At 33.8% G+C, this 102,552-nt stretch carries 85 protein-coding genes; 59 read left to right on the top strand and 26 right to left on the bottom strand.

What is annotated here, in order from left to right; all coding sequences use genetic code 11:
- Positions 1–88 precede the first annotated feature (88 nt).
- Positions 89–766: a DUF4294 domain-containing protein gene (locus tag DMB71_RS06975; protein ID WP_111364826.1), complete on the bottom strand. Its 678-nt coding sequence runs from the start codon at positions 764–766 to the stop codon at positions 89–91.
- Between the two features lie 81 nt (positions 767–847).
- Here DMB71_RS06975 and DMB71_RS06970 point away from each other — a divergent pair, with 81 nt between their 5' ends.
- From DMB71_RS06970 to DMB71_RS06940, 7 genes are all read left to right on the top strand, one after another.
- Positions 848–1,936: a M42 family metallopeptidase gene (locus DMB71_RS06970; RefSeq protein ID WP_111364825.1), complete on the top strand. Its 1,089-nt coding sequence runs from the start codon at positions 848–850 to the stop codon at positions 1,934–1,936.
- Between the two features lie 62 nt (positions 1,937–1,998).
- A complete protein-coding gene (locus DMB71_RS06965) occupies positions 1,999–2,679 on the top strand; it encodes a response regulator transcription factor (protein ID WP_111364823.1) in 681 nt (226 codons plus the stop codon).
- Positions 2,676–4,037 carry a HAMP domain-containing sensor histidine kinase gene (locus DMB71_RS06960; RefSeq protein ID WP_111364822.1) on the top strand — a complete coding sequence of 454 codons (1,362 nt, stop codon included), beginning with the start codon at positions 2,676–2,678 and terminating at the stop codon, positions 4,035–4,037. Before DMB71_RS06965 ends, DMB71_RS06960 begins: the two co-directional genes overlap by 4 nt.
- An 84-nt stretch (positions 4,038–4,121) precedes the next feature.
- Complete coding sequence (locus DMB71_RS06955) at positions 4,122–5,369, top strand: TolC family protein (RefSeq protein ID WP_111364820.1); 1,248 nt, start codon at positions 4,122–4,124, stop codon at positions 5,367–5,369.
- A gap of 12 nt (positions 5,370–5,381) precedes the next feature.
- Positions 5,382–6,467 carry an efflux RND transporter periplasmic adaptor subunit gene (locus tag DMB71_RS06950; protein ID WP_111364819.1) on the top strand — a complete coding sequence of 362 codons (1,086 nt, stop codon included), beginning with the start codon at positions 5,382–5,384 and terminating at the stop codon, positions 6,465–6,467.
- Between the two features lie 5 nt (positions 6,468–6,472).
- Positions 6,473–7,738, top strand: a complete 1,266-nt coding sequence (locus DMB71_RS06945) for a carbohydrate porin (protein ID WP_111364817.1) — start codon at positions 6,473–6,475, stop codon at positions 7,736–7,738.
- 77 nt (positions 7,739–7,815) lie between these two features.
- Positions 7,816–10,914 carry an efflux RND transporter permease subunit gene (locus tag DMB71_RS06940; RefSeq protein WP_111364815.1) on the top strand — a complete coding sequence of 1,033 codons (3,099 nt, stop codon included), beginning with the start codon at positions 7,816–7,818 and terminating at the stop codon, positions 10,912–10,914.
- 170 nt (positions 10,915–11,084) lie between these two features.
- Here the strand turns inward: DMB71_RS06940 and DMB71_RS06935 are convergent, their stop codons facing one another.
- Positions 11,085–11,465, bottom strand: coding sequence for an ankyrin repeat domain-containing protein (locus tag DMB71_RS06935; RefSeq protein ID WP_111364813.1), 381 nt, complete (start codon positions 11,463–11,465; stop codon positions 11,085–11,087).
- A 381-nt stretch (positions 11,466–11,846) separates the two neighbouring features.
- Here DMB71_RS06935 and DMB71_RS06930 point away from each other — a divergent pair, with 381 nt between their 5' ends.
- A complete protein-coding gene (locus DMB71_RS06930; protein ID WP_111364812.1) occupies positions 11,847–12,389 on the top strand; it encodes an SRPBCC family protein in 543 nt (180 codons plus the stop codon).
- 288 nt (positions 12,390–12,677) lie between these two features.
- Here DMB71_RS06930 and DMB71_RS06925 read toward each other — a convergent pair whose 3' ends face one another.
- From DMB71_RS06925 to DMB71_RS06895, 7 genes are all read right to left on the bottom strand, one after another.
- Complete coding sequence (locus DMB71_RS06925) at positions 12,678–13,055, bottom strand: ankyrin repeat domain-containing protein (RefSeq protein WP_111364810.1); 378 nt, start codon at positions 13,053–13,055, stop codon at positions 12,678–12,680.
- A gap of 153 nt (positions 13,056–13,208) precedes the next feature.
- Positions 13,209–13,589: an ankyrin repeat domain-containing protein gene (locus DMB71_RS06920; protein WP_111364809.1), complete on the bottom strand. Its 381-nt coding sequence runs from the start codon at positions 13,587–13,589 to the stop codon at positions 13,209–13,211.
- A gap of 249 nt (positions 13,590–13,838) precedes the next feature.
- On the bottom strand, positions 13,839–14,792 hold the full coding sequence (locus DMB71_RS06915) for a phosphoribosylaminoimidazolesuccinocarboxamide synthase (protein ID WP_111364807.1): 954 nt from the start codon (positions 14,790–14,792) through the stop codon (positions 13,839–13,841).
- A gap of 86 nt (positions 14,793–14,878) precedes the next feature.
- The gene (locus DMB71_RS06910) at positions 14,879–15,472 is read right to left on the bottom strand and encodes a hypothetical protein (protein ID WP_111364805.1); all 594 of its coding nucleotides are present in this window, start codon (positions 15,470–15,472) and stop codon (positions 14,879–14,881) included.
- Positions 15,473–15,583: 111 nt separating this feature from the next.
- A complete protein-coding gene (locus DMB71_RS06905; RefSeq protein ID WP_111364804.1) occupies positions 15,584–16,414 on the bottom strand; it encodes a Cof-type HAD-IIB family hydrolase in 831 nt (276 codons plus the stop codon).
- A 134-nt stretch (positions 16,415–16,548) separates the two neighbouring features.
- Positions 16,549–16,911 (bottom strand): DUF1801 domain-containing protein, encoded by a 363-nt coding sequence (locus tag DMB71_RS06900; RefSeq protein WP_111364802.1) that lies wholly within the window; start codon positions 16,909–16,911, stop codon positions 16,549–16,551.
- Between the two features lie 129 nt (positions 16,912–17,040).
- Positions 17,041–17,991 carry a PhoH family protein gene (locus DMB71_RS06895; RefSeq protein WP_111364801.1) on the bottom strand — a complete coding sequence of 317 codons (951 nt, stop codon included), beginning with the start codon at positions 17,989–17,991 and terminating at the stop codon, positions 17,041–17,043.
- Positions 17,992–18,252: 261 nt separating this feature from the next.
- Here DMB71_RS06895 and DMB71_RS06890 point away from each other — a divergent pair, with 261 nt between their 5' ends.
- The 6 genes from DMB71_RS06890 to DMB71_RS06865 all read left to right on the top strand — a co-directional run bounded on the left by DMB71_RS06890 (position 18,253) and on the right by DMB71_RS06865 (position 24,601).
- Positions 18,253–19,080, top strand: coding sequence for an SAM hydrolase/SAM-dependent halogenase family protein (locus tag DMB71_RS06890; protein ID WP_111364799.1), 828 nt, complete (start codon positions 18,253–18,255; stop codon positions 19,078–19,080).
- A 312-nt stretch (positions 19,081–19,392) separates the two neighbouring features.
- Positions 19,393–19,689 carry a putative quinol monooxygenase gene (locus DMB71_RS06885; RefSeq protein ID WP_111364798.1) on the top strand — a complete coding sequence of 99 codons (297 nt, stop codon included), beginning with the start codon at positions 19,393–19,395 and terminating at the stop codon, positions 19,687–19,689.
- Between the two features lie 241 nt (positions 19,690–19,930).
- The gene (gldF, locus tag DMB71_RS06880; protein ID WP_111364796.1) at positions 19,931–20,656 is read left to right on the top strand and encodes a gliding motility-associated ABC transporter permease subunit GldF; all 726 of its coding nucleotides are present in this window, start codon (positions 19,931–19,933) and stop codon (positions 20,654–20,656) included.
- A complete protein-coding gene (gene gldG / locus DMB71_RS06875; protein ID WP_111364794.1) occupies positions 20,656–22,341 on the top strand; it encodes a gliding motility-associated ABC transporter substrate-binding protein GldG in 1,686 nt (561 codons plus the stop codon). The genes gldF and gldG overlap by 1 nt, the downstream gene beginning before the upstream one ends.
- Before the next feature lie 75 nt (positions 22,342–22,416).
- Positions 22,417–23,535 carry a DNA polymerase III subunit beta gene (gene dnaN / locus DMB71_RS06870; protein WP_111364793.1) on the top strand — a complete coding sequence of 373 codons (1,119 nt, stop codon included), beginning with the start codon at positions 22,417–22,419 and terminating at the stop codon, positions 23,533–23,535.
- A gap of 436 nt (positions 23,536–23,971) precedes the next feature.
- Positions 23,972–24,601 carry a DsbA family oxidoreductase gene (locus DMB71_RS06865; protein WP_111364791.1) on the top strand — a complete coding sequence of 210 codons (630 nt, stop codon included), beginning with the start codon at positions 23,972–23,974 and terminating at the stop codon, positions 24,599–24,601.
- Positions 24,602–24,685: 84 nt separating this feature from the next.
- On the opposite strand, the gene DMB71_RS22235 is transcribed toward DMB71_RS06865, so the two are convergent.
- Complete coding sequence (locus DMB71_RS22235) at positions 24,686–24,814, bottom strand: hypothetical protein (RefSeq protein ID WP_262510408.1); 129 nt, start codon at positions 24,812–24,814, stop codon at positions 24,686–24,688.
- A 222-nt stretch (positions 24,815–25,036) separates the two neighbouring features.
- Between DMB71_RS22235 and DMB71_RS06860 the strand changes: the two genes are divergently transcribed.
- From DMB71_RS06860 to pdeM, 6 genes are read left to right on the top strand one after another with little or no spacing between them, the layout of a single operon-like run.
- Positions 25,037–25,354 carry a hypothetical protein gene (locus DMB71_RS06860; RefSeq protein ID WP_111364790.1) on the top strand — a complete coding sequence of 106 codons (318 nt, stop codon included), beginning with the start codon at positions 25,037–25,039 and terminating at the stop codon, positions 25,352–25,354.
- 15 nt (positions 25,355–25,369) lie between these two features.
- The gene (locus DMB71_RS06855; RefSeq protein ID WP_111364789.1) at positions 25,370–25,756 is read left to right on the top strand and encodes a YidH family protein; all 387 of its coding nucleotides are present in this window, start codon (positions 25,370–25,372) and stop codon (positions 25,754–25,756) included.
- A gap of 42 nt (positions 25,757–25,798) precedes the next feature.
- Positions 25,799–26,809 (top strand): ligase-associated DNA damage response exonuclease, encoded by a 1,011-nt coding sequence (locus DMB71_RS06850; RefSeq protein ID WP_111364787.1) that lies wholly within the window; start codon positions 25,799–25,801, stop codon positions 26,807–26,809.
- A gap of 55 nt (positions 26,810–26,864) precedes the next feature.
- Entirely contained in the window at positions 26,865–28,466 is a 1,602-nt protein-coding gene (locus DMB71_RS06845) for an ATP-dependent DNA ligase (protein WP_111364786.1), read from the top strand.
- A complete protein-coding gene (locus DMB71_RS06840; RefSeq protein ID WP_111364784.1) occupies positions 28,466–30,925 on the top strand; it encodes a ligase-associated DNA damage response DEXH box helicase in 2,460 nt (819 codons plus the stop codon). Before DMB71_RS06845 ends, DMB71_RS06840 begins: the two co-directional genes overlap by 1 nt.
- A 5-nt stretch (positions 30,926–30,930) precedes the next feature.
- On the top strand, positions 30,931–31,569 hold the full coding sequence (pdeM, locus tag DMB71_RS06835) for a ligase-associated DNA damage response endonuclease PdeM (protein ID WP_111364782.1): 639 nt from the start codon (positions 30,931–30,933) through the stop codon (positions 31,567–31,569).
- A 330-nt stretch (positions 31,570–31,899) separates the two neighbouring features.
- On the opposite strand, the gene DMB71_RS06830 is transcribed toward pdeM, so the two are convergent.
- The 4 genes from DMB71_RS06830 to DMB71_RS06815 all read right to left on the bottom strand — a co-directional run bounded on the left by DMB71_RS06830 (position 31,900) and on the right by DMB71_RS06815 (position 38,237).
- Entirely contained in the window at positions 31,900–33,030 is a 1,131-nt protein-coding gene (locus DMB71_RS06830) for an efflux RND transporter periplasmic adaptor subunit (protein WP_111364781.1), read from the bottom strand.
- Between the two features lies 1 nt (position 33,031).
- The gene (locus tag DMB71_RS06825; protein WP_111364779.1) at positions 33,032–37,408 is read right to left on the bottom strand and encodes a CusA/CzcA family heavy metal efflux RND transporter; all 4,377 of its coding nucleotides are present in this window, start codon (positions 37,406–37,408) and stop codon (positions 33,032–33,034) included.
- Positions 37,409–37,488: 80 nt separating this feature from the next.
- Positions 37,489–37,749, bottom strand: a complete 261-nt coding sequence (locus tag DMB71_RS06820; RefSeq protein WP_239452943.1) for a hypothetical protein — start codon at positions 37,747–37,749, stop codon at positions 37,489–37,491.
- A gap of 191 nt (positions 37,750–37,940) precedes the next feature.
- Entirely contained in the window at positions 37,941–38,237 is a 297-nt protein-coding gene (locus tag DMB71_RS06815) for a winged helix-turn-helix transcriptional regulator (protein ID WP_111364775.1), read from the bottom strand.
- Positions 38,238–38,327: 90 nt separating this feature from the next.
- On the opposite strand from DMB71_RS06815, the gene DMB71_RS06810 reads away from it, so the two are divergent.
- From DMB71_RS06810 to DMB71_RS06735, 16 genes are all read left to right on the top strand, one after another.
- Positions 38,328–38,576 (top strand): hypothetical protein, encoded by a 249-nt coding sequence (locus DMB71_RS06810; protein WP_111364774.1) that lies wholly within the window; start codon positions 38,328–38,330, stop codon positions 38,574–38,576.
- A 102-nt stretch (positions 38,577–38,678) separates the two neighbouring features.
- Positions 38,679–41,033, top strand: coding sequence for a mechanosensitive ion channel family protein (locus DMB71_RS06805; RefSeq protein WP_111364772.1), 2,355 nt, complete (start codon positions 38,679–38,681; stop codon positions 41,031–41,033).
- A 234-nt stretch (positions 41,034–41,267) separates the two neighbouring features.
- On the top strand, positions 41,268–41,807 hold the full coding sequence (locus tag DMB71_RS06800; RefSeq protein ID WP_111364771.1) for a phage tail protein: 540 nt from the start codon (positions 41,268–41,270) through the stop codon (positions 41,805–41,807).
- A gap of 43 nt (positions 41,808–41,850) precedes the next feature.
- A complete protein-coding gene (locus tag DMB71_RS06795) occupies positions 41,851–42,390 on the top strand; it encodes a phage tail protein (RefSeq protein WP_204251769.1) in 540 nt (179 codons plus the stop codon).
- Between the two features lie 15 nt (positions 42,391–42,405).
- Complete coding sequence (locus DMB71_RS06790; protein WP_111364768.1) at positions 42,406–42,948, top strand: phage tail protein; 543 nt, start codon at positions 42,406–42,408, stop codon at positions 42,946–42,948.
- 59 nt (positions 42,949–43,007) lie between these two features.
- A complete protein-coding gene (locus tag DMB71_RS06785; RefSeq protein WP_162614793.1) occupies positions 43,008–44,138 on the top strand; it encodes a type 1 periplasmic-binding domain-containing protein in 1,131 nt (376 codons plus the stop codon).
- Positions 44,135–45,076: a formyltransferase family protein gene (locus DMB71_RS06780; RefSeq protein ID WP_111364765.1), complete on the top strand. Its 942-nt coding sequence runs from the start codon at positions 44,135–44,137 to the stop codon at positions 45,074–45,076. The genes DMB71_RS06785 and DMB71_RS06780 overlap by 4 nt, the downstream gene beginning before the upstream one ends.
- A gap of 10 nt (positions 45,077–45,086) precedes the next feature.
- A complete protein-coding gene (locus tag DMB71_RS06775) occupies positions 45,087–51,686 on the top strand; it encodes an MBG domain-containing protein (protein WP_111364763.1) in 6,600 nt (2,199 codons plus the stop codon).
- 29 nt (positions 51,687–51,715) lie between these two features.
- Positions 51,716–53,035: an OmpA family protein gene (locus DMB71_RS06770; protein WP_162614792.1), complete on the top strand. Its 1,320-nt coding sequence runs from the start codon at positions 51,716–51,718 to the stop codon at positions 53,033–53,035.
- A 333-nt stretch (positions 53,036–53,368) separates the two neighbouring features.
- Positions 53,369–54,301 (top strand): quinolinate synthase NadA, encoded by a 933-nt coding sequence (gene nadA, locus DMB71_RS06765; RefSeq protein WP_111364760.1) that lies wholly within the window; start codon positions 53,369–53,371, stop codon positions 54,299–54,301.
- 28 nt (positions 54,302–54,329) lie between these two features.
- A complete protein-coding gene (gene nadB / locus DMB71_RS06760; protein WP_111364842.1) occupies positions 54,330–55,844 on the top strand; it encodes an L-aspartate oxidase in 1,515 nt (504 codons plus the stop codon).
- A gap of 29 nt (positions 55,845–55,873) precedes the next feature.
- Entirely contained in the window at positions 55,874–56,605 is a 732-nt protein-coding gene (gene ric, locus DMB71_RS06755; protein ID WP_111364758.1) for an iron-sulfur cluster repair di-iron protein, read from the top strand.
- A gap of 14 nt (positions 56,606–56,619) precedes the next feature.
- Positions 56,620–58,743, top strand: a complete 2,124-nt coding sequence (locus tag DMB71_RS06750; protein WP_111364757.1) for a ribonucleoside triphosphate reductase — start codon at positions 56,620–56,622, stop codon at positions 58,741–58,743.
- Positions 58,724–58,888: an anaerobic ribonucleoside-triphosphate reductase gene (nrdD, locus tag DMB71_RS22230; RefSeq protein ID WP_111364755.1), complete on the top strand. Its 165-nt coding sequence runs from the start codon at positions 58,724–58,726 to the stop codon at positions 58,886–58,888. Before DMB71_RS06750 ends, nrdD begins: the two co-directional genes overlap by 20 nt.
- Positions 58,845–59,561, top strand: a complete 717-nt coding sequence (locus DMB71_RS06740) for an anaerobic ribonucleoside-triphosphate reductase activating protein (protein ID WP_239452942.1) — start codon at positions 58,845–58,847, stop codon at positions 59,559–59,561. The genes nrdD and DMB71_RS06740 overlap by 44 nt, the downstream gene beginning before the upstream one ends.
- A gap of 20 nt (positions 59,562–59,581) precedes the next feature.
- A complete protein-coding gene (locus DMB71_RS06735) occupies positions 59,582–60,028 on the top strand; it encodes a copper resistance protein CopD (protein WP_111364754.1) in 447 nt (148 codons plus the stop codon).
- A gap of 95 nt (positions 60,029–60,123) precedes the next feature.
- On the opposite strand, the gene DMB71_RS06730 is transcribed toward DMB71_RS06735, so the two are convergent.
- The 6 genes from DMB71_RS06730 to DMB71_RS06705 form a co-directional block, all read right to left on the bottom strand.
- Positions 60,124–61,056 carry a T9SS type A sorting domain-containing protein gene (locus tag DMB71_RS06730; protein WP_111364752.1) on the bottom strand — a complete coding sequence of 311 codons (933 nt, stop codon included), beginning with the start codon at positions 61,054–61,056 and terminating at the stop codon, positions 60,124–60,126.
- Positions 61,057–61,361: 305 nt separating this feature from the next.
- Complete coding sequence (gene aspT / locus DMB71_RS06725; RefSeq protein WP_111364751.1) at positions 61,362–63,038, bottom strand: aspartate-alanine antiporter; 1,677 nt, start codon at positions 63,036–63,038, stop codon at positions 61,362–61,364.
- A 157-nt stretch (positions 63,039–63,195) separates the two neighbouring features.
- On the bottom strand, positions 63,196–63,603 hold the full coding sequence (locus tag DMB71_RS06720; RefSeq protein WP_162614791.1) for a hypothetical protein: 408 nt from the start codon (positions 63,601–63,603) through the stop codon (positions 63,196–63,198).
- 18 nt (positions 63,604–63,621) lie between these two features.
- Entirely contained in the window at positions 63,622–64,665 is a 1,044-nt protein-coding gene (locus tag DMB71_RS06715) for a tetratricopeptide repeat protein (RefSeq protein ID WP_111364747.1), read from the bottom strand.
- A gap of 68 nt (positions 64,666–64,733) precedes the next feature.
- Positions 64,734–65,447, bottom strand: a complete 714-nt coding sequence (locus DMB71_RS06710; RefSeq protein ID WP_111364746.1) for a LytR/AlgR family response regulator transcription factor — start codon at positions 65,445–65,447, stop codon at positions 64,734–64,736.
- On the bottom strand, positions 65,444–66,466 hold the full coding sequence (locus DMB71_RS06705) for a sensor histidine kinase (RefSeq protein ID WP_111364839.1): 1,023 nt from the start codon (positions 66,464–66,466) through the stop codon (positions 65,444–65,446). Before DMB71_RS06705 ends, DMB71_RS06710 begins: the two co-directional genes overlap by 4 nt.
- A gap of 141 nt (positions 66,467–66,607) precedes the next feature.
- Here DMB71_RS06705 and DMB71_RS06700 point away from each other — a divergent pair, with 141 nt between their 5' ends.
- The 8 genes from DMB71_RS06700 (at position 66,608) to DMB71_RS06665 (ending at position 77,373) form a co-directional block, all read left to right on the top strand.
- Positions 66,608–68,995, top strand: coding sequence for an outer membrane beta-barrel family protein (locus DMB71_RS06700; RefSeq protein WP_111364744.1), 2,388 nt, complete (start codon positions 66,608–66,610; stop codon positions 68,993–68,995).
- A 169-nt stretch (positions 68,996–69,164) separates the two neighbouring features.
- Positions 69,165–69,752, top strand: a complete 588-nt coding sequence (locus DMB71_RS06695) for a TetR/AcrR family transcriptional regulator (RefSeq protein WP_111364742.1) — start codon at positions 69,165–69,167, stop codon at positions 69,750–69,752.
- A 67-nt stretch (positions 69,753–69,819) separates the two neighbouring features.
- Complete coding sequence (locus DMB71_RS06690) at positions 69,820–70,629, top strand: SDR family NAD(P)-dependent oxidoreductase (RefSeq protein ID WP_111364741.1); 810 nt, start codon at positions 69,820–69,822, stop codon at positions 70,627–70,629.
- A 199-nt stretch (positions 70,630–70,828) separates the two neighbouring features.
- Positions 70,829–71,728: a carbohydrate kinase family protein gene (locus tag DMB71_RS06685; RefSeq protein WP_111364739.1), complete on the top strand. Its 900-nt coding sequence runs from the start codon at positions 70,829–70,831 to the stop codon at positions 71,726–71,728.
- Positions 71,729–71,971: 243 nt separating this feature from the next.
- Entirely contained in the window at positions 71,972–74,152 is a 2,181-nt protein-coding gene (locus tag DMB71_RS06680) for an HAD-IIB family hydrolase (RefSeq protein ID WP_111364737.1), read from the top strand.
- Positions 74,153–74,350: 198 nt separating this feature from the next.
- Complete coding sequence (locus DMB71_RS06675) at positions 74,351–75,862, top strand: glycoside hydrolase family protein (protein ID WP_111364735.1); 1,512 nt, start codon at positions 74,351–74,353, stop codon at positions 75,860–75,862.
- A 155-nt stretch (positions 75,863–76,017) separates the two neighbouring features.
- Positions 76,018–76,608: a Crp/Fnr family transcriptional regulator gene (locus DMB71_RS06670; RefSeq protein ID WP_111364734.1), complete on the top strand. Its 591-nt coding sequence runs from the start codon at positions 76,018–76,020 to the stop codon at positions 76,606–76,608.
- 75 nt (positions 76,609–76,683) lie between these two features.
- The gene (locus DMB71_RS06665) at positions 76,684–77,373 is read left to right on the top strand and encodes a CPBP family intramembrane glutamic endopeptidase (protein ID WP_111364732.1); all 690 of its coding nucleotides are present in this window, start codon (positions 76,684–76,686) and stop codon (positions 77,371–77,373) included.
- 156 nt (positions 77,374–77,529) lie between these two features.
- On the opposite strand, the gene DMB71_RS06660 is transcribed toward DMB71_RS06665, so the two are convergent.
- Positions 77,530–77,886, bottom strand: coding sequence for a hypothetical protein (locus DMB71_RS06660; RefSeq protein ID WP_111364731.1), 357 nt, complete (start codon positions 77,884–77,886; stop codon positions 77,530–77,532).
- Positions 77,887–78,058: 172 nt separating this feature from the next.
- On the opposite strand from DMB71_RS06660, the gene DMB71_RS06655 reads away from it, so the two are divergent.
- Genes DMB71_RS06655 through DMB71_RS06625 form a run of 7 tightly spaced genes read left to right on the top strand, consistent with a single transcriptional unit; the run spans position 78,059 to position 83,413 of the window.
- On the top strand, positions 78,059–79,186 hold the full coding sequence (locus DMB71_RS06655) for an NAD(P)/FAD-dependent oxidoreductase (protein WP_111364729.1): 1,128 nt from the start codon (positions 78,059–78,061) through the stop codon (positions 79,184–79,186).
- Entirely contained in the window at positions 79,187–79,900 is a 714-nt protein-coding gene (locus DMB71_RS06650; protein ID WP_111364727.1) for a methyltransferase domain-containing protein, read from the top strand.
- Positions 79,897–80,949 (top strand): type III polyketide synthase, encoded by a 1,053-nt coding sequence (locus tag DMB71_RS06645; RefSeq protein WP_111364725.1) that lies wholly within the window; start codon positions 79,897–79,899, stop codon positions 80,947–80,949. The genes DMB71_RS06650 and DMB71_RS06645 overlap by 4 nt, the downstream gene beginning before the upstream one ends.
- Before the next feature lie 11 nt (positions 80,950–80,960).
- The gene (locus DMB71_RS06640; RefSeq protein WP_111364723.1) at positions 80,961–81,398 is read left to right on the top strand and encodes a 3-hydroxyacyl-ACP dehydratase FabZ family protein; all 438 of its coding nucleotides are present in this window, start codon (positions 80,961–80,963) and stop codon (positions 81,396–81,398) included.
- Positions 81,395–82,663, top strand: coding sequence for a beta-ketoacyl-[acyl-carrier-protein] synthase family protein (locus DMB71_RS06635; protein WP_111364721.1), 1,269 nt, complete (start codon positions 81,395–81,397; stop codon positions 82,661–82,663). Before DMB71_RS06640 ends, DMB71_RS06635 begins: the two co-directional genes overlap by 4 nt.
- 1 nt (position 82,664) lies before the next feature.
- The gene (locus DMB71_RS06630; RefSeq protein ID WP_111364837.1) at positions 82,665–82,919 is read left to right on the top strand and encodes an acyl carrier protein; all 255 of its coding nucleotides are present in this window, start codon (positions 82,665–82,667) and stop codon (positions 82,917–82,919) included.
- On the top strand, positions 82,916–83,413 hold the full coding sequence (locus DMB71_RS06625) for a 4'-phosphopantetheinyl transferase superfamily protein (RefSeq protein ID WP_111364719.1): 498 nt from the start codon (positions 82,916–82,918) through the stop codon (positions 83,411–83,413). Before DMB71_RS06630 ends, DMB71_RS06625 begins: the two co-directional genes overlap by 4 nt.
- A 1-nt stretch (position 83,414) precedes the next feature.
- On the opposite strand, the gene DMB71_RS06620 is transcribed toward DMB71_RS06625, so the two are convergent.
- Genes DMB71_RS06620 through mprF form a run of 3 tightly spaced genes read right to left on the bottom strand, consistent with a single transcriptional unit; the run spans position 83,415 to position 88,155 of the window.
- Positions 83,415–84,848: an AcvB/VirJ family lysyl-phosphatidylglycerol hydrolase gene (locus tag DMB71_RS06620; protein WP_239452941.1), complete on the bottom strand. Its 1,434-nt coding sequence runs from the start codon at positions 84,846–84,848 to the stop codon at positions 83,415–83,417.
- 20 nt (positions 84,849–84,868) lie between these two features.
- Positions 84,869–85,516, bottom strand: coding sequence for a DUF998 domain-containing protein (locus DMB71_RS06615; protein WP_111364715.1), 648 nt, complete (start codon positions 85,514–85,516; stop codon positions 84,869–84,871).
- 11 nt (positions 85,517–85,527) lie between these two features.
- Entirely contained in the window at positions 85,528–88,155 is a 2,628-nt protein-coding gene (gene mprF, locus DMB71_RS06610) for a bifunctional lysylphosphatidylglycerol flippase/synthetase MprF (RefSeq protein WP_111364713.1), read from the bottom strand.
- Positions 88,156–88,343: 188 nt separating this feature from the next.
- On the opposite strand from mprF, the gene DMB71_RS06605 reads away from it, so the two are divergent.
- The 8 genes from DMB71_RS06605 (at position 88,344) to DMB71_RS06570 (ending at position 99,822) form a co-directional block, all read left to right on the top strand.
- Positions 88,344–89,129 (top strand): polysaccharide deacetylase family protein, encoded by a 786-nt coding sequence (locus DMB71_RS06605; protein WP_111364711.1) that lies wholly within the window; start codon positions 88,344–88,346, stop codon positions 89,127–89,129.
- 44 nt (positions 89,130–89,173) lie between these two features.
- Positions 89,174–90,298 (top strand): serine hydrolase domain-containing protein, encoded by a 1,125-nt coding sequence (locus tag DMB71_RS06600; RefSeq protein WP_111364709.1) that lies wholly within the window; start codon positions 89,174–89,176, stop codon positions 90,296–90,298.
- A 39-nt stretch (positions 90,299–90,337) separates the two neighbouring features.
- Complete coding sequence (locus tag DMB71_RS06595; protein WP_162614790.1) at positions 90,338–91,462, top strand: hypothetical protein; 1,125 nt, start codon at positions 90,338–90,340, stop codon at positions 91,460–91,462.
- 107 nt (positions 91,463–91,569) lie between these two features.
- Positions 91,570–92,268: a response regulator transcription factor gene (locus DMB71_RS06590; protein ID WP_111364705.1), complete on the top strand. Its 699-nt coding sequence runs from the start codon at positions 91,570–91,572 to the stop codon at positions 92,266–92,268.
- Positions 92,252–93,619 carry a sensor histidine kinase gene (locus DMB71_RS06585; protein ID WP_111364703.1) on the top strand — a complete coding sequence of 456 codons (1,368 nt, stop codon included), beginning with the start codon at positions 92,252–92,254 and terminating at the stop codon, positions 93,617–93,619. The genes DMB71_RS06590 and DMB71_RS06585 overlap by 17 nt, the downstream gene beginning before the upstream one ends.
- 300 nt (positions 93,620–93,919) lie before the next feature.
- Positions 93,920–97,135 carry a TonB-dependent receptor gene (locus tag DMB71_RS06580; RefSeq protein WP_111364701.1) on the top strand — a complete coding sequence of 1,072 codons (3,216 nt, stop codon included), beginning with the start codon at positions 93,920–93,922 and terminating at the stop codon, positions 97,133–97,135.
- Between the two features lie 175 nt (positions 97,136–97,310).
- The gene (locus DMB71_RS22225; RefSeq protein WP_111364700.1) at positions 97,311–98,384 is read left to right on the top strand and encodes a response regulator transcription factor; all 1,074 of its coding nucleotides are present in this window, start codon (positions 97,311–97,313) and stop codon (positions 98,382–98,384) included.
- An 82-nt stretch (positions 98,385–98,466) separates the two neighbouring features.
- A complete protein-coding gene (locus DMB71_RS06570; protein ID WP_111364698.1) occupies positions 98,467–99,822 on the top strand; it encodes a hypothetical protein in 1,356 nt (451 codons plus the stop codon).
- 265 nt (positions 99,823–100,087) lie between these two features.
- On the opposite strand, the gene DMB71_RS06565 is transcribed toward DMB71_RS06570, so the two are convergent.
- Complete coding sequence (locus DMB71_RS06565; RefSeq protein WP_111364697.1) at positions 100,088–101,872, bottom strand: mechanosensitive ion channel family protein; 1,785 nt, start codon at positions 101,870–101,872, stop codon at positions 100,088–100,090.
- 109 nt (positions 101,873–101,981) lie between these two features.
- A complete protein-coding gene (locus tag DMB71_RS06560; protein ID WP_111364695.1) occupies positions 101,982–102,488 on the bottom strand; it encodes an ACT domain-containing protein in 507 nt (168 codons plus the stop codon).
- Positions 102,489–102,552 lie beyond the last annotated feature (64 nt).

The following is a 102,552-nucleotide window of genomic DNA, read 5'->3' as shown; positions in this document are numbered from 1 at the left end:
GGAGTTTTCTCCTTATATATGCATATAAAAACAAACCCGACAGGTTTTGAAAAACTGTCGGGTTGCTATACTATATATATGTATACCATTATTTTTTTTGCTCTTTCGCTCTCTGCTGCCACTTCTCCGATAGATCTTCATAATCTACGGGACTAGCTGGTTTCTGATTTACCAATCGCCCAGATTCAAAAGCCCTCACTAAAATTGTTTCTATCAAATAGTCTTCGTTTACATCGTACGGTTTATACTCTTCTTTTAAACTTATATCAAATAAATTGGCGGTTGTATTAGAAACAAAGGCTTTGAATCCACTTTTTAGGGTTTTAATCAATTCGTAGGTTGTAATTCCAGTTTGACGATGAATCAATTTCACTAAAATCTGTCCTTGTTTTCGAGATAGTTTTTTTAATCTTTCTTCAAATTCGTTATTTAAGTAGTCTTCTACTATTTTAAAGTACTTCTTTTTTTCACGACTTGTTTTTAGACGAGCCATTCCATTATTTAAAGCAGTTAATCTTTCTGAAGCTAATTTTGCATAAGGATATACTTTATATACTCTGTTTTGAAGAATTTGAAATTGTTTCATTTCTTCTGGACTCATCTTCTGTCCTTTTGAAATGATGATTTCTGGAAGCTGAATGGTATCGCTTAAAATAGAATCCTTCTCGGTTAATATATATCCCATTTGTTCGTTCTCTTTTGGAGTGACTTGGGCTTTAGAAGAAAAACAAATTAGTAATAAAAATAAAAAGGTGGTTAGTCTCATTGAATCATAATTTAAATGTAAAATTATATATTTATACACAACTCTAATACCAAATTTATATTTTAGCGAAAAAATATTTTTATGAGTACGAAATCTATCTTAAATGATACTTCTATCGCTTTTCTTGAAAGCTACCTAAATAACGCCTCTCCAACAGGTTATGAAAGTGAAGGGCAAAAACTTTGGATGAATTATTTAAAACCTTATGTAGATTCTTTTATTACAGATACTTATGGGACGGCAGTTGGGGTAATTAATCCTGATGCACCATATAAGGTTGTAATTGAAGGACATGCAGATGAAATTTCCTGGTATGTAAACTATATTACGGAAGATGGTTTAATTTACGTAATACGAAATGGAGGTTCTGACCATCAGATTGCTCCTTCAAAAAGAGTTAACATTCATACCAAGAACGGAATTATAAAAGGGGTGTTCGGATGGCCTGCCATTCATACTCGTTTGCGTGACAAAGAAGAGATTCCTAAATTGAGTAACATATTTATTGATTTAGGCTGTGAAAACAAAGAGCAAGTCGAAGCTTTGGGCGTTCATGTAGGATGTGTAATTACATATCCTGATGAATTTATGATTTTGAACGAGAATAAATTTGTCTGTCGTGCTATTGATAATAGAATGGGCGGTTTTATGATTGCAGAAGTTGCCCGTTTATTGCACGAAAATAAAAAGAAACTTCCTTTTGGTTTGTATATCGTAAATTCTGTTCAGGAAGAAATTGGTCTTCGTGGTGCTGAAATGATTGCACATCGCATTAAACCAAATGTAGCTATTGTGACTGACGTTTGTCACGATACGACTACTCCAATGATCGATAAAAAGGTTGAAGGTGATCTTAAAATGGGTAAAGGTCCTGTTATTGGGTACTCTCCTGCTATTCAAAATAAATTGCGTGATTTAATTGTTGATACTGCTGAGGAAAACAAAATTCCGTTTCAAAGACATGCGACTTCTCGCGCAACGGGTACAGATACTGACGCTTTCGCATATAGCAATGGCGGCGTACCATCTGCATTGATCTCGCTTCCGTTAAGATACATGCATACTACTGTAGAAATGGTTCATAAAGATGATGTAGAAAATGTGATTCAGCTTATTTATGAAACTTTGTTGAAAATCGAGAACAACGAGACTTTTTCTTATTTTAAATAATATACTTTTAATGTAAATCCGATTTGAGTTATTAGATCGGATTTACAATTATAAAACCACACATGAAAATATTACTACTCGAAGATGATTTTACTTTATCAAAAGAAATTTCCGCATTCTTTACTTCAAAAGAATTCGAGTGTGTTCCTTATTATGATGGTTCTTTGCTTTTAAAAAAATACTTTCCGTACGAGTATGATTTAATTATTCTAGACATAAATGTGCCGGGAATAAATGGAATTGACGTTTGCAAAGGCATTCGGGAAACTGATAAAAAAACACCAATTATAATGCTTACGGCTTTTAGCGAAATTGAAGATAAATTATCCTCTTTTGATAATGGTGCTGATGATTATCTAGTAAAACCCTTTCATTTTGAAGAATTGTATGCGCGAGTGCAATCACTTTTAAGAAGAAAAGAAGTTCCGCAACAAACAGAAAGTAAAATTGCTATCAAAGATTTAGAAATTTTTGAGAGCGATATGAAAGTTTTTAGGGGTGGTGAAGAGATTAAACTAACTCCGAAAGAATTCAAATTAATTCTAATATTGGCTCATGCTAAAGGAAAAGTGCTTTCTAAGCAGTTTATAGCCGAGAAACTTTGGGATTATCATATCGAAACCAATCAGAATACTATTGAGGTTTATATTAATTTTTTAAGAAAAAAGATTGATAAAGACCATGAAATTAAACTTCTCAGAACCAAAGTAGGTTACGGATATTATCTTAGCGATCAGGAATGACATTAAAAAATCGGATATCACTTTTAGTAAGTTTACTGTTTACCATCCTTTTCGGGCTGGCATCTACAGTGATATTCATTTTGTATTCCAATTACCGAAAAGAAGAATTTAGAGATCGATTAGAAATCAAAGCTTTATCTAATATTAAATTATTGGTAAACGTAAAGCAGGTTGATAATCAGCTACTAAAAATAATAGATCAAAACTCTATCAATAAATTGTATGATGAAAAAACTTTGGTTTTTGATTCTAATTATAAACTGATTTACAGCAGCATTGACGACGCAAAAATCAATTGGTCTGTTGATGATTTAAAATACCTTAAAAAGAATAAAACTTTTTTTAAACAGCAGGGCGATTATGAAGTTTATGGCGTTTTCTACGACACGAACGACAAAGATTTTTATGCTTTAATTTCTGCCACCGATGATTATGGCAAGAAAAAGCTGCTTTTCTTGAGATATACGTTAATTATATCATACATCTTTTTTACTTGTGTTTGCTGGATTTTAACTTCTTTTATGGTTAGAAAAGCCATGAATCCGCTTCATGCTTTTCATCAGAAAATAAAAAATATAAACGAAAATAATCTCGATACTAGAATTGAATCAAAAAGCACAAAAAATGAAGTAGATTTAATTGCTAATGAATTTAATTTCATGATGGATCGTATTGAGCTTTCGTATCAAAAACAAAAGGAATTTACCGCTCATGCATCGCATGAATTAAGGACACCACTTTCTAGAATGACTTCTCAGATTGAAAATGCTGTAGCCGATCCTGAGATGCAATCTAAAAACAAATCGTTTTTAAATTCCATATTAGCCGATGTCAATCATTTAAGCGAACTGATAAACTCTCTATTAATACTTTCAAAAATTGACAGTCGAAATGCTAATAATCACGAAGTCCAAAGAATAGACGAAATTTTATTTTCTTCAATCGAAAAAATAAACAAAGCCTATCCTGATTTTGTCATTCTTTTTGAAATGGAAGAAAGTGACAATCTAGACACCGCTTTAGAAGTTAATGGAAATAAAAATCTTTTAGAAATAGCTTTAAGCAATATCTTAAAAAATGCCTGCGTTTACTCCGACAACAAACAGGCAAAAGTAAAAATAAGCACCGATCATTATCATCTTATCGTTTCTGTATCCAATACAGGAGAAACTTTAAATGAAGAAGAACAAAAGAATCTTTTTCAGCCTTTTATGCGTGGCCATAATTCAAAAGGAACTTCTGGTTTTGGGCTTGGCTTACGAATTGTACAACGCATCCTTTTATTGCACAAAGCAAACATAACTTATTCTACACCAAATATTAACACGAATTTTTTTCAATTATTCTTTAATTTGTAAACAATTTTAAGCTATTTTTAAGGTAGATTTTAAGCTCTCTTAAAGCCTGTTGATAGCATATTTGTACAACTTAAAGATGATACAATGAAAAAGTTATTTGCATTGCTGTTATTTGCACTTTTAAATCAAGTTGCAATAGCACAAAAAACAGTTACTCTCCAAGACTGTGAAAGCCAATTTTTAAAAAAGAATCTATTTTTACTGGCGTCTCAATATAATCTCGATGCCTCGAAAGCACTCACAATTCAGGCTCGCATTTGGGACAATCCCACTCTATCAGCAGAGTTAAATGCCTACAATCCTGAAAGAGACAAATTTTTTGATATTGGCAAAGAGGGTCAGAAAGTTTTTGCAATAGAACAACTAATCTATCTTGGCGGTAAAAAACGCAATGAGGTTAAATTAGCGCAAACTAATGAAAAACTGGCAGAACTTCAGTTTAACGATTTGCTTAGGACTTTAAAACTGCAATTGCGTAAAAGTTTTTTTACTGTATATTACAACACAAAAAATCTTGACAATACAGACAAGCAATTAGCTCATATCGAAAATTTAATTAATTCTTATTCGGTTCAAGCTCAAAAAGGAAATATTCCTTTAAAAGATGTTGTTCGTCTACAATCACTCTATCTTAATTTCAAAAACGAAAGATTAGAGGTTATTAATAACAACATAGAAGAACAGGCTAATTTAAAATTGCTATTAAATGAAACTGAAAATGTAGTTCCAGTTGTTAGCAAAGATGATTCTGATAAATATCTAAAAGTTATAGCTTTTGATCTTAAAAATTTTGAAGAACAAGCCATCGCAAATAGACCTGATTATTTGGCAAAACAAAAAGAAATCGATGCTAATGAGCTGAATGTGAAATTACAAAAATCGCTTTCAGTTCCAGATATTACTCTTGGAGCAAATTATGATCAGCGAAGCGGCGCTTTCAATAATGAAGCCAATTTGACGGTTGGTATTCCTTTACCACTTTGGAATCAAAATAAAGGAAACATTAAGTATGCAAAAACAATTTTGGAACAATCTAAAATTGAAAAACAAAACTTCGAACTACAGCTCAAAACAGAAATCACTTCAGCATGGACAAAATGGGACGAATCTAGACAAAACTATAGTGTAATCAAACCAACGGTAAATTCAGATTTTGAAGCGGTTTATAACGGAATGCTTACCAATTTTCAAAAACGAAATGTAAGTCTTCTAGAATTTACCGATTTTATGGAAAGCTACAATCAGGCGATAATTCAGTTAAATGAATTGAAGAAAAAAGTAGTAATCGCAGGCGAAGAACTAAATAGTACCATCAACAAAGATTTATTTTAAAAAATTACAGAAATGAAACATATATTATTCATCGGAATCGCACTAGCGGGTTTATCTCTTACAAGCTGCAAAAAAGAAGTTGAAAACCCTCAAACCAATAGCTCTTTTGTTTTGAGTGACAATATGCTTAAAACCACTACAACTGCAGAAGCTAAAACTGAACCTTTAAAAAACGAACTTAGTTTTTACGGGAAAATCACTGCTGACAATAACAAAATGATTGATGTTTACCCATTAGTCGGCGGAAATGTAATGAAAGTAAATGTTGAACTTGGGGATTATGTTAAGAAAGGACAAGTTCTTGCCACGATAAAAAGTACCGATGTTGCCGATTTTGAAAAACAATCCATCGATGCTAAAAGCGATTTGCTTGTAGCTAAAAATAACTTAAAAGTAGCTCAAGAATTATTTGATGGAAAACTGAATTCTGAAAGTGATGTTCTTCAGGCAAAATCTGAAGTAAATAAAGCACAGTCTCAATTAAGCAAAATTCAGGAAACGTATAAAATTTATAACATCAAAGCGGGTTCGATCTACGAAGTAACGGCTCCGATAAGCGGTTTTATTATCCAGAAAAGCATCAATCAGGATATGCTTTTGCGAAATGATCGTTCTGAAAATATATTTGATATAGCAGAAATTAGCGAAGTCTGGGCAATGGCCAATATTAATGAAATTGATATTAATAAAGTAAAACTGGGTACCAAAGCGACGGTAACGACTTTAAGTTATCCTGACAAAGCATTTAACGGAAAAGTTGATAAAATCTACAACGTAATTGATCCTGAAACTAAAGCCATGCAGGCAAGAATTAAGCTGAACAATCCAGATTATATGCTTAAACCTGATATGAATGCTAATATCAAATTGTCTTTTGATGAAAATCAATCTATGATAGCCATACCTAGTAAAGCTATTGTATTTGACAAAAGCAAAAACTTTGTTATGATATTTAAAGATCGCAATAACATCGAAACTAGACAGGTAGAGGTATACAGAGTTGTAGGCGACACTACGTATATCTCGACTGGACTAAAAGAAAACGAAAAAGTAATTACCAATAATCAGTTATTTATTTATCGCGCATTAAATGAGTAAATGAAATGGGAAAATCTGTAAACATATTGAGTTTTGTAACGTTATTTATCTCGACGTTTTCATTTTCGCAAGAAACCGATTCGATACGAAAATATAGTCTGAGATTTCAAATGACGTCCATATATCAATATCATCCAGATTTTCATGCCGATTACTCAGGAACAAATAGTATGGATCCGAAAGAAGAAGGAGCTTTATCGTTAACGTCTACCTTATTTTTCGATCTTCCACTTTGGAAAGGAGCTACCGCAACTTTTAATCCTGAAATGTCTGGCGGACAAGGTTTGTCACAAGCTAAAGGATTAGGAGGCTTTCCTAATGGAGAAACATTTAGAATTGGAGATGCAAAACCAGTCGTTTATGTAGCAAGAATGCTTTTAGAACAAAAGTTTCAGTTTAAAAATAACAAATCGCTACAATTGGTTTTTGGAAAATTTGGGTTATCAGATTATTTCGACAACAACACCTATTCTCATGATCCTCGAACTCAATTTTTAAACTGGTCACTTATGACTTATGGCGCTTGGGATTATGCAGCAAATACACGAGGATACACAGACGGATTATATGCAAATTATCAATTTAACAGTTGGCAAATTAGAGCTTGTTTGAGTGCCATACCAACTTATGCAAATGGGCCAAATGTCGAGTTTAATTTTAAAGATTCTAATGCTATAAATGTAGAAATCGAAAAACAAATTGTTTTTAAAAATAATGATACAAGCAACATTAAATTATTGGGATTTCGAAATATAGCAGGAATGGGGAATTACGATATGGCAAATTCTAGTTCTACAACAATTCCAGATATTAAAAGTACGAGGCAAACCGGCCGTACAAAATACGGAATTGGTTTAAACATAGATTATACCCATGGCGACAATTGGGGACTTTTTGCAAGAATGAGCTATAATGACGGTAAAAATGAAACATGGGCATTTACAGAAATTGATAAATCGGCACAATTAGGTATTAATCTAAAAGGTAAAATGTGGAATAGAAAAGACGATTTTGGAGGTATTGCAATAGTTGCCAATGGATTATCAGATCCTCATAAAGAATATCAAAAACTGGGTGGTAATGGATTTATGATTGGTGACGGGACTTTAAATTATGGAACAGAACAAATCGTAGAAGTTTTTTATTCTTTTTTGGTTCCCAATTCCAAAATTACGCTTTCTCCAGATTATCAGTTTGCAATAAATCCTGCATATAACAAAGATCGAGGGCCAGTTCAATTCTTAGCGATACGCTTCCATACAGAATTCTAATACAATAAAATATTTATGCTTAAAATGAAGCATTATAATTAAATAATAAAAATTCATCATTAAAAATACTTTTTAAAATGAACAAATTCATAAGAAACATTATTGCTTTTTCCCTTAAGAACAAAGCGTTTACCTTTTTCTGGGTGGGAATATTGGCTGTTGCAGGATTCATTTCTTTCAAAAATATGCCTATTGATGCCTTTCCGGATGTTACAAACACGCAAATCATTATTATTACACAATGGAATGGAAAAAGTGCCGAAGAAGTAGAGCGTTTTGTGACTTCTCCAATCGAGATTTCGATGAACTCCGTTCAGAAAAAAACAAGCGTAAGAAGTATTACCATGTTTGGATTATCTGTTATCAAAATTATTTTTGATGACGGAGTTGATGACACATTTGCTCGTTTTCAAGTAAACAACTTACTAAAAAATGTTTCTCTTCCAGATGATGTCGAACCAGACGTTCAGCCACCATATGGTCCAACTGGTGAGATTTTCAGATATATTGTAAAAAGTAGCAGCAGAGATAGTAGAGAATTATTGACCTACCAAAACTGGGTTATCGATAAACAATTGCGTTCTCTTCCTGGTGTTGCCGATTTAAATGTTTTTGGTGGCCAAACTAAAACTTATGAAGTTGGAGTTGATCCAATCAAATTAGCAAAATACAACATTACGCCTTTACAAGTTTATAACGCGGTAAATGCCGGTAACTTAAATGTTGGCGGTGACGTTATTGAAAAGAACGGACAAGCTTTTGTTGTTCGTGGTGTAGGTTTACTAAAATCGAAAGATGATATTGGAAATATTATTGTTGATGATGCTGGAGGAAATCCAATTTTGGTTAAAAATCTAGCAGATGTTTACGAAAGTTCTATGCCAAGAGTTGGACAAACTGGTATTGGAAACAATGATGATGCCGTTGAAGGAATTGTTGTAATGCGTAAAGGAGAAAATCCTCAGGAGACTCTTGCCTTGATAAAAGCAAAAATCAAAGATCTTAATGATAATGTTTTACCAAAAGACATAAAAATTGAAACATTCTATGACCGTGATAATTTAATGAATTTCACGACCGAAACCGTAATGCATAACTTATTTGAAGGTATTATTCTGGTTACTGTTGTTGTATTTCTTTTTATGGCCGACTGGAGAACGACTTTTACAGTTTCTATTGTTATTCCGCTTTCTTTATTATTTGCATTCTTATGTCTTAAAATGATGGGAATGAGCGCCAACTTATTAAGCTTAGGTGCTGTCGATTTCGGAATTATTATAGATGGAGCCGTCGTAATGGTTGAAGGTTTGTTTGTAGTATTAGACCATCGAGCGCATCAGCTAGGAATGGAAAAGTTTAATAAAATTGCAAAAGGAAGTCTGATTAAGAAAACAGGAACAGAAATGGGTAAAGCTATTTTCTTCTCCAAACTGATTATTATTACGGCTTTACTTCCAATTTTCTCTTTCCAAAAAGTAGAAGGAAAAATGTTCTCTCCCCTAGCCTTTACATTAGGCTTTGCATTATTAGGAGCACTTATTTTTACTTTGACTTTGGTTCCAGTTCTTTCGCATATCCTATTAAATAAAAATGTAAAAGAAAAACACAATCCGTTTGTGAATTTTTGGGATAGAATTGTGGGCAAAGGTTTTAAATGGACATTTAGACATAAAATACAAACCTTAATTGCATCTATAGGGTTACTAGCTGCTGTTTTCTTTTCAGCAGGCTTCTTAGGAACAGAATTTTTACCGCAATTAAATGAAGGCGCATTATGGGTAACGGCAGAATTGCCAATGAGTACTTCTCTTCCTGAAAGTGTAAAGACTGCAGCCATAATTAGAAAAGACTTAGAAAGCTTTCCTGAGGTAAAAAAAGTTTTATCTCAAACTGGACGAAGCAATGACGGAACCGACCCGAATGGTTTTGGATTTATCCAGCTTCAAGTAGACTTGCTTCCAAAAAAAGAATGGAAACGTAAAATTTCTATGGATGATCTGATTAATGAAATGGATGACAAACTAAAAGTGCATCAGGGAATTACATATAATTATTCTCAGCCAGTAATTGATAACGTTGCAGAATCGGTAGCTGGATTTAAAGCTTCAAATGCCGTAAAAATTTATGGCGATGATTTGAATAAACTAGATCAGCTTGCCAATGAAGTTTTAGCTCAAATTAAAAATATTCCAGGGATAAAAGATGTTGGTATTTTACGAAATGTTGGACAGCCTGAAATCAGTGTAATCTTGGATCGCGAAAAAATGGCCGCTTATGGAGTAACTTTAAGCGATGCGCAAGCAGTTTTGGAATTAGCTTTTGGAGGAAAAACCGCTACTGAGAAATATGAAGACGAAAAGAAATTTGATGTTCGCGTCCGTTTTTCGAAAGAATATCGAAAAGATGAAAAAGATTTGGAAGAAATTAAAGTTCCAACCATCAGCGGAATCAAAATTCCTTTAAAAGAAATCTGCGATATTAAAACCATAACAGGTCCTGCATTTATTTATAGAGATAATACCAAACGTTTTATTGGAGTAAAATTCTCTGTTCGTGATCGAGATTTAGGAAGTACAATTGCCGAAGCACAGCAAAAAGTAAATCAGCTTAAACTTCCTGCTGGTTATACAACTGGATGGACTGGTGAATTTGAAAATCAGGTTCGTGCTAGTGCACGTCTGGCGCAAGTTGTACCAATCAGTCTAATCGGAATTTTTGTGCTTTTGTTTATTTTATTTGGAAACTTTAAAGATTCTCTTCTTGTTTTAGCTAACGTGCCTTTTGCTATTATTGGTGGAATTATCGCACTTCATATTACAGGAATGAATTTCGGAATTTCTGCTGGAGTTGGATTTATAGCACTTCTTGGAATTTGTATTCAAAATGGAGTTATTCTGATATCTGAATTTCACCATAATCTGAAAGCGAAGTATACTCTCGAAGAATCTATTTTTAGAGGAGTAAAAGCCAGAACCAGAGCAGTAGTAATGACAGCTTTGATGGCTTCAATCGGATTAATGCCTGCTGCAATTTCTACAGGAATTGGCTCAGAATCCCAGAAACCGCTTGCCATTGTTATTATCGGTGGACTTATGACGGCAACTGTTTTGACACTATTGGTATTTCCAATTTTATTCTGGATATTCAACAGAAAAAAACATGTGCCAATAGAATAAGCAATTAAAATATTTAGTTTTAAATCAATTTGTTGGGATTTAAAAATGAAGAAGCATCATTCTCGTAATGATGCTTTTTTGCTTTAAAAAGATTTTGCAAATGTGCAAAAAAAAAAAATGACCTTTTGCTCAGAAAGGTCATTTTATACTAACTCAAAACTTTTATACTGTTATTTCAAATCTTTCAAAAGCGCAATTGCTTCCGAAGCATTTGATCCTTGTGCATATTTTAATGCAGTATAACCTTTTTCATTTTTAACATTCGGATTTGCTCCATTAGCCAATAAAACTTTTATTATTTCGTGTTTATTGTAAAGTGCAGCCGTCATCAAAGGGGTAAAATCTTCTGATAATTGGTTTACATCCGCGCCATATTCAATAAATTTTTTAACGGTTTCAAGATCTCCTTTGCTAATAGCAACATTTAAAGGAGTTCCTACATAACTTTTAAGCTCAACTGAGTTTTTAACAGTTGAAACTCCATTTGAAGCCATTGCTACATTTCCAAATGCTACTAAGGCTAATCCTAAATAAATAACTGATTTTTTCATAATGATTGATGTTTATTAAATGATTGATGATGATTCTAATTTGATGATGTAAAGGTAAATCATTTTATCGTATTATGTATTACAAAGTACCATGTTTTAACCAATTCTTAACAGTTACTTAATAGAACGATAATCAAAAGACCTTAACGTTATCAAATTATTGATTTTACTATAATAGACTACTGAAAAAGAAAAATGTTACAATAAATCTTATTTTTTTATTCATTTTAAAATCAATGTTCTTCCAACGCATAAATTATTTTTTTTAAATTTACTATATCATTAGAAATCACAACAATAACATTTCACGGCTAAAGTCTTATAATTACAGGCCCCCACAAATAAAATCAATAAAAAATAATAACCTAAAAACCACGAATCATGATTTTTATTAAAAGAATTTTAGTTGTTTTAATTTTACTTATTTCGATTGTTTTAATTGCTGCTTATTTTATGCCAAAGGAATATTCCGTAGAAAGGGAAATTACAATAAGTAAACCGGCGGATAGCATCTTTAAATATGTTCGTTCGCTAAAGAACCAAAATGAGTTTAGCGTTTGGGCCAACATGGACCCAAAAATGAAAGTCCACTATAGAGGAGTTGATGGTATGGTTGGTTCAGTTTCTTCTTGGGAAAGTAATGTAAAAGAGGTTGGTGTTGGCGAACAGGAAATTACAAAAATAATAGAAAACAGACGTTTAGATTTTGCTCTCCGTTTTAAAAAGCCAATGGATGACACTGCTGTCGGGTTTATGTCTACCGAACCGATTTCTGGAAACAAGACAAAAGTAAAATGGGGAATCAGTGGAGTAATTCCATATCCAACAAACATTATGCTTCCAATGTTAAAAATGGATCAGATGGTTGGAAATGATTTACAAAAAGGTCTGGAGAATTTAAAAGATATAATGGAAGAAAACTAAATTGTCTCTAAAAAATAAAAAAGCTGTCTCAAAAGGACAGCTTTTTGTTGAGAGAAATGTTTATAAAATTTATTTTACCAGTAAAGCCCCAGCGGGGTAAATATTCATAGAATTACAATTAGGCAAATGAAAGGAACTCCAGAGGAGCTACATATATTAAGAATAGAAAAAAATATGTCGCTCCTCTGGATCTTTATCTCATAGCCTTTTATCATTTGCTATAAATATTTCTCTTCTCTGAAGCTTACAAAAAAGATCTATCCTTTTTTTCCTTATATAAAAAAAATTTCATCTCAACTTTTCCAGAATAGCAATTGATTCAGCTGCTTTAGCATAATTAGCATAATCTAATGCTTTAAACCCTTGTTCATTTATAATTGACGATCTAGCGCCATTTGCCAATAGAATTTTAATTATTTCAACATGATTATAGCGCGCTGCCAACATTAGAGGCGTCATCTTTCTCGCCATTTTATTGACATCTGCTCCATATTCAATACATTTTTTCACTTTTTCAATGTCTCCTTTGCATATGGCTCTATGTAAAGGTGATTCTAAATAAGTTGGAATTTCAGTTCGATTTTTAATACTTAATGTGTAAGTTGAGGCCTTTGATTCATTTGCAAAAATGAAAATTGCTCCTAAAATAATTGCTGCTTTTTTCATAATGATTGTTTGTTAAATGATTGATGATGATGCATTTACAATATAGACGACTAACAAATGATTTGGTTTCAGATTATTGAAAAAAAAAGAATAAAAAAAACACCATCCTTTTAAAAGATGGTGCTTTTCATTTTTTTTTCTTGCTTTAAAATTTTACCTAAGCCCTTTCAAAATGGCTGCAGACTCCGTAGATTTTGCGTATCTAGCATAATCCAATGCTCTTAGTCCGTGATCATTTTCTATAGAAGGTTTAGCTCCATTTGCCAACAAAATTTTTACAATTTCAACATGGTTATAACGAGCTGCCAACATTAAAGGTGTCATGTTTCGAACAATTTTATTTACATCTGCTCCATATTCAATGCTTTTCTTAACACTGTCAATAACTCCATTACATACAGCCGCATGTAAAGGTGACGCTAAATCAAAAGGAATTTCAATTTGATTTTTACTTTCCAACTTCAAATTAGAAGCTGTTGCAAAATTTGCAAATACGGCCAAAGCCGTTCCGAAAACGATTACTGTTTTTTTCATGATTGATTGCTTGTTTTATGATTAATGATTGTGATGATTACTTGTTAGACGCACATTATGTATAAAACGTTGCATTAAAAATGAAAAAAAATGATAAAATTTCTTGGAGTAAGGTTAAAAACCTCAATTAAGCATACTGAATTGTGTTTTTAATTTAATTTGTGCCCAAAAAAAATACCCTGCTGTAAAAACAGCAGGGCATTTTTTTATAAATTTTAAAGCTTAAATATTCATTTAAGTTCGAAAATATTATTTTGAAGAAAGATATTCTAAGACATTTTTTTCAATACGCTGATCAATATTGGCAATATCAGCTTTTACAAATTTCTCTCCTAAAATATTTTCATATAATTCAATATATCTTTCAGAAACAGACTCGATATATTCATCTGTCATATTTGGAATTTGCTGTCCGTCTTTTCCTTGGAAACCATTTTCAATTAACCAACGACGAACAAATTCTTTAGATAATTGTTTTTGCTCTTCTCCTTTTTCTTGTCTTTCAGCATATCCGTCAGCGTAGAAATAACGAGAAGAATCTGGTGTATGGATTTCATCAATTAAAACAATAACACCATCTTTAGTTTTTCCAAACTCATATTTTGTATCTACTAAAATCAATCCGCGTTTTGCAGCGATTTCAGTTCCTCTTTGAAATAAAGCTCTTGTATATTTTTCTAGAACTACATAATCTTCTTCAGAAACAATTCCTTTTGCCAAAATATCTTCGCGAGAAATATCTTCGTCATGAGAACCGTTATCAGCTTTTGTTGTAGGTGTAATAATTGGCTCTGGAAATTTATCATTTTCTTTTAAACCTTCAGCCATAGTAACGCCACAGATTTGTTTTCTTCCAACTGCATATTCACGCGCTGCATGTCCCGAAAGGTAACCGCGAATAACCATTTCTACTTTAAAAGGGTCACATAAATGTCCAACAGCAACGTTTGGATCTGGAGTAGCAATCAGCCAGTTTGGAACAATGTCTTGCGTCAATTCCATAAATTTTGTTGCAATCTGGTTCAAGATTTGTCCTTTGTACGGAATTCCTTTTGGCAAAACTACATCAAAAGCCGAAAGTCTATCGGTTGCTACCATTACTAAAAGTTCGTCGTTAATATTGTAAACCTCTCTAACTTTTCCGCGGTAAACTGATTTCTGATTCGGGAAATTAAAATTTGTAGTTGTGATTGTATTACTCATTATCTAGTTGTGTTGTTTTTTATGAAGGCAAATTTAAAACTATTTGGCAGAGCAAACAAAGAAAATATTACTTCAATTTTAGTGAATTATTTAAAGCTTAAAATTCCTTTGCCAAAAGATTTAATCGATTCATCTAAAGCTCCTATTGTAGTATCAGTTAACTTTCTAAAATCATCTGATTGCACAATCAGAATCTGCCCTTGATTATGTGTTGGTGCCGTAGGAACAAAAATCACAGCAGAACCGTTTTCATTCTCTTCAATTAAATGTGCGGGTTGCCAAAAATTTCCATTTTTAAACAAAATAGGTAAATCTGTAACGGGTTTAGGCTCATGATTTCTTTTCAAAAGCTTTTCTTCTGCCTCTTTTTTATTTTTTTCATAACCAGGCAAAAAGATCATCAGCTTCTCGTCTACCCAATTGGTAAATCTTTTTAAAATAGATAAACGCATCAGAAAGCCACTTAAATAAATTAAAACTACCAAAATCATTCCACCGACAATATCAGTTGCGTATTTTCCCAATATCAAATCCAGACGCAGAAAGTGTGCAAATTTTTCTCCATAATTCTGAAAAAACTTCCAGACTTTTCCCAATAGAATAAAAAAAACTAAAAGCGGTAATAAAACCAATGCCCCCGAAATCAAGTTCCGTTCGGCTTGAAGTAGAAATTTTTTCATGGTTAAATAATTAAGGTTAAAAAAATAAGAGCTAACTCTCTGTGAATTAGCTCTTATAAAAATAACTATTATTTAGTATTCAGCAACAAACTGAACATAAAATACTCTATATTAACTTGTTGCAAATTCCTTGTCTAAAATTTTAGACGCGATATATTTTGCAACACCATCTTCGGCATTGGTTTTAATAACTTCTAAATCTGGTAAAGTTTCTTTTAGAATAGCTGGGGCATTTCCCATAATCAATCCTTTTCCAGATGAAGATAGCATTTGCACATCATTAAATCCGTCTCCAAAAGAAACCGCTTCTGAAAGTGTATATCCTTCTCTTTCTAATACCTGCTCAATTGCAACTGCTTTATCTATAGATTTATCCATAAACTCCAAGCAAGTCGGCAAACTGAAGGCATGATGTAAATGTTCTGAAGAATTAGCTAAAATTGCATCTTTTAGTTTTACTAATTTATCATGATCGCTGCATGAAAAGAAAATTTTAATGGCTCCAAAATCTTCTAAATTGTTATAATCTACAAGTTCGGGACGATATTTTAATTCTGTTTGAAAAGAGTTAAGTTTTTCGTTCCATTTATTGGTTTGCCAAACATTTTCTTTAAATAAAACTACAGTGATTTCTGGATCAATTTCGACATTTAAAGCGGTCTTAACTACATCGCTGTCAAGGTTGAAAGCAAAAAGCTGTTCTTTGTTTGGCGAATGAATTCTGGCTCCGTTTGAGCTTACTAGATAAACTGGAACTTCCAATTTATCGATAATCGCCAATGCATCTAAATGATGACGGCCTGTAGCTACAACAATTAGATATCCTTGATTGTGAAGTTCTTGAAAAATTGATTTAGTGTAATCTGAAATAGTGTGTTGTGGGTTAAGTAATGTTCCGTCAAGGTCACTTACTATAACTTTTATATTTTTAAGTTTCGTCATAATGGTCAAATGTCTATAAATGCAAATTTAAAGCTTTATGACCGTTTAGCCAAAGATTACACGCTTTGAAAACTAGATTTGAGGTAAGTTTATTATTTATTTAACTATTTCGTTAAATATTGCTTTTTAAACAATTAAATCTTAACAATTCCATTTTTATACAATTTTATCGCTTTCTGAATTACTGATTCAATTTGTTTCAAGGGCAAATCTTTATTTATATCAAACATCATAATTTTCATTCTTGAACGATTTTCTTGAATGAGAAAAGATTCATCAAAATGTTTTCCTTCAACAATTCCTATATAAGGTTGTTTAAGTTTTTTATGAATCCATAAATAGCAGAACATTTTTCCTTTATAAGAGAAGAATGGCATTCCGTATTTTAATGTATTTGTAATGTCTTGATCTTGTTTTAGGATAATTTCTTTTAACGCAAGAAATATTCCTTTTATAGGTTCTTCTTGATTTAAATAAAAGTCATCTAGCTGTTTCATTTTTCCAAATTAAAATTCAAAAAAAATATTCGTTTTGCACTTTTCAAAAGAAAAGATACAAAACGAATATTAATAAATGTTAAAACACAATTCACGATTTACGTCTAACATTTCACTAAAAATTTATAATTAATCGTGATTCTCAATTTGTTTGTAAGCATCGATTACCTTTTTAACCAATCGGTGACGAACAATATCTTTATCATCTAGATAAATAATTCCGATGCCTTCAATGTCTTTTAGAACCAAAAGCGCTTCTTTAAGACCAGAAATTGTTCTTCGTGGCAAATCGACCTGACCTGGATCTCCAGTAATCATGAATTTGGCATTTTTTCCCATACGGGTCAAGAACATTTTCATTTGTGAGTGAGTTGTATTCTGAGCCTCGTCAAGAATTACAAAAGCATTATCAAGGGTACGTCCGCGCATGAAGGCTAATGGTGCAATCTGAATGATTCCTTTTAGAATATAATCTTCCAGTTTTTCGTTCGGAATCATATCTCGCAATGCATCATAAAGTGGTTGCATATAAGGATCGAGTTTTTCTTTCATATCACCTGGCAAGAACCCTAAGTTCTCTCCTGCTTCAACTGCAGGACGCGTCAAGATGATTCTTTTTACTTCTTTATCCTTCAGCATTTTTACAGCCATTGCGACTCCCGTGTACGTTTTTCCTGTTCCGGCAGGACCTACTGCAAAAACCATATCGTTCTTTTTGACAGTATCAACCAGCAATTGCTGATTTGGAGTCATTGCTTTCACAATCTTACCGCCAACACCATGAACTAAGATTTTATCATGATCGTAAGCTCTTTTTTCTTCCTGACCATCACTCATAATTACACGCTCAATTACATTATCGTCAATATTATTGTAACGTGTAAAGTGAAGCATTAATCTTTGAAATCTTTTTTCGAATTCGTCTAAAACTTCTTTTTCGCCAAATGCTTTTAAAGTTGTCCCTCGCGCTACGATTTTAAGCTTTGGGTAGTACTTTTTAATTATTTCTAAATGGCTGTCTTGCGCGCCCCAAAACTCTTTTGGAGCAATGTCTACTAGCTCGATTATTCTTTCGTTCAAATGAAGTAGTTTTAAATTAAAAATTCCTTTTAATATTTAGTGGTTGTCGGGTCTTTTTTATTAGTCGCAGTAATCAGTCGCAGTCTCAGTTTATGCAAATAATCTTAAAACTTTGTTTCTGAATATTGTAACTTGCAAAAACTTTAAAAATCACAATTTGTCTTTTCTTTCTTTCAATTTGTGTTTACTATTATTAGCTTTGCATTTCTCAAATTTAATGAAAATTAGATTTAAATACTATCAATAGTTATAAACAAAAATATGTCAATAATTACCCTTACTACAGACTACGGCTTGAAAGATCACTTTGTGGGGTCGCTGAAGGGTAAAATACTTTCTGAAAATCCAGAGGTTCAAATCATTGACATATCTCATGACATTGATCCCTTTAATACTGCCGAAGCAAGTTACATTATTGGCGCAGCTTATATGAGCTTCCCAAAAGGCACTGTTCACCTTATTGGTGTCGATGTTGAACGCAATAAAGAGAACCAACATATTGCTATGCAGTGGAACGATCACTATTTTATTTGCGCCGATAACGGAATCTTAAGCATGCTGACGCAGAAAATCGTTCCTCAAAAGATTGTGGCCATTAATATTCACGATCGTTTCCCAATTGAAGCTACAGATTTGGATATTTTTATTCAAGTCGCTTCTCACTTATCAAAAGGTGGTTTATTGAATGTAATTGGAAAAGAAATTCAATCTATTAAGGAAGCGACAGAACTTCAAGCTCTGGTTGCTGATGACGGAAATTCTATAAAAGGAAACATCATTTACATCGATCATTTTGGAAACGTTGTAACTAATATTTCTAAAAAACAATTCTTAGAAATCTCACGCGGACGTCCGTATGAAATTGTTATGAAACCTAAAAACATCAAAACGATTCTTCCTAATTATTCGGCAATTGCCACTTCAGACAAATATCCGATTAAAACCTATGAAGGAGAAAAACTGGCCATTTTTAATGAAGCGGGTTTTCTTGAAATTGCTATTTTCAGAAGCAATCCTTCTAAAGTGGGTTCTGCAAATAGTTTATTGGGATTGAATTATCGTGATGTGATTACGATTAAGTTTTCTTAAATATTTTTTAGATTTTAGTTTTTTTTTAGCTCGCAGATTTTGCTGATTGAGCAGATTTGCGTTAGTTTTCATGATAAATATAGCCCGTGGTTTCAACCACGGGAACACAACGCATATCTCTTAACGTTTCCCGTGGTTGAAACCACGGGCTATGTTTGAAAATACTGTGAAAATAAAATTTAAAAATCGACATTTATAATATTTCATTTTTTATTTAAAACAATAATCTATTTTGGTATTTTTGCGCACCTGTAAGACTTTAGGTGATTCTAAAAAATCTAAAATCAACAGTCTAAAATCTAAAATAATAACATGTTTGTTCGAATAGTAAAAATGAGTTTTCACGAAGAAAAAATTCCTGATTTTCTGGAGAATTTTGAATCGGTGAAAGAGAAAATACGAAATGCAGAAGGAAATCGTTTTTTAGAATTGTACCAGGATAAAAATGACAAATGCATCTTTTTCACTTACAGTTATTGGGAAACCGAAGAAGATTTAGAAAATTACCGAAATTCTGAACTGTTTAATACCGTTTGGGATTTTACAAAAAAACTATTCAATGCAAAAGCAGAAGCGTGGAGTGTTGATAAGCTTGTTAGTTTAAATTAGTTTCAAGTTTCAGGTTTCAAGTTATTTAACTGAATCTGAAAATTGTAACGATTTAACCGAAAAGCACGCAAAGCTATTATTTTAAGATACTTTTTAAAACGCTAAGTTCGCAAAGCGTTGCAAAAAAAAACTTTGCGAACTTAGCGTAAAACCTTGCGTCCTTTGCGTTTAAAAAACAAACACAAAGTAAAGCAGCTTGAAATGTGAAACATGAAACAAAAAAAATAATTAAACGTTATACATGAAATCAATCATTTTACGAGAAATAAAATCCTTTTTTGGTTCTCCTATTGGCTATTTGGTCATTGCGATTTTCTTAATCAGCAACGGACTATTTTTATGGGTATTTGAAGGAGATTATAATATCCTAAATACAGGTTATGCCGATTTAACACCTTTTTTCACATTGGCTCCTTGGATTTTAATTTTCTTAATTCCAGCCGTAACCATGAGAAGTTTCTCTGACGAAAAAAAACAAGGAACTTTAGAATTACTTCTAACAAAACCTTTATCAATCTGGGAAATCGTAAATGGTAAATTCTTTGGCTCATTTTTGCTGATTATTTTGGCTATTATTCCAACTTTAATTTACGTAAAAGTAATTTCAGATTTAGGTTCGCCAGAAGGCAATATCGATATGGGAAGCACAATTGGTTCTTATTTCGGATTATTATTTTTAATTGCTTCTTATTCTGCAATCGGAATCTTTACATCTACCCTTTCAGAAAATCAGATCGTTGCTTTTATTGTGGCCGTTTTTCTTTGCTTTTTCTTTTATTTTGGTTTTGAAGGTTTAGCTTCTTTAATTCCAGGATCAAACAATTTTATTTCGGTTTTAGGAATGCAGAATCATTTTAAAAGTATGAGCCGTGGTGTTATTGACACTCGCGATATCATCTACTTTTTAAGCATTGCCATTGCTTTTTTGTCTTTTACTGTTCACCAATTAAAATCTTTTAAAGTCTAATGAAACTATCTACAAAGCAAAATTTAAAGACATTAGGCATTACTATTTTCATTTTAGTCGTTCTAAATGTTCTTGGAACTCTATTTTTTCATCGTTTTGATTTAACTAAAGATAAACGTTATACACTGTCTCCGACTTCGTTAGGAATTGTAAAACAAGTTCAAAATCCGCTTTCTATAAAGATTTATATGGCTGGAGATCTTCCTGCCGATTTCAGACGTTTACAGCAGGAAACCAAACAATTATTGGAAGAATTTCAAGCTTATAATAGCAATATAGTTTTCGAATTTGTTGATCCGTTAGAAAATGAAGACGAAAGCGAGGAACTGACAAAATCACTTTTCCAGAAAGGATTAACTCCTGTAAACATTACTGTTGACGATAAAGGAAAACAATCGCAAGCAATGGTTTTTCCTTGGGCAGTTGCGGTTTACAACAACAAAGAAGTTAATATTCCTTTGTTGAAAAACATAATGGGAGCATCAACTACACAAAAAGTAATTGGATCTATTCAGCATTTAGAATATTCTATTGCTGACGCTATCAATAAAGTGACTAAAAACAAACAGAAAAAAGTTGCCATCATAAAAGGAAATGGTGAATTGAACGAAATTCATATTGCCAAAATGCTGATGCAGATTCGTGAAAGTTATTTTATTGGTCCTTTCACTTTAGATTCTGTGGCAAAAGATCCAAACGGAACTTTAAATGCGCTGAAAAAATATGATTTAGCCATTATTTCTAAACCAACAGAAAAATTCTCTGACGAAGAAAAAGAAGTTCTGGATCAGTTTATTATGAATGGCGGAAAAACGCTTTGGCTAATTGACCAAGTGGCTGCTGACATGGACAGTTTGTACAATGATATGGGGGCAACTTTGGCATATCCAAGAGATTTAAATCTAAATGATATGTTCTTCAAATACGGGTTCAGAATTAATCCTGATTTGATTAAAGATGAGCAAGGAAGTCCTATTAAATTAGCAACTGGCGAACAAGGAAGTGCAACACAATATCAGGATTTTATCTGGAAATTTGCTCCGCAGGTTTATCCAACAAGCCAGCATCCTATTGTTAAAAATCTGGGTGGAATTAGATTCGATTTTGCAAATCCAATTGATACTTTGAAAAACGGAATTAAGAAAACCGTATTATTACAATCTTCTCAATATTCTAAAACAATTGGTTCTCCTGTAGAAGTTAACCTGAACATGGTTACCGAAAAAACAACTCCACAGGATTATTTAAACAAAGGAAATAAACCCCTCGCTGTTTTGCTTGAAGGTTCATTTCATTCAGCTTTCGAAAATAGGATTCTGCCTTTCAAAGATAATTCTTTCACAGCACAAGGAAAACCAAACAAAATGATTGTAGTTGCTGACGGGGATATCGCAAGAAACCAGTTAGACAAAAATATGATGCCTGTAGAATTAGGTTACGATCAAAGAACTGGCCAATTGTATGACAACAAAGATTTCATCATGAATTGTATCAATTACCTTCTTGATGATACTGGACTTATTAACATTAGAAGTAAAGATGTTGAGTTGCCTTTATTGGACAAAGAAAAAGTATACGAAAGCTATACCTTTACACAATTCATAACTATCGGAGTTCCAATTCTAATTTTAACAGTTTTTGGGCTTGTATTTACTTTTGTAAGAAAGAGAAAATACAGCAAATAGATGTTAATAAAAAAATGTAATACTTTGGATAGTTTAAGATATATTTGTAATCCTTATATTTAGAAAATAAAACAGATGAAATTTATAGTATCGAGTTCATACTTATTAAAACAATTACAAGTTTTAGGTAGTGTAATCAATAGTAATAATACGTTGCCTATTTTAGACAACTTTTTATTTGAACTAAACAACAATGAGTTGACCGTTTCGGCTTCAGATCTTGAAACGACAATGTCGGCTACATTATCGATCGATTCTACAAGCAAAGGAAGTGTAGCAGTTCCTGCAAAACTTTTGCTTGAAATTTTAAAAACTTTTCCAGAGCAGCCGTTAACTTTTACTGTTGAAGACAACAACACAGTAGAGATTAGCTCTAATTCTGGTAAATATGCATTGGCTTATGCTGCAGGAGAAGAATTCCCTAAAGCAGTAAGTCTTGAAGATCCATCTGTAACTCTTGTTCCTGCAGAAGTTTTAGCAACTGCGGTAAGCAAAACTATTTTCGCAGCTGGAAACGATGATCTACGTCCAGTAATGTCTGGAGTATTCTTCCAGTTTTCACCAGAAGGATTAATTTTCGTAGCTACAGATGCTCATAAATTGGTAAAATATTCACGTACAGATGTAAAAGCGTCTCAAGTTGCCGATTTTATCATGCCTAAAAAACCTTTGAACATTTTAAAAAGTATTTTAGGAACTTCTGATGCTGAAGTAAAAATTGAATACAACGATTCAAATGCGACTTTCTCATTTGACAATTATATCTTAATGTGTCGTTTAATTGATGGAAAATACCCAAATTACGAAGCGGTAATTCCAAAAGAAAATCCAAACAAATTAATGATTGACCGTTCTTTATTCTTAAGTTCAGTTAAACGTGTTGCGATTTTCTCTAACAAGACTACACACCAAATTCGTTTAAAAATTGCTGGAGCAGAATTAAACGTTTCTGCGGAAGACATCGATTACTCAAACAAAGCAGAAGAAAGATTGACTTGTGATTATCAAGGTGATGATTTACAAATTGGTTTCAACTCTCGTTTCTTGACTGAGATGTTGACAAACCTACAATCAGACATGATTATGCTTGAAATGTCTTTACCAAACAGAGCTGGAATTTTAACTCCAGTTGATGGTTTAGAAGAAGGAGAAACAGTTACTATGTTGGTAATGCCTGTAATGTTAAATAGTTAACATTAAAGTTTCTTTCTGTTACAGGGATATTTTTTAGTTTTAAATAAAAGATCTATCATTGTAAAAAAAAAAAAAGATATCGCTATTAACCAACCATTTTTTATACCTAGAAACCGCAATTCCCATAAAGAGTTGCGGTTTTTTATTTGAGTTTTTTTGTTTCAGGTTTCAGGTTTCAAGTTGCTTTACTTTGTGTTGATTTTAACGCAAAGATCGCAAGGTATTTAAATATGCTTAAATCTACAGTAAACGCAAAGATCGCAAAGCTTTATGTAAAACTTTGCGACTACGCGACTTTGCGAGATTATCTCATCCAGCTTAAAAAAAACTTTGCGAACTTTGCGTAAACCTTTATGTGCTTTGCGGTAAGAAAAACATAAAGCATATCAACTTGAAACATGAAACCTGAAACAACAAATTTCCGTATCTTTGTAATATGAAAATAGAAATTTGGTCGGACATCATGTGTCCGTTTTGTTATATCGGAAAAAGACAATTGGAAACAGCACTTGCTGTATTTCCTAATGATAATTTTGAAATTGAATGGAAAAGCTTTCAGCTTGATCCGACAATTACTTCAGAACCTGGGATGGACGTTTATACGTTCTTAGCAGAAAGAAAAGGAATATCGATTGAACAATCTAAAGAAATGCACAAAGGCGTCACAGAACGCGCTAAAGGCGTTGGTTTAGATTATAACTTTGACAAAGCTGTTATCTCAAATTCTTTAAACGCGCATAGAATTATTCAATTGGCTAAAACCAAAAATATGGGCGATAGAATGGAAGAAATTTTCTTTAAAGCTTATTTTACTGACGGAAGAGATTTAAACAACGGTCCAACGCTAATAGAATTAGGAGTTCAGGCTGGTTTAGAAGAAAAAGAAATCAGAGAAGTTCTTGAAAGCGATTCTTTATTCTTAAAAGAAGTTGAGTCAGATATCAAAGAAGCCGCTGAAATTGGTGTTCAAGGAGTTCCTTTCTTTGTTTTTGATCGCAAATATGCTGTTTCGGGTGCTCAGCCTGTAGAAACATTTGTTAAAACAATTCAAGAGGTTCTAAAGTAAAAATAAACTTTATATAACCTAAAAGCGTGCTGTTTACATTTAAACAGCACGCTTTTATTATTTAGTCTTTCAATAAACTAAAAATTAATGACCAGCTCTACCTTTTGTATCGTTAGATTTTGTAGTGCTTTTTCCTCTAGAACCAGAAGTTGATTTTTGAGTTTTTCCAGAATCTTTCATTCCAGATTTCGAATCTTTTCTTGAAGTTTCCATAATGTTATAATTTTTTAAATTATTAATATGTACAAAGTTGCAAAATACGTAAGTCGTTATTTTACAGAATTATAATTGATTTTTACAAAATGGGAATTACCCCAAACCAAGTAGAGAAATAAATCATGTAAAAATAAAATCGAATCTTATAAACTTTTCAATCATCTAATTTTCAATTTTGTATAAATCACAATAGACATTTACTAATTTAAAATAGCAGCCATGAGAACAGATAAAGACAACAGAAAAACTGCAAAATTAAATAATTATAAATGCAGTAAGCCAGATCATGTTGATACAGCACATGAAAATGAAGCAATGGACGATGAATTTACTTCGGGACAAAACCCCGATAACAATTACAGAAAATATTGCAGTCATTTTGAAGATTCCTATGAAATTATAGAAAGCGGACTTAATCTGGCTGAAGATAATACTCCTTATCCTACTTATGACGATGCTAATCCTTATAACAGTTATAATCTAGATAACGAAGACGATAAATATAACTGCCCTCCTTACCGAAATTTTGAACATTAAAAATTCCTTAAAAATATGTCGCCAAAAAATGATCAGGAAGTTATGAATGAATACTTGTCTAATGAAAGAACTTTATTAGCATGGCTTCGCACGGGAATTGGAATAATGGTTTTTGGATTTGTAGCAGTAAAATTTTCATTATTTCTAAAACAGCTTCCAACAAAATATATAGCCGAAACTGTACCGCCAAACAGCAATTTCACCATCTATTTAGGCATAAGTCTACTTATTGCAGGCGCAATGACCATTCTGCTCTCTTATCTGCGTTATGCTCACACTATCAAACTATTAAAGAGAGGAAAGTATCAATATTCAACAGCAATGCTTACCTTTATTACAATGATGCTATTTGTATTAAGTATATCTCTTATAGCCTATCTAATCATCGCAGCAAGCGCATAGAACAATTATCTAATTGCTAAATTCTAATTATCTTATTAAAAAATGACTCCGCCATTATTACAATTTAACGATAAAGGAATTTACTGCCAACAGGCAGATGTTTATCTGGATCCGTGGCGGCCAGTTAAAAATGCCATTATCACACATGGACATTCTGATCATGCCAGATGGGGACATCAAAATTACATTACACATTATTCGAATATTCCCATTATAAAACATCGTTTAGGAGAAATTAATGTTTCAGGAAAAAATTGGAATGAAACTTTTACGATAAACGGAGTGAAATTTTCTTTTCATCCTGCGGGTCATATTATTGGATCTGCGCAAATAAGAGTAGAATACAAAGGCGAAATCTGGGTTTTTACCGGTGATTACAAAACCGAAGATGACGGAATTTCTGTTCCGTACGAAGTGGTAAAATGTCATTCTTTTATCACCGAATGCACTTTCGGACTTCCAGCTTTTAAATGGGAACCGCAAGCAGATGTCATGACTGAAATTAATAATTGGTGGACTGAGAATCGTGCAGAAGGAAAAACATCTGTATTATTTGGATATTCTTTAGGAAAAGCGCAACGATTATTAAAAAATTTAGACACAAGCATCGGTCAAATTTACACACATGGCGCAATTGAAAATATAACCAATATTGTCCGGCCAATGATTGATTTGCCTCCAACCATAAGAATAACTTCCGAAACAAAAAAAGAAGATTTATTAGGCAATATTGTAATTGCTCCGCCAAGCGCACACGGAAGCACTTGGATTAGAAAAATGACTCCTTTTGTAACAGGAACAGCAAGCGGCTGGATGGCTTTTAGAGGAGCAAGACGAAGACGTGCCGTCGACCGCGGATTTGTCTTAAGCGATCACTGCGATTGGACAGGTTTATTGGAAAGCATAAAAGCCACAGGCGCAGAAAAAGTAATCTGTACTCACGGCTATTCAGATATATTCTCGAGATATCTAAGAGAATTAGGTTACGACGCCAGAACCGCAAACACACAATACGAAGGAGAAACGAATGACGTAATTAATGATGAATTGTAAATGGTTACTTATTAATGACAAATTCATAACTCATAATTCATAATTCAAAACTAGAATGAAAAACTTTGCCGAGCTTATAAAAACCTTAGATAGTTCTAATAAAACATCGGTAAAAGTTGATGCGCTGACTAATTATTTTCTAAAAGCAAGCGACGAAGATAAAGTCTGGACAATTGCCATTCTTTCGCACCGTCGCCCTCCCCGACCAGTTAATACTACTTTATTGCGCTTATGGGCAAACGAATTGGCTAATATTCCACTTTGGCTTTTTGAAGAAAGTTATCATATCGTGGGTGATTTGGCAGAAACAATTGCGCTGGTTATTCCTACCACAAAAGAACACTCCGATAAAAGTTTGACTGAATTTCTACAAGAAATTATTGCTTTAAAAAAGAAAACTGATTTTGAGAAAAAAGAATACTTACAAACCAATTGGCTCAATTTAAATTATTACGAAAGATTCGTTTTCACTAAATTAATAACAGGTAGTTTCAGAATTGGCTTAAGTCAGAAGTTAATGACACGCGCACTTTCAAAAGCCGAAAATATTGACGAAGATACATTGGCTTATAAATTAATGGGCGATTGGAATCCGAATACGATTACGTTTCAAGAATTGATTTTGGATGAAAAAAGTAGCGATTATTTATCGAAACCTTATCCGTTTTATTTGGCTTATCCAATTGAAGGAGAATTAGAAAATCTTGGAAATCCAGAAGATTGGAGCGCTGAACATAAATGGGACGGAATCCGTTCTCAAACCATTATTCGTGATAATGAAATTTACGTCTGGAGCCGTGGCGAAGAATTGGTAACCGATAAATATCCTGAATTTCAAACTTTCATCGGAAATATTCCAGACGGAACTGTTATTGATGGTGAAATTCTTCCTTATATAGACAATCAAATTGGAACATTTAACGATTTGCAAACCCGAATTGGTCGCAAAAATGTATCCGCTTCGGTTTTAAAAAATACGCCTGTAATTATTAAAGCTTACGATTTATTGGAATGGCAGGGAAATGATATTCGGAATCTTCCGTATGAAGAACGTCGTACTTTATTAGAAGAACTATTTACCACTTTAATTGGCAAAGAAATTCCGTTACAGCTTTCAGAGCGAATCAATTTTTCGACTTGGGAAGATGTCACAAACGAAAGATTAAAATCTCGTGAAATGAGAAGCGAAGGTTTGATGCTGAAACGAAAAAACTCTCCCTATTTAGTAGGCAGAAAAAAAGGCGATTGGTGGAAATGGAAAATAGAACCTCTAACCATAGATGCTGTCCTCACCTACGCCATGCGCGGACACGGAAGAAGATCCAATCTCTTTACCGATTATACTTTTGCCCTTTGGCAGGAAAATGAAAACAAGGAACGCGAACTCGTCACTTTCGCGAAAGCGTATTCTGGTTTAACCGATGCAGAATTTAGAATGGTAGATGATTTTATTAAAAAAAATACTTTAGAGCGATTTGGCCCAGTGAGAAGTGTTACGCCGAAATTGGTTTTTGAAATTGGTTTTGAAGGAATTGCGCTTTCCAAAAGACATAAAAGCGGAGTTGCAACTCGCTTTCCGCGAATTTTAAGGTGGCGACACGACAAAAAAATTGAAGATGCCAATTCGATAGAAGATTTAAAAAATATGATTTCATAATGAACAGAGAGCAGTTATTTACCGTTGCCAATAATTGGTTTGAAAGTCAGGGATGGAAACCTTTTCCGTTTCAGACGCAAACGTGGACTGCTTTTCTGCAAGGCAAAAATGGCTTGTTAAATGCTCCAACAGGAAGCGGGAAAACCTATGCGCTTTGGCTTCCCATTATTTTAAACTACATCAAAGAAAATCCGAATTACAGGACGAAACACAATTCAGGATTAAAAGCGATTTGGATTACGCCTCTGCGTTCTTTATCTGTCGAAATAAAACAAGCTGCAGAGCGAGTTTTGACAGATTTAGACATTCCTATGACGGTTGGAATTCGTTCTGGAGATACTTCTTCTTCAGAAAGAGCTAAGCAAAAAGGAAAAATGCCAGATCTGCTGATTACAACTCCCGAAAGTTTGCAATTGCTTTTGGTAACAAAAGGTTATGCAAGTATTTTTAAAAATTGCAGTTCAATTGTAATTGACGAATGGCATGAATTACTTGGAACAAAAAGAGGGGTTCAAGTAGAATTAGGTTTATCAAGATTGAAAACCATTGCCAAAAACATTCGAATTTGGGGAATTTCAGCCACAATTGGAAATTTACAGCAAGCGCAGGAAGTTTTACTTGGAGTAGATTCTGAAGCGTATCATAATTCTGTTTTAATCAAAGCTGTCATTAACAAAAAGATAAAAGTCGTTTCGATTATCCCAGAAAAAATGGATACGTATCCATGGCGCGGACACATGGGATTGCATCTAATTGATGAAGCAGCAAAAATTATAAAAGCCAGTAAAACGACACTTATTTTTACCAATGTTCGTTCGGCTTGCGAAATCTGGTATCAGAGATTATTAGAAAAATATCCTGAATTCGCAGGGGAAATGGCCATGCATCACGGAAGTATTGACAGAGAAACCAGACTTTGGGTAGAAAATGCCATTCGGAATGAAGAATTAAAAGTCGTGGTCTGCACTTCGAGTTTAGATTTGGGTGTTGACTTTGCTCCTGTCGAATCGATTATTCAAGTTGGAGGACCAAAAGGCGTTGCCCGTTTTATGCAGCGCGCCGGACGAAGCGGGCATCAGCCCGGAAAGGAAAGTGTTATTTATTTCCTTGCTACTCACGCCATTGAATTAATAGAAGCTTCTGCTTTGAAAAAAGCTGTTGAAAACAGCGTTATAGAAGATCGCGTTCCGTATTTAAACAGCTGGGATGTTTTGGTTCAATACCTTAATACGTTGGCCGTTTCTGATGGATTTTATCCAAATGAAATTTTCAAAGAAATTCAAGGAACTTTTAGTTATCAAACCATTACAACTGAAAACTGGAATTGGATTTTAAATTTCATTACTCAAGGCAGTCAAAGTCTTCATGCGTATGACGAATTTAAAAAAGTTGAAATTGATGAAAACGGCTGTTACAAAATAAACAGCAGAATGATTGCCATGCATCATAGAATGCAGATTGGAACTATTGTTGGTGATGCTGTGATGAATGTCAAATATGTCAGTGGCGGTTATATCGGAACGATTGAAGAGTGGTTTATTTCAAAACTAAAACCTGGCGATACTTTTATTTTTGCTGGTAAAAAACTGGAATTATTCAAAATCAGGAATATGCAGGTTTTGGTTAAAAAAGCGAGTCCGAAGAAAGAATCTAAAATTGCAAGCTGGATGGGCGGACGTTTGGCTTTATCTTCCCAAATGAGCGAATTGCTTCGAAAAGAATTATATCGTGCCAATACCGATAATCTTTCGCCAGAATTAAAAGCTTTACAGCCTTTATTCAAAAGACAACGAAAAGAGTCTATTGTGCCAAGTTCAGATGAATTTTTAATCGAAACTTTTAAGACCAGAGAAGGATTTCATGCTATTTTTTATCCGTTTGAAGGACGTTTTGTGCATGAAGCTTTAGCCAGTTTATTGGCATTCAGAATTAGTTTATTGCAATCCATCACCTTTTCTTTGGCGTATAATGATTATGGTTTTGAATTGCTTTCGGATCAGGAAATAGATATAGAAGCCGTTTTAGACAATAATTTATTCTCAACGGAATATGTGCATCATGATTTGCAGAAAAGTCTAAATTCAACCGAAATGGCTCGAAGAAAGTTTAGAGATATAGCAGTAATTTCGGGATTAGTCTTTACCGGTTTTCCAGGAAAAATGGTTAAAACAAAACATTTGCAAAGCGGTTCGCAGTTGCTGTTTGAAGTTTTCAGAGATTTTGAACCCGATAATTTATTATTGCATCAAGCGTATCGCGAAACCTTTGAACATCAGCTGGAAGAAGGACGTTTAATTTTAGCTTTAGAAAGAATTGCAAATCAAAAAATTGTTTGGAAACAATGTTTGAAACCAACTCCTTTTAGTTTTCCAATTATCACCGATCGATTAAGAGAAAAACTTTCGAGCGAAACTCTAGCTGAAAGAATCCAGAAAATGACTGCGTCTTACATGAAATAATATTTATGAATATTCAAATACAAAACGAAAACTTTATACTTCATCCAAGCGGCGCTGTTTTTTGGGAAAGAAAAAAAACGATTATTATTTCTGATGTGCATTTAGGAAAAGTGACACATTTTAGAAAACATGGAATCGCAGTTCCGCAAAGTGCCGTTTCAGAAAATTTTAGGAAGATCACCGAAATTTTGGATTATTTTGAACCCGAAAAAATCATTTTTTTAGGCGATTTATTTCACAGTTCAAAAAATAAAGAATGGGATTTGTTTGAAGAATGGATTTCCAATCATAATCAAGAAACATATTTAGTTGCAGGAAATCATGATATAATAGATCAGAAACATTATTATGAAATTGGAATTCTTGTTGTTGATTCTCTAGAAATTGACCATTTTCTGTTTACGCATCATCCCACAGAAAAAGAAGATTTTTTCAATTTTTCTGGACATATTCATCCAGGAATAATTTTACGCGGATTAGGGCTTCAAAGTTTAAAACTGAAATGTTTTTTCCAGAAAAAGAACCAAATGATACTACCTGCTTTTGGAGAATTTACAGGAAAATTTATTATGAAACCTGAATCAGAGCATACTGTTTTTGCGATAGCAGGAGATGAAATTATTTTGATAAATAAAAACAATTAAAATCATGTAATATTACCACCAACAAACGTTTAAAACAATCCGCTTAAAGTATAATCTAAAATCCTATAGGTTTTAAAAACCTGTCGGATTTAGCAACATAATTAAATTTGAATTGCCTCCAGCTTTAGCTGGAGGTTAAATGATTTGCAATACAGAAGGCTTTAGCCAAATCGCAATTTTGGCTAAAGCCTTTTTAATAATTTAATTTAAAATCCTCCAGCTAAAGCTGGAGGCAATTCAAGATTTAAAAACATTTAAATTAAAAAACCCAGTAAAACTAAATTTACTGGGTTTTCATGTTTAATCTAAATTGCAATCAGAAATTAAACATTATTGTTCATCGTTATTCATGGCAGACATCAATAAAGTGTAAGCATTTTTTATGACCACTTTTGAAGAACTAGAAATAGCATCAGAGATAATCTGATTATAGCCTTCGTTTTTAACTCCAGATTTCACTTCTACCATTTGAAACTGGTTATTGCCAAGTTCTGTAAATACATAAAATTTGCCTTCCCAACGCACAACGGCATCTTCTGGAACGGTTAATGCCTTTTGGTTTTCAATTTCAACTTCTGCATTTACAAACAAACCTGGCAGTAAAGCCGGATTATATGTATTTACTTTACAGATAATTTCAGCCGCACGATCTCCATTTAAACTTTGATTGATAAACGCAATTTTAGCTCCGTATTTCTTAGTGTCAGAAGCATTTGCATAAACCGTCACGTTCTGCCCAATCGAAAGAGAAGTAACATCTTTTTCGAATGCGTTTAAAGTTAAAACAATGTCTTTTTTATCGATTAGTTCAAAAAGCATATCAGTCGGATTTACATATTTTCCGATGTTGACATTTACTTTGGAAACCAAACCATTAATAGGCGAAATGACTTTTATGGTTTTGCTAATAGTATTTACATTTAATGTTTTAGCATTAATTCCTAATAAATTTAATTTTTGTTCTAACGAAGACATTGTAATTCGTTGAGTTCTCATTTCGGTAGTAATCTGCTCTAAAACCTTATCGCTTGCCGCTTTGTTTAAATTCAATTCTTTCTGTCTTCTATGTTCATTTTGAGCCAATTCAAACTTCTCTTTTGCCATAAGATAATCCTGTTGTAGTTCGATAAACTGCATATCTTCTAAAACAGCCAAAATCTGACCTTTTTGAACATTCATACCCGCAATAAGATTTGTGCTTTTTACATAACCTCCCAGCGGAATACTAATACTTATCACACTTTTTGGAGGAACCGTTACAGTTCCTTGAAGCTGTAAAATCTCTTTGACATTTTTTATAGTCGGATTACCGCTTTCTAGTCCAGCGTTTTTTACTTGTTCAGGACTTAATTTGATAATATCAATGCTTTTATTTTCAGCACTTTTAGTTTCCTCATTTTTCTTATTTCCGCAAGAAATTAGAAATATAGCGCCTATAAACGCTGCAATATATTTTTTCATTTTAGATGTTATTTAGATTTTGAAGTGTCACGACTGCTTTATTATAAGCATTCAACGCATCCAGATATTCACTTTTAATTGTAATGGCCTGATTTACTACTAAAACCCATTGCAAATAGTCAATATCTCCGTTTTGCAATTGACTGCTTGAAGCTTCGATAATCGTTTGAGCATTTTTCAATCCGTCCGTTTCATAATACGCCAAGCTTTCTTCGTATTTTTTGAGTTCTCGATCAGCGTTTTCAATATTAGTTTTTACTTCAATTTTCAAAGCTTCAGACAGCTCCGCATAACTTTCATACTCTGCTTTTGCGGCTCTTTTTCGTTCTGACTGACTTGTAAAAAAAATAGGGATTGAAAGTCCAGCATTTACATAATTAAATCTTTGTGAACTATCATAATAAACTTCTTGACCTGAAGTATTAGTTTGAGTTCCAATAATGCTTAAATTATTATAACCTAAAGTAATTTCAGGAAGCATTTTGGCACTTTCAGTTTTCCATCTCCATTTGGCAGATTCCGATTCAAATTGCGAACGTTGAACAGAAGGAAGATTTTCTGTCTTTAAATTTTCGATTGATGTACGATTTAAAACCGCTTTTAGTTTTTGCTTTTTAGGAGTATGTTCAACTTTATCTTGAAGAATGGCATTAAACGAATTTAAAGCAATTTCGATATCTCTGTTTACCATTACCAATTGATTGCTGTAAAACTGTCTGGCAGATTGCGAAGCGCTTTTTTCTAAAACATTGGCTTCACCTGCTTTAAATCTTAAATCTGATTTCTTTTCCATAATTCTATAAATGGAATCAGCGTAAACCAAAAGTTCTTTTTTGCTTTGAAGCCATAAATAGTCATAATAAACATTTCTGACTCTGGTTTTAATTTCCTGAGAAGTCAGCTGCACTTCAGCTTTTGCTTTATTAAAATCAGCTTGAAATGCTTTTTTCTGATTGCTGTAAACGGTAGGAAACGCAAAAGTCTGACTGATGCCAAATCTCGTGTCTTTCTGTGCGCTGTTAAACTGTCCGTAATCGGCATCGATTTGCGTCTGCGGAAGATTATATCCCGTCTTTTGCAAATGGCTTTTAGACTGTTCGTTTAATTTAGCCGATTTAATCGTTCTGTTATTCTGAATCGCAATTGAAATTGATTCGTCAAGCGAAATTGGTAATTCTTGCGCTTTTGCCACATTACCAATAAAAAGAATGCTCAATAAAATAGTTAGATTATTCATGTGTTTTTTTCTTTTTTTAGAAAATCCTTTTGCGTGGTAGGTCATTAAATAAATGGCTGGAAGTACGAAAAGTGTTAAAAGAGTTGCTGTAACCAATCCACCGATAACAACCGTCGCTAAAGGACGTTGCACTTCTGCTCCTGCACCATTACTTAAAGCCATTGGAAGAAATCCTAGCGAAGCCACAGCCGCTGTCATTAAAACGGGACGCAATCTGTTTTTGGTTCCTAAAAGGATTATATCAAAAGGATTTGTGATTTCTCCGTGTTTTTGAATTCGGTTAAATTCGGATATTAATACGATTCCGTTTAGCACTGCAACACCAAAAAGGGCTATAAACCCAACTCCAGCCGAAATACTAAAAGGCATATCTCGCAAGAATAAAGCAAACACACCTCCAATCGCAGAAAGCGGAATGGCTGTAAAAATGATAATTCCTTCCTTAAACGATCTGAAAGCAAAATAAAGCAAGACGAAAATCATCAATAAAGCGACAGGAACTGCAACTCCCAATCTGGCTTTTGCCTGTTGAAGATTCTCAAAAGCTCCGCCATAAGTGATATAATAGCCTGGATCAAATTTGATTTGCTGATTTACTTTTTTCTGCAATTCTTCTACAATTGACTGCACGTCTCTACCTCGAACATTAAAGCCAACAATGATTCTTCTTTTGGCATTTTCTCTCTGAATCTGATTTGGCCCTTCCACTTCATCTACTTTAGCGACTTGATAAAGCGGAATCTGCATTCCTGATGGTGTTGCAATCAACAGATTTCTAACGTCTTCAATGCCTTTTCTTCCGTTGTCTTCTACACGAATTACCATGTCAAAACGCTTTTCACCTTCGTAAATACTTCCAGCAACAGCACCTGCAAAAGCGGCGTTAATCGTTGCATTCACATCAGCAACACGCAAACCGTATTTCGCCATTTCTGCCCAATTGTAATCAATTACGATTTGAGGCATTCCTGTTACTTTTTCTACATAAAGATCGGCTGCACCTTCAACTGTTTTGCTAATGTTTCCAAGTTTTTCGGCATATTCTGAAAGCTTCTGAAGATCTTCTCCGTAAATTTTACAAACCAAATCTTGTTTAGCACCAGTCATTAATTCGTTAAAACGCATTTGAACAGGAAATTGAAACCCTGTAGTAACTCCAGGCGCAATTCGTTTAACGGTTTTAGTCATTTTATCTGCTAGTTCAGGAAACGAAGAAGCGCTTGTCCATTCTGATTTGTCTTTTAAAACAATAATCATATCTCCACCTTCAATTGGCATCGGATCGGTTGGAATTTCGGCACTTCCAATTCTGGAAACTACTTGCTGAACTTCTGGATATTCTTTCTTTAATTCTTTAGAAATTTTAGTGATTGTTTCTGTTGTTGTAGAAAGATTCGTTCCTAAAAGCAGACGAGTTTCTACTGCAAAATCTCCTTCTTCCAATTGCGGAATAAATTCTCCTCCCATTCTTCCAAACAATAAAACTGCAATTCCAAAAAGTACAAATGCTCCAATAACAATTGATTTTCTAATGCTTAAAGCTTTTCTAAGCCAACCTTCGTAACCATTTTCTAATCTTTCCATAACTCGGTCAGAAAGATTCTTTTTATGGCTGATTTTTTTGCTTAAAAATAAAGCGCTAACCATTGGCACATAAGTCAATGACAAAATGAAAGCTCCTAAAATGGCAAAAGCAACGGTTTGCGCCATTGGTTTGAACATTTTACCTTCTATTCCTTGCAGAGAAAGAATTGGCAAATACACAATCAGAATGATAATTTGTCCAAAGACTGCTGCATTCATCATACGTGCGGCAGATCCTGTCACTTCTTTATCCATTTCTTCTTGCGAAATAGAATCTATTGCTTTGTATTTTTTTGAACTATGAAGATGATGAAGAATGGCTTCTACGATAATAACGGCTCCGTCTACAATTAATCCGAAATCTAATGCACCGAGACTCATTAAATTTCCGCTTACGCCAAAAGTATTCATCATAATAATAGCAAAAAGCATGGCTAATGGAATAACTGAAGCTACAATAAAACCGGCTCTTAGATTTCCAAGAAATAAAACCAGAATCAGAACCACGATTAAAGCTCCTTCAATTAAGTTTTTTTCTACCGTTCCAATGGCGTTGTCTACCATTTTGGTTCGGTCTAGAAAAGGTTCAATTTTTAAACCTTCGGGAAGGATTTTTTCAATTTCGGCAATTTTGTCTTTTACATTGACAATAACGTTATTCGCGTTTTCGCCTTTCAGCATCATCACGATTCCTCCAACAGATTCTCCGTATTCGTCTGTTGTTAATGCACCGTAACGAATTGCTGAAGAAATTTTGACATCGGCAACGTCCTTTACTAAAATTGGAAGTCCGCTTTGCGTGCTTTTAACTACAATATTTTCAATATCTTCAATACTTTTAGCTAAACCTGTACTTCTAATATAGGAAACTGTTGGGCCTTTCTCAATATAAGCTCCGCCAGTGTTTTCGTTACTGCTGTTTAGAGCTGTAAAAACTTCGCTGATGGTTAGATTTTGAGCTTTCAATCTTGCAGGATTTACGGCAATTTCATACTGCTTTAATTTTCCTCCAAAAGTAGATACATCGGCGATTCCAGCAGTACCCAAAAGCTGTCTTCTAATTGTCCAATCTTGGATTGTTCTTAAATCTTCTAAAGAATATTTTTCTTCAAACCCTGGTTTTGGCTTTAAAACATATTGGTAAATTTCTCCTAAACCAGTGGTTACTGGAGCCATTTCTGGCCTGTTAGCATTTCGGTCTATTTCTACTTGCTGCAGTCTTTCTGTAATTTGCTGTCTGGCCCAATACACATCGGCATCGTCTTCAAAAACAACACTTACTAATGAAAGTCCGAAACGAGAAATACTTCTGCTTTCTTTAAGATGCGGAATATTGCTAATAGCTTGTTCAATTGGGAAAGTGATCAACCTTTCTACATCTTCAGCTCCAAGAGAAGGCGCTGTCGTAATAATTTGTACCTGATTGTTTGTGATGTCGGGTACGGCATCAATTGGCAATTGGGTAACCTCGTACACGCCGTAGATAATCCACAACAGTGTAAAGATTCCAATTGCCAGTTTGTTCTTAACTGAGAACTGAATTACTTTATTAAGCATACTATATTAATTAAAAAATAATAGATGAGCGACTGAAAACAATACATTTCAGCGACTTCAATAAAAATTTAAAAAAATATTTATGCTACCGGTGGACGGAATAAAGAAAGTGAATTTGGATCTGAATGTAGATTAGACCTGTAAGTTGGGATTTTTAATTGCGGTAATTCTAGATTAAAAGGAACAGGAAGTAAATCTTTGTCATCTAAAATAAAAACAAAGTGAAATGAACTGCTGCTAATCGTTTTGAAAGGCAGTTGCATATCGCGGTCTGCATCATTATCCTTTATATCTTCTCCCCAATAATGCATTGACAAGAAATCGACAAAACTTAAATCCATAATTTTTTTGTGCTCTTGATAATGCTCAATCAATATTGGCAACTTATAAAACTGCTGTACAAAACTGCTGTTTGAAGCTATTAAAAAAATGAATATGTAGACAATTTGTTTTCGCACAAGGCAAATTTAGCTTAAATAATATATTTTTCACTATAAAAAATAGTTTGAATATATCTTTTAACAATTTAGTTTTATTGGGATAACCCTTCCAAATGTTGGAAAACAGGAATTAGAGCTTTTCCTTTCTCAGTCAAATAATATTCAATGTGCAGAGGTTTTAGTTTAATTGTAGTTTTTTCCAAAAGCCCTTCTTCTTCCAGCTCTTTTAAGGCTGTAGCTAACGATTGTTTGTTTGAGCCTTGAATCTGACGAAGTAAGTTGTTAAAACGCAGAGGAGATTCTACAGCGAGACGAAAAATTTCAGCCTTCCATTTTCCAGATAACATTTTTAACAATCTTTGAGCGGGGCAAGTTTCTTTTTCTTCCATAATTTTTATGAGTAGTCAAAAAAATCTGACTTATTGTTTTGGAAAGTTTTTTAAATAAAATTTGTTGTAATTCTAAAGTAAAAATAGAAAATGAAAACAAAGAAACCAAGCGAAATGAGCATTGAAGAGCTTTTAAAAATGCAGAAAACGATTCAATCTACAATTAAAATCTTGATCTTAGTTGCTATAATATTATTCATTCTTATTTTATTGCTATTTCTAAAAAAGGGATTTCTCATTTTAATATTATTCCCTTTCGTGATGGCGTTCCTTATGATTAGCCATTCTAATTCTCTTGAAGAAATTGAACAAGAAATTACTTCGAGAGATCTTGAGTAAAAACCTTATGAAGAAGCATGTTATTGTTTAAATTTAATTTTTCTTAACTGAAAGTCTACTAAAAAAATTTAATTTTGGGACCACAATATAAGCCCCAAAATTATGATTATACAAAAAAGACCCCTTTATTTTTTCTCTTTATTTTTACTTCTTTTTTTCTCGCAAGTTAACTTTGCTCAAGAGCAAAAGCCTATCAAAAAAGAAAGTCGCGGAAGATTATTTAACGACACGACAGCTACAGACAGCGATTACTTAATGGCAATTGAAAAAGCTGGAGAAGTATTAGAATCTGCTTACAATGATATTGATTTTGCGGGCGATACCCGTCATCTTTTTGGCGATATGAAACGTACTGAAAGCAAGTTAGATTTAATTTTAGCGAGTTTAAAAGGAGCTAATCCCAATGTGCGAAACCAGCAGATGTACCGCATTGTACTTCAAGAAATTCAGCAGGAATTGGAAGAACAAAATAACGCCATCAATGACCGAAATCAAAATCTTGAAAACATCAAGAAACGTGTAATTGATCTTCGCAAAGACAAAACGTTAATTACTTTATTAAAAGACACGATTCGTCGCAAACAATTCCAGAAAGAATTTGGAAATCTTAGAAAAAGATATGTTGCTACTGATAGTTTGATGACTAAAAACCAGACTACTTTAAACAACAAAAAAAGACTAACCGTACAGCGAAAAATTTCGGTTTCTAATGCTTTGGCAACTGTTGAAAGCAAACTGGAAAAATCTGGAATAAGTATTTTCAAGAAAGAATATCCTTCTTTATGGCAAATTAATGACACTGCAGCTAAAAAAAGGGTAACTCACAATATTAAAGCAAAAATTATAATTGAAGAAAATGTTGCGGCTTATTATCTAAGCTATAAAGCAGGCGGACTTATCACTTTGTGTTTCTTTATGGGACTTTTGTTTTGGTACATTTCCCGAAATATCAAATACCTTAAAACAAATGGTTATGCCGAAAACCTTTTGCTTTTAAATTTCAAATACTTAAATCGCGGTGCATTGCTTCCGGTTTTGGTTATAGCTTTAAATATTGCTGTCGTTACCAATTTGTATGCTCCTGCCCTGTTTCTAGAATTGATTCAACTTTTCTTGCTTGGGGTTTTAATATTTCTTTTCAAAAATCAGTGGTCTGGCGTTGCTATGAGAAACTGGCTTTTCCTTTTAGGATTATTTTTTGCGCTTTGTTTTTTAGATTTGTTTATCACGATTGGATTATTGCAGCGTTTTGCTTTTGTAGCTATAAATATTCTAGGAATCCGTTACGGTTTAGTTCAAATCAAAACACTTAAAGAAGAACTTTATATAAAAGGCTTTTTCAAATGGGCAAGCATCATTTTTATTGGCCTAAATGTTCTGTCAATTCTTTATAATTTATTCGGAAGAGTTTCTCTTTCTAATATGTTAAGTCTTACAGCTTTTATATCGCTTACTCAAATTGTTGCTTTAAGTGTGCTTTTGAAGATTATTTTAGAAATAATTTTACTTCAAATTTATACCACTAGAGTAAAAAGAGGAATTGAAAAAATGTTTGATTACGAAAGTTTATCAGATACTTTGAAAAGACCTTTTATCATTGTGATTAGTTATATGTGGCTGATTGTGATTGCTTCCAATTTGAATATTTGGGAGTCGCTTCGTGCTTCTTTAACTAAACTGTTAAGTCACCCAAACACTATTGGAAGCATTACATTTACACTGGGTAATATCGTTTTATTCTTTGTTATTATCTGGGCTGCGCACTTACTTCAAAAATATGTTGCGTATTTCTTTGGTGAAATTGATGATGAAAACGAAGAAAACATCAACAAAAGACAGCATTCAAAATTACTTATTACACGTTTAGTAGTCCTTATAAGTGGTTATCTCCTCGCTGTTGCGGCTTCTGGAATGCCTTTAGATAAACTGAGTATTCTTTTAGGAGCTTTAGGTGTCGGTGTTGGACTTGGGCTTCAAAACATTGTCAATAATTTTGTATCGGGAATTATCTTGATTTTTGACAAACCTATTCAGGTTGGAGATGTTGTTGAAATTAGTTCAGAATCTGGCCGTATCAAATCGATGGGATTGCGAACAACTAAAATAAATGCTCCAAACGGTGCCGAAATCATTATTCCAAATGGTAATTTATTATCTCAAAATATTACCAATTGGACATATACCGACAATTTTAAATTGGTTGAAATTACTTTTGAAATTAACGGAGAAACGATTCCCGAAGAAATTAATACGATAGTAAATGACACACTTTCCAACCTTCCGCTAGTAAACAATTCAAAACCATCACAAATATACTACAGCTCAATTTCTGATGGAAAATATAAACTTTTAATCAAGTTCTGGTGTAGTATTTACAGAACTGAAGAAACGATAAGTTCCGCAAGACAAGAGCTTTACGTAAGCTTCAAAAATAAAGGCTTGACATTCTCAAGTTAAAACGCAAAGAAAGGCAGTAATTAATTACTGCCTTTTTTATTGCGCAAAACTTTTCTTTTTTCAATTAAAATATTGAAATTATTTTCTTACTTTTAAGATAAAGTGTTAAATAATAGTATTTTAGCAAAAACACGTATAAACCCTTGTACCCATAATTTAGTTATAAAGTAATTTAGCACTTAAGTAAAACACGATCAAAAAACTAATACTAACTTATTAAATCTTAAAAAAATTATGGAAGGAACAGTTGGAGAAATTCGGCATTTTGCCGCAAATTTTGTACCCAGATCTTGGGCATCATGCAACGGGCAAATTTTACCCATACAAAGATATACTGCACTATTTTCTTTAATTGGCACTGTTTATGGTGGAAATGGCTCTACAACATTTGGTTTACCTGACTTTGGAGGACGAGTAGCTATTGGCTTTGGAAACGGAAATGGTCTAAGTCCATATGCACTTGGAGAAATGGCAGGAACAAATGGGGTTACCTTAACACTCTCAAATCTGCCAATACATAATCACACCGCCGCTGCAACTATTAAGATTCCCGCTTACTCTGACACAGGTGATTCTGGTACTCCAGATGGTAATGTTTTAGCGGCTAAAGCCTCCATGTACTCTACACTTCCAGGTGATACGACTTTGAAAACAGCTAGTTTTACTGTAACCACAGGCCTTACAGGTCAAAATCAACCACTGTCTATTATGCAACCTTCTATAGGGATGAATTACATTATATGTTTAGACGGTACATTTCCGGCTCGTAATTAATCTTCAAAAGACAAACAATTTATAACCTAAAAAAAAGTATATAATGGAAGGATATTTAGGAGAGATCCGCTTATTTGGAGGGAATTTTGCTCCAAGAGGTTGGGCTTTTTGCAATGGAGCAACAATAGACATTGCTAACAACGACGCACTTTATGCTTTACTTGGCACTACATATGGCGGTGATGGTGAAAATACATTTAAACTACCTGATCTTCAAGGCAGAGTTCCAGTAGGTACAGGTCAAGGTACAGGATTACCCAATATAGTACTTGGCCAAATTGGCGGTACAGAAAATGTTACGATGACTATTAATCAAATGCCAGCACATACACATATTGCTACAGGTTCATTGGCTATTCCTGCTGATAACGCAAATGGAGAGTTAGCTTCCCCTACTGGCAATATATTAGCGGGACTACCACAGGCTTACTCAACACAAGGTTTTGACACAGATCTAAAAGTTGAAAATGCAACAGTGGCACTTCAAAACGCGGGAAGTTCTATTCCTTTCAGCATAATTCAACCATACCTTGCTACCAATTATATTATTTGTGTACAAGGTATTTTTCCAAGTAGAAACTAACTAAAAAAAGGAACCATGGAAGGAACAATATCCGAAATTCGTTTATTTGCACCAAACTTTGCGCCAAAAACTTGGGCATTTTGTTATGGTCAAATCCTTAACATAAGTACAAACCAGGCTTTATTCAGCCTATTAGGAACAACATTTGGAGGCAATGGCATTAACACTTTTTGCTTGCCTGATTTTAGAGGAAGAATTCCTGCTGGAACTGGAACTACTCCTGCAAATATTACACCATTTCAATTAGGTACTGTAATGGGGAGTAATTCTGTAACGGCTCTCTTATCTAATCTACCTGCTCATAATCATGGTGCAAGCGGATCTTTTGCAATGCCATCCTACTCAGATACAGGAGACAGTTCATCAGCAACAAATAATACTCTCGCGATCCTACAAGGTTTGTATTCAAATAAAGCAGCCAATGCGGCTTTAAAACCTGTTGTTCCTACAGTAACAGTAAATTTGACGGGCAACAATCAACCTATTTCAGTTCAACAACCTTATTTGGGAATGAATTATATAATATGCCTTCAGGGAGTGTTTCCCTCAAGAAACTAACCGTTTATTATACCCATTAGATATTCTAATGGGTAATTTTTATTTTAAAAATAATCTTTATGAAAATAGCTTTACTCTTGCCTAGATCTGTTATTTATCCTTCTATGTCATTTGATATAATGGATGGTTTTAAATATTCATTAAAAAAAATGGGACAAGATGATAAACATGAAATCGTAACAGCTAGTATAGGTGTTGGCGCAAATAATAAAGACATTTATTCTTGCAGTGAACAACTGCTGTTAAATGGTGTAGATATTATTATTGCTTACATCAATCCTGAAGCAGCCCAATACGTACAGCCACTTTTTGAAAGTTCTGGGAAATTGCTTATTGTATTGGACAGTGGCTATCATTTTCAAAATTCTGAAAAAAAACTATCCAATGTTTATTTTATCTCATTACAGGGTAGTTTATGTTCACGTGCAATAGTAAATAAAGCTATTGAAGATGGACAAAATAATTTTGCTATAACCTGTTCTTTCTACGATGCAGGTTATCGTCCTTCCTATTCTTTTGCTACTGCAATTGAAGACAAGGGGGCGAAAATTACGTACAATCATGTGACTGCTCTTCAAAGATCTGACTTTAATTTGGGACCATTAGAAGAGTTTCTTGAAAATAATAATAACACAACTATTTTAGCATCATTTTGTGGCGATATGGCGGAAGATTTTTTTAGAGAATCTGCTAAATTAAAAAATCTTGCATCAAGCAAAACTTATGGAAGCGGTTTTACTGCTGAAGAAATCTGGCTGTCTAAAATTCCTTATCCTCAATATGATTGGAGTTGTGCTGTACCGTGGTCAACGAATATAATCTCTAAAGAGAATGACGTTTTTAATACGACCTTAAATGGCATTAAAATGCACAAGGCCAATGTATTTTCTCTTTTAGGCTGGGAAGCTGCCTTATTTATAGTTAACTCAAATGACCTATCGTTAGATAATATCGTTATTGATTCTCCTAGAGGAAGAGTTTATATGAATCCTGATACTGGATTCTCTGAAGCCCCAATATATTACGCAACAGTAGCTAAAAATGAAGAAACAGAAAATTGCATATTGACGAATATAAAAGAAGTTGCTAATCTGGAAGAAGAACGCCATCGTCTCTATCATCATATTCTGGCGCTTCAAAACACTACTACCAATTCATGGTTTAACTCTTATGCTTGTTTAGATTCATGAGTCCAATACGAGACATAGTAGTATTATGTAACAACCGAATGGCATTTCCAGCTATACAGACATTACATAGCTTCGGTAGGTTACATACAATAGCCGTTCCTATCGAAAATGAAGAAGTAAAAGCTTTCTGTTCTGCTTTTGCCGCAAACACGGGCATCAATTTAATTTGGTTTGAAAAAGCAAAACTAATACCTCAAATAAAAGAAATTTTAAAAATAAATCACTTAAAATATATTTTTACAATGACTTTTTCTTGGAAAGTTCCAGATGAAATTATTGATCAGAACCCAAATTTGTTTTATAATTTCCATTACGGACTTTTACCAGAAATGCGTGGCGCCGACCCTATTTTTGAATCAATTAGAAGCCAGAAAAATGAAACTGGAATTTCTGTACATGCCATTGAGAAAGAAATAGATAATGGCAAAATTATTTTAAAGAAAACACTTCCACTTCATGCTGATTTAACTCATGGCATGCTTTGCACGCATTTATCTTATCTGGCTTCTTATCTATTGCCTGAACTTTTTACAAGGCTTAATTTAAATGATAAAGGAGATTCACAAGATGAAACGTTAGCTAAATATTATAAAAAACCAAACATAACTGACGTATCCATACAATGGGAAAAACAAGATTCTAAATCGATACAGGCTTTGGTAAATGCTTGTAATCCTTGGAATAAGGGGGCTTATACTCAATGGAATGGTTTAAATATTCGCTTTTTGGAAGTTTCACAAACACAAGAAACTTCAGACAATACCAAAGCGCCAGGTACTGTATTAGAAATAAATGAAAATAAAGGTCTAATTATACAATGCTATAATAATACACAATTACGTATAAATACTATTTATACCGATGAAGGTTTTATGAGTGGGCATAAATTGCTCGCTTTTGGTCTTAAAAACGGTGAGCAATTTGCCTCTATAATTTAACTAGCTTATTATGAAACATTTTTACTCTAAAATTAAAAAAATCTTAAATATTGCCTTATTTTTAGGGATATTTACACAGAGTTACTTAGGTAATTCTCAGACTACTTTGAGTGCGGGAGATATTGCCTTTTCAGGATATGATGCTAATCCTACTCCACCTACTTCTAGTGACTCATTTTCCTTTGTTTTACTTAAGGATATTTCCGCAACTACAACAATTAGTTTTACAGATAGAGGATATACTGGATCGGGCTGGTTAGCCATTCCCAATACCAGTACAACAGAAGGTACTATCACATGGACATGCTCAAGTGCACTCGCTGCTGGAACAGAAGTCACTATCACTGGATTAAGCGCTTCTGCGTACGATACATCCACTTCTACTTCAAATACTAATGGAACCGTAGCATACAATAGTGCGGAAAGCAATATTACTTTTGGATTATCATTATCAGCTGGTGGCGATCAAATTATTGCCTTTCAAGGAGGCGGAGGTTCAATCACTGGTGGAGGAGTAACTTTAATTTCTGGAATTTCCTATTCCTTTTGTAATGGAAACACAACTGAAGCTGGGTGGGAAGCTCCTCCCCCTACTTGCCCATCGGGGCCAAATTCTTCCACTATTCCTCCTGGACTCGTGAATGGAACTAGTGCCTTTTATGTTGGAACTGTATCTAGTACTACTATAGCAACATCAGCTAAATTTAATGGTACTGGAGCTCCATTTCTTAATGCTGCTGCAGCCAGAACGGCACTAATGACTCAAGCAAACTGGATAAAAGCAATAACCGCACAAACACTGCCAACAGGATATACTTATATTGCTACTACACCAATTATAAACAGTCACCCTAGTAACAAAACAATATGTCCTGGCGCAAACACTTCGTTCTCAATTACGGCTCTTAATGCTACAAGTTACCAATGGCAAGTTAACACAGGAAGCGGGTTTACAAATATCTCAAATACAGCACCTTATTCCGGTGTTACTACTAATACGCTTTCAATTACAGGAGCAACTTCAGCTATGAATGGTTATCAGTATCGCTGTGTGGCAACAGGTTCGGGATCTGTAAATTCTAATGTAGCGACATTAACAGTGCCAACTGCAATTTCACCTTCGATTGCAACTAACACTCCTAGTGCTTATGGAGCAAACAATGGTACCGCAACAGTTACAGCATCGGGAGGTACCCCACCATATACTTATGAATGGGCACCTTCTGGTATTTTGTCAGCTACAGCATCTGGACTCGCTCCAGGAAATTACGTAGTAACTATTAAAGACAGCACTCCAAACGGATCTGGAGGATGCTCTGTAATGTATCCCGTTACAATAGCAGAATCTCCTGGGGCTACTACTAGTGTAGCTTCTCTAAGCGGATTTACAACTTGTGCTGGTACAGCCTCGCCTCCACAAAGTTTTGTTTTAACCGCTGGCCAATTAACGTCAAATTTAGATTTATCACCTCCGACAGGATATGAGATATCTACAACAGTTGGTGGAACTTATATTACTAATTTATCATTAACACCTTCTTCAGGTAATATAAACAGAACCATATATGTGCGTCTAGCAGCAACTGCTACAGGAACACCTTCTGGAAATTTAGTTATTTCTTCTACAGGAATACCAACAAAAAATGTAGCACTATCAGGAACGGTAAATCCACTTCCTGCCATCACATCAGAGCCTTCTTCAAGTACAATTTGTATAGGTGCCAATACTACTTTTAGTATAACTGCATCTAATGCCACTGGATACAAATGGCAAGTAGATCAAGGAGGAGGATTTAATGATGTCCCAAATAGTGCTCCTTATTCTGGTGTCACTAGTTCTACTCTTACGATAACTGGAGCAACAGCTGCAATGAATGGATATTTATATAGAGGTATAGCAACTGGAATAGGAACTTGTATTTCTGCTATTTCTAATAATGCTTTGTTGACAATAAATTCTGCTCCAGCAATAACAGCGCACCCATCATCAACATCTGTTTGCTTGGGAGGTAATGCAGCTTTTTCTGTTACCGCATCTAATGCAACAGGGTACCAATGGTATGTAGATAAAGGGACAGGATTCAACGCCATATCAAACAATGCTCAATTTTCTGGTGTCACTACTTCTACTCTTACAATAACTGGAGCAACTGCCGAACTAGGTGGCTATGCATATAGAGTAGTAGTGACAGGAGGATGTTCTCCTACCGCAACTTCATTTAATGTAAACTTAACAATAAATTCTGCGCCTTCTATAACAGCACAGCCTTCTGCAAGCTCTGTATGTCAAGGAGCTAATACTACTTTTACTGCTAATGCTTCTAATGCTACAGGATATCAATGGCAAGTAGACAAAGGTGATGGTGCAGGATTTGTCGATATAACAAACGGTGCCCCTTATTCTGGAGCAACTAACGCAACTCTTACAATAACTGGAGCAACAGTGGCAATGAACGGGTATTCATATAGAGTTGTTGCATCTGGAACCTGTACTCCACCAGCTACTTCAAATAGTGCAAGTCTTACTGTAAATTCAGCTCCTGCTATTACATCAAATCCTTCATCAGTATCGATTTGCTCTGGCGGCAATACAACTTTTTCAGTAACTGCATCAAATGCAACAGCATACAAGTGGCAAGTAGATAATGGTCAAGGCGGAGGATTTGTCGATGTTGCAAATTCCCTTCCTTACTCAGGTATAACTACTTCTACCTTGACTATAACTGGAGCGCCTGCTACATTTAACGGATATAAATATAGAGCTATCGCAAGCGGTACATGTACTCCGGCTGCTACTTCAAGTAATGCAACTCTAACTGTTAATCATATTAGTATAATCATGTCTAAAGCTGATGTAGCTTGTTTTGGCGATACTACTGGCCAAGCAACGGCGACTCCAAGTGGAGGAACTGGCAACTATACATACTCTTGGTCTAATGGAGCAGATACTGCTACTATCACAGGATTGGTCGCAGGAACTTATACAGTAACTGTAACGGATGAAAATTTATGTTCAAATACTGCAAATGTAACAGTAGGACAACCTTTAGCTCCTCTTACGCTTACGAAAGGCACTGTATCAAATACTTCTTGTTATGGTGGAGCTAATGGAACTGCGCAGGTAATTGCTTCTGGTGGTACACCAAATTATACTTACTCTTGGAATACTAATCCTATCCAAACAACTCCCACTGCAAGTGGGCTTTCTGCTGGAACTTATACTGTAACTGTAAAAGATGCGAACCAATGTGTAAAAACATTAAATGTTACCATATCTGAACCATCTGCGCTTATCATAACTCCTAGCCAAAACGATGTTTCTTGCAATGGAGGATCAAATGGTTCTGCTACGATATCTGTCACAGGTGGTACTGGTGCTTATACTTACAATTGGAGTACTGGATCCCATAACACAACAATAAATGGTCTTATGGCTGGTAATTATACTGTAACTGTAATAGATGAGAATAATTGCCAAGATTCGCATACTTTTGAAATTACACAACCGCCTGTTTTAACCGCCACACAATCTCAAACAGATGTTTTATGCAACGGCGGGGCAACGGGAACAGCAACTGTAACTCCTTCTGGAGGAGCTGGGAACTATACCTACGTATGGTCGCCATCTGGAGGAAGTGCCGCTACAGCTACAGGACTTCCTGCTGATACGTACAACTGTAAAATTACAGATAAAAATGGATGTTCTATTACGAAAACTTTCATTATAGGCGAGCCTTCAGTATTAGATGCTACCATATCTCCAACAAATGCAACTTGTTCAACAGGTGGAGAAGCTGAGGTAATACCTTCTGGAGGTGTTGGCAATTTCACATATTTATGGACTCCAGGAAATGCTACAACAAGAGTGATTACTAATTTGTCCCCAGGCAATTATAGCTGTAAAATCACAGATGGAAATGGTTGTTCTATTACAAGAAATGTTACTATCAATACAACTAATACTCTAGTCGCTAATACTGACCAAACTGATGTACTTTGTAGTGGTGGAAACACTGGGTCTGCTTCAGTTTTTCCTTCAGGAGCTGCTGGACCGTTTACCTACGAGTGGACTCCAAACGTAGGAAGTACTGATACAGTAAATAATCTTACTGCTGGAAATTATTCTGTAAAAATTATTGCTAGCAATGGATGTTCCATTATAAAAAACTTTACAATCAATGAACCATCAGCTATTGTAATAACACCAGGCGCCAAGACAAATGTTACATGCAATGGAGGAAACAATGGTTCTGCAAGTGTTTCTGTAGTTGGAGGAACTGGCGGATATACGTATTCATGGGATACAACACCTGCTCAATCAACAGCTACTGCAACTGGCCTTAAAGCAGGAACTTACACTGTAACTGTAACAGATGCTAACTCATGCTCTAAAACACAAAGTATTACCATAACAGAACCTGATGCACTTATAGCAACAACATCTCAAACTGATGTTTCATGCAATGGAGGTTCTAACGGAACTGCAACTGTAAATGTTACAGGAGGAACAGGACTTTATACCTATTCTTGGTCACCTTCTGGCGGAACTGCCGCAACTGCTTCTGGTTTAGCAGCTGGAACATATACAGTTACTGTCAAAGATGCCAACCTATGCCAGACTACGGCAAGCTTAACTATTACAGAACCATCTGCTCTTACCGCAACAATAGCCAAAACAGATGTTTTATGTAATCAGGCAAGCAACGGAACTGCAACAGTAACTCCTTCTGGAGGAACTGGAACTTATACGTACTCTTGGTCACCATCTGGAGGAACTGCAGCAACAGCAACTGGATTAAGTCCAAACACTTATACTGTAACTGTAACCGATGAAAACGGATGCTCTGTAACAGAGTCTGTACAAATTACAGAACCGACAGTACTTTCAGCAACAGACACACATACCAATGTGTCTTGCAACGGAGGCAATAATGGTACAGCATCTGTAGTTGTAACCGGAGGAACTGGAGCTTATACTTACTCTTGGTCTCCGTCTGGAGGAAATGCAGCAACAGCGACAGGCCTTACAGCAGGAATATATAGCGTAACGGTTACAGATGAAAATTCATGTTCTACAACAAATACCATTACCATTACAGAACCAGACCCTTTAACCTTAACTGCAACTCCTGTAGCTGTATCTTGTCATAACGGAAATAACGGATCGGCTACAGTAAGTGTAACAGGCGGAACGGGGGCTTACTCCTACTCTTGGTCTCCATCAGGTGGAAATGCAGCAACTGCAACTGGTCTTGTAGCTGGAACTTACACTGTAACTGTTACAGATGCTAATTCATGCTCAGCTTCTGCAACTGTTGAGGTAATTCAACCTGCTAATCCAGTTAATTTAAACACTGCAGTTATATCTGGAATAACCACAACAGGTGCATCTTTATCTGGAACTGCATCTTCTGATGGAATAAACACTGATAGCGGATCTTGTTTAACAGAAGTAGGTTTTGTATATGCTCAACATACCAATCCAACTACAGCCGATACTAAAATTAATGTTACTTCAACTTTAGGAACATTTACAAATTCTTTATCTAGTTTAAGAGGGAATAGAACGTACTACGTTAGAGCGTATGCAATAAATAGCAATGGTTTTGTCAATTATGGAAATGAAGTAAGTTTTACAACACAAAAATATACTCTTACTATAACAGCAACAGGACATACAAAAGTTTATGGCACAGCAGATCCTGTATTCAACTATACAGCATTAGGTTTTGCTAACGGAGACACAAGTTCAATACTTTCAGGTTTTCTTTCGAGAGATGCAGGCGAAAATGTTGGAAAATATAACATTAAACTAGGAACAATTAATGCTGGTGCAGATTACGTAATTGCATTTACTGGAGCAGAATTTGAAATTACTAAAGCAAACCAAACCATTACTTGGAATCAGACTTTAGAATTCGGTTGCGCAGATTCAAACAACGTAACTTTAACTGCTACAACAGACAGCAGTTTACCAGTTTCTTATGCCATTGCAAATGCAACGTTGGGAACAATTTCTGGATCAACTTTAAATATTACAGGATCAGGAAATTCTACCATTACAGCAACGCAAAATGGTGATCAGAATCATAATGCCGCTACAGCCGTTGTGAAACCAATAGAAATAAGCCAATCTGGACTTGTTATACAGCAATGGGCAAATGTTCTATTCTTTGATAATAGATCAAATAATTATGTGGCTTGGCAATGGTACAAAAACGGAGCAGCCATTTCTGGCGCAACTCGTCAATATTATAGCGAAGTACTACCTTTAAACGGTACTTATCACGTAATTGCAAAAGACAAAAACGGAAATTCAATCAAATCATGTCCAATTGAAAGTACTGGAACGGTTTTCAGCAAAAAAATCAAAATCTATCCAAACCCAGTTAGACCAGGAAGTGAATTTACTTTAGAATGTGATTTTAGCGAATCTCAACTAAGCGGATCTGAGGTAGTTATTTATGACATCGCAGGAAAATTAGTGCAGACTATTTCAAATGTAAAAGCCAAAAATCAAATTACCGCTCCTTCGCAGACAGCCTTATACATTGTTGTTCTTAAACTGGCTGATGGTCAGCTAAAGACAATCAACTTATTGGTTAAATAAAAATGAGATTTAATTTAAAATTACACGCAATGAAGATTAAAACGATTATAGCTATACTAACACTGTTTAGCGTCTCGATAAAAGCACAGGAAATTAATTTTAAAATTAACGGCGGTCCGTCTGGAATTCTTTATGATAGCAATATCGGAGACGGTAAACTAAAATTTGGCGGAGGAATAGGTGTTGGATACACCTATTTCTTCAGCAACCACTGGGGAATCTCAACGGGGGTTGATGTCACTTACAATCAAAATAGTTTTGAATTAAATAACGGAACTACAATCTCAACTTATGAGGTCGATGATCAAACTTCTGCATTTGAGTATAGAGTAACCCCTACTAATTACAAAGAAGATCAGCACTTTATTGGTTTTGCAATTCCCTTAATGATGCAATATAGAACATCAATTGCTTCTCAGACACAATTGTATTTCGGATTTGGAGGAAAAATTATGTTCCCGGGAAAACAAACTGTAAAAGCTTCAGCTTCTGAACTACAGCTGAGTGGCTACTATCCTGATGTAAATCTTTTGGTTGACGATTTACCATCTCACGGATTCGGAAAAGTAACCAATTGGCAGGATAAAACAACTGTAAGCTTAGATCCAGCTTTTATGTTAAGTTTTGAAACTGGTCTAACATTCAAACTAGCAGAAAAAACAAAGCTTTATACAGGTTTATACGTTGATTACGGTTTAACAGATTTGGCAAAAGAAACTCCAAATACCAATATTGTAGCTTACAATCCGAACGGACTTGACAATATTCAGGCAAACGGCACAATTGGAAATAGCAGAATCGTTCAGGAAAGCCGTTATCTATCTGCTGGTATTCAATTAAAATTAGGTTTTTCATTAGCTAAAGACAAACCAGAACCCGTAAAGGCGAAAGAAGAAACTTTTACTCAGACAGAAAGAGCTCCAATTCAGAAAGAGGTTCCTGTACAGCAAAAGGTTGCAGAAACTCCACCTGCTAAAAAAGAATTGACTACAGAGGAACGCAATTATATCGAAAAACAGCCTCTTGCATTTCAAGAAATTGGAAACACGAGCGTAACTCCAGAATTGGCTTCAAGATTAGATGAAATTGCTAAAATTCTAAAATCGAATAAAGATACAGATCTGAATATTACTGGATATACTTGTGATATAGGAACTGAAAAACGCAATCTTGAAATTGGAATGAAAAGAGCTCAGGCAGTTTCAGATTATTTACAGAATAAAGGAATAGAATCTAACCGTATGCATCTATTTTCAAAAGGAGAAAGCGAACCTTTAGTTCCAAATACTCCAGCAGAGAATAAACCTCAAAACAGAAGAGTTTCACTTACGCTGATAGACGCAAAATAATTTTTTTAATTCTACAATTGCATAAAGCATGATAAAGAGCTTAGTTCTCTTTATCATGCTTTTTCTTTTAAAAACAATTCAATCACAATCCATCTTCTACACCTTTAAGGAAGATGTCAAAATGAAAATTATACTTCAACATTAAAAATCTGTAACCGCGTAATATAAAAAAACAAAAATTAAACAGTATGATTAGAATCATGTTTTGAAAAAAATGATGATAATATATTTACCCTATTAAAATTATGTATTAAAACATACTTTTTATACAATCTTAAAAGATAAACATCCATCACTTTTATAGGTTAGTGAAGCCAAAGATTCAAAAAAAATATGAACAAGAACTTTTTAGTACAGGAAATAATCCGATTGAAAAAAGAAAAAAATGCCATTATCCTGGCTCATTATTATCAAGATGAGGATATTCAGGAAATAGCAGATTTTATTGGTGATAGTCTTGAACTGGCAAAAAAAGCTCAAAATACAAATGCAGATATCATCGTTTTTGCTGGAGTCCATTTTATGGCAGAAACCGCAAAAATTTTAAACCCAAACAAAAAAGTGGTCTTGCCCGATTGGAATGCTGGTTGTTCACTTGCTGACGGCTGTCCGCCAGAAGAATTTAAATTGTTTAAAGAACAGCATCCCGATCACATTGTGGTTACTTACATTAACTGTTCTGCACAAATAAAAGCTATGAGCGATTTAGTCTGCACATCAGCAAATGCCAAAAAGATAATCGAATCTATTCCAGTAGAACAAAAAATCATATTTGCTCCAGATGAAAATTTAGGCAAATATCTACAGAAAGAAACCAAACGCGAACTAGTCTTATGGAAAGGCTCTTGTGTTGTGCACGAAGCCTTTTCATTAGACAAATTAATAGAAATATATAACAAAAACCCAACTGCAAAAATTGCAGCACACCCTGAATCTGAAGACCATATTTTAAAAGCAGCACATTACATTGGCTCGACTTCGGGAATTATTAATTTCATTAAAACGGATCCTGCTGCCGTTTTCATTGTGGCCACAGAAGCCGGTATCCTGCATGAGCTTGCAAAAGCTGTACCTGATAAAACGTTGATCCCGGCTCCTACCACAGATGACAACAGCTGTGCTTGTAGCGAATGTGCTTATATGAAGATGAATACACTCGAAAAACTGTATTTGTGCCTTAAAAACGAAAGACCAGAAATGCTAATTAAAGATGAGCTGAGAATACAAGCTTTAAAGCCTATCGAAAGAATGCTTGCACTATCATAAAAATGCAATAACCTTAAATCAAAATAACATGCTTAAAACAGATATACTTATCATCGGTTCTGGTATTTCGGGATTATTTTTTGCTATGAAAACGGCAAAAAAACGCCCAGATCTATCCATTGTTATAATGACGAAAGAAGCAGCTAAAAACACCAATACAACACTGGCACAAGGCGGTATTGCTGTGGTGACAGACCTTATAAAAGACAGTTTTAATAAACATATACATGATACGCTTCGTTCGGGAGGCGGTTTATGCGATAAAGAAGTGGTCAATATGGTCATTAAACAAGCTCCTGAAAGACTTCAGGAATTAATTGAAATAGGAGCTTCTTTTGACAAAAATGAAAAAGGCCAATGGGATTTAGGTTTAGAGGGCGGACATTCACAGCATAGAATATTACATCATAAAGATAGCTCCGGACAAGAAATAGAGCAGAAACTGCTCAAAATCATCAAGAAAATGTCCAATATTGAACTCTTAGAAAATCATATGGTCATTGATTTAAATACCGAAACAAAAAAAGCTAAAACGACTTGTACCGGAGCCTTTTTCTTTGAAAAGAAACACAACCGCATAAAATACATCCGAGCAAGAACAATTGTTATGTGCACTGGCGGATGCGGTCAGCTTTTTGAAAACACCACAAATCCGAAAATTGCAACAGGTGACGGACTAGCAATTGCAGCTCGTGCAGGTGCAGAAATTGTTGACATGCAATATATTCAGTTTCATCCAACGGCTTTGTATACAGGTAAAGAAAATCAGCTGTTTTTAATTTCTGAAGCTGTTAGGGGGTTTGGCGCTCATATTGTAAATGAAGAGGGAAAAAGATTTTTATTTAAATATGATATCCGAGGCGAATTGTCTACACGAGATATGGTTTCTAATGCCATCAGTAAAGAGCTTCAATTAAGTGGAAAAAATCATGTTTATTTAGACTGCAGACATCTAGATCAGAAAGCTTTTGCAAATCAATTTCCAGTCATCACAGCACATTGCAACGAGTTAGGAATCTACCCTGAAAAAGATTTAATCCCTGTTGTTCCTGCGGCACATTATCAATGCGGCGGAATTAAAGTGGATCAGAGCGGAGTTACCTCAATAAAAAATCTTTACGCAATTGGGGAATGCGCGAGAACAGGACTTCATGGTAAAAACCGTCTGGCATCAAACTCTCTTCTTGAAGGTCTGGTCTTTGCACATCAAGCTTCAGAAAATGTCGATAAAACTATTGCAAAATTTATTTATTCATCCCAAATACTAATTCCGAAGTTTCCGAAAGCTCATAATATTGATGATTACCTTGCTTTTGAAAGCCTTAAAAAAGAATTGCAAAAATTGGTTACCACATTCTACACAAGTGAAGAACGTGATGCTGAGTTAGCTTTTCAAAAAATAAAAGAGCTTCATAATTATGCTGTTTCGCTTACAAAAGCACACGAAATTACGATTCCGTTTATTGAATTTTCAAATATGATTGCCGCTTCTTTGTTAATCATTAAACAATGTAAAGCTGCTGAAGATCAAAAAATATGCTAAAACCATAAATAATCTATACCCCAATCATTATGAAACTAACAAGTAAAACAACCATTGGTGAAATCGTGGCAGATGATTTCAAAACAGCAGCCATTTTTACAAAATACCATATTGACTTTTGCTGCAAGGGACATCGAACTATCGAAGAAGTCTGCAAAAAAAGGAATATTGAAGAAAGTGTTCTTATCGAGCATATTGAAAAAGCAAAAAACAGTTCTGCCAATCAATCTTTTGATTATAAAAACTGGACGGCAGATATGATTGCAGATTATATAACCAAAACCCATCACAGATATGTAGAAGAAAAATCTCCTGTTATTTTGGAGTATTTAAATAAATTATGCAGCGTTCATGGTGCGATTCATCCTGAGCTTCATGAAATTCATACTATTTTTTCAAAATCGTATTTAGATCTGACGGTTCATATGAAAAGAGAAGAATTGGTTGTTTTTCCTTTTATTAAAAAAATGAAAGCCGCTCACAGTAAAGGTACAGAACTAGAAACACCGCCTTTTTTATCTATCGAAACTCCAATTGTAACCTTAAAAGATGATCATATTACAGAAGCACAGCGTTTTAAAAGAATTGCAGCTTTAACCAATAATTATACGCCGCCTGTTGATTCATGCAATACTTATAAAGTAGCTTTTCTGATGCTAGAAGAATTTGATAAAGATTTAAAAAAGCACATTCATTTGGAAAACAATATCCTATTTCCAAAAGCAATTGAGCTTGAAAAAACATTTGAAAAAGTGTCTTAAATAAAATCAAAACCATGGAAAAATATGTAATCAAACGCAACGGAGATTATAAGCCATTTGAAGCTTATAAAATTCAGGATGCCATTCAAAAAGCCTTTGAGAGCGTCAATAAACCAGTAGACAAGAGAATATTTAAAACTATTCTTTCTGGTCTTGAGGCAAAATACTCGTGGCCTGTAGAAGAAATTCAGGACATGATTGAAAGAGTGCTTTTTGAAAACGGATATTTCCAGACCATGCGTTCGTTTATAATTTATCGCCATACGAGAAAATTACAGCGAGAACATATTAATGGTTTAAACGATGATACCACTTATATAGACAGTACACAAACTGTCGAAGAATACATAAACCAATCAGATTGGCGAATTAATGCTAATGCGAATATTTCGTATTCAAATGCGGGACTAGTCAGTAATACCACAGGAAAAGTAATCGCCAATTATTGGCTGGATAAAATATATAATAAAGAAGAAGGTTCTGCTCATAGGAATGGCGACATACACATTCATGATTTGGATTGTCTTACCGGATACTGCGCTGGTTGGAGCTTGCGTGTGCTGTTAAATGAAGGTTTTAACGGCGTGCGCGGCCGTGTCGAGAGCAGACCTCCTTCTCATTTTAGAGAAGCATTAGGCCAAATGGCTAATTTCTTAGGAATTTTACAAAGCGAATGGGCAGGCGCTCAAGCTTTCAGTTCTTTTGACACCTATTTGGCTCCTTATGTTTTTAAAGATCAGCTTTCTTATGAAGAAGTGCTAAAAGGAATCAGAAGTTTTGTTTACAATCTAAATGTACCTGCACGTTGGGGACAATCGCCTTTTACGAATATCACTTTAGATTGGAATGTTCCAGAAGATTTAAAAGAACAGATTCCGACTCGAAATGACGAACATTTATTTCTAAAAGTTACTGATGAAAATCTGATTGAAGAAGCTAAAAAAAGAGGCGTTTCAAAATTGATAGATTTAAAATATGCTAATTTTCAAAAAGAAATGAATCTTATCAATAAGGCATATTACACCATTATGACTGAAGGCGATGCAAACGGACAGCCATTTACATTCCCTATTCCAACAGTAAACATTACAGAAGATTTTGATTGGAACGGAGAAAATGTAGATTTGCTTTTTGAAAACACCGCTAAAATTGGCTCGTCTTATTTCCAGAATTTTATTGGAAGCCAATATCTTTTGGATGAAAATGGAAATCGAATCGAAAATCCAGATGCTTATAAACCAAATGCGGTACGCAGTATGTGCTGCCGATTACAGCTCGATTTAAGAGAATTATTAAAACGAGGAAACGGTCTCTTTGGAAGCGCCGAAATGACGGGAAGTATTGGTGTGGTAACCATCAATATGGCGCGTCTTGGATATTTGCACAAAGGAAACATCATTACTTTATTTGAGCATTTAGATGAGTTGCTCCAAATAGCCAAATCGACTTTAGAAAAGAAAAGAATCTTTATTCAGCAGATGTACGACCGCGGACTTTATCCGTACACACAGCGCTATTTGAAAAATTTTAGAAATCACTTTTCTACCATTGGCGTAAACGGAATGAACGAAATGGTGCTGAATTTTTCTAAAGGAAAACAAAATATAACCGACACTTCAGGAATTCATTTTGCAACAGAAATTCTCGATCATATTCGACTGCGAATGAAAGAATTTCAGGAGGAAACTGGAAACCTTTACAATCTGGAAGCAACTCCCGCTGAAGGAACAACGTATCGTTTTGCAAAAGAAGATAAAAAACGCTTTCCAGAGATTCTGCAAGCAGGACAAAATGAAAACATATACTATACGAATAGTTCACAAATTCCTGTTGATCATACCGACGATCCTTTTGAAGCGCTATTGCTCCAAGACGAATTGCAATGCAAATATACTGGCGGTACAGTTTTACATCTTTATATGAGAGAAAAAATAAGCAGTCCAGAAGCTTGTAAAAACTTTGTGAAAAAGGTTTTAACCAACTTTAAACTGCCATATATAACCGTAACACCAATTTTCAGCATCTGCCCTATTCACGGCTATCTAAACGGAGAACATGAATATTGTCCAAAATGCGATGAAATTTTACTCAATAAAAACAATCAAAAACACTTGGCTTATGAAAACGAAAACGCTTAAAGTTCTAGAAGAAAACAAATTTCAAAGAAGCAAATGTTTGGTTTACACCCGTGTAATGGGGTATCATAGACCTGTAGAAAGTTTTAATATTGGAAAAAAAGGTGAACACCAACAGCGTACACATTTCGAAGAAACCATTATCTAATAAAGGAATATTTAGCCTCACACCTTTTACTTTATTAGACTATCCGCATAAAACAGCCTGCATTGTGTGGTTTGCAGGCTGTAACATGCGGTGTTTATACTGCTACAATCCTGATATTGTTTTAGGAAAAGGAAAGATTGATTTTGATTCAGTTCTTTCGTTCCTTAAAACTCGAAAAGGATTATTAGACGGAGTGGTTTTAAGCGGTGGCGAATGCACTTTACACAAAAATATAATTGATTTTATAAAAGAGATCAAAACAATGGGATTTTCGGTTAAAATTGATACCAACGGTTCCAGTCCAAAAATATTGAATAGCCTGATTCGTGGTCAATTAATTGATTGCGTCGCGTTAGATTATAAAAGTCTTCCTCATACCTTTAAACACCTAACGCAGTCAGGCTTATTTTCTGAATTTGAAGAAAGTTTAAAACTTTTAATTCAATCGAAAATTCAATTTGAAGTCCGAACCACTTTTCATTCTTCTTTAATTTCTGAAAGTGATTTTATTCGAATGATTGAATACTTAGAAAAACAAAATTTTGAAGGAAATTATTATGTACAGCATTTCATTAATAATGTACCAACACTTTCAAAACTAGATCATTCAAAAAAAGAAATCGAACTTAAAAATTTCTCTACTCCAAAAATAAAAGTCATTTTTAGAGATTGACAACTCAAAATGAACACGTTATGACTTCACATCATTTTGTATTAATAATTCATCTTTTGGCGGCCACAATTTGGGTTGGCGGACATTTGCTTTTAGCTATTTGTTATCTACCAACCGCATTTAAGAAAAGAGACCCTAAAATTATTTTAAATTTTGAAAAGAAATATGAAAAACTCGGCATGTCTTCTCTCGCTTTACTTATCATAACGGGAATCTTGATGGCGTATGATTTTGGCGTAACAGCAGAAACCTGGTTTCATTTTTCAAGCGGATTTGAGAAAACAGTTTCCATAAAACTGATTTTGCTTTTCTGTACTTTCTTTTGTGCAGTTTGCGCACAATTTTTTGTTATTCCAAAACTTACACCAGATAATATCAATAAAATGGCTGTTATTATATTAACTGTTACTTCAATTGGTGTTACAATGCTTGTTTTGGGGTCAACGTTGCGTTATGGCGGGATATAAACAAACTAAAATCTTAAATCAAATACAATAAAAAAAAAACAGCCTTAAGGCTGTTTTTCTATGCTTATTATTATAAATCAATTACTATTCAAAAATTAATCTTTGATAATTTTTCCTTCTTGTCTAAAACCATTTTGATCCGTAATGACGTAAACATATATTCCTTTAATAAACTTGCCAACATTAATTTCAGAAGTTATCTTAGCATCTTTAATTAAAACCCTACCCTCTGAGTCAAATAAGGACACAACATATTTTTCTAAGTTTTTGCCTGTAAAGTTTACTACAGATGTTGTTGGATTAGGAGAAACAACAATCTTATACTTACTGTCAGATTCTGTTTCGTCAGCAGTAGCAGCTATCCTTTCAGGGCTTGGGCCTGTATTACATGCGTTACAGCCTGCAAAAGAAGATGATAAAATACCGCTAATAGGCTTAACAAAGCAAAAAACAGTATTGTTTGCATTAAAATTGATTGTAATTGTCGTTGATGTACCATCTGTAAATCCTATTTGTGCAGTATAATTTTTTGTTCTGCATATAGCATCATTTGTTTGCATATAAAATGAAGCGCAATATAGATTGCAATTAGTAGAAAAATTATACGTGATACATTTGCCTTGACTCGAAGTAGTACATTTTATTGGAATTCCGAAACGCAGCCCATTTGCAAATCCTTCAGCTACAGAGTTGCAACAGTTATTTAAAGTAGTGATAAATTCCGTACTTGTGGAATTCATACTTCCAGCTAAGTAGCTATCACATTCTCCATTTAATTCACCAGTAACAAAATAGGGATTAACACTCGTTCCAGCTGATGAAATTTTTATTTTAATAGGAGTGTTTAATGGCGCTCCAGGTCCTGAACTACTAATATACCCTCCAGCTAAATTTATATTATGCTCATAGTAAATAACAGTACCTGCCACATTGCTAATAGTTAACGTTGAACCACTTGATGTGGCTTGGCTATTTGCTTTAAATGCAACAAGAAATAAAAAAACAATAAAAAAAGTAAAATTTTTCATAATAATTTAATTTATATTTACCTACCTTCAGTTAGTTTAGGGTCGCTGTTTCGGTTATTCCGACCAAAATTTATAATAATTAAGCATCTTAGTTAAAAGCAATATTCTTTTCAATCAGCACAATATGTACGAAAATAATTCAATAAAATCACAATTTTGTACGTTTTCCCGTAAACAATAAACTTTTTTCTAATCTTTAATGTATCATTGATTTTCTTAAGGTTGCTATAAACCACAAAAAAACAGCCCGAAGGCTGTTAAGAGATAAACTTTAAATATAAAGAGGCTACATTTGATTTAATATGTTAAGACATCATACCAACAAGTATTGGTCCAAAAGCAGTCAATAATATATTAGCTAATGCGTAAGGAATAGTGTAGCCTAAAACTGGAAATTTGCTTCCTGATGCATCTTGGACAGCTTTTAAACCGATTGTTGAGGTACCTGCGCCTGTTTGCGCGCCAAGTAAAATTATTGGATTTATTTTTAATATATATCTTCCAAAATACATTCCGATGATATGAGGAATTAAGGCAACAGCCACACCAGCAAGCAAAATACCAAATCCGGTTTCTTTAAGACCTGAAATAAAACTTGGTCCCGCAGCAAGACCAACAAGTCCAATAAACGCAGCAAGACCAACATTGTCAAATATCCACAAGGCGGGCTCTGGAATTCTGCCAAAAACTGGCGTTCTTGAATGCAGCCAGCCAAAAACTAGTCCCATTACCAGTGCGCCACCGCTTGTTGTTAAAGTTACTGAAACTCCAAATAAGGTAACCGAAAGCAAGCCTAAAAGTCCTCCAAGTACGATACCCAAACCAACAAAAATAATATCTGTCTCTGGGCTTAAACGATCCAAATAACCTATTTCTTTTGCCGCTTCCTCCAGTTTTGCAGGTCGGCCTGAAAGATTCAAAATATCACCTCTATTCAAAACTGTTTTTGACTCAAGTGGTATTTCATGATTTTCTCTCGTTATCTTATTTAGCATTAGTCCATGATAAAAACTGCTTTTTCGAAGAGACTTTACTGTCATTCCTTCAATTGCTTTATTGGTGATTGTAACATCCAGATGTGCTAACGGAAAATTCAACAATTCTTCATCTAAAACTTCTGGACCAATAGAAAACAGGCTGTCTAAAATGATTCCGTGCTGCGCCATAATAACCAGTATATCATCTTTATGAATTATAGTATCGGGTTTCGGATCTAACAATTGATCTTTATGACGTATCCTCTGAATAACAATATTCTTGTTAGAAATTAATCTCTCAAATTCGCTAATACTGATTCCAATCCATTTTTCATTGGTTATTCTATATGCGCGAATAATCCATCGCTGATAGGCGCTTTTCATTCCTGGACCATATTCAGTTTCTCCTGAAATGGTTTCTGCCAGTTTATTACTTTCTTCAACTAAATTAATACCAAGCAATTTTGGAGCAATTCCAGTAAGAAAAAAAACAAAAGAAGCTGCTCCTACCAAATAAGTTACAGAATAGGCTACCGGAATATTATTAATTAATCTAGTTTTTTCTGCATCATCAAGATTTAAGTGGCTTATAGCATCTGAAGCTGTCCCAATTACAGTTGATTCAGAAAACGCTCCTGCTAATAATCCAGCTGAAGTTCCGATATCATAACCTAAAAAAGTAGATACTGAATATGCTACTAATAGACAGGATAAACAAATCACTAAAGTGAGCAATAATTGCGGAAATGCATTCTTTTTAAAACCCTGAAAAAATTGAGGGCCAACTTTGTATCCTGTTGAAAAAAGGAAAAAATCAAAGAAAATAGTTTTTACAATATCAGGAATTTCAATATCCAACTGGCCAATTAGCACTCCAGCAAATAAAGTCCCTAATACTACACCAATTTTAAATGTCCCGATTTTAATGCGTCCGATTAAAAATCCAAGAGCCAAGCATAAAAAAAGTGCCAATTCTGGATGTTCTCTAAGTATAGCTGTAACCATATTGCATTTTTTTTAGATAAATTTAATCAAAAAAAGAACATATTACACTTAAAGTACTTGTAAACAACAAATTATAACCATATCTACTCACGCGAGCGTCTCGCTCGTGCTTAACTTTGCGGTCACGAGCGAGACGCTCGCGCCAGCGATAGGGAGATCAACGCTTTGTTATGATAGGATTAGGATTAGATCGTTTGCTTTTTAACAAATATTCATCTGCTATTTTTCTCGTTTCTACATCTAAATATTTCTCATTAGTAGTTAAAATATCGTAAACATCAAAAGAAGCAACTTTATAATTATACTTGTTTGACATTATCAATGCATAATAAAGAAATCCAGTAAACTTATGCTCACCAATGTAATGAATAGCTTTTAATTCATTGTAAGCCAAAGTATCTCCCTTACTCAGAACAAGATAATCCAAACTGTCCATAAGCTTTTTATTCTCGAGTTTTCTCCGAAAATAACTCCCTGAATTATCATCTGAGGTTACAATTACATCATTGTTCTTCTCATTGCAAGAAAATAGTACGGAAATTAAAATAATAACGCTCCATTTCATATACCGATCTATTAAAAACTATTCACAGTTTTTTAAGAACAATTGTTTTCCTTCTGTTTGACCAAGTACAGAAATTTCTAGCCATACTTTACAAGCACTTTCTTTATCTCCAGATTCAAAATATATCGCTGCTTTATTATATAGAGCATCTATATTCTTGGAATTAAATTTATATGATTCTGAAAAATAGGCAATTGATTCTAAATATTTTTTCTCTTCATAAGCAATCAATCCTTTATTAAAGTAGTCTGCTGATTTTCTAATATCTTCCATTTTTACTCCGTAGATTCTTTCAAATTCCGTTAAATCCGTTGTATAAAATATTACCGAAATTCCCCAAAATGTTTTTGTAATTTCACTTTTTAGAACAAAAGGAATTTCTATTGATTCATAATCTCTAAAATCTTTTAAATTCCATTTTTCAAAAGAACCATCAATGACCTTTTTTACTAATCTTATCCTTGACGAATCCTTTTGTGTTGAAAATGTAATTTCCGTCTTTATCCTTTTCTTGTCAGGATAAATTTTCAAGTTTCCAACTAGTTCAAAATTCGAATAATTATTTTTAAACGCTTTGTTTAAATCTATTTCAATAGTACCATTTGTTTTTGGTGAGAATAATTTTGAAGCAATTATGTGTTTCTCATTTTTATTCTCTTCCTTAAATTTTGAAATTATTAAATCTTGTTTGACAAAATAGGATCTTTTAAGTTTATCATCTGCCAGTCCATCAATTTTCTCACATAATACTAAAGAATCTCTTGTTACTTTTTCAACTACAAATCCAGAGTACTGAGATGTTTTCATAAAACTATTAATCAATGTAAAATCTAAACAACTCTCATTTACCTTATGAACTGGATTTGAATTAATGCATAATTTCCCTCGATTAATCCTATATTCCATGTAACCTGAATCCTCTGTAAATCCATCAGATAGATCACTACCGTCTTTCATTTCTCCTTTATACTTTATCCAATACCCATCAATTGTTGAAAGATTGATTTGCCCATAATTTATACTAAAAAAAAGAAAGCTAACTGCTAGGAAAAGTTTTTTCATTTAATTTTTACAGATAATATTTTTAAAGGATAAACATAATGAATTAATCGTTCAGCCAAATTGATGTATTACAAATTTATCACACCAACCAACCACTCACTAACCAACTTCCTATACGTTTCTCCAATTGGCAAAGCATTTCCACTATTCATTACAATCTGGTTTCCGTCAATAACCTTAATTTTATCCTTTGGAATAATATACGAACGATGAATTCTAATAAATTGATTAGATGGTAATTTTTCTAAAATATCTTTCATGTTTTCCAATGCCATAATCTTTTCGTCATTCGTATGAATGCGGATATAATCTCGTAATCCTTCAATATACAGAATATCGTTTAAAGCAATTTTATAATGCTTTCGGTCTGCTTTTACAAATAAATAATCGTTATCTGCTTTTTCAGCAACCTGAAAACTTTCCTGCCAGCGAATGAATTTCTCAACACTTTGATAGAAACGATTAAACGTGATAGGCTTTAATAAATAATCAATCACATTAAACTGAAAAGCTTCCAGAGCATATTGCGGGTAAGCTGACGTAATGATGAAATTATATTTCTGATTGAACATCTGCATCAATTCAATTCCCGTTAATTGCGGCATTTGAATATCAATAAAAATCAAATCAACCGATTCTGTATTTAGAACTTCAATTGCTTTAAAAACATCACTGTCAGCATATAAAACATTTAATCTCGAAATTTTAGAAGCATAATCGGCAATTAATTTTACAGCAAAAGGTTCGTCATCTAGAATAATACAGTTTATTTTTTTATTCATTTTAAATCTATTTCAAGTTCGGCTGTAAAATGGTTTTCCTCGTTTGTAATTTTAAGTTGGTGTTTTTCGGGATAATGAATCTCTAGACGCTTTTGTAAATTATCCAATCCAATTCCGCCCAAACTATCTTTTTTCTGCGTTCCGATTGCATTTTTCACTTTAAAAACTAGTTTTCCTGATAAAACTTTCAAGTAAATTTCGATCGGTTCGCTGTTAGAAACAGCTCCGTGCTTTAATGCATTTTCTACTAAAGGTGATAAAATATACGGCGGAATTTCTTCAAATTCATTCTCCAGTTCCAGCTTCAAATCAACAAAAAGGCTTTCCTGATGCCTCAATTCTTCGAGTTCAATATACGCTTTTATATACGCAACTTCATCTGAAAGTTTAATCTTTTCTTTCTGAGATTCGTAAGTCGTAAAACGCATAATCTGACTCAATTTATCAATTGCAGTCAATGATTTATCTGACTGAAAATAAACCATTGAGTAAATGTTATTTAAAGTATTAAATACAAAATGCGGATTAATCTGAGCTTTCAAAAATTTGATTTCGGTATTCTTATTTTCTTCCAAAATAACCTTATTGTATTCCAAAAGACGAATTGAATAAATCACAAACCAAAGAAACGAACTTAAGATAATGGCCATGCTGCTATAATGCAAATTGTCCAGCATATAATTTAGAAAATTAACGTCGGTATAATTTACTTTATCAAATAAAAATTTGGTAATGATCTGCTCAAAAAAGAATCTTAAAGAAGTAAAAATGAGATACGAAACAAAAACTCCTGCAAAAAGTCTTTTCCAGTTAAAAGCTTTGAAAACGGTTTTCATTACGATCAAGTAATGAAAATAAAACGTAATAATAAAAACTATAAAATAAGTGCAAAGAAATAGATCGGGTACAGAAAATCGTGCTCCAATCGGATTTTTGACGAAAGTGAAATATGAAATTAAAAGCCAATAAATAATATGAATTAGACATTCGAGCCTTTTGGTTATAGTTCCTTTATACATTCGGTATATTTTTAAAACAAAGATATACATTCAGTAAAAAGCTTTTTAACGGGTTTGCAGATTAATTGGCGGGGTTTGTCGATAAAAATGGTTTTTAGGTTTTAATTCTAACAGTTTTGCCCTGTAATTAATTTTTAAACCATGAAAAGAATCATTTTAGCATCAATTTTATTTCTATTTCAAAGTAACACGTTTGCCCAGCAATTTTCTTTAAAAGGAAAAATTATAAATCAAAACAAAACACCTTTAGAATTTGCAACAGCGACGTTATTAAAAACCGACAAAACGTTATATCAGCAATCTTCAACTGATAGTTTAGGTAACTTTATTTTAAATCCTGAAAAAGGGAATTATAGATTAATTATAGAACAATTTGGAAATGAATTTAATACCAAAGAAATAATCGTAAATCAAGATCTTGATTTAGGAGAAATAGAAGTAAAAGAACAGATTCAGCTTGACGGCATAACAGTAAAATCAAGAAAAAAACTAGTAGAACAAAAAGTAGATCGACTGGTTTTTAATGTCGAAAATTCGGTTACTGCAACTGGCGGAACGGCTTTAGATGCTTTAAAATCTACACCAACAGTGAGAGTTCAGAATGAAACGATTTCTATTGTTGGAAAAGGAGAAGTTTTAGTTATGATTGATGATCGTTTGAACAAAATGACGCAGGAAGATCTCGTTGCATTTCTTAGATCGATTCCTGCTAATAATATCAAAAGTATCGAAGTAATCACAACGCCTCCAGCAAAATATGAAGCGGAAGGAAACAGCGGTTTAATCAATATTAAACTGAAAACTGCTAAAGCGAATTCTTGGACTGCAAATCTTGGCTCTACTTATGTACAAAGAAGTTACGCAAGCGAAAACATAAACGGATTATTTATCTACAATTACAATAAATTGTCGCTTCAAGCTTCAATTAATAAAGGAATAGATCAATTTCGCACGACTTCAGATAATAGAATTTATTATCCAAATGAAATCTGGAAACAAGATATTTCCTCTAAATCAAAAACCAATTTATTGAGCATTGGTTTTGGCGTCGATTATAAATTAACGGAAAAATGGACTTCTGGAATAAAATATTTAGGAAGTTTTAATAACAGAACTTCAGCAAATAATCCGCTGACAACTCGTTATAATACTTCTGGCGAAATCAATTCATATATTTTGTCTGATGTCAATGCACAGAACAAACCTCAAATGAATTCGATTAACTGGAATAACGTTTTCAATTTAAATAATGACGGCAAAAACATTACAGTAGATTTAGATTATTTCAATTATCAAAAAGACGATTTTCGTGTATTTTCAGGCAATGAAATGAATAATCAAAAAGATAATATTCCAGGAACTTATTTCACTGCAATCAATTCTAACTTAAACCGATTAAAAAATTATTCAGCAAAAATTGATGTTTCGCTTCCCTATTCTTGGGCGAATATCAGCTTTGGCGGAAAAGGATTTTATACGAATACCAAAAACAACTTAACCGTTTTTGATAACGAAAGTGGAACTCCAATTCTTGATGTAAACTATTCTAATATATTCACTTACAAAGAATATAACGAAGCTATCTATTTTTCTGCCAATAAAAAATTAAGCGAAAAATGGGAAACGCAAATCGGTTTAAGAGCCGAAGCAACACAAACAGAAGGTTATTCTGAAAATCTAAATCAAACCAACAAAAATAATTATATCAAATTGTTTCCAACGGCTTATCTGACTTACAATGCGAATGACAATAATACTTATTCGCTAAACTATAGCCAAAGAATCCGCAGGCCAGATTTTGATTATTTAAATCCGTTTGTGATTAGAACAAGTCCGTTTTATTATTCTGAAGGAAATCCATTTTTGAAACCTTCTATTATAGATAATTTAGAATTTTCATATATCAGAAATCAAAAATGGGTAAATACGGTTTATTTTTCTCAGGTTTCAAATTTTGGGCAACAATTAGCGATTATCGATCCTGAAACAAACATTACGAAAAGCAGGCCAATTAATTATGCAAATACATTTCAAATCGGACTGTCAACCTATTACAATTTCAATAAATATGCTTGGTGGAACAGTTTTATGGGATTCAATTTCAATTATCAAAACGTTAAATCGAGAACCAGCTTAATTGCCTCTGTTGATGGTTACAACGGTTATATTTACAGCAATAACGATTTTACAATAAATCAATCTAAAACTCTTTTCTTGGGTTTAAATTATGGTCTGCAATTACCAGGACGTTATCAGGTTTTTAATATATCAACTTTGAATATTTTGGATGTTTCTGTCAAATTTCTGGCTTTAAAAAAGAATCTTTCGGTTACTTTGACAGGAGAAGATGTATTGAATGCTCAAAAACCATTAATCTCTTATTATTCAAACGGAATTAAAAATACAATGAAAAACTACAATGATTCTAGAGCTTTCAGAATTGCTTTGAGTTATAAGTTCGGAAATCAAAATGTAAAATCTAAGGAAAGAAACTTTGGAAATGAAGAGGAAAGAAATAGAGCGAATTGATTTTTTAACAATAAACTCAATTTAGATAAAACAGCTTTAAACATTGGCTTTTCCAAATGTTTGAAGCTGTTTTATCACTTTAAAAGACAATAATTATATAAAAAATTCATCATTTATTTGTTTTTATGACCAATCGGTCATATATTTACATCGTTAAATACAATCTATCATGACAAAAGGTGAAGAAACCAGACAATTTATTATAGAAAAGGCCGCTCCTATTTTTAATACAAAAGGAATTGCAGCTACTTCTATGAGCGATATTATGGAGGCAACCAAATTGTCTAAAGGAAGCATGTATGTGCATTTTGAAAACAAAGATGTTTTGACCTGCGCAGCTGTAGATCATAACATGAAAATACTAAGCACTAAACTAGAAACGGCTCTAAGAGAAAGTAAAAGCGCCAAAGAACAGCTTTTTGCTTATATCGAATTTTTTAGCAATCCGATAAATCCACCCGTAATTGGCGGATGTCCTTTGTTAAACTTTGGAACAGAAGCAGATGATACGAATCCGATTGTAAAAGAAAAAGTAAATGCCGCTATCAAACGAGGCCAATCTCTTTTAACTTCGATTATAGAAAAAGGAATTGCTAATAAAGAATTTAATCCAGATTGGAATGCATCTGAATTTGCCACTGCACTTTTTGCTATGCTTGAAGGCGGACATTTAATGTCTCGAGTATCTGGAAATAACGATAACATGAAAACAATAGAGAAAACGCTTAAAAAAATTATATCTGAAAAATTGATATAATTTTTTTTATCATAAATATGACCGATTGGTCATATTTAAAAATCAATTAATTATAAAAATAAACACCATGTCAAAAACAATTTTAATTACAGGAGCTTCAAAAGGATTTGGAAGAGCTTGGACAGAAGCCTTTTTAGCAAAAGGTTACAACGTAGCCGCAACAGCTAGAAATTTAGATACTTTAAACGATCTAAAAGAAAAATATGGAAATGCCATTTTACCATTAAAACTTGATGTTAACGATCGTGAAGAATCTTTACAAGTGGTTCAAAAAGTTAAAGAACATTTTGGAACAATTGATGTCTTAATCAACAATGCGGGTTATGCGCTTACAGGAGCTGTGGAAGAGGCAAGCGAACAAGAAGCTAGAGAACAGTTCGAAACCAATTTCTTCGGAACTTTATGGTTAACACAAGCTGTTCTACCAATAATGAGAGAGCAAAAAAGCGGTCATATTATTCAAGTTTCTTCTATTTTAGGATTGGCAACTTTACCAACAGGAATGGGACTTTACAGCGCTTCTAAATTTGCTATTGAAGGTTTAAGCGAAACTCTAGCCTCTGAAGTGAAACAATTCGGAATCAATGTCACTTTATTAGAGCCAAACGGATATGATTCTAATATCTGGCATACAGGAATTAGCAGTGAAAGCATTCCTGCATATGATAACATCAAAAAAACTCTTGCACAGAATGAAAACATATTCGGTAAAGTTGAAGCAACTGCTCCAATAGTGGTAAAATTAGTAGAAAACGAAAATCCTCCTTTACGCTTATTACTTGGAAAAGTGGCATTTCCTTTCGTAAAACAAAGCTATGACCAAAAATTAGAAAGCTGGAAAAAATGGAACGATGTTTCGGTTGAAGCGCATGGCTAATTCATTTTCGATTTTTAAAACTAAGAAAGGCAATCGTATACGGTTGCCTTTCTTAGTTATACTAAATCATTAAATCAAATAATCAATACAATTCATACCAAAAACAGGTTGCATAAGCCGTTATTGTTTTCTATTTTTATAAAATCTGATAAAACACTAATTATCTGATATAATTTTCTAAAAACAAGCAAAAATTAAAATGAACAACGACAAAAAACTAAAAGCTGTAGCTTTCGGAGAAGTACTTTGGGATATTTTTGGCAATGAAAAAAAAATTGGCGGAGCGCCATTAAACGTAGCACTTCGCATGAAAGCCCTTGGAGTTGATTCAAATATGATTAGCTGTGTAGGGAATGATGCAGATGGAGAAGCCATTATAAGCGAAGTCAATAAATTGGGTTTGGATACCAATACTATTTTAAAATCCGATGATTTCCCTACTGGATTGGTAAACGTAACATTAGACGAAAATAAATCTGCTACTTACGAAATTCTTTATCCTTCTGCTTGGGATAAAATTATTCTTAACGAAGAAGCGAGAGAACTCGTTGTAAACTCAGATGTTTTAATTTATGGAAGCTTGGTCTGCAGAGATGAAGTTTCTCGAGAAGCATTAGACGAATTGCTTCATACCCACACTTATAAAGTTTTTGATGTGAACCTTAGAAAACCACATTATGATTATGAAACTCTGCAACATTTAATGCAGTCTGCCAATTTCATCAAATTTAATGATGAAGAGATTATGGAAATTAGTGCTGCTTTTAATTCTCCTTATAAAACTTTAGAAGAAAACATGAATTTCATCTGTTCTTTGAGCAATGCCACTGCAATTTGCGTGACAAGGGGAAAAGACGGCGCTCTTTTATTATGGGACAAACATCTTTATGAAAATGAAGGCTATACCGTAAAAGTTGAAGATACCGTAGGTGCTGGAGATTCTTTTTTAGGTGCATTGGTCACTTCTCTTTTAAACGGAAAAGAACCCCAAGCTGCTCTAAATTTTGCCTGCGCTACTGGAGCTTTAGTTGCTGGATCGGCTGGCGGAAATCCTAAAATTTCAATATTTGACATTGAGAATTTGATCAATAAAAATTAAAATTCATATTCGAATAAAATTTCGTTCAGAAACCCGACAGGTTTTAAAAAACCTGTCGGGTTTTGCTATAAAATATGGAAAGTTAATCTTTATGAATTGTTTTTACTTAAGCTATCTCTCTTTTATAGTTAAAACATCATATTCAACTTTGAAACATGGGAACTATGTAAATTTAAAATGGAATTATTTCTTCCTAATCAATATGGGCGCAGTAACTTGTGAATCCAAATAATTTAAGGAAGAATGATGAAAAAATTACGAATTTCACTTATCAATATTCACGGACTTTTAAAAGGTTCTGGTTTAGAAATCGGACGAGATGCAGACAATGGAGGCCAGACCAAATACATATACGAATTAGCCGAATTTTTATCGCAGCATGAAGATGTAGAACACGTTCATCTTTTTACCAGATTAATAGATGATCCCGCACTTTCGCCCGAATATGCTGTGCCTGTAGAAGTTATCAATGATAAATTAGACATTAGAAGGATTCCGTTTTTAGGAAAAAAATACAAAGCCAAAGAACAGCTTTGGGAGGGTCTCGACACTTTTGTAAATGGTGCAATGCAGCACATTAAACAGCATAATATTTTCCCCGATTGGATTCACTCCCATTATGCAGACGCGGGATACGCCGCAGCCGAACTGTCAGCCGTTTTAAATATTCCTTTTGCTCACACGGGACATTCATTAGGATTTTATAAAAAGAAAAAACTAATTGAAAGCGGAGAAACTGAAGAAGATCTAGAAAAGAAATTCAAATTCAAAACCAGAATTGCTGCAGAAGAAAAAACCTTAGAACTTGCAGAATTTATCGTTACTTCGACCGAACAGGAAATTGAAACCTACAAAGCCTACAAAAACTTCGAACTAGGAAAATATCACGCTATTTCTCCAGGAATTGATACCCGAAAATTTGTTCCTTATTATTATCAGGAAAATGATTCTGAGAAAAATATGGAAGAAATACAACGAAAATATTGGGTTCAGGAAAGTATTTCTAAATTCCTAACCAATCCGCATAAACCTATTATTCTGGCGCTTTCAAGACCTGACCGACATAAAAACTTGAATACTTTGATTGAAGTTTACGGAAAAGATAAAGAACTGCAAAGTATAGCCAACTTGGTCATTTTCGCAGGTATTCGTAAAGACATTGCTAAAATGCCTGAATCTGAAAAAAATGTTTTGACCGATTTACTTCTTTTAATGGACAAATATGATTTGTACGGAAAAATGGCTATTCCGAAAAAACATGATGTCGAGAATGAAGTTTCGATTATTTATCGTTATGCAGCAGAAAAAAGAGGTGTATTTGTCAATTTAGCCTTGCATGAAAATTTCGGCTTGACCGTTATAGAATCAGCTAGTTCAGGGCTTCCGGTTGTGGTGACAAAAAATGGAGGACCTTCAGAAATTATTCCGGTTTGCCAAAATGGAGAACTAGTAAATCCACAGGAAGAAAGCCAGATCAAAAAAGCGCTGAGAAACATTTTAACCGATGAAAATCAATGGAAATATTATTCTAATAATGGAGCAATCAATATTCAGAAATATTACAGTTGGATTAGCCATGTCAATCATTATGTCGAATTGGTTAAAGAAAACCTTTCACTTTCCTCTGGAGCAGGAATCAAAAAACAGCATTATCCCAATATCAACATTAGTCGATTAAAAAGGAAAATCGATCATTTATTGGTTTCTGATATTGACGGAACATTAATTGAACCGAAATTGGCAAATCCAGGTCTAAAAGAACTCAAAACGCATTTGATCAATCGTACCGATAAAATGGCTTTTGCAATGGCTTCTGGACGAAACTTGGCTTTAGTAAAAAAAGTAATTGACGAAGAAGAATTTCCCCTACCCGATTTCATAATCTGTTCGGTCGGAACCGAAATCTATTATACCAACGGAAAAGATTATATTTTGGATAAAGGCTGGGCAAAATTCCTCTCTGGAAGATGGAAAAGAGAAGAAATTGTCAATAAACTAAAAGGCATTAAATGGATCAAACTGCAGGAAGAAGAAGCGCAAAATCCGTATAAAATCTCTTATTACTATAACAACGAACAATACAATCATGATGAACTGATTGCTGTTTTAGGACCAGGCTGGTACAAAGTCAATATTATTCCGAGTCACGGGCAGTTTTTAGACTTTATTCCTAAAAGGGCTTCAAAAGGAAATGCAATTAAGTTCTTGTGCAGAAAATGGTCTATTTCGTTAAGCAATGTAATTGCGGCAGGAGATTCTGGAAACGATGTCGATATGTTTAGAGGTCCAGTGAAAGGAATTATCGTTGGAAACCGAAGCGCAGAACTTATCACTTACGAAACCACAAAAAGTATTTATGTTGCTAAAACTTCGGCTTCAGAAGGAATTTTGGAAGGCTTAAAATATTATAAGATCATTAAATAAAAAAACACAAATTACACGAATTCTCACAAATTTTTAATTCGTGTAATTCGTGGAAAAAAAATAAACACATAGAAACATAGCACAACGGCAACTTTGTCAAAGTTTTAAACTTTGACAAAGTTTTTCAAATTAGAATTCGGGAAAATTCGTGCCATTCGTGGCAAGAAAATATACTAACAGTTTAAAATAAATAATAAAATGTATTCAGGTTCAGGATTTAGCAACTGGGAAATTGGAGATGTTGATGTATTTATAGATGAAAAAGGAGTCCATCATTTATTTCATTTAATTATTCCCAATCACGATTATATAGCACATGCAGTGTCAAAAGATGGTCTCTCGTGGAAACGAGTAAAAAATGCCTTATTTGTTGGCGATCCCGGCGAATGGGACGACGATATGTTATGGACTATGCACATTAGCAAAAAATCGGATGGTGAAGGTTATGAAATGTATTATACCGGTCTAAAACGTCAGGATAAAGGAATTGAACAAAAAGTCGGACGAGCAGTTTCTGCCGATCTAATTGCTTGGAAGAAAGAAAACCTATATGGACTTCCTTTTAAAAGTGAAGCACCGCACTATGAAGGTCCAAACAACAATCCAAGACAATGGATAAGTTTTCGCGATCCTTTTAAATACCAATACAAAGGCGAAGATTATCTATTAATCTGCGCCCGAAGCGCCTCTGGACCAACATACCGCAGAGGTTGTATTGGTGTTGCAAAAAGAGAAAAAGAAGGTTTTGTACTTCAGAAACCGCTTCATATCCCGTATGTTTACGATGATGTAGAATGTCCTTGCGTTTTTGAGATCAAAGGAACACATTATCTTTTGGGATCAATCAGAGAAGATATTAAAATTCGTTATTGGTCATCGCCAGAATTTAGAGGAGAATATTCAGCATTTCACAATAATGTGCTAATGCCTCAAGGAAACTACGCGGCAAGAGTAGTTAAAGATGGGAAACATTTTTTGGTTTATAATTTCTATTTCGCAGATGGAAACGTAAATACACATCGTGTAATGCCGCCTCCAAAAGAATTGGATGTTGACAAAAGCGGAAGACTTTTATTAAAAACTTATTATTACTGGCAGAAGCTCTATCAGAAAACCATTCTTCAAAAAGATCTTCCTCTTCCCTTGCCGATTTTGGGAAATCCAACAGCCGATTTTGTTTTAGAAAATGAAAGCAAATGGCGTTTTGGATGCCGAAGCGGTTATGAAATATACGGTTTCGAGAAACCTTCTAACGATTTTGTCTGGGAAGGAACTTTGTCTGTTGAAGGAATGGGCAAAACAGGTTTTGTAATTGAATGTGACAAAGAAGGAACGGGATATTATATTTCGATTGACTTCATGAATGGTTTTGTGCAGTTTAGAGCTTGGGGATTTAATGAAAAAGACGTCAAAAATAATTTTATCTTCGAAAACATTCAGACCAATCAGTTTGAGATAAGTGAAGAAAAACAAATTTCTTTTAAGATTATCCGCTACGGAAATTATTACGAACTTTCGATTAACGATATTGTCAAACTGACTTTATTGGATTTTAAATACAGTGAAGGAAAAATTGGCATTTATGTCTGTTCGGCAGTTATATCTATAAGCGATTCTAAAATTCATGTGATTCCAGAACCAGAAAACGAATACGCAGCTTCAGATCCTGAAAAATATGATAATGAATTACAGCCTAATTCTTTAATTTAAAATTTAAGTTTTTCACTTACCAAACTTTGTCAAAGTTTTGAACTTTGACAAAGTTGAACTCTCTTAACAAAAAATATAAATAACAGGATAACAAAGCTTTTTTTATTTTGAAAGATAAAACTTATATTGGCATTCCAAACTCATAATTTGTTAAAATGCTACATAGCCCCTCTCCAGAAGATGTAAAAAGAATTTTCGAAAAGTATTTTACTGCCGATATGTATATCTGGAAGGGATTTTCGGAGAAAATTAAAGTCCGAGAATTTGAAAAATCAGAAATCATAAAAGATTATCATGGCATCGAAAAATATCTAAATATCATCATTAAAGGATCGGCGGGTTTATTTGTTTGGGATGGCAAAAGAGATATCTGCATTAATTTATTGTATGAAAATAGTTTTATAAGCGATTATATGTCTTTTTTAAATCAACAACCATCAGTTATTAAAACTGAAGCTTTAGAAGATGTAACGCTTTGGTCTATTTCTCATCAGGATTTAAATGAATTATACCAGAGATCGGAAACAGGCTTACGAATCGGAAAAGCTATTTCTGAAATGCTTTATGTACGCAAACAGCAGGAACAGATTAATCTTTTGACACTTTCTCCTCAAGAACGCTATTTAAAACTAATTGAAGGCCGACCAGAAATTTTTCAAAGAACACCTTTAAAAATCATTGCCTCTTATCTCGGACTAACAGCCGAAAGTCTAAGCCGAATTCGAAAAAGAGTGATGGAAAAATGATTTCTTACCCAAAGTCAATTTTATTTTCATTTATGCGCCATAAGTTTGCTTCACTAAACCAAACAAATTTAAACCATGAAAAATAAAATCAACTTTGGAGCCATTATAGTTTTTTATGTAATCGCAGTAATCTGCAGATATGCTGCTGTAAAAACCAATTCATTAGCCGAAATAGAAAATCCTTATTTAGTGATTTTGCTGCGCGGCGCTGGGCCAGCTTTAGGAGCTTTGGCTGCAATAAAAATATTCTCCCTTCACAATCCAATGTCTCTAAAAGGAATATACAAAAATACTCTTGTTCCATTTGCGGTTTATTGGATTCTTCCAGCAGTTTTAATCGCTGGAGTTTATTATGCTACAATTGGTAAATTTCCAATTTTATTAATGTTTACGGTTTTGGTTTATGGTCTTTTGGAAGAAATTGGATGGCGTGGATTTTTACAAGAACAATTGAAATCGCTTCCTAAATTTACTTCTATATTGATTATTGCTGTCCTTTGGTTTGCATGGCATTTAAACTTCGAAACAACTCCAAGTAATATGATTTTCTTCGGAATCATTTTCTTTGGAACTTGGGGAATTGGAAAAGTGTATTCTTCTACAGGATCATTGCTGGCTGTGGCAGGAGTTCATTCGCTAAACAATTTCTTTCGTAACGGTTTACATGAAACAGAACTTACGCTAATCGCAGTTTTGTTAGTTATCTGGATTGGTTTTATTATTCTTTACAACAGAAAATACAAAACCGCTGTAAATCCAGCTTAACTTAATTCTGCAGGCAATTAAGATATTTTCTGCAAACCTAAGAAAATAATTTTTTCACGCAGATTATGCAGATTATACAGATTTAAATCAGTGAAAATCCTTTTAATCTGTGGCAAAAAAAACAGCGCAAACTTCAAGATTTGCGCTGTTTTTATTTTAATTAAGCCTTTCTGTCGTTTCCATTCTTAAGCAATGTTCACTCCCAAGATAAAGCGGATTTCCATGTTTCTCAGACCAGAATCCGTCTAAAACATCTTTAGTGATGCATCTATAAACTACAACACCTTTATAAATTTTATTGTCGTCGCCTTTGTAATTGAAATTAATAACCAAAATATTGTCCTTAAAGAACCCTGTTCCTTTTTGCTGATGCGAATTGATAACCCAATTTGCTTTAATTCGGTTGTTTTTATCTAAAGTCAAAGTTAAAACACCTTTATATGTTATTTCATTGCTTTCATCCTGATTGCTTCCCGAAACCGAAAAAGTGCCTATTAAATCTTGTATTGTCATTTATAATGCTGCTATTTTCTGCAAAAGTAAAAATTATCTTTTAAACGAATTTTTATTCTGTTTTTCTAAGCAAAAAGCATTTTCATTTTTTTTAAGATAAAAGTTGAAATTTTGTTAACTTCTTATCGAATTAAGTAAATGTCGTTTAAGATTTTATGACTAAATTGGTAGTATGAGAACAAATCCTGATGTGCTTATTATTGGTGGCGGTCTTGCTGGTCTTGCTGGCGCTATACACTTATCCAAAAAAGGATTAAAGGTGGTTCTTATCGAAAAAAATATGTATCCAAAACATAAAGTTTGCGGAGAATATATTTCAAATGAAATACTTCCCTATTTATTTTGGCTTGATATTGATGTTTCAAAATTGCACCCTACTAGTATTTCAAATTTTGAATTTACAGCCCAAAATGGCAAAACAGCAAAAACTAAACTTCCTTTGGGAGGTTTTGGCATAAGCCGTTTCGAATTGGATAATTTTCTATTTCGAAAAGCTGTAGAAAATGGCTGTATTATGATAACAGAAACAGTTACGAATATTTCTTTTGAAAACGACATTTTTACCGTAACCACTTCTGAAGAAATGCTTTCAGCTAAAATAGTATTGGGTGCTTACGGAAAAAGATCCAATATCGATCAGGTTTTGTCAAGAGATTTTATTTCAAAAAAATCGCCATGGCTGGCTGTAAAAGGGCATTATTCCGGAAATTTTGACGAAAGTCTTGTCGCTCTATACAACTTTCAAGGCGGTTATTGCGGAGTTTCAAAAGTTGAAAATGACGTTATAAACATTTGCTATCTGGCAGATTTTGAAACTTTCAAAAAATATAAAAACATTGAAGAGTATCAGAAATCGGTACTTTATAAAAACAAGAAACTGAAGGCTATTTTCGAAAATAGCACTTCCCTATTTGAAAAACCTTTAACGATAAGCCAAATTTCATTTGACAGAAAAGAGCCCGTAGAAAATCATATTTTAATGATTGGCGACACCGCAGGATTAATTCACCCTATGTGTGGCAACGGAATGGCAATGGCAATTCATAGCGCAAAAATAGCTTCTGAATTGGTATTGGATTTCTATTATGGAAGGATAGCATCAAGAAACGAATTTGAAAAGAAGTATATTCAAGAATGGAAAAAGCATTTCAGCAAAAGATTATTCTTTGGGCGTCTATTATCTAAAGCACTGACACACAATAATTTTACGCATGTAATGACGACTATAGCGGCTTCAATTCCGTCATTGCTTTCCCTTATTGTAAAACAAACACACGGCCGCCCCATAACAGTTGAATAAATGAGTGTAAACACCAAATATAGAACAGAAGAAATTGAAATCATGGACGATTTTTCACTTGGAGGTGAAGAACTAATTGGCGCTTTAGATCAGATTGCTTCTATCAATCAATTGCTTGGAGGAAATAAACTGACGCTTCACGGCATAAAAGAGCTTTTTAAAAAGACTGATATTTCTAAAACAATTACCATTGCCGATATTGGTTGCGGAAATGGCGATATGCTCAGAATGCTTGCCAAATATGGGAAAAAAAATAATCTCGGCTTTAAGCTAATTGGCATCGACGCCAACGCTTTTACGATTGACTATGCTAAGAAACTTTCTAAAGATTTTTCAAACATTGAATATCTCTGTATGGATATTTTTAGCGAAGAATTCCATCAATTAAAGTATGACATTGTATTATGTACGCTCACATTGCATCATTTTACAACAAACCAGATTGCAGATGTCATGAATACTTTAAACAAAAATGCTTCGATAGGAATTGTGGTAAATGATCTTCATAGAAGCAAATTAGCGTATCGACTATTCGAACTTATTGGGGTTGTTTTCAATCTCAACAACATGTCACGCAATGACGGATTAATATCTATTTTAAAAGGTTTTAAAAAGAACGAATTAGAGCATTTATCCAAAAAATTAAATCTAAAAAACTACTCCATAAACTGGAAATGGGCTTTTCGCTACCAGTGGATAATTACAAAAATATGAGTGTAAAGATAATTACAGCTGTTAAACAGCTTCCGCAATATTCACGTACCACAGAAGAAATACTTCCATTTGTCGATGTATGGCTTGAAGGACAAGAAGAACGTTTTGTCAAGAAAGTGAAAAAGATATTTGAAGGTGCTTCAGTGGACAAACGTTATTCTATTATGCAGCCTTCGGAAGTTTTTACAGCTACTTCATTTGAAGAAAAAAATGATATTTACAGCCGTGAAATGATTGTTTTAGGACATCAGGTTCTAGAGAAAGCATTAGAAAAAACTGGTTGGGATCCGCAGAGTTTAGATTACATTATTACAGTAAGCTGTACCGGAATTATGATTCCGTCGCTTGATGCTTATCTTATTAATAAAATGAAATTAAGACAAGATATCGTTCGTCTTCCTGTAACCGAAATGGGGTGTGCAGCTGGAATATCAGGAATTATTTATGCGAAGAATTTCTTGAAATCAAATCCTGGAAAACGTGCGGCTGTAATTGCTGTAGAATCTCCAACTGCCACTTTTCAGCTCGATGATTTCTCGATGCCAAATATTGTCAGCGCTGCCATTTTTGGAGATGGTGCTGCCTGCTGTTTATTATCTTCCAAAGAAGAAGATTCTGGCCCCGAAATTCTTAACGAGCAGATGTATCATTTTTATGATGCCGAACACATGATGGGCTTCAAACTAACGAACAGCGGATTGCAAATGGTCCTTGATATTGAAGTTCCCGATACGATTGCCTCACATTTCGGCGATATTATTCATCCATTCTTAAAACAGAATAATCTAGAAATTAAAGATATTGACCACATGATATTTCATCCAGGAGGGAAAAAAATCGTCACAACTGTAGAATCGCTTTTTGCTGGACTGGAAAAAAATATTGATGATACGAAAGAAATCCTCAGGGAATACGGCAATATGTCGAGCGCTACCGTTTTGTATGTTTTAGAAAATATTATGAACCGAAATCCGAAAAAAGGAGAAAAAGGTTTAATGTTGAGTTTTGGTCCAGGATTTTCGGCACAAAGAGTTTTATTGCAATGGTAATTTGAAAGCTTATGAAATTAGATGATATTATCGTACAACTTCCATACAGCGAACCTTTTTTGTTTGTGGATGAATTGCTTCATGCTGATGAAAATGGTGTGACTGGAACCTATACCTTCAGAGAGAATCTCGATTTTTATAAAGGACATTTTAAAGACAATCCTGTAACTCCAGGCGTTATTCTAACTGAAACTATGGCTCAAATCGGAATGGTTTGTTTGGGAATATTTCTTTTAGGAAATGATTTGGGAGAAAACACTGTAATCGCTTTTACTTCTGCCGATATGGAGTTTTTGAAGCCTGTTTATCCAAATGAAAAAGTAACGGTTACTTCTGAGAAATTGTTCTTTCGTTTTGGAAAATTAAAATGCAATGCAATAATGAAAAATGAAGCTGGACAAGAAGTCTGTCGAGGTATTCTGGCCGGAATGATAACAAAAAGATTATGAAAAAACGAGTTGTAATAACAGGTTTAGGAGTTGCCGCACCAAATGGAGTTGGCATTCCTGCGTTTACTCATGCGCTGCGAAATAGAATTTCAGGAATTCGGCATGATGCTCAACTGCAAGAACTACAATTTTCTTGTCAGATTGCGGGTCAGCCTCAAATTTCTGAGGAATTGAAATCGCAGTATTTTACAGAACTCGAACTTCGCGGATTAAACAGTACTGGTATTCTATACGGTGTCATTGCGGGCATGGAAGCTTGGCATAATGCAGGATTACCGTTAAACGAGACTCCAGATTGGGACAGCGGTGCCATTTTTGGAGCTGGCACTTCTGGAATTGACAAATTTCGCGAAAGTATTTATAAAATTGATGAACTTCAAATTCGTAAACTTGGAAGCACTGTTGTGGCTCAAACCATGAATAGCGGTGTCAGCGCTTATTTAGGAGGCAAAATCGGATTAGGAAATCAGGTTACTACCAATTCTTCGGCTTGTACAACTGGTGCCGAAGCTATTTTAATGGCTTACGACCGAATACAATCTGGTCAGGCAAAACGAATTTTGGCTGGAAGTACATCTGATAGCGGCCCTTATATTTGGGGCGGTTTTGATGCACTTCGTGTTTGTTCATCCAAATTTAACGACAAAGCAGAAGAAGGTTCAAGACCAATGAGCGCTTCGGCAGCAGGATTTGTTCCTGGAAGCGGTGCTGGCGCTTTTGTTATTGAAGATTTGGAAACAGCTTTAGATCGTGGAGCTGCAATTTATGCGGAAATATTAGGCGGAAACGTCAATTCTGGCGGACAAAGAGACGGCGGAACTATGACTGCCCCCAACAGCACAGCCGTACAAAGATGCATTAAAACAGCCATCGAAAATGCAGGAATCAGTGCAAATGAAATTGATGCTATAAACGGACATTTGACAGCCACAACAAAAGACAGTCTTGAAATTGAAAACTGGACAAAAGCTCTTGATCGAAAAGGTTCTGATTTTCCGTACATTAATTCTTTGAAAAGTTTAACTGGTCATTGTTTAAGTGCTTCTGGAAGTATCGAAAGTGTTGCTTCTGTATTACAGCTTCATGAAGGATTTTTGTTTGGAAATAAAAATTGTTCTGATCTTCATCCTGAAATTGCAACGCTTATTGACTCGTCAAAAGTGCTTTTAGAAACTATAAAATTCAACCCAAAAATAATTGCAAAAGCCAGTTTTGGTTTTGGCGATGTAAATGCATGTATATTATTTAAAAAATTCGAAAACTAACATGGACAGAACTGAACTTATCAAAGAATTAAAAGTAATTATCAAACCTTTCACAACAAACACAGAAGCATTTGAAAACCTTACCGAAGAAACGGATTTTATAAAAGATCTAAATATCAATTCGGCCAATCTGGTTGATATTGTACTGGACATTGAAGAAAACTTTGATGTCGTGATTGATAACGCAGATATGGAACGAATGCTCAGTGTAAAAGCGGCTGTTGAAATTATCGAAACTAAACTCGCCGAAAAATGATCGGCAATGACATTATAGATCTTGCGCAGTCACGCATAGAAAGCCGTTGGCAGCGCAAAGGTTTTATAGAAAAGCTTTTTACTGAAGAAGAACAGCAATATATAAAAGACTCTGAAAAACCTGAAATTATGGTCTGGCTTTTATGGAGCATGAAAGAAGCTGCGTACAAAATCTATAATCGACAGACTAAAATACGGGAATTCAGTCCCAAAAAACTTTGCTGTTCCATAGATTTTTTAAGCTCTAATCTTTCGTTAGGAAAAGTAATCTGCAATGAAAACACTTATTATACCAAAAGTATATTTTCATTAGAAAACATCCATACAATTGCGGTAGATAATTTTGCAAACATCAATAATGTAATTGAAGTTGAAAATAAAGAAATTGTAAAAGATGAGAACGGGATTCCATTTTTAAAAACATCCAATATACTTCATGATATTTCAATCAGTCATCATGGATGTTTTGAAAAACGGGTAATTTTAAAGTATTAATTTACTTTATTTCCTTCAAAATACTTTCTGCTATTTTAGTATAATCATCATTGAAATGGTGCGAGCCAGGAATTTCTATGGTTTTAATATCTGCTTCTTCAAAGCGTTTTCTGGTTTCTTGATCTTCTTCGCTTCCAAAAAAACAAACTGGATTATAGGCTTTAATTTTCTTCATTTCTGAAATTACATCGTAGTTATCATTTGAACTTTCTAAACTTAGCATATCGGCAATATGAATCTCAAAATCGGCTTTTACATCTGGCGATAGCGAATAAACACCTTTTAGTTTTTCTTTTAAAGTTTCAGGCAAATCACCCGCCACAAACGGAACAACAGATGCACCAAATGAATAGCCGACAAGAATAAAAGCTTTTTTGTTCCATTGCTGTAAATAATGATCAACTGCTTTTGAAATCGAAATTGAAGTTTCTGATGGCGTTTTAGCATTCCAAAAATATTTTTGAGCGTCGAGTCCGATAACTGCAATTCCTTTTTCTGCTAAAGTTTCTCCAACAGATTGGTCAAAACTGGTCCAACCTCCATCACCTGAAATTAAAAATGCAATGGGAAGATTTTCGTCTTTATTTTTTGTCGGAATCAATGTTAAAGGCATTTCAAAGGGAAGCGGAGCCAAATGCTGTTCTTTTAATAATGAATTCTGCTCTGATTTCTGTTTTGCATAATTAGGTGTATTTAGAACTTCTTTGTAAGCTTCAATAAATTGTGGCAACCAGTTTTTTGTAACCGAGAATCCATGTCCAACTTTAGCGAGCGAAATTAATTTCCCCAGTTTCAGTCCGTCCATATACTTTTTTGTATCTGCATAATTGCACACTTGATCTGTTGTTCCTTGCAACACAAGAAAAGGCGCAGTAAGTTTTTCTGTTTTTTCGAGATAATACGCTTTTCCAGGTTTTAAAACATGGGATGTCAATCCAGAACCATCGCATAAAGTTCTATCGGTTTCAATATCTGGGCAAAATCCTAAAGCAATTCCGCCGCTAAAAGTATTGGCAGGAGCTTGAGCCAACATGCCATAAACTAAAGTAGCTCCAGAAGAATATCCGACTAAAATGGGTTTAAAATATTGCTTTAGTTTTAATTTTTTTTGCAAAATCAGACTTAATTCTTCAAAATCACCTGCAGGATAATAACATTTTGATTTTTCTTTCTTAATGCTTTTAAAATAATGCTGAATATCAACACCAGCGACCAAAGCGCCTTGATCTACAATATTTTTTGCCATATCTACAACTCCGCTGTTCCATCCGCCATCGCCTGAAATAAATAGTACAACTGCATTTGGAGTAGTTTTTGGCTTATAAATGGTGACTTTTCCAAATGAACCAACTTTTATTGTGTCAGCCTGAGAAGCAAAAACACTATTACCAAAAATTAAAACGAAAACAAAAATAAGAGCTGTTTGATTCATCATAATCAATATTTAAATTAAAACTAAGCTTCCTTACGATACATTATAACCGAAAGAACAATAAAATAGACATAAAGATTTAGCATGAAAAGCCTTTGCCACAATCCTTTGTAAAGCGAAATAAAATTATCTTCATTTGGTGAGAACCGAAATGTAAACAGTATTGTCGTAATAAATCCAAAAGCAAAAATGATCCATGAAAAAATATAAAACTGAGATTTTTTTTGTGCTACAATTGCTTTTCTCAACACTAAAGGAAGCAATAATGCTGCAAGAACTCCAACGCCTCCAGCCAAACTGTGCATCATAAAAGAATTAGTCATTTTTCCGTCAATTTTATCTGCTTTAAATAAGCCAGATCCAATTCCTTCTCCTAAACCATAAAGTATAATCAGCAGAGAACCTAGTTTTATATTTTTAGAATTACCATGAAGCGTTTTCCTAAAAATAATTCCGAAGCAAATAAATACCATTCCGATACAAATCCACCAAGTCGAAATTATATTCGAAACCGGGCTAATGCTTGCTCCCAAAGAACTCATCGTATTTTTTAGCTGACTATAACCTGAATAATGATTTCCTAATAAAAACACAATAATAAAATCGAAAATGCAAGTCATAATGCAAAGTACCGCCATTATTCTTGCCCAATTGAATTGCTCAGTTTTCATAGCGCTAAAAATTAAGGTTTTACAACTTTATTTAAAACAATTGGAGCTTGAAGCAAATCGTAATCATGAGAATATACCAAATATTTGTTATGCCAAACGGGAGAAAATTTTTCTTTAAAGTCTCGCAAACCTTTGTAATGTGCAAAGAATTTGATTCTTTCGTAAGCAAACTTCATTGATTTTTCTGGAAAAGTATCTGCTTCTTCCATTCCACTCATAGCTGCCAATCCGAGATTTACAGAAGTATATCCTTGTGATTTTAAATAGGTAAAAAGTTCAACAAGAATAAAATCCATAATACCATTTGGAGCGTCGCTTGTTTTACGAATTAAATCGTATGTGCCTTCGTTTTCTGCATAATCAGGAATTACATTTAAAAAAGCAACAATTTTTTCTTCGGCATTATCTACAGTAATAATAGTCTGCTGTTTTAGTTCTTCCCAATCAAATCTTCCTTGCGAAAAAATAATTTCGTTTCTGCCTGTATTATCCAGCCATTCATCACTTACTGCTTTAATTTTCTGAAGCACGCCATCTTTTATCGGCGGCGTATAAATAGTAGTTCTAAAACCTTTTTCTTTGACTTTGCTTATGGCATTTCGCATCGATTTTCTTGCGCCACCTTCTAATGAAAATAGAGTCAAATCAACAACGCCTTCTTGACCAATAAATAGATTCTTTTTTTGCAATGAAGTAAACAAGTCTAAGTTTTCTTCCGACACGCGATAATAGAGGCTTCTTAATCCGTTTTCGTAGCAATACGAATCAAATTCTATTATGCATTGTTTTATTTCTGCTGCGGATTCTGCAACAGGATTTTCTAATACAACCGCAAAATTATCAGCAACACGATACGCTAAAAAAGACTTTTTACTATTAGAAATAAAAATGGTTTTATCGTCATAGGTTTTAAAATAATCCAAAGAAGACGAACCGTATTGTTTCAGAATTTCATTCGCTGTAGCGAAATCATCTTCAACGGCTTCTTTTTTAATAGAATATGGACGAATTAAAGCGTAAAGTAAAAATCCTAACGAGAGAAATCCGCTGATATTTATCGACAAAATAAAACGTCTTGCAAAGCGATCTAAAGGCACTAGATCTGAACTTCCTATCAGAAAATAATTTTGCAATGTATATTTTATCGATTTAATCCAATTAAAATCAATATTAAAATGTTTTTTGTCTAAGAAATAAAAGCCCAAAACACCATAGATTAAAACAGCTGAAATACTTATTAAAACGGTTTTTAAACCTACACTCTGCAAGTGTGAATTGCTTTTTACATAATACTCTTTTCTGGTGACAATCAGACTAATTAAAACGACAAGCGCAATTATAGCTTCTTCATAATCAATTGCTTTGGCAAGGTTTCCAATAACAGAAATACCGGTCAGGAAAACAGAAAACCACCATGCGGTTCGTAATCCTTTGAGCATAAAAGCGGCGTTAACGAGCATAAACAATCCAGCAGTTATCACAAAATAATTAGACACTTTGATGGCAGAAATAGGAATTATATCTTCTAACGCATCCAAACGTTCTGAAATTGCGGGCGTTAAAACAGAAATAATATTAATTAGCCCTAATATAAAAATCAAGAAAGAAGGTATTATACGCATTAAAAGTTTATTGGCACTTAATAAAAATAATGCAGCTCCTGCTAATAGCGGAATCCAAAATTCAAAGAAACGATACAGGAAAGTTATGGCTATTGCATTGACATTCTGAAAGCCAAACTGTATCAAAATAAAACTCATGGATATTTCTATGGCTCCAAGTCCGCGCAGAAAAGGAGAAACAATCAAAAATATAACTGAAATGATATAACCCATTATGGCCGCTGTCAAAGATGGAGTAAATCCTAAAGCAATCATGGCAAGATACAAATGTGCTATTCCGACCAACTCAATAATTACTGAATAAAGAACAACAAGCAGAAATTTATTTTTTATGATTCTGTTATTGCTCAAATCCTCCATAAAAATCTCGGCTGAAGGAAAAAATCTTATCATCATTTTGTAGACAAATCCTTTTTCTAAAACCGAAACATAAATAAAGTAAAGCATAACGCTTAAGGCAATAACTCCTGCAAAAGCATACCATTCGCCTGAACCTGTTGTTCCTTGAAAAAAAGAATAGATTAAAGCCGGAATTGCCACAATTATCACCGAAAGAATTCCAACAAAGCCATAAACGATTGATGCAAAATGAATCTGAGTTGCTTTTATGCCTTTCTTTTTTATAGGTTTTGTAAAAAAAGCTAAAGAAGAAATTCCGCCTGCTGGGAGGAAAACGCTAATAAAGTTTCGTTTCAAAAAGAGAATAACGGCGTCTTTAAATGCAATTTTACTTTGTACCGCCATAAACGAAGCATAATACATTAATGCTTGTAATGTTATATAAATTGCGGTTAGAATTACACCGCATAAAACCCAAAAACTATTGGCATCTGCAATTACATTTTTGACTTCTTTTAATTCTGAATTTTCATGTTTGATAAACCATATTCCGATTCCGAGAAAGAAAATGGTAAAGATAGATTGTCTAATAATTTTATCATTTTCGCGTATAAAAGAAATTCCTTTTTTGGCTTTAAAAAAAACAAGAAATCTATTGGAAATGGATTGTACTTTCATATTTATACTATAACAAAATTTAGTAATGAAAAAAAAGGTCTTGAGTTGTATAAATTTACGACAATTATCTATTAATTATAATTTTACGAAAATCTTTTTTGAATAACCAGCGCATCAGTTATTAAGAAGATTCTTTATATTTGAAGTAAGTTATATTCTGAATTTTATTTGCTAGCAACCTGAAATCTATGAGATTACTTTTTTCTAAAACAGTATTGTTTTTATTGTTCTTATCTTTAATTTCCTGCGAGAATAAGAAACCAAAATCGGTTCCAAAACCAGCCTATAAAGCCGGTGTAATTTTATCTTTTGATGATGCTTATGTCGACGAATGGTCGGAGGCAGATCAAGCTTTGCGAAAGTATTCTTGGAAAGCCACTTTTAATGTCTGCCGAATAGATTCTATTGGCGATCCAGAAATTAAAACATTGTTAGAAATGCAAAAATATGGTCATGAAATAGCTGGCCATGGCTATCATCATTACAATGCCGTTAAGTTTACCCAAAAATATAGTGTTAAGGAATATCTGAAACAGGAAATTGATCCAATGATCGTTTCTATGAAAAAGAAAGGTTTTCATGTTACTTCTTTTGCTTATCCTTATGGAGAACGATCAGATTCCTTAGATCAGGCTTTATCTCCTTTATTCAAAATTATTAGAGGACGAGCATTTGGAGGTGAAATCCCAGAGAAACAAGACAGTTATTTCGATAATTCAAAAATTGTATTTGCTTTTGATATTGACAATAGCCATATTCATTTTAGTATTCCATATGTGCTTGAACTATTAGATTATGCCAAAAAAAACAATAAAATTCTTCTTCTATGTGGTCATAAACCCGTTAAAGAAGTAACCGAAAATTATCAGGTAAAAATAGAAACTCTAGAATTTATTTGTAAATACATGAAATTGAATGATCTCAAATTCTACCGTCTTTCAGATTTAGACAATTTGGTTCCGCCTCAGCTTTAAGTTCGATAATTGAATTACCACTAACATAAAAACAGCTTCTTAAAATGAAAAATTTTCTCACATTAAGCCTAATTCTATGTAATATAGTGGCTTATTCTCAGAAAAATACAATTCCGACAGACAACAAACTCCAAACAAAGCTAGATTCGTTAGTAAACCAATCTGCTCTTCCGTTTATGTCCGAAAGTTCTAGAGTTGGCCTTTCCATAGGAATCATCAAAGACGGAAAAGAATATTTCTACAATTACGGTTCGACCCAAAAAGAAAAACAAATCCTGCCAACTGCAAGTACAATCTATGAATTGGCTTCAAACAGTAAAACATTTTCTTCTACATTATTGGCAAGAGCTGTTCTGAACAAAAAAGTAAGTCTCACAGATGATATTAGAAAATATTTAAATCAAGATTATCCGAATCTTCAATATAACGGAACTCCAATTACTCTGGTAAATCTTGCCAATCTTACTTCTGCCCTTCCAAACTGGATGCCTGACAGCAGAGAACTTTTTGCCAAGGCAAATTCAGATTCTATCGCTTATATACTTGATGCTGTACATAGAAAATACAGCAGACAGCAATTTTACACCGATTTGCACAAAGTAAAATTAGATACAATTCCAGGAGCATTACCTAGACATTGCAATACTGCTGCTCAATTGTTGGGACATATTATGGAAACAGTTTATGGGCAAAAATTTGGAACATTGATAAAAAACCAATTTACAACTCCGCTTAAAATGAAAAACACCGTTTTATTAGGCAATGGTAAAATTCCGTCTTCAATGGCATTTGGATATGATGCAAAAGGAAGAAAAATGCCTTTTATAGATTGGGAAGACATGCAGGTTGCAGCATCTATCGCTTCTTCAACTTCAGATATGTTGAAGTACATCAAATATCATTTGAATGAAAAAAATGAAGATGCCAAACTAAGCCATCAGCCAACAACTGGAGATATCAACAAAGGTGCAATTGGGCTAAACTGGAAAATAACCAAACCTGAAAATGGTTCAATACGAATTTCGCATACTGGCGGGAGTTTAGGCTTTAGTTCTTATGTCGTTTTTTCTCCAGAAATCAATTCCGGAATTATCCTTTTTGCAAATGATTCTGATATGAAAACACAAAATGAACTCATCAAATTGGCCGAAACAATTTTGTTTAATTAAAATTGATTACTTTTCGTCTATCAATAGTATTTTAAACCAATGAGGATATATCTTATTTTAATGTTGGCAGCTGTAACGGTTAGCCAAGCTCAAGTAAAAAATCGTATAATTAAAGCTTCTTCAAAAATCTGCTATATAAAAGAAGACAATGAAGAAAAAACGAAATGGTACTTAGATGCAAAAGCAAAACCAGATATATATGTTACAAATAAAAGTCCCAAGGAGAAAATCGTTGCTTTTTATACTAATGAAGATTCTATCAGCATAAAATTAAGACCTGGAAAAAAGTTTGATTTCACCGTACTTTTAAATAATACCGATAGCTGTTTTACACGTGTTGAATGTCCGTCATTAAAAAACTTTTCAAAACTCAAACCTGAAATTCACGATACAATTCCATTTGTGCTCTCAGAGTATAACAACATCATTTTTAAAGTAAAACTAGACGATAAGGAAACTCTAGACTTAAAATTTGATTCAGGAACTAGTGATTTTCTTTTAACTAATGAGGCACTCAATAAGTTAAAATTAAGCAGTTTAAAAAGTCATAGTTTTCAACTTGGCAATCAAATCTGGAAAGATCAGGAAATTTTTCCTGTCGAATTATCGGGACAAGGAACTGTGGGCCGTTTTGGATGGAATTTGTTTGACGGAAAAATAGTAGAAATCGATTATGATAAAAAGCTCTTTATAATTCATTCTAAATTATCAAAACGAAACAAAGAGTATACAAAACTTGATATGGAATTTACTCGTACTCTATTTTGTGTTCAAGGAAAGCTTCAAATAAATAATACAGCTTATAAAGGACGTTTTCTTTTTGATAATGGCTATCAGCGCACTGTAATGCTCGATCAGGAGATAATGAAAGAGCAGCAATACCCGAAAGAGAGCTTGCCTGTTCTGAAAAAAGTTATTTTAAAGAACGGACAAGGAGAAGAAATCCCAGTGCTGACGGTCAAAAACGAAAAAATTTATTTTGGAAATTTATGTTTGAATGATGTGCCTGTACAATTGCTAGCAACAAGTAATCCTGCTCAATTTAAAACTCATATTCTTGGAAATGAAGTTTTAAAAAGATTTAATACGATATTGGATTTTCAGGAAAACAAAGTTTATCTTAAACCAAATTCGTTGTGGAACGAACCTTATACAGAAGGCTAATAAAATAGCCTCAGGAAAAAACGACTTTTTCAGAGAATGCATTAACTTTTAATTACTTTTATCAGCATAAAAAATCATTTTATTTTTCTCAGCAATAATAATCGGCAATGAATAAAGTATTATTAGTAGAAGACGATCCAAGAGTTGCTTCTTTTATCACAAGAGGACTCGAAGAACAAATGTATCAGGTAAAAAATGTCAGCAAAGGTTTTGACGCCATTAATGAAGTAATGGAAAACACTTATGATATTATAATTCTTGACATTATGCTTTCTGATCTTTCTGGTTTTGAAGTATGTGAAGTTTTAAGAAATCGAAAAATAATTGTTCCCATTCTTATTCTAAGTGCTCTTGATACTCCGCAGGAAAAAGTGAGAGGGCTAAAAGCTGGAGCCGATGATTATTTGGCAAAACCATTTTTATTTGAAGAGCTTCTTGCACGAATCAATGCTCAGCTCCGTCGTACTGAATTTAGTTCTGGTGTTTTAGATTTTCAGTCTTATGCCGGAATCAAAATTAATATGAAAGAACAAAGCGCTACCAGAGACGGTATAGATTTAAAACTTTCTTCTCGAGAACTAAAACTTCTGATTTTTTTCATGAAAAACCGAGAAACAGCTTTGTCTAGAATTGCCATTGCTGAAGCCGTTTGGGATATGAATCTTGATATGAGCATAAATACTGTTGATGTTTATATTAATTATTTAAGAAATAAAGTAGACAAGAATTTTCCTTTTCCGCTTATACATACTGTAAAAGGCACAGGATATATGCTTAAAAATAAAGTTAATGAATCTCAAGAATAAACTTGCTATAAATTCGACTCTCTTATTTGCTTTTATTCTCGGACTCGTTCTGATCGGTTCTTTTTTGCTTTTTAAAAGCCATAGAAGAGATTTGTATTACGAAAAACTCGAAGACAATGCTCTGATTACGGCTTTTTTCTATTTTGAAAAAGATGAAATTAGAAAAATTGACAGCATCAGCTATAAAGAAATAGAATCGCAGTTTAATAAAATTGTTAACCAGTCTATCAGGATTTACAATGCTAAAACAAAAAAACTGTATTTGCGAGATGATCTTCCTCTGGTGTTAAATGATCGGGAGTTGAGAGCTATTTCTCACGACAAAATACTGCATTTTACTATAGAAGAAAGACAATTTAGCGGTTTATATTACAAAGACAATCAAGGTGACTTTATAATAGTTGTTTCTGGCATTGATGATGTTGGAAATCAGCAGTTAGAAGTTCTTGCCATAGTTTTTTTCGGTTTTTATCTCGCCGGAATTGCGCTTAACTATCTTTTAGGAAGATTTTTGGCTAGACAAACTTTCAGGCCTTTTGCAGATGTAATTTCAAAAGTAAACACAATAACTACAGAAAACCTCCATTCTAGACTTGAAATGCCAACTGCGAGCGGAAAAGATGAAATTAAAGAGCTAATTACAACTTTTAATTATCTTTTGGAAAGACTCGAAAGTGGCGTTACAATACAGAAAAATTTCCTTAAAAATGCTTCTCACGAATTAAAAACTCCACTAACTTTTATTATTGGCGACATAGATGTTTCGTTACAGCATCCAAGAACTAACGAAGAATATAAAGAAGTATTAAAATCACTTCGAAAAGATACTTTCCATCTAAAATCGACTTTAGACGGATTACTTATTCTGTCAGGATTAGAGCTTTCAGAGCCTGACCAGATGGAAATTGTCAGAATAGATGAAATATTGTGGAATATACTTGAAAAGAAAGCAATTGAATATCCTGAAGTTAAAGTAGCGCTAAATTTGGATGCAATTGCCAACAACGAAGATTTGTTGTCTATAAATGCTAACAGGCATATGCTTTTTATTGCACTTTACAATATTATAGACAATGCGATTAAATTTTCTTTTCCTTCGCAGGTTAATGTCATAGCTTCTGAAAAAAATGGAAAACTTCTTTTAAAATTTATAGATCAAGGTTCGGGAATTGCCGAAAAAGATATCGAATCTATCTTCGATTTATTCTTTAGAAGCGATCGCACTAGACATATTCAAGGTCAAGGATTAGGACTTTTTATTACCATGCAGATTCTTAAGCGCCATAATATCAGTTTATCTGTAGAATCTGAACTTGAAAAAGGCACAGTTTTCTCTTTGATTTTTCCTTGATTTTTGCATAAATAACTTGATTGTTTATCTTATCTAGAAAGTATTTTTCCTCATTTAATAACATTCACATAATACTCTAATCTATCTCTAATCTTGTTTAAATCTATCTCTAATACCTTATTTTATGGGGTTTAACACAAACTACTTGATTTTAAAGCAATAATCGATTTTTCTCTAAATAACACCTTCATCATTATAAATTAACAATGAATTGTTTTTTGATTTTTCGTTAACATAAGCCTTAAATCGAATCAAAGTAAAGAGAGTTTATTTGTCGTGGATAAAAAACTAATAAATAACATGACAAAACTAAAACTCTTTTTTTCGGCTTTAATGCTCCTTACAGCAGGAAGTATTTTTGCCCAGATTACAACTTCGTCCTTGTCTGCAAAAGTCAATGATGGAACAGCTGCAGTTATAGGTGCAGAAGTTACTTTGACACATTTGCCTACAAATGCAGTTTACAGAGCGACAACAGACAAATTAGGTCGTTTTAGCTTCGAAAATTTAAATGCTGGCGGTCCTTACGAATTAGAAATAAAAAGTACAGACACCAAAGATTATTCAAATGCAAATGTCTATTTAAATCTTGGAGAAAATGACTTGCCAACAATTGTAGTTGGAAAAGCAGATAACAATGTTTTGGAAGAAGTAGTTATTACAAGTTCTAAACCTTCTTCTAAAAGCAACGGTACAAGTATTAATGAAAAACAAGTAAATGCACTTCCTTTAATCAATAGAGGAATTCAGGACGTTACCAAACTTGTGCCTCAAAGTTCAAACAACTCTTTTGCAGGTACTAACTTTAGATACAACAACGTTACAATTGATGGTTCTATTAATAACGATGCAATTGGGTTTAGTCCATCTTTAGGAGGCCAATCTGGAACTTCTGGAATGCCAGGAAGCAGCACACGTTCAAACTCTATCAGTTTAGATGCGATACAAGATATTCAGGTTTACATTGCTCCTTACGACATTAAATTAGGAAACTTTTTAGGCGGAAGCGTAAATGCTGTAACAAGAAGCGGTACAAATACAGTTAGCGGATCTATTTACAGCTACGGAAGAAATGCAGCTCTTACGGGACCAAACAACGCTGGTGACGGTTCTAAAATGCCAAGTTCTTTTGGAGATTATCAAGTTGGTTTTAGATTAGGATTGCCAATTATTAAAGACAAATTGTTCTTCTTTACCAATATGGAATATGCTGAGAGAACAGATCCTGTTTTTTATAATGCAGGTTCAACAGATTCTAATGGAAAACTGACTTCTCTAGTAGATAATGCAACTGCAGAACAGATTTCTCAATTCGTAAAATCAAACTATGGGTTTGATCCAGGAACTTATGGTTCTTATAACAACTTCTCTAAAAGCCAGAAATTCTTCAATAAGATTGATTGGAAAATCAATGAGAAAAACTCACTTTCTTTAAGAAACAATACTGTAATTTCTCAAGCCACAAACTTAGAGCGCGATGCGGCAAACTTTAGATTTGCAAGCATGGATTTTACTCAGAAAAACCAAGCCATCAGTACGGTTTTAGAATTAAAGACACACTTTAACAGCCAATGGTCTAACTCATTTATTGCAAGCTATTCGGCAATAAAAGATTACCGTGATCCAAAATCTAACAATATTATGTTTCCTCAGACAGAAATTGGTTACAATGGAGGAACTATTTTCTTAGGAAATGATCGTGAAGCAACTGTTTTCAACATGAAGCAAAACACGACTGAAATTACAGACAATCTTACTTATAAAACAGGAAATCATACTTTACTGTTTGGTACTCACAATGAGTTTTACGACATCAACTATGGTTTTGTAAATGCACTTAACGGAAGAGTTTCCTATAAATCTCTTGCAGATTTTTACAATAAACTGCCTACTCGTGTACGCGGAACTTATCCTTTTGACGGTTCTACTAGAGATGAGATTTTTGATAACCCTTATGCTAAATTCAAAATAAACATGTTTAGTGCTTATGTACAAGATGAAATTAGAGTTGGAAACAAATTAAAAGTAGTTCCTGGTGTTCGTATAGATTATACCGATTTGCCAAACAAACCTAAATTAAGCACGCAAGTACAGAACTCTCCTGAAGATCCAAACTACGGAACAACATATACGTATACTCCGTTAAACCAAATTAAAAACAACTTCTTCAGTTCAGCGTTAGTTTCTCCTAGAATTGGATTCACTTACAATGTAGACGATGACAAAACATTCGTTATTAGAGGTGGATCTGGAGTATTTACAGGAAGAATTCCATTTGCTTGGTTAGGTTACGCTTATTACAATGATGGTGTGGGATACGGAAGTTATGACAAAAACAACTTAACAGCTGCTCAGGTTGCTGCGGCAGGAGACCCTTTAGCAACAGGAGGTTTAAACGGTTACCATGATGCTACTCCAAAAGTGCAAGCCGATTTAATTGACAATAAATTTAAAATGCCAGCTGTTTTAAGAAACTCATTGGCTTTTGATAAAACAGTTGACGGATATAAATTCACTATTGAAGGTATTTACACTAAAGTAATTCGCGATTTGGAGTTTCAACAAGTAAATAAAACCGATAATCCGACTTATTTCTCTTATGATACAAAACACGAAATGCCAATTTATGCTGCAAACATAAATCCAGCTTTTTCAAATGCTTATCTGTTATCAAATACAAGTAAAGGATACCGTTACAGTATTACTGAAATGATTTCTAAAACTTACGATTTTGGTTTCAACTTTATGGTGGCTTATACGTATGGAGATTCTCGTGATATCACAAACGGAATTCGCAACTCTATGGAAAGTAATTTCCAGATGAATCAATCTCTTACGCCTAACAATCCACAATTGGCAACTTCTAACTTTAACATCAAGCACAGAATTGTTTCTAATGTAGGCTATGGTGTGAAATTGGCTCCAAACAATACTTTATCTGCTAATGTGTATTTCAATGCTCAATCAGGAAATCCGTTTTCTTGGGGATTTGTTAACTCAACAATTGCGGGAACAGGACAAGCAGCTGGTTTAGCATATATCTTTAAAGATGCAGCAGAAGCGGCAAAATATATTGGTGTAAACTCTGCGGGAGTTCCTTCTGCAACTGCAGCACAACAAGTAGCAGATTACGAAGCTTTCATTAACGGAAATGATTATTTAAAAAGCCGTAGAGGAACATTCACACAAAGAAATGGAGATACTACTCCTTGGAACATTCAAGCCGATTTAAAATTGATGGATGAAATTAACGTGGCTAAAGTTGGAACATTCCAAATCTCATTCAGTATGGCCAATATCGGAAACCTTATCAATAAAGATTGGGGAAGAAGTTATTTCGTTCCAAACACTTATAATTCAACAGCAAGTCTTGGTTTAACAAAATCTGGAAACTTAGGCGGATTGGCGACAGGCGACCCTACTTACACTTTCCAAAAACCAACTTCTGCACCCTATACTGTAGATCAATTAGCTTCAAGATTCCAAGGTCAGCTTGGCTTAAGGTATTCGTTCTAAAAAATGTGTTTTTTTTTATTTTTGATTATCTCCCCGTTTCTGAGTGCTGAGACGGGGAGATTTTTCTTTAGACATATCTGATGTATAATCGAGTCCCAAAAAAAGCATCTCAATAACCTTAATCTTTTTTTTGTATTTTTAATCATTCATAAGCTTTTCTATTACTTGATTTAAAATGCTAAAAGAAAGAACATTCAGAGTTTTATTTTTGACAATCTTTATTCTTTTTACGATTTCTACTTGTTACGGACAGTACAAGATTTCGGGATATATTGATGCTGAACAAAAAAACAAAACTGTCTATCTCAGTTTGCTGAAATATGATGAGGAAACTATGATTACCGAAAATCAGATTCTTTTTTCGACTCAGACCGATAGCTCAGGTTATTTTGAATTCAAAGGCCAGCTCTTATCTGAAAAAGACAAACTTTACCGAATTCATTCCAATATTAATACAATCAAAGGCTTGCAATTAGTAAGTGATAACGAAAAAAACAATTATCACAATTTTATTTTTTCCAACAGAGATACAATCTATTTTCCTAAATCGGGGAACAATTGGTTTAGCGAATCTAAAAACAGTAATTTGACAAATAAAGAATGGCGAAAATTAAAGTCTTTTGAAGATCAATTAGAAAAAAACAATGCACAAATCAAAAACAAAGAAGCACAGCAACAGGCCGTAAATGATTTTGCCAAAAAAGTAAAATCCTATAGTGAGAAGAGCATTAAACATCCGCTGTTGAAACTTTTGGCTTTTTCAGACATTAAACGAAATGATTTTGATATCAAGAATGACTTTGAAAAAAATGAAGCATTTTATGATGGCATTTCAAATTCACTAAAAAACTACTACGGAGAAACTTCTTATTATCTCCAATATCAAGATGAAATTTCAAAAATTTCAAATGTCATTCTACAACAAAAATATGCGTTTCAGAAAAAGCTGAATTATACTTTGGGTATATTGGTTTTAATTTTGACTTTTATTTCTATTTACCAATTCAGAAAATTAAAAGCTATTAAACCCAAAAAAACAATACTAGAAACTTCAAGTCTGGCATTGACCAATCAAGAAGAGAAAATTACCAAATTGATTTTAGAAGATAAATCAAACAAAGAAATTGCCGATGAGCTTTTTATTTCGCTCAGTACGGTAAAAACCCATATTCGAAATCTTTATGCGAAATTGGATGTTGCAAACCGTCATGAATTGGCCGCTAAATTGAAAAATCATCCTTGGGATTAGTCCTAATTTCAGCCTCTACTTAACCGATTTTCAGAATATCCCACTCTACTTTTGTTTCCGAAATCTTAAACATCAATTGGAAATGAAAAGAAATCTTTTATTACTAATCTTCATTGGAATATCTCAATTTTCTGCCGCACAAGAAACGGACAAAGCTTTTAAAAACAGACAAAACATTCAAGAAAAGCTTGTGGAAGCAAAAGCACTTTTAGAAAAAGATAACGGAAAACTTTGGGGAAAACCAATCTGGAACGATAGCATTATTGTAATCGACTTTGACAATTCAATCTATAGTTTGGCAAAATTACCGAATAGCAAAACGGATAATGGAATTTTGTATTCTAAAATTATGGAACCTAATTCGCTTGTTTTTGTTAATACCACACAGAAATATGAAGGTAAAGAATATGCCACGGTTCTGAATAATTATCTAGATGATAAAAGTGCCACGATTATTCATGAATTATTTCATTTGCTTCAAATGGAGTATCGAAAGTTTAATGGAAATCCGATTGAATATCTTGACGAAACCAACGCTCGTATTTTATTGCGATTGGAATATCAGGCATTAAAAAATGCTTTAAAAGCAATTATTGAAAAAAGAAAAACAGATGAGAGCAAAAATTATTTAAAGGATGCGGTAGTTTTTAGAAAAGAAAGACAACAGCAATATTCAAAATATTTGAATGATGAACTGGAAATAGAAACTTTGGAAGGTTTGGCAAATTATACTGGTTTTGTTCTCTCTTCTTATGACAATAAATATGAAAAAGCAATTGAAGAAATTAACCAACGAGAAGAAGCCAAAACCTACACAAGACCTTTTCCTTATGCCACTGGTCCAGCCTACGGATTGCTTTTTGATTATTTAAATATTACTTGGAGAAAAAGTTTAGATAAAATTTACAATTTCACTGATATTTACGAAGTTATGATTTTAAAATCAAAATTAACTATTACTAAAAAACAACTGGAGTTAGCCAAATCAAGAAACAATTTTACTGAAATAAACAAGCAGGAAATTGCGCGAGAAGAAGAACAAAAAAAGATAATCTCTTATTATACTGATTTACTAATTAACAAACCAACTCTTAAAGTCGCTCTTACCGATATTGAACATTACGGACGCACTTTTAATATGAATGGAACATTGACTTTAAATGATAAAGGAATTGTGTACTCTAGCATTAAAGGACGTGATAAATCGGGTAATAACTTTGGAAATTTCACCACAATCGAAGGTAAAAATCAATTGGGAAAAGCGGGAATTTTAAGCTATGATAAAGAAGGGAAAACTTATTTTATATTTCCACTTCCTTCTAAAATTGAAGGAACAAAAGTTATAAGCGAATTTTACGAAATAGAACTAAATCCCGATTGGAAAATTGTAAAACAAAATGACGGAAACATGGAAATTGTAAAAGAATCAAAAAGGTAATTGATAACTACAAAAAAAAGTTATCTTGACTTTTACACCTGTCATTTTTATTCCGCCTAAAAGCTCGAAACATAGCCCGTGGTTTCAACCACGGGGACACGCGAGCAGGAATTTTATACCGTTCCCGTGGTTGAAACCACGGGTGATGTTTGAATATAAATGCGTATAAATAAAAACAATTGTGGCTGTATATTTATTTATCTTTTGTTATAAATATTTCGCTTCTACGAAGCTTACAAAAAACTTTGTTTCGCATTCTGTTCTTTTACAATAAAGTCTCCTCATCTTCTGGATTAAAACTGCCTTCGTCAGGATATTTTATACTTCCTTTTAATTCTTCCACTCGTTTTGGGTCGAATTTTGGAAGCTGCAATTCACTATTTTCCTTCCACTTTTTAACTGTTTCTGAGATTTCATCTGCTTTTTCTTTAGAAAAAGGAGTATCACGCGCCATATATAATGTTTGTGATGGATATGCCAATGAGGTTCCGCTTTTTTCTATAATATCCATCATTCTCAATAAAAGATCTTCCTGAACTTCTTGTGATGTTTCAAGATTTATAGCTTCAATATAAGCTGTGATTTCGACTTTTAAAGCATCCGCAGTAATACCCGTAAAGCGTACAATTGGAGGTGTGTTTAGAATAGCTGGATGCGCATACAGCAAAGATCTCAGTTCTACAAGCAGATAACGCATTTGATCTGGAGTGGTTTCCATTCTAAAACCAAAAATCGGATTGAATATAAAACGGTCTCGATGCGCATAATTTTCTATTTTACTTGCTGATAATTGCCCATTCGGAATTGTGACAATACTGCGCGCTGCCGTACGAAGTGTTGTCGAACGCATACCAATAGCTTCCACAGTTCCCTTTATATCATCAACTCGGCAGTAATCGCCTACACGCAATGGCTGATCTGCAATAAGACTCACACTTCCAACAAAGTTTTCTATGGTTTTTTGTGCTCCTAGTGCCAATGCAATCCCCCCAATTCCTAGTGCTGCAAGTCCAGCTGTAACATCTACACCAATAATTCCTAATAAAGCAATAATCCCGATAACAACAATGGCAACTTTCATGGTGCGGCTCAAAAACAAAACCGCAGATACTGCTGAAGCACGTCCTCGATTATTCATTCTGCTTCGAGTATACATGCTTACAAAGTCGGTCATTCTCCAAAGCAGGATTAGAAAAGCTACAATTCCGATTGTGACTATTATAATGCTAAATCGCTGGCGTACAATTATTGAAATTCCCATTCGCTGCGTAAATGCCACAAATAACATAACCGTAAGATACATCTGAACTGGCAACGTAAATGCATCTATAATTGCGGTTCCCTTTTCGGTATCCGCTTTCTTCCATATTTTCTGAATCAGAAAAATGAGCACAAAAATTAACAGTCTAGAAAGCAGATAAGTGACAACTGCCATTACCACTACTACTCCCCAATGTCCAATAGGAACGTTTCCTAATTTTCTATCTTTTAGAAATTTGGGTAAAACTCTATCTAAAAACGTTTTTTCGCCACTAACATCTGCGGCAAGAATTGCTTCTATAGTTTCAGCAGAAAAAAGCCATAAAGCAGGCTGAGTATCATCTGACTGATTTTCTAAATATAGCGGTATGTTTATTTTATCGGTAGATATATTTCCTACCAAGTCTATTCCTGTTGCCAGATTATCGTCTATGCGTCCTAACTCTTTATTACTTAGAATGGACGATGGCGAGAAATTTCCTCCCTGATCCAATAATTGCTGAAAGGTCTTTGCTATTCGCATTCTCTCAGCTGTTTTGCGATAGGAACGTTTGCTTAGAACAAGATATTGGCTCGCTCGCAGATAATTCTGGTCGCCAAGCGCTTTGATGAATCCGTTGACTGTTCCTTGAGGTGTTCTTCTTCCAAGCGAATCATCTGGAATCTTAACTGGTTCTTCTGTTGTAGTCTTTGCTCCGCCTAAAAGCTGTGCTTCTGCTGTGCTGGGTTTTAGCAACAAAACCAAAATCAACAAGAAAAAAAACAATAACCGTTTTGTACCTAAAATCATACTCTATCTGCTTTAGTAATGACCTTTAAAAATAAGAAATATTGAAGATATACAAAACGTTTCCATCAGAAAAAGCAGAAACAAAGCAACATATTTCTCCTGCCATTCTTTAAAATTCTACGCAAAAACCTTCGTTCGATTTTATAAGAGCAATTCTTGAACTTTTTACAAATTCAATCAATCCTAATGACTTTAATTTTTCAGTTAAACAAACTATTTCATCATCTGTTCCTATGGCCTGTAATATGGTATATTCTCTTTGAATTTCACAAATTTTAAGATCGTTTTCGCGAAGCATCACATCTGTATTCATATCTATCGCAAATATGAATGTTGGGATTTTAAATAATGCAACCTGTCTAAATATAACATCTTCATTCAATGAATAATAACATTTATAAACCTCAATAATTTTCTCTATTTGCGCCGTTAGATTAATGACTTGATCCAGCGTTTCATTTACTACAATAGTATGTCTGTACATATTTTCAATTTCACAAATAGACATGTTAAGGCTTAAAATCTGGATTTGTTTTCTTAAAAACATACTAGATAATCTGCTTAGTAATCTGATCTGGTCTTCGGAGTAAATAGTTAGCGTAAATTCGTTTTTCATTGTTGATTTTTATTTGTGCTTTTTAATGAGTTACTGAGAAATAAAAAAGCCTTTCACATTTGAC

The organism is Flavobacterium tistrianum, from assembly GCF_003254545.1.
GTDB lineage: Bacteria > Bacteroidota > Bacteroidia > Flavobacteriales > Flavobacteriaceae > Flavobacterium > Flavobacterium tistrianum.
The sequence above is the reverse complement of the archived record's forward strand: the minus strand, read 5'-3'. Positions and strand labels throughout refer to the sequence as shown.

Bases quoted from the DNA above. Each gene is read 5' to 3' on its own strand.
- DMB71_RS06975 (WP_111364826.1), bottom strand. From the start codon at position 766: ATGAGACTAACCACCTTTTTATTTTTATTACTAATTTGTTTTTCTTCT.
- DMB71_RS06970 (WP_111364825.1), top strand. From the start codon at position 848: ATGAGTACGAAATCTATCTTAAATGATACTTCTATCGCTTTTCTTGAA.
- DMB71_RS06965 (WP_111364823.1), top strand. From the start codon at position 1,999: ATGAAAATATTACTACTCGAAGATGATTTTACTTTATCAAAAGAAATT.
- DMB71_RS06960 (WP_111364822.1), top strand. From the start codon at position 2,676: ATGACATTAAAAAATCGGATATCACTTTTAGTAAGTTTACTGTTTACC.
- DMB71_RS06955 (WP_111364820.1), top strand. From the start codon at position 4,122: ATGAAAAAGTTATTTGCATTGCTGTTATTTGCACTTTTAAATCAAGTT.
- DMB71_RS06950 (WP_111364819.1), top strand. From the start codon at position 5,382: ATGAAACATATATTATTCATCGGAATCGCACTAGCGGGTTTATCTCTT.
- DMB71_RS06945 (WP_111364817.1), top strand. From the start codon at position 6,473: ATGGGAAAATCTGTAAACATATTGAGTTTTGTAACGTTATTTATCTCG.
- DMB71_RS06940 (WP_111364815.1), top strand. From the start codon at position 7,816: ATGAACAAATTCATAAGAAACATTATTGCTTTTTCCCTTAAGAACAAA.
- DMB71_RS06935 (WP_111364813.1), bottom strand. From the start codon at position 11,465: ATGAAAAAATCAGTTATTTATTTAGGATTAGCCTTAGTAGCATTTGGA.
- DMB71_RS06930 (WP_111364812.1), top strand. From the start codon at position 11,847: ATGATTTTTATTAAAAGAATTTTAGTTGTTTTAATTTTACTTATTTCG.
- DMB71_RS06925 (WP_111364810.1), bottom strand. From the start codon at position 13,055: ATGAAAAAAGCAGCAATTATTTTAGGAGCAATTTTCATTTTTGCAAAT.
- DMB71_RS06920 (WP_111364809.1), bottom strand. From the start codon at position 13,589: ATGAAAAAAACAGTAATCGTTTTCGGAACGGCTTTGGCCGTATTTGCA.
- DMB71_RS06915 (WP_111364807.1), bottom strand. From the start codon at position 14,792: ATGAGTAATACAATCACAACTACAAATTTTAATTTCCCGAATCAGAAA.
- DMB71_RS06910 (WP_111364805.1), bottom strand. From the start codon at position 15,472: ATGAAAAAATTTCTACTTCAAGCCGAACGGAACTTGATTTCGGGGGCA.
- DMB71_RS06905 (WP_111364804.1), bottom strand. From the start codon at position 16,414: ATGACGAAACTTAAAAATATAAAAGTTATAGTAAGTGACCTTGACGGA.
- DMB71_RS06900 (WP_111364802.1), bottom strand. From the start codon at position 16,911: ATGAAACAGCTAGATGACTTTTATTTAAATCAAGAAGAACCTATAAAA.
- DMB71_RS06890 (WP_111364799.1), top strand. From the start codon at position 18,253: ATGTCAATAATTACCCTTACTACAGACTACGGCTTGAAAGATCACTTT.
- DMB71_RS06885 (WP_111364798.1), top strand. From the start codon at position 19,393: ATGTTTGTTCGAATAGTAAAAATGAGTTTTCACGAAGAAAAAATTCCT.
- gldF (WP_111364796.1), top strand. From the start codon at position 19,931: ATGAAATCAATCATTTTACGAGAAATAAAATCCTTTTTTGGTTCTCCT.
- gldG (WP_111364794.1), top strand. From the start codon at position 20,656: ATGAAACTATCTACAAAGCAAAATTTAAAGACATTAGGCATTACTATT.
- dnaN (WP_111364793.1), top strand. From the start codon at position 22,417: ATGAAATTTATAGTATCGAGTTCATACTTATTAAAACAATTACAAGTT.
- DMB71_RS06865 (WP_111364791.1), top strand. From the start codon at position 23,972: ATGAAAATAGAAATTTGGTCGGACATCATGTGTCCGTTTTGTTATATC.
- DMB71_RS22235 (WP_262510408.1), bottom strand. From the start codon at position 24,814: ATGGAAACTTCAAGAAAAGATTCGAAATCTGGAATGAAAGATTCTGGA.
- DMB71_RS06860 (WP_111364790.1), top strand. From the start codon at position 25,037: ATGAGAACAGATAAAGACAACAGAAAAACTGCAAAATTAAATAATTAT.
- DMB71_RS06855 (WP_111364789.1), top strand. From the start codon at position 25,370: ATGTCGCCAAAAAATGATCAGGAAGTTATGAATGAATACTTGTCTAAT.
- DMB71_RS06850 (WP_111364787.1), top strand. From the start codon at position 25,799: ATGACTCCGCCATTATTACAATTTAACGATAAAGGAATTTACTGCCAA.
- DMB71_RS06845 (WP_111364786.1), top strand. From the start codon at position 26,865: ATGAAAAACTTTGCCGAGCTTATAAAAACCTTAGATAGTTCTAATAAA.
- DMB71_RS06840 (WP_111364784.1), top strand. From the start codon at position 28,466: ATGAACAGAGAGCAGTTATTTACCGTTGCCAATAATTGGTTTGAAAGT.
- pdeM (WP_111364782.1), top strand. From the start codon at position 30,931: ATGAATATTCAAATACAAAACGAAAACTTTATACTTCATCCAAGCGGC.
- DMB71_RS06830 (WP_111364781.1), bottom strand. From the start codon at position 33,030: ATGAAAAAATATATTGCAGCGTTTATAGGCGCTATATTTCTAATTTCT.
- DMB71_RS06825 (WP_111364779.1), bottom strand. From the start codon at position 37,408: ATGCTTAATAAAGTAATTCAGTTCTCAGTTAAGAACAAACTGGCAATT.
- DMB71_RS06820 (WP_239452943.1), bottom strand. From the start codon at position 37,749: ATGGATTTAAGTTTTGTCGATTTCTTGTCAATGCATTATTGGGGAGAA.
- DMB71_RS06815 (WP_111364775.1), bottom strand. From the start codon at position 38,237: ATGGAAGAAAAAGAAACTTGCCCCGCTCAAAGATTGTTAAAAATGTTA.
- DMB71_RS06810 (WP_111364774.1), top strand. From the start codon at position 38,328: ATGAAAACAAAGAAACCAAGCGAAATGAGCATTGAAGAGCTTTTAAAA.
- DMB71_RS06805 (WP_111364772.1), top strand. From the start codon at position 38,679: ATGATTATACAAAAAAGACCCCTTTATTTTTTCTCTTTATTTTTACTT.
- DMB71_RS06800 (WP_111364771.1), top strand. From the start codon at position 41,268: ATGGAAGGAACAGTTGGAGAAATTCGGCATTTTGCCGCAAATTTTGTA.
- DMB71_RS06795 (WP_204251769.1), top strand. From the start codon at position 41,851: ATGGAAGGATATTTAGGAGAGATCCGCTTATTTGGAGGGAATTTTGCT.
- DMB71_RS06790 (WP_111364768.1), top strand. From the start codon at position 42,406: ATGGAAGGAACAATATCCGAAATTCGTTTATTTGCACCAAACTTTGCG.
- DMB71_RS06785 (WP_162614793.1), top strand. From the start codon at position 43,008: ATGAAAATAGCTTTACTCTTGCCTAGATCTGTTATTTATCCTTCTATG.
- DMB71_RS06780 (WP_111364765.1), top strand. From the start codon at position 44,135: ATGAGTCCAATACGAGACATAGTAGTATTATGTAACAACCGAATGGCA.
- DMB71_RS06775 (WP_111364763.1), top strand. From the start codon at position 45,087: ATGAAACATTTTTACTCTAAAATTAAAAAAATCTTAAATATTGCCTTA.
- DMB71_RS06770 (WP_162614792.1), top strand. From the start codon at position 51,716: ATGAAGATTAAAACGATTATAGCTATACTAACACTGTTTAGCGTCTCG.
- nadA (WP_111364760.1), top strand. From the start codon at position 53,369: ATGAACAAGAACTTTTTAGTACAGGAAATAATCCGATTGAAAAAAGAA.
- nadB (WP_111364842.1), top strand. From the start codon at position 54,330: ATGCTTAAAACAGATATACTTATCATCGGTTCTGGTATTTCGGGATTA.
- ric (WP_111364758.1), top strand. From the start codon at position 55,874: ATGAAACTAACAAGTAAAACAACCATTGGTGAAATCGTGGCAGATGAT.
- DMB71_RS06750 (WP_111364757.1), top strand. From the start codon at position 56,620: ATGGAAAAATATGTAATCAAACGCAACGGAGATTATAAGCCATTTGAA.
- nrdD (WP_111364755.1), top strand. From the start codon at position 58,724: ATGAAAACGAAAACGCTTAAAGTTCTAGAAGAAAACAAATTTCAAAGA.
- DMB71_RS06735 (WP_111364754.1), top strand. From the start codon at position 59,582: ATGACTTCACATCATTTTGTATTAATAATTCATCTTTTGGCGGCCACA.
- DMB71_RS06730 (WP_111364752.1), bottom strand. From the start codon at position 61,056: ATGAAAAATTTTACTTTTTTTATTGTTTTTTTATTTCTTGTTGCATTT.
- aspT (WP_111364751.1), bottom strand. From the start codon at position 63,038: ATGGTTACAGCTATACTTAGAGAACATCCAGAATTGGCACTTTTTTTA.
- DMB71_RS06720 (WP_162614791.1), bottom strand. From the start codon at position 63,603: ATGAAATGGAGCGTTATTATTTTAATTTCCGTACTATTTTCTTGCAAT.
- DMB71_RS06715 (WP_111364747.1), bottom strand. From the start codon at position 64,665: ATGAAAAAACTTTTCCTAGCAGTTAGCTTTCTTTTTTTTAGTATAAAT.
- DMB71_RS06710 (WP_111364746.1), bottom strand. From the start codon at position 65,447: ATGAATAAAAAAATAAACTGTATTATTCTAGATGACGAACCTTTTGCT.
- DMB71_RS06705 (WP_111364839.1), bottom strand. From the start codon at position 66,466: ATGTATAAAGGAACTATAACCAAAAGGCTCGAATGTCTAATTCATATT.
- DMB71_RS06700 (WP_111364744.1), top strand. From the start codon at position 66,608: ATGAAAAGAATCATTTTAGCATCAATTTTATTTCTATTTCAAAGTAAC.
- DMB71_RS06695 (WP_111364742.1), top strand. From the start codon at position 69,165: ATGACAAAAGGTGAAGAAACCAGACAATTTATTATAGAAAAGGCCGCT.
- DMB71_RS06690 (WP_111364741.1), top strand. From the start codon at position 69,820: ATGTCAAAAACAATTTTAATTACAGGAGCTTCAAAAGGATTTGGAAGA.
- DMB71_RS06685 (WP_111364739.1), top strand. From the start codon at position 70,829: ATGAACAACGACAAAAAACTAAAAGCTGTAGCTTTCGGAGAAGTACTT.
- DMB71_RS06680 (WP_111364737.1), top strand. From the start codon at position 71,972: ATGATGAAAAAATTACGAATTTCACTTATCAATATTCACGGACTTTTA.
- DMB71_RS06675 (WP_111364735.1), top strand. From the start codon at position 74,351: ATGTATTCAGGTTCAGGATTTAGCAACTGGGAAATTGGAGATGTTGAT.
- DMB71_RS06670 (WP_111364734.1), top strand. From the start codon at position 76,018: ATGCTACATAGCCCCTCTCCAGAAGATGTAAAAAGAATTTTCGAAAAG.
- DMB71_RS06665 (WP_111364732.1), top strand. From the start codon at position 76,684: ATGAAAAATAAAATCAACTTTGGAGCCATTATAGTTTTTTATGTAATC.
- DMB71_RS06660 (WP_111364731.1), bottom strand. From the start codon at position 77,886: ATGACAATACAAGATTTAATAGGCACTTTTTCGGTTTCGGGAAGCAAT.
- DMB71_RS06655 (WP_111364729.1), top strand. From the start codon at position 78,059: ATGAGAACAAATCCTGATGTGCTTATTATTGGTGGCGGTCTTGCTGGT.
- DMB71_RS06650 (WP_111364727.1), top strand. From the start codon at position 79,187: ATGAGTGTAAACACCAAATATAGAACAGAAGAAATTGAAATCATGGAC.
- DMB71_RS06645 (WP_111364725.1), top strand. From the start codon at position 79,897: ATGAGTGTAAAGATAATTACAGCTGTTAAACAGCTTCCGCAATATTCA.
- DMB71_RS06640 (WP_111364723.1), top strand. From the start codon at position 80,961: ATGAAATTAGATGATATTATCGTACAACTTCCATACAGCGAACCTTTT.
- DMB71_RS06635 (WP_111364721.1), top strand. From the start codon at position 81,395: ATGAAAAAACGAGTTGTAATAACAGGTTTAGGAGTTGCCGCACCAAAT.
- DMB71_RS06630 (WP_111364837.1), top strand. From the start codon at position 82,665: ATGGACAGAACTGAACTTATCAAAGAATTAAAAGTAATTATCAAACCT.
- DMB71_RS06625 (WP_111364719.1), top strand. From the start codon at position 82,916: ATGATCGGCAATGACATTATAGATCTTGCGCAGTCACGCATAGAAAGC.
- DMB71_RS06620 (WP_239452941.1), bottom strand. From the start codon at position 84,848: ATGATGAATCAAACAGCTCTTATTTTTGTTTTCGTTTTAATTTTTGGT.
- DMB71_RS06615 (WP_111364715.1), bottom strand. From the start codon at position 85,516: ATGAAAACTGAGCAATTCAATTGGGCAAGAATAATGGCGGTACTTTGC.
- mprF (WP_111364713.1), bottom strand. From the start codon at position 88,155: ATGAAAGTACAATCCATTTCCAATAGATTTCTTGTTTTTTTTAAAGCC.
- DMB71_RS06605 (WP_111364711.1), top strand. From the start codon at position 88,344: ATGAGATTACTTTTTTCTAAAACAGTATTGTTTTTATTGTTCTTATCT.
- DMB71_RS06600 (WP_111364709.1), top strand. From the start codon at position 89,174: ATGAAAAATTTTCTCACATTAAGCCTAATTCTATGTAATATAGTGGCT.
- DMB71_RS06595 (WP_162614790.1), top strand. From the start codon at position 90,338: ATGAGGATATATCTTATTTTAATGTTGGCAGCTGTAACGGTTAGCCAA.
- DMB71_RS06590 (WP_111364705.1), top strand. From the start codon at position 91,570: ATGAATAAAGTATTATTAGTAGAAGACGATCCAAGAGTTGCTTCTTTT.
- DMB71_RS06585 (WP_111364703.1), top strand. From the start codon at position 92,252: ATGAATCTCAAGAATAAACTTGCTATAAATTCGACTCTCTTATTTGCT.
- DMB71_RS06580 (WP_111364701.1), top strand. From the start codon at position 93,920: ATGACAAAACTAAAACTCTTTTTTTCGGCTTTAATGCTCCTTACAGCA.
- DMB71_RS22225 (WP_111364700.1), top strand. From the start codon at position 97,311: ATGCTAAAAGAAAGAACATTCAGAGTTTTATTTTTGACAATCTTTATT.
- DMB71_RS06570 (WP_111364698.1), top strand. From the start codon at position 98,467: ATGAAAAGAAATCTTTTATTACTAATCTTCATTGGAATATCTCAATTT.
- DMB71_RS06565 (WP_111364697.1), bottom strand. From the start codon at position 101,872: ATGATTTTAGGTACAAAACGGTTATTGTTTTTTTTCTTGTTGATTTTG.
- DMB71_RS06560 (WP_111364695.1), bottom strand. From the start codon at position 102,488: ATGAAAAACGAATTTACGCTAACTATTTACTCCGAAGACCAGATCAGA.